General features: G+C 65.8%; 123 protein-coding genes (1 of these 123 only partly in view). 86 read left to right on the top strand and 37 right to left on the bottom strand.

Translation table 11 applies throughout. The annotated features are described in order from the left end of the window. Positions 1–1,183: the 3' portion of a hypothetical protein gene (locus ACQUS8_RS08555; protein ID WP_435099559.1), read on the top strand. The gene continues 410 nt to the left of window position 1, outside the view; only the last 1,183 of its 1,593 coding nucleotides appear in the window; its start codon lies off the left edge, out of view; its stop codon occupies positions 1,181–1,183. A 151-nt stretch (positions 1,184–1,334) separates the two neighbouring features. Then, on the top strand, positions 1,335–1,574 hold the full coding sequence (locus ACQUS8_RS08550; RefSeq protein WP_435099556.1) for a hypothetical protein: 240 nt from the start codon (positions 1,335–1,337) through the stop codon (positions 1,572–1,574). A gap of 3 nt (positions 1,575–1,577) precedes the next feature. On the opposite strand, the gene ACQUS8_RS08545 is transcribed toward ACQUS8_RS08550, so the two are convergent. Next, positions 1,578–1,853 (bottom strand): ArsR family transcriptional regulator, encoded by a 276-nt coding sequence (locus ACQUS8_RS08545; RefSeq protein ID WP_435099553.1) that lies wholly within the window; start codon positions 1,851–1,853, stop codon positions 1,578–1,580. A 305-nt stretch (positions 1,854–2,158) separates the two neighbouring features. Between ACQUS8_RS08545 and ACQUS8_RS08540 the strand changes: the two genes are divergently transcribed. From ACQUS8_RS08540 to ACQUS8_RS08520, 5 genes are read left to right on the top strand one after another with little or no spacing between them, the layout of a single operon-like run. Continuing rightward, positions 2,159–4,033, top strand: a complete 1,875-nt coding sequence (locus ACQUS8_RS08540; protein ID WP_435099550.1) for a hypothetical protein — start codon at positions 2,159–2,161, stop codon at positions 4,031–4,033. Further along, positions 4,033–4,212: a hypothetical protein gene (locus ACQUS8_RS08535; protein ID WP_435099548.1), complete on the top strand. Its 180-nt coding sequence runs from the start codon at positions 4,033–4,035 to the stop codon at positions 4,210–4,212. Before ACQUS8_RS08540 ends, ACQUS8_RS08535 begins: the two co-directional genes overlap by 1 nt. Then, a complete protein-coding gene (locus ACQUS8_RS08530; protein ID WP_435099545.1) occupies positions 4,209–4,559 on the top strand; it encodes a hypothetical protein in 351 nt (116 codons plus the stop codon). The genes ACQUS8_RS08535 and ACQUS8_RS08530 overlap by 4 nt, the downstream gene beginning before the upstream one ends. Next, on the top strand, positions 4,556–4,804 hold the full coding sequence (locus ACQUS8_RS08525; protein ID WP_435099542.1) for a hypothetical protein: 249 nt from the start codon (positions 4,556–4,558) through the stop codon (positions 4,802–4,804). The genes ACQUS8_RS08530 and ACQUS8_RS08525 overlap by 4 nt, the downstream gene beginning before the upstream one ends. Next, positions 4,801–4,932 carry a hypothetical protein gene (locus ACQUS8_RS08520; protein WP_435099539.1) on the top strand — a complete coding sequence of 44 codons (132 nt, stop codon included), beginning with the start codon at positions 4,801–4,803 and terminating at the stop codon, positions 4,930–4,932. Before ACQUS8_RS08525 ends, ACQUS8_RS08520 begins: the two co-directional genes overlap by 4 nt. Here the strand turns inward: ACQUS8_RS08520 and ACQUS8_RS08515 are convergent. Next, a complete protein-coding gene (locus ACQUS8_RS08515; RefSeq protein ID WP_435099536.1) occupies positions 4,919–5,122 on the bottom strand; it encodes a hypothetical protein in 204 nt (67 codons plus the stop codon). The genes ACQUS8_RS08520 and ACQUS8_RS08515 overlap by 14 nt on opposite strands. 46 nt (positions 5,123–5,168) lie before the next feature. On the opposite strand from ACQUS8_RS08515, the gene ACQUS8_RS08510 reads away from it, so the two are divergent. Genes ACQUS8_RS08510 through ACQUS8_RS08480 form a run of 7 tightly spaced genes read left to right on the top strand, consistent with a single transcriptional unit; the run spans position 5,169 to position 8,650 of the window. Next, complete coding sequence (locus ACQUS8_RS08510; protein WP_435099533.1) at positions 5,169–5,897, top strand: helix-turn-helix transcriptional regulator; 729 nt, start codon at positions 5,169–5,171, stop codon at positions 5,895–5,897. Beyond that, positions 5,898–6,137: a hypothetical protein gene (locus ACQUS8_RS08505; protein WP_435099530.1), complete on the top strand. Its 240-nt coding sequence runs from the start codon at positions 5,898–5,900 to the stop codon at positions 6,135–6,137. Further along, positions 6,130–6,369, top strand: a complete 240-nt coding sequence (locus ACQUS8_RS08500) for a hypothetical protein (RefSeq protein WP_435099527.1) — start codon at positions 6,130–6,132, stop codon at positions 6,367–6,369. The genes ACQUS8_RS08505 and ACQUS8_RS08500 overlap by 8 nt, the downstream gene beginning before the upstream one ends. Then, a complete protein-coding gene (locus ACQUS8_RS08495; RefSeq protein ID WP_435099524.1) occupies positions 6,366–6,770 on the top strand; it encodes a hypothetical protein in 405 nt (134 codons plus the stop codon). The genes ACQUS8_RS08500 and ACQUS8_RS08495 overlap by 4 nt, the downstream gene beginning before the upstream one ends. Next, positions 6,767–7,357 (top strand): J domain-containing protein, encoded by a 591-nt coding sequence (locus ACQUS8_RS08490; protein WP_435099521.1) that lies wholly within the window; start codon positions 6,767–6,769, stop codon positions 7,355–7,357. Before ACQUS8_RS08495 ends, ACQUS8_RS08490 begins: the two co-directional genes overlap by 4 nt. Next, a complete protein-coding gene (locus ACQUS8_RS08485; RefSeq protein WP_435099518.1) occupies positions 7,350–7,478 on the top strand; it encodes a hypothetical protein in 129 nt (42 codons plus the stop codon). The genes ACQUS8_RS08490 and ACQUS8_RS08485 overlap by 8 nt, the downstream gene beginning before the upstream one ends. Then, positions 7,475–8,650, top strand: a complete 1,176-nt coding sequence (locus tag ACQUS8_RS08480) for a tyrosine-type recombinase/integrase (protein WP_435099515.1) — start codon at positions 7,475–7,477, stop codon at positions 8,648–8,650. Before ACQUS8_RS08485 ends, ACQUS8_RS08480 begins: the two co-directional genes overlap by 4 nt. Positions 8,651–8,991: 341 nt before the next feature. Here ACQUS8_RS08480 and ilvD read toward each other — a convergent pair whose 3' ends face one another. Then, entirely contained in the window at positions 8,992–10,758 is a 1,767-nt protein-coding gene (ilvD, locus tag ACQUS8_RS08475; protein WP_435099512.1) for a dihydroxy-acid dehydratase, read from the bottom strand. Positions 10,759–10,865: 107 nt separating this feature from the next. Here ilvD and ACQUS8_RS08470 point away from each other — a divergent pair, with 107 nt between their 5' ends. From ACQUS8_RS08470 to ACQUS8_RS08450, 5 genes are all read left to right on the top strand, one after another. Beyond that, on the top strand, positions 10,866–11,801 hold the full coding sequence (locus ACQUS8_RS08470; RefSeq protein ID WP_435099509.1) for a glycosyltransferase: 936 nt from the start codon (positions 10,866–10,868) through the stop codon (positions 11,799–11,801). Between the two features lie 194 nt (positions 11,802–11,995). Continuing rightward, entirely contained in the window at positions 11,996–12,964 is a 969-nt protein-coding gene (locus ACQUS8_RS08465) for a beta-ribofuranosylaminobenzene 5'-phosphate synthase family protein (RefSeq protein WP_435099506.1), read from the top strand. Between the two features lie 39 nt (positions 12,965–13,003). Further along, positions 13,004–13,840, top strand: a complete 837-nt coding sequence (locus ACQUS8_RS08460) for an RAD55 family ATPase (protein ID WP_435099503.1) — start codon at positions 13,004–13,006, stop codon at positions 13,838–13,840. 81 nt (positions 13,841–13,921) lie between these two features. Next, positions 13,922–14,458, top strand: coding sequence for a hypothetical protein (locus ACQUS8_RS08455; RefSeq protein WP_435099500.1), 537 nt, complete (start codon positions 13,922–13,924; stop codon positions 14,456–14,458). Positions 14,459–14,494: 36 nt separating this feature from the next. Then, on the top strand, positions 14,495–14,818 hold the full coding sequence (locus ACQUS8_RS08450; RefSeq protein ID WP_435099497.1) for a transcription factor S: 324 nt from the start codon (positions 14,495–14,497) through the stop codon (positions 14,816–14,818). Between the two features lie 133 nt (positions 14,819–14,951). On the opposite strand, the gene pdxS is transcribed toward ACQUS8_RS08450, so the two are convergent. Further along, complete coding sequence (pdxS, locus tag ACQUS8_RS08445) at positions 14,952–15,857, bottom strand: pyridoxal 5'-phosphate synthase lyase subunit PdxS (protein ID WP_435099494.1); 906 nt, start codon at positions 15,855–15,857, stop codon at positions 14,952–14,954. Between the two features lie 111 nt (positions 15,858–15,968). Between pdxS and ACQUS8_RS08440 the strand changes: the two genes are divergently transcribed. Both ACQUS8_RS08440 and ACQUS8_RS08435 read left to right on the top strand, forming a co-directional pair. Then, a complete protein-coding gene (locus tag ACQUS8_RS08440; protein WP_435099491.1) occupies positions 15,969–16,706 on the top strand; it encodes a DUF1405 domain-containing protein in 738 nt (245 codons plus the stop codon). A gap of 33 nt (positions 16,707–16,739) precedes the next feature. Further along, entirely contained in the window at positions 16,740–17,780 is a 1,041-nt protein-coding gene (locus tag ACQUS8_RS08435) for a hypothetical protein (RefSeq protein ID WP_435099488.1), read from the top strand. Positions 17,781–17,815: 35 nt separating this feature from the next. Here the strand turns inward: ACQUS8_RS08435 and ACQUS8_RS08430 are convergent, their stop codons facing one another. Next, entirely contained in the window at positions 17,816–18,712 is an 897-nt protein-coding gene (locus ACQUS8_RS08430; protein ID WP_435099485.1) for an HFX_2341 family transcriptional regulator, read from the bottom strand. A gap of 128 nt (positions 18,713–18,840) precedes the next feature. Here ACQUS8_RS08430 and ACQUS8_RS08425 point away from each other — a divergent pair, with 128 nt between their 5' ends. The 3 genes from ACQUS8_RS08425 (at position 18,841) to ACQUS8_RS08415 (ending at position 22,817) form a co-directional block, all read left to right on the top strand. Then, positions 18,841–20,259: an MFS transporter gene (locus ACQUS8_RS08425; RefSeq protein ID WP_435099482.1), complete on the top strand. Its 1,419-nt coding sequence runs from the start codon at positions 18,841–18,843 to the stop codon at positions 20,257–20,259. A 63-nt stretch (positions 20,260–20,322) separates the two neighbouring features. Then, positions 20,323–21,597 carry a DNA primase DnaG gene (dnaG, locus tag ACQUS8_RS08420; protein ID WP_435099479.1) on the top strand — a complete coding sequence of 425 codons (1,275 nt, stop codon included), beginning with the start codon at positions 20,323–20,325 and terminating at the stop codon, positions 21,595–21,597. A gap of 98 nt (positions 21,598–21,695) precedes the next feature. Beyond that, on the top strand, positions 21,696–22,817 hold the full coding sequence (locus tag ACQUS8_RS08415; protein WP_435099476.1) for an ATP-binding protein: 1,122 nt from the start codon (positions 21,696–21,698) through the stop codon (positions 22,815–22,817). 31 nt (positions 22,818–22,848) lie between these two features. On the opposite strand, the gene ACQUS8_RS08410 is transcribed toward ACQUS8_RS08415, so the two are convergent. Further along, positions 22,849–24,144 (bottom strand): DUF92 domain-containing protein, encoded by a 1,296-nt coding sequence (locus ACQUS8_RS08410; RefSeq protein WP_435099473.1) that lies wholly within the window; start codon positions 24,142–24,144, stop codon positions 22,849–22,851. 92 nt (positions 24,145–24,236) lie between these two features. Here ACQUS8_RS08410 and ACQUS8_RS08405 point away from each other — a divergent pair, with 92 nt between their 5' ends. After that, positions 24,237–24,845, top strand: a complete 609-nt coding sequence (locus tag ACQUS8_RS08405; protein ID WP_435099470.1) for an undecaprenyl diphosphate synthase family protein — start codon at positions 24,237–24,239, stop codon at positions 24,843–24,845. Positions 24,846–25,081: 236 nt separating this feature from the next. Here the strand turns inward: ACQUS8_RS08405 and uppS are convergent, their stop codons facing one another. After that, the gene (uppS, locus tag ACQUS8_RS08400) at positions 25,082–26,005 is read right to left on the bottom strand and encodes a polyprenyl diphosphate synthase (protein ID WP_435099467.1); all 924 of its coding nucleotides are present in this window, start codon (positions 26,003–26,005) and stop codon (positions 25,082–25,084) included. A gap of 154 nt (positions 26,006–26,159) precedes the next feature. On the opposite strand from uppS, the gene ACQUS8_RS08395 reads away from it, so the two are divergent. The 7 genes from ACQUS8_RS08395 to ACQUS8_RS08365 all read left to right on the top strand — a co-directional run bounded on the left by ACQUS8_RS08395 (position 26,160) and on the right by ACQUS8_RS08365 (position 31,351). Continuing rightward, positions 26,160–26,579, top strand: coding sequence for a DUF5778 family protein (locus tag ACQUS8_RS08395; RefSeq protein ID WP_435099464.1), 420 nt, complete (start codon positions 26,160–26,162; stop codon positions 26,577–26,579). Between the two features lie 137 nt (positions 26,580–26,716). Beyond that, positions 26,717–27,799 (top strand): siroheme decarboxylase subunit beta, encoded by a 1,083-nt coding sequence (gene ahbB, locus ACQUS8_RS08390; protein WP_435099461.1) that lies wholly within the window; start codon positions 26,717–26,719, stop codon positions 27,797–27,799. Continuing rightward, positions 27,796–28,506, top strand: coding sequence for a precorrin-2 dehydrogenase/sirohydrochlorin ferrochelatase family protein (locus tag ACQUS8_RS08385; protein ID WP_435099458.1), 711 nt, complete (start codon positions 27,796–27,798; stop codon positions 28,504–28,506). The genes ahbB and ACQUS8_RS08385 overlap by 4 nt, the downstream gene beginning before the upstream one ends. A gap of 5 nt (positions 28,507–28,511) precedes the next feature. Next, the gene (gene hemA / locus ACQUS8_RS08380; protein ID WP_435099455.1) at positions 28,512–29,840 is read left to right on the top strand and encodes a glutamyl-tRNA reductase; all 1,329 of its coding nucleotides are present in this window, start codon (positions 28,512–28,514) and stop codon (positions 29,838–29,840) included. 43 nt (positions 29,841–29,883) lie between these two features. Beyond that, a complete protein-coding gene (locus ACQUS8_RS08375; protein ID WP_435099452.1) occupies positions 29,884–30,159 on the top strand; it encodes a 4a-hydroxytetrahydrobiopterin dehydratase in 276 nt (91 codons plus the stop codon). Beyond that, complete coding sequence (gene lwrS / locus ACQUS8_RS08370; RefSeq protein ID WP_435099449.1) at positions 30,160–30,543, top strand: LWR-salt protein; 384 nt, start codon at positions 30,160–30,162, stop codon at positions 30,541–30,543. A gap of 124 nt (positions 30,544–30,667) precedes the next feature. Then, complete coding sequence (locus tag ACQUS8_RS08365; protein ID WP_435099446.1) at positions 30,668–31,351, top strand: HAD family hydrolase; 684 nt, start codon at positions 30,668–30,670, stop codon at positions 31,349–31,351. A gap of 17 nt (positions 31,352–31,368) precedes the next feature. On the opposite strand, the gene ACQUS8_RS08360 is transcribed toward ACQUS8_RS08365, so the two are convergent. Both ACQUS8_RS08360 and ACQUS8_RS08355 read right to left on the bottom strand, forming a co-directional pair. Continuing rightward, positions 31,369–33,249 (bottom strand): molybdopterin biosynthesis protein, encoded by a 1,881-nt coding sequence (locus tag ACQUS8_RS08360; RefSeq protein ID WP_435099443.1) that lies wholly within the window; start codon positions 33,247–33,249, stop codon positions 31,369–31,371. After that, on the bottom strand, positions 33,246–34,466 hold the full coding sequence (locus ACQUS8_RS08355) for a molybdopterin molybdotransferase MoeA (protein ID WP_435099440.1): 1,221 nt from the start codon (positions 34,464–34,466) through the stop codon (positions 33,246–33,248). Before ACQUS8_RS08355 ends, ACQUS8_RS08360 begins: the two co-directional genes overlap by 4 nt. A gap of 158 nt (positions 34,467–34,624) precedes the next feature. Between ACQUS8_RS08355 and ACQUS8_RS08350 the strand changes: the two genes are divergently transcribed. From ACQUS8_RS08350 to ACQUS8_RS08305, 10 genes are all read left to right on the top strand, one after another. After that, entirely contained in the window at positions 34,625–35,614 is a 990-nt protein-coding gene (locus ACQUS8_RS08350; protein ID WP_435099437.1) for a hypothetical protein, read from the top strand. A 6-nt stretch (positions 35,615–35,620) separates the two neighbouring features. After that, positions 35,621–35,911: a hypothetical protein gene (locus tag ACQUS8_RS08345; RefSeq protein ID WP_435099434.1), complete on the top strand. Its 291-nt coding sequence runs from the start codon at positions 35,621–35,623 to the stop codon at positions 35,909–35,911. Positions 35,912–36,076: 165 nt separating this feature from the next. Then, entirely contained in the window at positions 36,077–36,427 is a 351-nt protein-coding gene (locus ACQUS8_RS08340; protein WP_435099431.1) for an Hsp20/alpha crystallin family protein, read from the top strand. 3 nt (positions 36,428–36,430) lie between these two features. Next, positions 36,431–38,080 (top strand): ABC1 kinase family protein, encoded by a 1,650-nt coding sequence (locus tag ACQUS8_RS08335; RefSeq protein WP_435099428.1) that lies wholly within the window; start codon positions 36,431–36,433, stop codon positions 38,078–38,080. A 48-nt stretch (positions 38,081–38,128) separates the two neighbouring features. Further along, positions 38,129–39,199, top strand: coding sequence for an aminotransferase class I/II-fold pyridoxal phosphate-dependent enzyme (locus ACQUS8_RS08330; protein WP_435099425.1), 1,071 nt, complete (start codon positions 38,129–38,131; stop codon positions 39,197–39,199). Positions 39,200–39,255: 56 nt separating this feature from the next. Next, on the top strand, positions 39,256–39,636 hold the full coding sequence (locus ACQUS8_RS08325; RefSeq protein ID WP_435099422.1) for a translation initiation factor IF-5A: 381 nt from the start codon (positions 39,256–39,258) through the stop codon (positions 39,634–39,636). A 5-nt stretch (positions 39,637–39,641) separates the two neighbouring features. Then, positions 39,642–40,493, top strand: a complete 852-nt coding sequence (gene speB / locus ACQUS8_RS08320) for an agmatinase (protein ID WP_435099419.1) — start codon at positions 39,642–39,644, stop codon at positions 40,491–40,493. Positions 40,494–40,646: 153 nt separating this feature from the next. After that, a complete protein-coding gene (locus ACQUS8_RS08315; RefSeq protein WP_435099416.1) occupies positions 40,647–41,411 on the top strand; it encodes a Nif3-like dinuclear metal center hexameric protein in 765 nt (254 codons plus the stop codon). Positions 41,412–41,456: 45 nt separating this feature from the next. Then, positions 41,457–42,500: a deoxyhypusine synthase gene (locus ACQUS8_RS08310; protein WP_435099413.1), complete on the top strand. Its 1,044-nt coding sequence runs from the start codon at positions 41,457–41,459 to the stop codon at positions 42,498–42,500. A gap of 304 nt (positions 42,501–42,804) precedes the next feature. Further along, the gene (locus tag ACQUS8_RS08305; RefSeq protein ID WP_435099410.1) at positions 42,805–42,999 is read left to right on the top strand and encodes a cold-shock protein; all 195 of its coding nucleotides are present in this window, start codon (positions 42,805–42,807) and stop codon (positions 42,997–42,999) included. Between the two features lie 166 nt (positions 43,000–43,165). Here the strand turns inward: ACQUS8_RS08305 and ACQUS8_RS08300 are convergent, their stop codons facing one another. Then, positions 43,166–43,999 carry a hypothetical protein gene (locus ACQUS8_RS08300; RefSeq protein ID WP_435099407.1) on the bottom strand — a complete coding sequence of 278 codons (834 nt, stop codon included), beginning with the start codon at positions 43,997–43,999 and terminating at the stop codon, positions 43,166–43,168. A gap of 403 nt (positions 44,000–44,402) precedes the next feature. On the opposite strand from ACQUS8_RS08300, the gene ACQUS8_RS08295 reads away from it, so the two are divergent. Further along, positions 44,403–45,776, top strand: coding sequence for an FAD-dependent oxidoreductase (locus ACQUS8_RS08295; RefSeq protein ID WP_435099405.1), 1,374 nt, complete (start codon positions 44,403–44,405; stop codon positions 45,774–45,776). Here ACQUS8_RS08295 and ACQUS8_RS08290 read toward each other — a convergent pair whose 3' ends face one another. From ACQUS8_RS08290 to ACQUS8_RS08270, 5 genes are all read right to left on the bottom strand, one after another. Next, entirely contained in the window at positions 45,777–47,003 is a 1,227-nt protein-coding gene (locus ACQUS8_RS08290; RefSeq protein ID WP_435099403.1) for a TIGR00300 family protein, read from the bottom strand. A gap of 382 nt (positions 47,004–47,385) precedes the next feature. Then, positions 47,386–47,928 (bottom strand): hypothetical protein, encoded by a 543-nt coding sequence (locus ACQUS8_RS08285; protein ID WP_435099401.1) that lies wholly within the window; start codon positions 47,926–47,928, stop codon positions 47,386–47,388. A gap of 27 nt (positions 47,929–47,955) precedes the next feature. After that, complete coding sequence (locus ACQUS8_RS08280; RefSeq protein WP_435099399.1) at positions 47,956–49,137, bottom strand: hypothetical protein; 1,182 nt, start codon at positions 49,135–49,137, stop codon at positions 47,956–47,958. Between the two features lie 137 nt (positions 49,138–49,274). Next, a complete protein-coding gene (locus tag ACQUS8_RS08275) occupies positions 49,275–49,736 on the bottom strand; it encodes a hypothetical protein (protein WP_435099397.1) in 462 nt (153 codons plus the stop codon). Positions 49,737–49,779: 43 nt separating this feature from the next. Next, a complete protein-coding gene (locus ACQUS8_RS08270) occupies positions 49,780–50,304 on the bottom strand; it encodes a hypothetical protein (protein WP_435099395.1) in 525 nt (174 codons plus the stop codon). Between the two features lie 127 nt (positions 50,305–50,431). On the opposite strand from ACQUS8_RS08270, the gene ACQUS8_RS08265 reads away from it, so the two are divergent. Both ACQUS8_RS08265 and ACQUS8_RS08260 read left to right on the top strand, forming a co-directional pair. Next, a complete protein-coding gene (locus ACQUS8_RS08265) occupies positions 50,432–50,713 on the top strand; it encodes a MarR family transcriptional regulator (RefSeq protein ID WP_435099393.1) in 282 nt (93 codons plus the stop codon). Between the two features lie 6 nt (positions 50,714–50,719). Next, positions 50,720–51,061 (top strand): hypothetical protein, encoded by a 342-nt coding sequence (locus ACQUS8_RS08260; RefSeq protein WP_435099391.1) that lies wholly within the window; start codon positions 50,720–50,722, stop codon positions 51,059–51,061. 66 nt (positions 51,062–51,127) lie between these two features. Here the strand turns inward: ACQUS8_RS08260 and ACQUS8_RS08255 are convergent, their stop codons facing one another. The 3 genes from ACQUS8_RS08255 to ACQUS8_RS08245 all read right to left on the bottom strand — a co-directional run bounded on the left by ACQUS8_RS08255 (position 51,128) and on the right by ACQUS8_RS08245 (position 53,323). Further along, complete coding sequence (locus tag ACQUS8_RS08255; protein WP_435101016.1) at positions 51,128–52,360, bottom strand: bifunctional DNA primase/polymerase; 1,233 nt, start codon at positions 52,358–52,360, stop codon at positions 51,128–51,130. A 114-nt stretch (positions 52,361–52,474) separates the two neighbouring features. Continuing rightward, positions 52,475–52,621, bottom strand: a complete 147-nt coding sequence (locus ACQUS8_RS08250) for a DUF7557 family protein (protein WP_435099389.1) — start codon at positions 52,619–52,621, stop codon at positions 52,475–52,477. A 48-nt stretch (positions 52,622–52,669) separates the two neighbouring features. After that, positions 52,670–53,323 (bottom strand): hypothetical protein, encoded by a 654-nt coding sequence (locus ACQUS8_RS08245; protein WP_435099387.1) that lies wholly within the window; start codon positions 53,321–53,323, stop codon positions 52,670–52,672. Between the two features lie 459 nt (positions 53,324–53,782). On the opposite strand from ACQUS8_RS08245, the gene ACQUS8_RS08240 reads away from it, so the two are divergent. Continuing rightward, positions 53,783–54,172 carry a zinc-ribbon domain-containing protein gene (locus tag ACQUS8_RS08240; protein WP_435099385.1) on the top strand — a complete coding sequence of 130 codons (390 nt, stop codon included), beginning with the start codon at positions 53,783–53,785 and terminating at the stop codon, positions 54,170–54,172. Positions 54,173–54,346: 174 nt separating this feature from the next. Here the strand turns inward: ACQUS8_RS08240 and ACQUS8_RS08235 are convergent, their stop codons facing one another. From ACQUS8_RS08235 to ACQUS8_RS08220, 4 genes are all read right to left on the bottom strand, one after another. Then, positions 54,347–54,916, bottom strand: a complete 570-nt coding sequence (locus tag ACQUS8_RS08235) for a type II toxin-antitoxin system CcdA family antitoxin (RefSeq protein WP_435099383.1) — start codon at positions 54,914–54,916, stop codon at positions 54,347–54,349. Between the two features lie 218 nt (positions 54,917–55,134). Further along, on the bottom strand, positions 55,135–56,067 hold the full coding sequence (locus ACQUS8_RS08230) for a tyrosine-type recombinase/integrase (protein WP_435099381.1): 933 nt from the start codon (positions 56,065–56,067) through the stop codon (positions 55,135–55,137). Beyond that, positions 56,064–56,597 (bottom strand): hypothetical protein, encoded by a 534-nt coding sequence (locus ACQUS8_RS08225; RefSeq protein ID WP_435099379.1) that lies wholly within the window; start codon positions 56,595–56,597, stop codon positions 56,064–56,066. Before ACQUS8_RS08225 ends, ACQUS8_RS08230 begins: the two co-directional genes overlap by 4 nt. Positions 56,598–56,679: 82 nt before the next feature. Beyond that, on the bottom strand, positions 56,680–57,549 hold the full coding sequence (locus ACQUS8_RS08220) for a hypothetical protein (RefSeq protein WP_435099377.1): 870 nt from the start codon (positions 57,547–57,549) through the stop codon (positions 56,680–56,682). Positions 57,550–57,671: 122 nt separating this feature from the next. On the opposite strand from ACQUS8_RS08220, the gene ACQUS8_RS08215 reads away from it, so the two are divergent. Next, a complete protein-coding gene (locus ACQUS8_RS08215) occupies positions 57,672–58,673 on the top strand; it encodes a hypothetical protein (RefSeq protein WP_435099375.1) in 1,002 nt (333 codons plus the stop codon). Positions 58,674–58,681: 8 nt separating this feature from the next. On the opposite strand, the gene ACQUS8_RS08210 is transcribed toward ACQUS8_RS08215, so the two are convergent. Beyond that, on the bottom strand, positions 58,682–59,410 hold the full coding sequence (locus ACQUS8_RS08210; RefSeq protein WP_435099373.1) for a hypothetical protein: 729 nt from the start codon (positions 59,408–59,410) through the stop codon (positions 58,682–58,684). Positions 59,411–59,604: 194 nt separating this feature from the next. Between ACQUS8_RS08210 and ACQUS8_RS08205 the strand changes: the two genes are divergently transcribed. From ACQUS8_RS08205 to ACQUS8_RS08195, 3 genes are read left to right on the top strand one after another with little or no spacing between them, the layout of a single operon-like run. Continuing rightward, entirely contained in the window at positions 59,605–60,468 is an 864-nt protein-coding gene (locus ACQUS8_RS08205) for a hypothetical protein (RefSeq protein ID WP_435099371.1), read from the top strand. Next, positions 60,461–60,976: a TIR domain-containing protein gene (locus ACQUS8_RS08200; RefSeq protein ID WP_435099369.1), complete on the top strand. Its 516-nt coding sequence runs from the start codon at positions 60,461–60,463 to the stop codon at positions 60,974–60,976. The genes ACQUS8_RS08205 and ACQUS8_RS08200 overlap by 8 nt, the downstream gene beginning before the upstream one ends. A 59-nt stretch (positions 60,977–61,035) precedes the next feature. Beyond that, entirely contained in the window at positions 61,036–61,860 is an 825-nt protein-coding gene (locus ACQUS8_RS08195) for a TIR domain-containing protein (protein WP_435099367.1), read from the top strand. Positions 61,861–61,915: 55 nt separating this feature from the next. On the opposite strand, the gene ACQUS8_RS08190 is transcribed toward ACQUS8_RS08195, so the two are convergent. The 3 genes from ACQUS8_RS08190 to ACQUS8_RS08180 are packed head-to-tail and all read right to left on the bottom strand — an operon-like array spanning position 61,916 to position 63,645. Beyond that, positions 61,916–62,530: a TIR domain-containing protein gene (locus ACQUS8_RS08190; RefSeq protein ID WP_435099365.1), complete on the bottom strand. Its 615-nt coding sequence runs from the start codon at positions 62,528–62,530 to the stop codon at positions 61,916–61,918. A gap of 51 nt (positions 62,531–62,581) precedes the next feature. After that, positions 62,582–63,190 carry a RipA family octameric membrane protein gene (locus ACQUS8_RS08185; RefSeq protein ID WP_435099363.1) on the bottom strand — a complete coding sequence of 203 codons (609 nt, stop codon included), beginning with the start codon at positions 63,188–63,190 and terminating at the stop codon, positions 62,582–62,584. Next, positions 63,187–63,645 carry a TIR domain-containing protein gene (locus tag ACQUS8_RS08180; RefSeq protein ID WP_435099361.1) on the bottom strand — a complete coding sequence of 153 codons (459 nt, stop codon included), beginning with the start codon at positions 63,643–63,645 and terminating at the stop codon, positions 63,187–63,189. The genes ACQUS8_RS08185 and ACQUS8_RS08180 overlap by 4 nt, the downstream gene beginning before the upstream one ends. 110 nt (positions 63,646–63,755) lie before the next feature. Between ACQUS8_RS08180 and ACQUS8_RS08175 the strand changes: the two genes are divergently transcribed. The 4 genes from ACQUS8_RS08175 to ACQUS8_RS08160 all read left to right on the top strand — a co-directional run bounded on the left by ACQUS8_RS08175 (position 63,756) and on the right by ACQUS8_RS08160 (position 68,411). Beyond that, complete coding sequence (locus ACQUS8_RS08175) at positions 63,756–64,241, top strand: hypothetical protein (protein WP_121577196.1); 486 nt, start codon at positions 63,756–63,758, stop codon at positions 64,239–64,241. Between the two features lie 66 nt (positions 64,242–64,307). Further along, entirely contained in the window at positions 64,308–65,318 is a 1,011-nt protein-coding gene (locus ACQUS8_RS08170) for a restriction endonuclease (protein ID WP_435099359.1), read from the top strand. Between the two features lie 60 nt (positions 65,319–65,378). Continuing rightward, positions 65,379–66,629, top strand: coding sequence for a hypothetical protein (locus ACQUS8_RS08165; RefSeq protein ID WP_435099357.1), 1,251 nt, complete (start codon positions 65,379–65,381; stop codon positions 66,627–66,629). Between the two features lie 210 nt (positions 66,630–66,839). Further along, positions 66,840–68,411, top strand: a complete 1,572-nt coding sequence (locus ACQUS8_RS08160; RefSeq protein ID WP_435099355.1) for a sensor histidine kinase — start codon at positions 66,840–66,842, stop codon at positions 68,409–68,411. Between the two features lie 24 nt (positions 68,412–68,435). On the opposite strand, the gene ACQUS8_RS08155 is transcribed toward ACQUS8_RS08160, so the two are convergent. The 3 genes from ACQUS8_RS08155 to ACQUS8_RS08145 form a co-directional block, all read right to left on the bottom strand. Then, the gene (locus tag ACQUS8_RS08155) at positions 68,436–69,641 is read right to left on the bottom strand and encodes an MFS transporter (protein WP_435099353.1); all 1,206 of its coding nucleotides are present in this window, start codon (positions 69,639–69,641) and stop codon (positions 68,436–68,438) included. A gap of 122 nt (positions 69,642–69,763) precedes the next feature. Further along, positions 69,764–70,204: a pyridoxamine 5'-phosphate oxidase family protein gene (locus ACQUS8_RS08150; RefSeq protein WP_435099351.1), complete on the bottom strand. Its 441-nt coding sequence runs from the start codon at positions 70,202–70,204 to the stop codon at positions 69,764–69,766. An 11-nt stretch (positions 70,205–70,215) separates the two neighbouring features. Beyond that, entirely contained in the window at positions 70,216–70,548 is a 333-nt protein-coding gene (locus ACQUS8_RS08145; protein ID WP_435099349.1) for a hypothetical protein, read from the bottom strand. Between ACQUS8_RS08145 and hpt the strand changes: the two genes are divergently transcribed. The 7 genes from hpt (at position 70,477) to ACQUS8_RS08110 (ending at position 75,524) form a co-directional block, all read left to right on the top strand. Further along, a complete protein-coding gene (hpt, locus tag ACQUS8_RS08140) occupies positions 70,477–71,025 on the top strand; it encodes a hypoxanthine/guanine phosphoribosyltransferase (protein ID WP_435099347.1) in 549 nt (182 codons plus the stop codon). The two genes, ACQUS8_RS08145 and hpt, sit on opposite strands and share 72 nt — an antisense overlap. Positions 71,026–71,117: 92 nt before the next feature. Then, a complete protein-coding gene (locus ACQUS8_RS08135) occupies positions 71,118–72,521 on the top strand; it encodes a uracil-xanthine permease family protein (protein WP_435099345.1) in 1,404 nt (467 codons plus the stop codon). Between the two features lie 117 nt (positions 72,522–72,638). Then, positions 72,639–73,247, top strand: coding sequence for a translation initiation factor IF-2 subunit beta (locus ACQUS8_RS08130; protein WP_435099343.1), 609 nt, complete (start codon positions 72,639–72,641; stop codon positions 73,245–73,247). Between the two features lie 42 nt (positions 73,248–73,289). Further along, the gene (locus tag ACQUS8_RS08125) at positions 73,290–74,210 is read left to right on the top strand and encodes a haloacid dehalogenase-like hydrolase (protein ID WP_435099341.1); all 921 of its coding nucleotides are present in this window, start codon (positions 73,290–73,292) and stop codon (positions 74,208–74,210) included. Between the two features lie 52 nt (positions 74,211–74,262). After that, positions 74,263–74,634 (top strand): hypothetical protein, encoded by a 372-nt coding sequence (locus ACQUS8_RS08120; protein WP_435099339.1) that lies wholly within the window; start codon positions 74,263–74,265, stop codon positions 74,632–74,634. Between the two features lie 59 nt (positions 74,635–74,693). Next, on the top strand, positions 74,694–75,041 hold the full coding sequence (locus ACQUS8_RS08115) for a DUF5518 domain-containing protein (RefSeq protein ID WP_435099337.1): 348 nt from the start codon (positions 74,694–74,696) through the stop codon (positions 75,039–75,041). Positions 75,042–75,089: 48 nt separating this feature from the next. Continuing rightward, positions 75,090–75,524 carry a hypothetical protein gene (locus tag ACQUS8_RS08110; RefSeq protein WP_435099335.1) on the top strand — a complete coding sequence of 145 codons (435 nt, stop codon included), beginning with the start codon at positions 75,090–75,092 and terminating at the stop codon, positions 75,522–75,524. A gap of 36 nt (positions 75,525–75,560) precedes the next feature. Here the strand turns inward: ACQUS8_RS08110 and ACQUS8_RS08105 are convergent, their stop codons facing one another. After that, on the bottom strand, positions 75,561–76,745 hold the full coding sequence (locus tag ACQUS8_RS08105; protein ID WP_435099333.1) for a redox-regulated ATPase YchF: 1,185 nt from the start codon (positions 76,743–76,745) through the stop codon (positions 75,561–75,563). 78 nt (positions 76,746–76,823) lie between these two features. After that, positions 76,824–77,588 (bottom strand): aldo/keto reductase, encoded by a 765-nt coding sequence (locus tag ACQUS8_RS08100; RefSeq protein ID WP_435099331.1) that lies wholly within the window; start codon positions 77,586–77,588, stop codon positions 76,824–76,826. A 109-nt stretch (positions 77,589–77,697) separates the two neighbouring features. Here ACQUS8_RS08100 and ACQUS8_RS08095 point away from each other — a divergent pair, with 109 nt between their 5' ends. The 5 genes from ACQUS8_RS08095 to ACQUS8_RS08075 all read left to right on the top strand — a co-directional run bounded on the left by ACQUS8_RS08095 (position 77,698) and on the right by ACQUS8_RS08075 (position 82,170). After that, entirely contained in the window at positions 77,698–78,075 is a 378-nt protein-coding gene (locus ACQUS8_RS08095; RefSeq protein WP_435099329.1) for a cupin domain-containing protein, read from the top strand. 98 nt (positions 78,076–78,173) lie between these two features. After that, positions 78,174–79,022, top strand: coding sequence for a rhodanese-like domain-containing protein (locus ACQUS8_RS08090; protein WP_435099327.1), 849 nt, complete (start codon positions 78,174–78,176; stop codon positions 79,020–79,022). 182 nt (positions 79,023–79,204) lie between these two features. Then, a complete protein-coding gene (locus ACQUS8_RS08085; protein WP_435099325.1) occupies positions 79,205–80,122 on the top strand; it encodes a sodium:calcium antiporter in 918 nt (305 codons plus the stop codon). A 42-nt stretch (positions 80,123–80,164) separates the two neighbouring features. Beyond that, the gene (locus tag ACQUS8_RS08080; protein ID WP_435099323.1) at positions 80,165–81,499 is read left to right on the top strand and encodes a GTPase; all 1,335 of its coding nucleotides are present in this window, start codon (positions 80,165–80,167) and stop codon (positions 81,497–81,499) included. A 32-nt stretch (positions 81,500–81,531) separates the two neighbouring features. After that, on the top strand, positions 81,532–82,170 hold the full coding sequence (locus ACQUS8_RS08075) for a helix-turn-helix domain-containing protein (RefSeq protein WP_435099321.1): 639 nt from the start codon (positions 81,532–81,534) through the stop codon (positions 82,168–82,170). Positions 82,171–82,206: 36 nt separating this feature from the next. On the opposite strand, the gene ACQUS8_RS08070 is transcribed toward ACQUS8_RS08075, so the two are convergent. After that, the gene (locus ACQUS8_RS08070; RefSeq protein WP_435099319.1) at positions 82,207–82,899 is read right to left on the bottom strand and encodes a YqjF family protein; all 693 of its coding nucleotides are present in this window, start codon (positions 82,897–82,899) and stop codon (positions 82,207–82,209) included. Positions 82,900–82,991: 92 nt separating this feature from the next. On the opposite strand from ACQUS8_RS08070, the gene ACQUS8_RS08065 reads away from it, so the two are divergent. The 8 genes from ACQUS8_RS08065 (at position 82,992) to ACQUS8_RS08030 (ending at position 92,072) form a co-directional block, all read left to right on the top strand. Then, on the top strand, positions 82,992–83,861 hold the full coding sequence (locus ACQUS8_RS08065) for a ZIP family metal transporter (protein ID WP_435099317.1): 870 nt from the start codon (positions 82,992–82,994) through the stop codon (positions 83,859–83,861). Positions 83,862–84,137: 276 nt separating this feature from the next. Beyond that, complete coding sequence (locus ACQUS8_RS08060) at positions 84,138–85,340, top strand: LeuA family protein (RefSeq protein WP_435099315.1); 1,203 nt, start codon at positions 84,138–84,140, stop codon at positions 85,338–85,340. Between the two features lie 235 nt (positions 85,341–85,575). Beyond that, positions 85,576–87,309, top strand: coding sequence for a biosynthetic-type acetolactate synthase large subunit (ilvB, locus tag ACQUS8_RS08055; protein WP_435099313.1), 1,734 nt, complete (start codon positions 85,576–85,578; stop codon positions 87,307–87,309). A gap of 40 nt (positions 87,310–87,349) precedes the next feature. Further along, positions 87,350–87,961: an acetolactate synthase small subunit gene (gene ilvN / locus ACQUS8_RS08050; protein WP_435099311.1), complete on the top strand. Its 612-nt coding sequence runs from the start codon at positions 87,350–87,352 to the stop codon at positions 87,959–87,961. Further along, positions 87,954–89,009, top strand: coding sequence for a ketol-acid reductoisomerase (gene ilvC / locus ACQUS8_RS08045; RefSeq protein ID WP_435099309.1), 1,056 nt, complete (start codon positions 87,954–87,956; stop codon positions 89,007–89,009). Before ilvN ends, ilvC begins: the two co-directional genes overlap by 8 nt. Positions 89,010–89,042: 33 nt before the next feature. Then, the gene (leuC, locus tag ACQUS8_RS08040; protein ID WP_435099307.1) at positions 89,043–90,464 is read left to right on the top strand and encodes a 3-isopropylmalate dehydratase large subunit; all 1,422 of its coding nucleotides are present in this window, start codon (positions 89,043–89,045) and stop codon (positions 90,462–90,464) included. Next, on the top strand, positions 90,461–91,111 hold the full coding sequence (gene leuD / locus ACQUS8_RS08035) for a 3-isopropylmalate dehydratase small subunit (RefSeq protein WP_435099305.1): 651 nt from the start codon (positions 90,461–90,463) through the stop codon (positions 91,109–91,111). Before leuC ends, leuD begins: the two co-directional genes overlap by 4 nt. After that, positions 91,104–92,072, top strand: a complete 969-nt coding sequence (locus ACQUS8_RS08030) for an isocitrate/isopropylmalate dehydrogenase family protein (protein WP_435099303.1) — start codon at positions 91,104–91,106, stop codon at positions 92,070–92,072. The genes leuD and ACQUS8_RS08030 overlap by 8 nt, the downstream gene beginning before the upstream one ends. Before the next feature lie 90 nt (positions 92,073–92,162). Here ACQUS8_RS08030 and ACQUS8_RS08025 read toward each other — a convergent pair whose 3' ends face one another. Then, positions 92,163–93,038: a homoserine kinase gene (locus tag ACQUS8_RS08025; protein WP_435099301.1), complete on the bottom strand. Its 876-nt coding sequence runs from the start codon at positions 93,036–93,038 to the stop codon at positions 92,163–92,165. Positions 93,039–93,143: 105 nt separating this feature from the next. Between ACQUS8_RS08025 and ACQUS8_RS08020 the strand changes: the two genes are divergently transcribed. After that, entirely contained in the window at positions 93,144–94,460 is a 1,317-nt protein-coding gene (locus ACQUS8_RS08020; RefSeq protein WP_435099299.1) for an NAD(P)/FAD-dependent oxidoreductase, read from the top strand. A 1-nt stretch (position 94,461) separates the two neighbouring features. Beyond that, positions 94,462–95,124, top strand: coding sequence for an MBL fold metallo-hydrolase (locus tag ACQUS8_RS08015; protein WP_435099297.1), 663 nt, complete (start codon positions 94,462–94,464; stop codon positions 95,122–95,124). On the opposite strand, the gene ACQUS8_RS08010 is transcribed toward ACQUS8_RS08015, so the two are convergent. Further along, positions 95,125–95,700 carry a DUF6149 family protein gene (locus ACQUS8_RS08010; RefSeq protein WP_435099295.1) on the bottom strand — a complete coding sequence of 192 codons (576 nt, stop codon included), beginning with the start codon at positions 95,698–95,700 and terminating at the stop codon, positions 95,125–95,127. It lies immediately after the preceding gene. Between the two features lie 128 nt (positions 95,701–95,828). Here ACQUS8_RS08010 and ACQUS8_RS08005 point away from each other — a divergent pair, with 128 nt between their 5' ends. Both ACQUS8_RS08005 and ACQUS8_RS08000 read left to right on the top strand, forming a co-directional pair. Continuing rightward, on the top strand, positions 95,829–97,073 hold the full coding sequence (locus ACQUS8_RS08005) for an NAD(P)/FAD-dependent oxidoreductase (protein ID WP_435099293.1): 1,245 nt from the start codon (positions 95,829–95,831) through the stop codon (positions 97,071–97,073). Positions 97,074–97,174: 101 nt separating this feature from the next. Continuing rightward, positions 97,175–97,333, top strand: a complete 159-nt coding sequence (locus ACQUS8_RS08000) for a hypothetical protein (RefSeq protein WP_435099291.1) — start codon at positions 97,175–97,177, stop codon at positions 97,331–97,333. Positions 97,334–97,367: 34 nt separating this feature from the next. Here the strand turns inward: ACQUS8_RS08000 and ACQUS8_RS07995 are convergent, their stop codons facing one another. Further along, complete coding sequence (locus ACQUS8_RS07995) at positions 97,368–97,667, bottom strand: hypothetical protein (RefSeq protein WP_435099289.1); 300 nt, start codon at positions 97,665–97,667, stop codon at positions 97,368–97,370. Between the two features lie 91 nt (positions 97,668–97,758). Between ACQUS8_RS07995 and ACQUS8_RS07990 the strand changes: the two genes are divergently transcribed. From ACQUS8_RS07990 to carB, 4 genes are all read left to right on the top strand, one after another. Further along, positions 97,759–98,178, top strand: a complete 420-nt coding sequence (locus ACQUS8_RS07990) for a DUF7124 domain-containing protein (protein WP_435099288.1) — start codon at positions 97,759–97,761, stop codon at positions 98,176–98,178. A 2-nt stretch (positions 98,179–98,180) separates the two neighbouring features. Next, positions 98,181–98,744, top strand: coding sequence for a DUF5815 family protein (locus ACQUS8_RS07985; protein WP_435099286.1), 564 nt, complete (start codon positions 98,181–98,183; stop codon positions 98,742–98,744). A gap of 180 nt (positions 98,745–98,924) precedes the next feature. Continuing rightward, positions 98,925–100,226, top strand: a complete 1,302-nt coding sequence (locus ACQUS8_RS07980) for an OFA family MFS transporter (protein WP_435099284.1) — start codon at positions 98,925–98,927, stop codon at positions 100,224–100,226. 96 nt (positions 100,227–100,322) lie between these two features. Continuing rightward, positions 100,323–103,571 (top strand): carbamoyl-phosphate synthase large subunit, encoded by a 3,249-nt coding sequence (carB, locus tag ACQUS8_RS07975; protein ID WP_435099283.1) that lies wholly within the window; start codon positions 100,323–100,325, stop codon positions 103,569–103,571. Positions 103,572–103,665: 94 nt separating this feature from the next. Here the strand turns inward: carB and ACQUS8_RS07970 are convergent, their stop codons facing one another. After that, on the bottom strand, positions 103,666–103,968 hold the full coding sequence (locus ACQUS8_RS07970; protein ID WP_435099281.1) for a hypothetical protein: 303 nt from the start codon (positions 103,966–103,968) through the stop codon (positions 103,666–103,668). An 85-nt stretch (positions 103,969–104,053) separates the two neighbouring features. Here ACQUS8_RS07970 and ACQUS8_RS07965 point away from each other — a divergent pair, with 85 nt between their 5' ends. The 3 genes from ACQUS8_RS07965 to ACQUS8_RS07955 are packed head-to-tail and all read left to right on the top strand — an operon-like array spanning position 104,054 to position 105,253. Continuing rightward, on the top strand, positions 104,054–104,368 hold the full coding sequence (locus ACQUS8_RS07965; RefSeq protein ID WP_435099279.1) for a hypothetical protein: 315 nt from the start codon (positions 104,054–104,056) through the stop codon (positions 104,366–104,368). Next, entirely contained in the window at positions 104,365–104,733 is a 369-nt protein-coding gene (locus ACQUS8_RS07960; protein WP_435099277.1) for a hypothetical protein, read from the top strand. The genes ACQUS8_RS07965 and ACQUS8_RS07960 overlap by 4 nt, the downstream gene beginning before the upstream one ends. After that, positions 104,723–105,253: a DUF7504 family protein gene (locus tag ACQUS8_RS07955; RefSeq protein WP_435099275.1), complete on the top strand. Its 531-nt coding sequence runs from the start codon at positions 104,723–104,725 to the stop codon at positions 105,251–105,253. The genes ACQUS8_RS07960 and ACQUS8_RS07955 overlap by 11 nt, the downstream gene beginning before the upstream one ends. 5 nt (positions 105,254–105,258) lie before the next feature. On the opposite strand, the gene carA is transcribed toward ACQUS8_RS07955, so the two are convergent. Next, positions 105,259–106,317 carry a glutamine-hydrolyzing carbamoyl-phosphate synthase small subunit gene (carA, locus tag ACQUS8_RS07950; protein ID WP_435099273.1) on the bottom strand — a complete coding sequence of 353 codons (1,059 nt, stop codon included), beginning with the start codon at positions 106,315–106,317 and terminating at the stop codon, positions 105,259–105,261. Between the two features lie 97 nt (positions 106,318–106,414). Between carA and ACQUS8_RS07945 the strand changes: the two genes are divergently transcribed. Then, positions 106,415–106,825 carry an Lrp/AsnC family transcriptional regulator gene (locus ACQUS8_RS07945; RefSeq protein WP_435099271.1) on the top strand — a complete coding sequence of 137 codons (411 nt, stop codon included), beginning with the start codon at positions 106,415–106,417 and terminating at the stop codon, positions 106,823–106,825. The last annotated feature ends 317 nt before the right edge of the window (positions 106,826–107,142 follow it).

The following is a 107,142-nucleotide window of genomic DNA, read 5'->3' as shown; positions in this document are numbered from 1 at the left end:
GAACACGGGCGACCTCCCGTTCCGCGTCTCGAACGGCACCGTGTCGGCGCGCGACGCGTCGATCAACGGCTCGGTCTACCAGTGGGTCTCGGCGAACACGACCGAGACGATTACGATCGGGGCGCCATACAACGCGCTCGTCATCGAGAAGCCCGGCGACGTCCGCGGGACGGTGGCGCTCCGGACGTCGAACGGGACGCTGACAGGGACGTTCACGAAGTCCTTCGAAGGCCCGAACCTGAAGGTCGTGAACACGACCTCGAAGTGGAACGGTGACACCCTCACTCGCGTGACTGCGACCGTGCGGAACACGGGCGACATGGGCACGACGGCGAGCGCCGCCGTCTATCGAGGTGAGCAGTCGCTTGCGTCTGCCGGATTCGGGACCCGTGTCCCGGCTGGTGAGACGGTGCGATACGATATCTCCGCGCTCGGCTATATCTACCAGGCATCCTCCGGCGGCAACGTGAACCTCTCGCTCGTCGTGAACTCCTCTGCTGGCTTCACGACGACGTCGCTCTCGCACTCCGTTGCGGGCGCGGACGTCACGCTGCAATCGGTGTCTCCCGACTGGCAGGGCGGCAAGCTCCAGAGTCTCGAGTTCACCGCGACGAACAAGGGAGACGTGACGAGTGACTTCACCGCGACAGTCACCGTCGGCGGCGAGGAGATCGGCACGCCGACCTACCGTATCGACGGCGGTACGACCACGACATTCTCCTACGGTAACGGCCTCGCATCCGGATACGGCCCCCTCTATACGGTCACGTCCGGCGGCGAAGTTGACGTCACTGTCTCGGTCAGCACGCCCGGAGCGACTGGCACGAGCGAGAAGACCGCCTCGGCCACCTTCTCGGACGTCTCCGGCTCCATCACGAACGCCGACGCGACGTTCTTCAGTCAGGCGAACGGCGACGGCTCGGAACTCTCGTCCCTGAGCTTCAACGTGCAGAACGACGGGAATCTCCCCATCACCTACGACTCCATCGAGATCGAGATGGGCGGTACGACGCGCTCCTCCTCACTCTACTCTGCTCGCTCCGTCGCGGGCGGGTCGAGCGCGATGGAGACAGTCTCGTTCACCGATGGCATCGTCGTCTCCAGCGGGAGCCACGAGGTGACTATCCGGCTGAAGAACGGCGGCGAGACAGTCATCACCGACACCGTCACCGTCTCGACGTAACCCTCGATTCCTTTCCGGCACGCTTCTGGCATACACTTCCGGCATGGAGTAGCGCGCCTCTCGCGTGCGTATTCGCGCGTCTTGGACGTCTGATTCTGCTTCCGGCACGCGCCGCTGTAGCGCCTTATCCATCCCCTGTCTCGATTCGTCCATGTCCGACGCTGCGCATGGACCACCGACCAGAACCGTCACCGAACACCTGCCGTGGGGGGCGCGTGTTCGCGCTGCGCTCCACGACGAGTTCGTCGTCGTCACCTGCGACGGCGAGCGCTGGGTCTTCGCCGTCGACATCGAGACCGCACGCCTCCTCGAGGCGCGCTCGACGGCCGCCGCGCCCAGCTGGATGCCGCGCTTCCTGCGAGAAATCGGATTCGACGAGGTGGACCTGTGACGGCTACTCGTCCTCGAGGTCGTCCGTGGGAAGGTCGCCACGAAGCCACGCCCGCCCCTTATCGGAGAGTTGGTGGAGAGCAGCGTCCTCGTCGTAATACTCTACGAGACCGTGTGAGCGGAGAGCCATCAGATGGTCTCGAACCGTCTGCCGCCCCCAGTCGAGATTCGCAGAGATCACTCTCGGGGTCAGAACGAGTTCCCCACAATCGTCGTTCTTCAGCTGCTCGAGGATGTCTCGGTCAACTGGAGTCATCCACGAAGCAAGCTGTGGTTGCATCGTTTATTCAGTCTTCAGAGGCTCACATTACTATTTTCATAGCCCAAGTTGTAGAGACAAAATCGACTTGTAGAAAGACAAAACTGTTGCCAAAGACTAAGTACCCGGGAGACAGTTCTGTCGTTAACGAAGGCTCTTCGCGGACCCGTCGCTCCTCGATGGGTCCCTCTCGAAAACGATGCGGACCCCGCTGCTTGGGACAGCGGGTCCGCGTGGGCCTTCGCAACCAGACTGCGAAAGCCATGTACGACAACGACTCAGGGGTTCTTGAATACCCCGCAGACGGCAGCGCATCGACGCGATTAATGACCGACGGCGGCAGCTCTCCGAGTGACCGCGCGGAACGGTTCTGGTCGCGCTACGAGATTCCGTTCGAGTACGACACCTGCATCAAGGTTCGGCGCTCGGGCCTTCTCCGCGGGAGCGCCGGAACAGGCCACGCATCAGACACGGTCGTCCACCTGCACGTCAAGGAGGCGTTCAGCGCCGGACGCCTCTCGCGAACTGCTGACTCCTTCCTCTGCGAGAAGGATTCGTACGTTCCTCGCGACGGTCGCAAAGAGCGCCACGTCGACGACGGTGAGAGCTACGTGCCGGCGGTGACGTGCGAGACGTGCCTGAAGCGCATGGAGCGCTGGAAGGACGTCGCAGTCCGGACGGACGGCGGCGAGGACGTCGTCGAGGTCGCGGTGCCGAGTGCGGACTCGTCGGGCGAGTGCTACCACGCGCCCGGCGCGCCCTGTGGCTCGTACACGACCGAGACCATCGAGACGACGCCGACCGACCTTCTCGAGCGCGACCTCCGGCCGTGCGGGAACTGCCTCGCCCACCACGACCTCAACGACCACACCGAGTGGCGCGAGAAACTCGACCTGCTCGCCGACCCCGCGAACCACGTCCAAGAAGACGTGAACCAACGCGGCTTCTCGACGGCCGCCCTCCGCGACGACGAGCGGCCCGACGCCACTACGCACGCGCGTCGGAATGCCGAACAACTCGCGATGGCCGACGACGAAGACCTCGTCACCGACGGCGGCGAGGACGAGTGGCCGGCTCTCGACGAGATGAGCGTCGGCGAACTCCGCGAGCACTACAATGACCTCCTCGACGTGATCTACCCGGGCGACCCGACGATTCCCGAGACGGAGATTCCCGAGTGGGACCGCCACATCGAAGTCTGGCGCGCGCTCGAATCGCGCTCCGACGTCGAGATTCCCGCGTGTCCCGAGTGCGGCACGCGACACTGGAACCACGAAGCCGGCGAACCCTCGACGTGCGCAGAGTGCGGTACTCCCGCCGGCCCCGGCGTCGCGGAAGACGTGCAGTCCGCCACCCAGCGTGTCCTCCACGGGAAGCCGATCATTGACGGCGGCGAGGATTCGACGCTCGCCGAGCACGATGGTGGTGTGTCCGACCGGTCAGTCATCCCGGTGAGCGCCGGCAAGCTGCTGAACCGACTCGACGCCGCTGCGCGACTCGTCGATACCGCGACCCTCCACCTGAGCGCTGACGGCGTCTCGTTCACGACAAGCGACCTCTCTCACTCCGTACTGATTCACATCGACATTCCCGTCCCTGACGACCTGGAGGCAGACGTCGTCGAACCCACGACCTACGAGGTCGAACTCAACGCGTTCCGCGAGGCAGTCAGCACAATTGCCGGCCGCCACGACACGGTCGACCTGACGTACTCACACACGGACGACTCACTCTGGGCGACGATGGGCGACGAGCCGATGCACGTCCCCGAGCTTGACCGCGACGCACTGGAGTGGCACGACCCGGAGATTCCGGACGCGCCGCGCGAGATCTGCGTGACGAGCGTGGACACCGGCCGCCTCGTCGGCATCGTCAACGGAGTCGCGCACAACGCCTCAACCGGAAACCCACTCGTCTTGGTCGCCGAAGACGGCGAGTTCGGCGCTGGCCGCCTCATCCAGAACGGCCTTGATAACCGCTGGACAGTCCCCGAGACGCACGTCCGCGAAGTCTCCGGAACCGGCCGCGCGGCCTATGGCGCGGAGTTCCTTCGCGACATCGTCGAAGAGCTTCCAACCTCCTGGAGCGTGGACCTCGAGTTCGCGCAGGACTCGATTCTCTACGTCACCGTCTCGGACGAGTGGTGGTACGCGCTCTGCCCACGCCGTATCGAAATCGACGGTGAGGAGGTGCCAGTCTGATGTCCTCGGTCAGCCCTGAACGTCCGTGGATCTACTGCACGGCGTGCTGGGAGGCAATCGCCGGCTGGGACGAGTGGGACGAACACCAGAATGGAGGCTGCCGGGGCTTCCCTATCGACGGCCACGAGAACCGCGCGAGTTCGGATAACGCGAACCCCGACGGAGGTGAGTCGGCGTGAGCACCGACGCCGAGTCGGGCTCGCCGTTCGACGCGGTGGACCTCGAGACGTCGCGCATCTACGCACACCACTCCCCGAACATCGACGCGGGCGTGAGCGAGACGGGCGTCTTCGTCACGTTCGACGTGAACTACCCGACGGTCGAGGCGCTCGGCATCCCCGAGCAGACCGACCACGACTCGACGACGAAGTGGATCGAGGCGCGCGTCCGCGAGGACGTCGCCGGCCTCGACACACTCACCGCGGAGGAAGACCGCGACGAGTCCGCGCCCTCGGTCGGCACGCTCCGCTACGCGCCCGGGAACGTCGTCGTGGACCTCGACCTGACCAGCGAGGTGGAGCGATGAAGCCGCGCGCGGACCGCATCCAACTCTCCCGCGAGGGCAAGGTGCCAGCGTGCCCGCACTGTGAGCGCGCGACCCTCAGCAAGCGCCAGACGGACGACGGCACACGCTGGTACTGCCGGCAGTGCCTCACGCACGTCGACGAAGCCGACTGGCGTCCCCGCCGCAGCGACGGCGGCCCGAACTCCGAAACGCTCGCTGCACGCCTGATGGACGCTGACCCCGACGACTTCGGAGGCCAGGCATGACCACGCTCGACCTGGAGGACCTCACCGACGAGCAACGCGCCCGCCTCGAGCAGACTGTCGTCGAGACCGTCGAGAAAGTCGACGCCGCACTCCGTGACCGCGCTCGCGAGGAGACTACTCGCCCATGAGGTCGCGAATATCGTCCTCGCCCCACGGCCGGATGACCACGCCGTCGTCCGTTGAGGCGACGAGCACCTGTCCGTCCGTCTCGATGCCGGCGCGCTCCATCGCCTCCTTCGGGATGCGGACGTCGACCGACCCAGAACTCGTCTCGCGAGCCTTCCGCGTTCCGTGGACTTCCGCCTCGTCGTCGCTCATGTACCGCCTTTCGACCGCCAGCAGTTCAACCCTTCCCAACACCACCATGACCACCGAATCCGACGCTCCATACCACTGCAACGCCTGCGACCGCGACTTCGTGACCGTCGAGAACCTTGTCGACCACCCCGGCTGTGGCGACCCCACGCCGGACGACGACGGCGGCTCCGGCGGCGCAGCACCCACACTCGCCGCCGACGGCGGCCCGAACGTGCGCGCCCGCCACGATTGGCACGACCTGAACGGCTTCCAGCGTGACGCCCTCACCGCCGCCGCAGCCGTCGAACGCGATGGCGAGACGCCGTACGGCCTCGCCATCAAACGCGAACTGGAGGACGCCTACGGAAAAGAAGTCAACCACGGCCGCCTCTACCCGAACCTCGACTCGCTCGTCAATAAGGGCCTCATCGAGAAAGGGAAGATCGACGACCGCACGAACGAGTACCGCGTCACCGAGCGCGGGTTCGCGCTCCTCGACGTCGGCCACGACGAACTCGCACACGTCGCGACCGATGAACGCTCACTGCACGCCGTCGCAACCGACGGCGGCGAGCCCGAGAAGGAAGCCGACGTCGTGAAACTCACACACGCGCAGGTTGCCGACCTCGCCAACGACGGCCTCGCGTGGGTCATCACGGACGACCGCGTGCTCGTGCTCGGCCGCGAAGACCGCTACCCCGAGCTGCTTGACGACGTCGCTGACGCCGCCGACCAGGACGAGGTCGTCCTCGAGCGCATCCGGGACGCATCCGGCGACGACACGGAGGCGAAGTAGATGGCCGACATCGAACGCGACTACGAGAAGGGACCGAACGGCTTCCCGTACGTCGACGCGGAGAAGATGAAGCTCGGTGGGTGGGAGAGTGGCGACTACCGATTCGAGCTCGTGCGGGAGGACGGCGAAACTCTCATCGCGAACCTGACGCCGGAACAGATGGCGGGGTTCGTGGAGATGGCGCAAGACGTCCACGACCGCCACGAGGCGGCAATGCAGGAGGCTCGTGAAGATGAATGACGAAACCGAACAGGAGTTCGACCACCCGATAGACGCGAAGTTCTGCCCATCGTGCGGTGAGACTCTGCCGACGAGGGCAGTCGAGATGTGGGCTGACGAACTCCTCAACCGCTATCGCGTCCAAATCCGCTGCCCGAGTTGTGGATACAACGGAGAGGTCGTGCGTCACGAAGGACAGGCTGGCAACCGTGAAGACGACGCGGATACCGAACACTCGGAGGGCGAGCGATGAACTCGCGACGCCATCTTCTGGCAGCCACCGGGAGCGCGGCCGCTGCCCTGCTCTCGGGCTGCATGAGCACATCTGACGACGACGTCTCGCCAGACACGACCACGGAAACGACGGCGAAGCCGTCCGTCGACGTCGACACGATCTGTGCCGGCACCGACGGGTGCCTGGTCGAGATCGAGGTCAGTGGCCTCGAGAGTGGCGCGGTCAACGTCCTCGCTGGCCCCTACGTCTTCGATATGTTCGAGAACGGAACCTACGTCTACCGCGTCAACGACGGCACGACAGTCAAGGTGACGTACCAGAACGAGTTGCTCTACGGCGAGCATCTCCAGACTGACGACGGCACTCTCGTTCGCGATGCAACCGGTCGCGCTGGCACTGACGGAGGTGAGTCGGCGTGACGCTCGACTGGCCGACCGGCTTCGAACGCACGGCACCGGCCGAACGCGAACGGAACCGGAGTTTCGAGGCGACGCTCGCGCAGACGACGAGCGACCTCCAGACCGAGATGGACCGCCTCGATCCCGACGACTGGCGCGCGTCCATCGGGAACCAGCACACGAAATCGAACGGCCTCCCACTCCACAACGCGAACCCGGACGACCCCGGCTTCGTCCTCCGCTGGACCGACGACGGCGAGGACTTCGCCGTCGCGTGCGACGCCTCACCGCGCCTGCGCGACAACGTCCGCACCGTCTACCTCTGGGTGCATGAGACGCGGATGCGCGGGAACCGCCCGGTCGTCACCGGCGACACGCAGTTCGCCGCTGCGCGTCTCCCTCCTGGAGACGAGTCGACTGCCGACGGTCGCGTCGTCGCACACTCACGGCCGCCGCACGAAGTCCTCGAAGTCGCACCCGATGCGCCTGACGCTGTCGTGAAGGCCGCCTACCACTCGCTCGCGAAAGAGCGGCACCCCGATTCCGGTGGCTCTGAGGACGCGATGGCGGAACTCAACGCTGCGAAGGAGGCGATGCTCGATGAGTAGGAGCATTGCCCGCGAACACCTGCTCGGCGCGACCGTCTGGGCGTACGGCGCTGGCGGCGCCCGCGTCCGCCCGTGGATTCGCCGTGACCAGTTCAGCGGATTCTGGAGGGTCGTCCGATGAGCGAGGACCCCAGCGCGGCGGACGTCCTCGACCGGCTCGACGAGCTCGAAGAACGCCTCGACCCCGAGGAAGACCTCGAACCGATGGCGCCCGACGCCGCTCGCGAGGAGTGGCTTGCACGCCTCGAGGACCGCTCGGAGTCGACGATTCGCTCCTATCGTAACCGGACAGTCCACTTCATCCGGTTTTGCGACCGGTTCGACATCGAGAACCTGAACGACCTGACGACACGCCACATCAAGGCCTACGAGTCGGAGCGTATCTCGGACGGCCTCGACGTGAACACGCGGAAGAACGAATGGGGAACGCTCCAGCGCTTCCTCGAGTACTGCGAGGACCTCGATGCGGTCTCCTCGGATATCCCGGACGCACTCGACGTCCCGAGCCCGACGAAGGAGGAGCGCATCAACACCGAGAAGCTCCCCATCGAGCGCGCGGAGACTATCCTCGAGAACCTGAACCAATTCCGCTACGCGACCCGCGAACACGTCACCTTCCTCCTGTTCTGGCGGACGACGATGCGTCTCGGTGCCCTCCACTCACTCGACGTCGAGGACGTCTACCTGGAGGGCGATGACCTCGAACGGCTTCGCCGTCGCTACGAGCAGCAAGGGTACGCACCGAGTGTCGTCGAGAAGATGCTTGAGCGTGCAGAGACGCCATTTGTCTTCCCGCAGCATCGCCCCGATACCGGGACGCCACTAAAGAACGGTTTCGAGGGTGAGCGCGCCATCAATCTCGCCGACGAGGTTGGCGAGATTGTCTCCGACTACCTGCGCGTGAACCGTGCGGACGTTGAGGACGAGCACGGTCGCGAGCCACTCTTCTCCTCCCAGAAGGGTGGTGGCCGACTGAGTAAGTCGGCGATCCGCAACTGGATGTACGTGCTCACGCAGCCGTGTGAGTTCGGCGACGAGTGCCCACACGACCGCGACCCGGAGACGTGCACTGCTCGCGAGCACGGTCGCGGGAGCAAGTGTCCCTCGAGCCGGAGTCCGCACAAGATTCGGACCGGGTCGTTCACGTGGCACCGAGACCGCGGCTGGCCGCGTCGCGACCTGGAGGCGAAAGCGAACACGACCGAAATCGACGTCTACGACCAACCCGAGCATCTCACGCGCGCCGCCGGGCGCCGTGACCTGCTTGATCGACTTGAGGAGGACGACGAATGATGTTCAACTCGCTACTAACGCGCCTCGCCGACACACCGTCTCTCGATGAATCGCGCAGCTCAACGGTCCCACTTCTCAAACTCCTGAATCCGGACACCTCCGGGTTCAGCACTTCGTTCACCGAATTCCGCGTACTCCGGAGTGTCCGTCCCACTTGCCATCAAGCACTGGGTAGACGGCAGTAAGCGACATCGCGCTGGTGGGACCGGAGATAAAGACGACCTTGATGCCGTCGGGGCCGACGTTCTCCGTGGCGTGAACGGCAGCAATGCTGGGCGTGGGTGAACGCAACAGAGAATGGTCGGACGGCGTCGCTCGCGTGTGGCGACGCGCTTCGTCGCCTAGTCGTCGCGCTTGACGGAGGGGTTCGTCACCGCGCCGTTGGCGGCGGAGTCGAACGCGTCGCCGTACTTGCGGAGGAAGCCGCCCTCGTACTGGAGGTCGGGGCGTTCGTAGTCCTCGAGGCGTGCTTCGAGTTCTTCGTCGCTGAGGTCGACGGAGAGTTCGCGCTCGCGGACGTCGACGGTGACGGTGTCGCCGTCTTCGAGCGCGGCGATGGGGCCGCCGACGACGGACTCGGGGGCGACGTGGCCGATCATCGGGCCGCGGGTCGCACCGGAGAAGCGGCCGTCGGTGAGGAGCGCGACGTCGTCCTCGTGGCCTTGGCCGACGACGGCGGCGGTGACGCCGAGCATCTCGCGCATGCCGGGGCCGCCGCGCGGGCCCTCGTTACGGATGACGAGGACGTCGCCGGACTCGATTTCGCCGCTCTGGACGTACTCCATCGCGTTCTCCTCGTTGTCGAAGACGCGCGCGGGGCCTTCGTGGTGGAAGCCCTCCTCGCCGGTGACCTTCAGGACGCCGCCGTCGGGCGCGAGGTTGCCGGTGAGGATTTTGATGGCGCCTTCCTCGTGGAAGGGGTCGTCAGTGGTCGCGAGGAAGTCCGCGTCGATCTCGTCGTCGTCCGGGAGGTCGAGCGTCTCCAGCTCCTCCTCGATGGTGTTGCCGGTGACGGTCATCGCGTCACCGTGGAGGTAGCCGCCCTCCAGGAGGCGACGGATGACGACGGGGACGCCGCCGATTTCGTGGAGGTCCTTCATGACGCGCGAGCCGCCGGGCTGGAGGTTCGCGATCTTCGGGGTGCGCTTGCTGATTTCGTCGAACTCCTCGATGGAGAGGTCGACGCCGGCCTCGGCGGCGAGCGCGAGGACGTGGAGGACGCCGTTCGTGGAGCCCCCGAGCGCCACCTGCACGGCGATGGCGTTCTCGAAGGACTCCCGCGTGAGGATGTCGCTCGGACGGCGGTCGTTCTCGACGGCGTCGAGGACGACCTTCCCGGCTTCGCGGGCGACTTCGACGCGCTCCTCGCTCTCGGCGAGCGGGGAGGCGGAGCCGAGGGGCGCGAGGCCGAGCGCCTCGCTGATGGAGGCCATCGTGTTCGCGGTGAACATCCCGCCACAGGAACCGGCGCCGGGGCAGGCCTCGTGCTCCATCTCGACGAGTTCTTCCTCGGTCATGTCGCCGGAGGCGACGCTCCCGACGCCCTCGAAGACGTTCTGGACGGTGATTTCCCGACCGTCGTGGTGGCCGGGCATGATCGAGCCCCCGTAGAGGAAGACGGAGGGGAGGTCGGTGCGGATGGCGGCCATCATCATGCCGGGGAGGTTCTTGTCACAGCCGCCGATGGTGACGAGCGCGTCCATGCGCTCGGCGAAGGAGACGAGTTCGACGGAGTCCGCGATGACCTCACGACTGATGAGGGAGGCTTTCATCCCCTCGGTCCCCATGGAGATGGCGTCGCTGACGGTGACGGTGCCGAACTCGATGGGCATGCCGCCCTCCTCGTCGATGCCGACGGTCACGGCGTCCGCGAGGTCGTCGAGGTGGACGTTACACGGCGTGATGTCCGCGGACGGGTTGGCGACGCCGACCATCGGCGAGGAGAGGTCCTTGTCGTCGTAGCCCATCGCGCGGAACATCGCGCGGTGGGGGGCGCGCTCGGGGCCCTCGGTGACCTCAGTACTCCGAAGGTCGGGGTCCTTCTCGGGTTTTTCCTCCGGGACCGACGGGGTCGCTTCGTCCGTGTTCGACTCGGGCTTACCGCTCATTGTTGATGCGAAATCGTCGCGCAACTATAAACCCCGCGTGAGTGGCATGATTTCGGAGCGGGCCCGCGACCGGAAGGTACACGGGCGTTCGCGCCGCGAACGGTGGTATGCACGTCGCGGTCGCACACTATCCGGAGGGCGCGGGCCACGCCACGCGGATGCTCGCCGTCGCGCGCGCACTCGAGGCGCGCGGCGCCACGGTGTCGCTCGCGGGCGGCGGCCCCGGGAAGCGCTTTGTCGACCTGCTGGGCTACGACGAGTACGTCCCGACGCCCGTGGACTTCATCGGTGACTACCAGGAGGACGGCGGCCTCCGCGAGACGCTCACGGGGAGCGTCCCCGATTCGGCGCGTCGCGTGCGCGACTTCTATCGTTGGTTGCAGCGCGAGGACCCGGACCGCCTCGTGACGGACGACATGTTCGCGGCGATGGCGGCGCCGCTCGCGGGCGTCCCGCTCTACGTCTGCACACACAACGCGCCCGGTCTCTACGACGACGCGGTGGAGCGCGCGGGCGCGTGGGGGCTCACCGAGTACCAGCTCCGGGCGGCGCGCGAGTTCTACTTCCCGACGGTGTGGCCGCACGCCGACGCGGACCCCGAGGGCGTGACGCGCGTCCCGCCGCTCGCGCTCGACGCGGACGCGCCCGTCGTCGGCGACCCGGACGTCGTCGTCGTGCCTAGCACCTACTCGACGGCGCTCGAGGAGAGCGTCCAACGCCTCCGCGAGGCCGGCCGGGACGTTCTGCAGGTCGGCGGCGAGGACTGGGAGCCGGTCGCCTCGACGCTGCCGACGCTGCGCGCGGCGAATCTCGTCGTCTGCCCGGGCTACTCGACGGTGATGGAGGCGGCGGTCGCGGGGACGCCGTGTCTCGTCTACCCGTTCACGTCCGAACAGCGCGGCGTCGCCCGTCTCGCGTCGCGCGCGACAGGCTTCCGGACCGTCACGTCGCCCGACGAGGTAGTCCGTGCGGCCCGGAACCCGCCAGCGCCGCCGGTCTACGAGAACGGCGCGGGGCGGGTCGCCGAGGCCGTGCTGGCGTGACGACCCACCAACCTCGTCGACACAATATTTAACTCTGGTGGCCGAGTCCACACGGACGGACCGTCCACCGGAACGCACGACGCCGTCGCGAACGGGAGAGGGGACCTCGGCGACGGACACGGTCGGGTGGGCGGGACGGTCTCTTGTCTTGCCACCGTCGAAACCACGAACCACCCGGGGGTGTATGTGGGCGTATGACCGTTCGCGTCAGCGCCGGCGCCCGCCTCCACTTCGGCTTCTGTAACCTCTCGCTCGCCCCCGACCGACTCTACGGGAGCCTCGGCGTCGCGCTCGACGACCCGCGCGTCGTCGTCGACGCCTCGCGCGCCGACGCCGTGCGCTGTGCCGACGATGCCGCCCGCCGGGCCGCCGAGCGCGCCTGTGACGTCCTTGACGTCGAGGGCGTCGACGTCACCGTCCGCGAGGCGCTCCCTCGCCACGTCGGCTTCGGGAGCGGGACGCAACTCGCGCTCGCCGTCTACACCGCCGTCGCGCGCGCCCACGACATCGAGCCACGAGTCCGCGAGCACGCGCCCGCCCTCGGACGCGGCGGGCGGAGCGGCGTCGGCGTCGCCGCCTTCGAACGTGGGGGGTTCGTCCTCGACGCCGGCCATCCCACCGAGCGCTTCACCACCGAACGCCCGCCGGACGGGACGTGGTCCGTCCCCGGCGTCAGCGCGCGCCACCGCGTCCCCGACGACTGGCGCTTCGTCCTCGCCGTCCCCGACGTCCCGCAAGGGAAGTCCGGCACCGAGGAGGAGGAGAGCATGCGCGACGTCGTCGAGCGCGCCGATTCGGGCATCGCCGACCGCATCGCCGGCGTCGTCGTCCGGCGCGTCCTCCCCGGCGTCGTCGATGGCGACATGGCGTCGTTCGGCGCCGGCGTCGCCGAAGTCGGCCGCCTCAACGGCCGCTGGTACGCCGACGAGCAGGGCGGCGTCTATCGGCCGCCCGCGGGCGCGCTCGTCGACGCCCTCCGCGAGCACGCCGCCGTCGCGGGCGCCGGGCAGTCCTCGTGGGGGCCGGCCGTCTACGCGCTCACGGACGCCGAACACGCCGCGGAAGTGCGTGCCGTCGCCGCGGACGCGCTCGACGAGGCCGGCGTCGACGTCGACGTCCGCGTCACCGGCGCGTCGAACGACGGGGCGCGAATCTCGGAATGAGGCACAACTGGTAAGCGAACGCACGGTGATGGGGCGAGTATGACGAGGATTCCGTTCGGCGTCTCGCGCTTCGACGGCCAAATCGGGGGTGGCGCGCCCGAGGGGAGCGTGGTGTTGCTCGCGGGGAGTGCCGGTGCCGGCGCACGCGAGTTCCTCTACACGAGCGCCGTGTTCAACGGCCTGATACAGAACGACCCCGACCTCTTCGACCTCCACTACGGGAGTCTCGCGCCCGCGGCCGAACCGCCTGAGGAGGTCCATTACGTCTCCTTCTCCGCGAGTCGCGAGGACGTCAAGCGCGAAATCTCGTTCTCCATGGACGAGGAAATCGTCAAGGCCGGCCTCGGTGGTGTCACCTTTCAGGACCTCTCCGCAGAGTACTTCCAGCTGAGCCCGGTACCCCGCGAGTGGTACGTCGACGAGCCGCGCTCGCTCGCCGACCTCGGCGGACAGGGCGAGCGCCGTACCGTCATCCAGGCGTTCGCCGACTACCTCGACGAGCACGCCGCGGACAGCCTCGTCGTCGTCGACTCGCTCACCGACCTCATCGGCGACGAACAGCCCGAGCGCCCGTGGTCGGACGTCGTCTACCTCCTCAAGGGGCTCCGGAAGGCCGTCCGGGAGTGGGGCGGGCTCGTCCTCCTCAACCTCTCGCGCGACGCGCTCACCGAGTCGCAGTTCGGCGAGCTGATGAGCTGCGTCGACGGCACCATCCAGTTCGGCTGGGAGACCGGCGGGAACGAGCGCGTGCGCTCGATGTTCGTCCAGGAGTTCCGCGGCGTCCTCAGCCAACTGGAGCAGGAGGACATCGTCCGCTTCGAGACGGAGATCCACGAGGCGGGCTTCGACGTCTCGAACGTCCGGAAGATCCGCTGAGGTCATCCCACCACCTTATGGTTCACCGAACCGACAGTCCGGACAGATGGGAGCGCCACGTCCAACCGGAGGGGAGCCGCGATGAGTGACGACGAGGAACGCGACGCGCCGGACGTCGCCGACGAGGCGGACGGGGCGGCGCCACTGGACGCCGAACCGACCGACGGCCACCTGGCCGATGACGACCCGACTGATGGCGCCGAGGTGTCGCCCGAGGACGAGTCCGACGCGGCGGTCGACCCGCTCGAACAGCCCTCGGACGACCTCCCCGAGTCGCCCGAGGACGAGTCGGCGCCGCTCTCGGACCCCGAGGACGTCGACGCCGTCGATGGCGACCCGTTCGAGGAGGTGGACGTCGACACCGACGCCGTCGACGCGACGGACGTCCTCGGCGCCGACGCGACCGACGCCGAGCAGGCGGCCGCGGCCGACGAGGCGGAGGACGTCCGCGTCATCTCGGACCGCACCTGCCACAACTGCGAGTTCTTCGCCGACCCGCCCGACCTCGCCTGCAACCACGAGGGTACCGAGATTCGCCGCGTCGTCGACACCAACCACTACGAGGTGGTGAACTGCCCGATGGTCCTCGACGACGTCGACATCACGGACGACCTCTGAACGGGGGTTTTTGAGTGCGTATCCGCTAGGGCGGGTATGCAGTTCTGCGACGAATGCGGCTCCATGATGCACGCCGACGACGACGGCGTCATGGTCTGCTCGACCTGCGGCCACGAACAGGGCCGCGACGACGACCTCGCCGCCGACTTCGTCTCCACCGAAGCACAGGACGACAGCGACGTCATCGAGACCACGGAGAACGCCGACGACGAAGGTAAACCCACCGCCGACGTCGTCTGCGAGGAGTGTGGGAACGACGAGGCGTGGTACACCATCAAGCAGACCGGCGCCGCCGACGAACCGCCGACGCGCTTCTTCAAGTGCACCGAGTGCGGCCACCGCTGGCGCGACTACAACTAACCGTCTTTTTCTTCGGGTGCGCTGGTGCGCACCGCTCAGGCCAAAAACACGGGAGAAAAACTTCCGGTCGGCGTAGCCGACCGGCGCACCGCTCACTTCATTCGCGGACGCTGGGTCATCCGCGACCGCGCCGTTAGTTCCCGCGGCCCTGCATCTTCTCCTCCTCGGGGAGCGAGACGTTCGCCTCGCCCTTCATGCCGGCGCCGATGTTCGAGGCGATTTCGGCGAGGCGCTCGGGGTCGTCGTAGTTGTTGACGGCGTCGACGATGGCGCGCGCCATCTTCTCGGGGTCCTCCGCGCCGAAGATGCCGGAGCCGACGAAGATGCCGTCACACTCGTGGTACATCATGAGCGCGGCGTCGGCGGGCGTCGCGATGCCGCCCGCGGCGAAGTTCACGACGGGCAGGCGGCCCATCTCGGCGGTCTCGTGGACGAGTTCCGCGGGGGCCTCATGCTCGCGCGCCCACATCTGGCGCTCCTCGTGGTTCATCCCCTCGAGCTTGCGAATCGCGCTCTTGATGGTGCGCTGGTGGTGGACGGCCTGATTGACGTCGCCGGTGCCGGCCTCGCCCTTCGTCCGAATCATCGCGGCGCCCTCGTCGATGCGCCGGAGGGCCTCGCCGAGGTTGCGCGCGCCGCAGACGAACGGCGCGGTGAAGTCGCGCTTGTCGATGTGGTACTTGTCGTCCGCGGGGGTGAGGACTTCGGACTCGTCGATCATGTCCGCGCCCGCGACCTCCATGATTTCGGCCTCCTTCCGGTGGCCGATTCGGACCTTCCCCATGACGGGGATGGAGACCTCGTCGATGACCTCCTGAATGCCACCCGGGTCGGCCATCCGCGCGACGCCGCCGCGCTTGCGGATGTCGGCCGGCACGGCCTCGAGGTGCATCACGGCGACCGCGCCGGCGTCCTCGGCGATGCGCGCCTGCTCGGCGTTCACCACGTCCATGATGACGCCGCCCTTCTGCATCCGTGCGAAGCCGCGCTTGACGAGGTCCGTCCCGCGCTTGAGGTCCTCGATGTCCGTCTCGGTCATGTCTGGCGGTAACGCCGGGAGTGCCAAAGGAATGCCGATTGCGGTCACGTCCGCGGCGTCGCCGTCGGCGAAACGCCAACACCTATGCGCGCCGCGTTCGTCGCCTCGCGCATGCCCTCGCTCCCGCCGTGGCTCCTCCGCCCGCGCGAGACGCTCCCCGAGCCGGAGGGCCTCCCGCGCTCCGTCGCGCCCCTCCCGACGTGGGTCGAGGACCTCGGGTTGCGCCTCGTCTGGCCCGTCGTCCTCGCGAATTTCTTGGGGACGCTGTTCGGCTTCTGGTACTACATCCCGCAGTTCTCCGCGGAACCGCTGCTCGCGTGGCCGTTCGTCCCGGACTCGCCGACGGCGACGCTCTTCGTCGCCGCCTCCTTCGCGCTCTGGGCGACCGGGCGCGACCGTCAGTGGGTGCACGCGCTCGCGTTCTTCGGCTGTCTCGTCCTCGGCCTCTGGACGCCCTACACCCTCCTCGTCTTCGCGGACGGCTTCGGCTACCTCGCGTGGCCGATGTACGCCTTCCTCTTCACCTCGCACGTCGCGATGGCCGTCGAGGCGTTCGTCATCCACCGCTACGCCGACTTCACCGTGCGCGCCGTCGCCGTCGCGTTCGCGTGGTACATCGTCAACCTCGTCCTCGACTACTTCGTCCCCGTCGTCGGCACGCCACACCACTCGACGGTGCCCGCACAGACGCTCGGACAGGTGACCGGGTCGGTCCTCGGGATGGCGACCTACTCGGGCCCCATCACGCACGACCCGAGTGCGCACGCGCTCGCCGGCGTCGGCGCCGTCGTGCTCGTCCTCCTCGCGACGTTCCTCGCACTCGCCACCCGCGTCGCGAAGCTACGCTAACCCTTTTTCCCGCTCGACCGACACGGGACACGTATGTCTCTCTACGACGCGCTCGCGGACCTCCCGCTCGTCATCGAGGGGACGGGCCGCGAACGGAACGCACGCGACACCTCGAGCGACTTCGAACGCGTCACCACCACGTTCTCCCTGCACGGCCGCGGCCTCGCCGGCCGCGGCGAGGACGTTACCTACGACGCCGACGAGCACGACGCCCTCGACACCGACTTCGCCGACCTCGAGGGCGAGTGGACCTTCGACGGGTTCTCCGCGCACCTCGCGACCCGCGACCTCTTCCCCGACACCGACCCCGAGCGCGAGGACTTCCGGCACTATCGGCGCTGGGCGCTCGAGTCCGCCGCGCTCGACCTCGCGCTCAAGCAGTCGAAGACGTCGCTCTCCGACGTCCTCGAACGCGAGACGTCGCCCGTCCGATTCGTCGCCTCCACGCGCCTCCCCGAGGGCGATACCTCGCGCGTCGAGCGCTTCCTCGACGTCGATGAGACCCTCGAGTTCAAACTCGACCCGACCGACGAATGGACCGAGGACACCTTCCGCACGCTCGAGGAGACGACCGCCGTCCGCGTCCTCGACCTCAAGGGCTACTACGAGGGGACGGACGTCGACCAGGAACCGGACCTCGACCTCTACGAGCGCGTCTTCGACGTGCCGGGCGCCGTCGTCGAGGACCCCGCGGTCACCGAGGAGACGCGCTCGCTCGTCAAAGCGAACCGCGGCCGCGTCTCGTGGGACGCCCCCGTGACAGGTCTCGACAGCATCGACGAGTTGCCCTTCGAGCCCGCGTGGCTGAACGTCAAGCCCTCGCGCTTCGGGAGCGTCCAGTCGCTGCTCGACACTGTCGAGTGGGCGCTCGAGAACGACGTCGAACTCTACGGGGGCGGCCAGTTCGAACTCGACGTCGGGCGCACCCACGTCCAACTCCTCGCGGCGCTCTTCTACCCGGACGGCCCGAACGACGTCGCACCCCCGATGTACAACGACCCGAGCATCCCCGAGCACCTCCCGCCGAGCCCGCTCTCCGCGCCCGCGAACACTCGCGGCCTCGAGTGGGGCTAGGCGGCTCGCCTCTCCGCGCTTCCTGCGAAATCGCGTTACTCGTCTTCGTCCCGGTGTGCGCGCACCCAAAGCTCGCCGATGCGCGAGAGGTAGGTCCGGTGGGCGTTCCCGTGGGCGTCCTGCTCGACGTAGCCCTTCCCGTTCGGGCCGAGGCGGTCGACGTTGTAGATGACCTTCGAGCGGAAACTGTCGGTGTACTCCTCGCCGAGTTCGCCGGCGAGCGTCTCGGCGAGTTCGCTGACGCTATCGAACTCGCCGTGGTCGCCGAGCGTGTAGAGGATGAGCTCCTCGAAGGGCTTGACGTTCGAGAAGGAGGCGACCGGGAACTCGATGATGTGTCCGCCTTCGAGTTCCTTCGCGCCGATGGTGGTGCCGCGCTCGTCGAACTCGTCGAGGAGGTCGCGGGCGGCGTCGGCGCGCTCCGCGGCCGCGTCTTCGTCGACGTCACCGTCGGCGGCGTCGTCCAGCAGGTCGACGGCGGCGCGCAGCTCCTCGGCGAGCTCGGTTTCGAGGTACTTCTCGGGCGCCGTGTAATAGGTGTGGACGCGGTCACGGTCGTCGTCGCGCTCGATGACGACGGAGTCGGCGGCCGTCGCGAACGCGAAACTGACGGTGCGGGGCATCGAGGAGATGTTTACCCAGACGTCGCCCTCGCCCCGGTCGAGTTCGTCGTTGATGAGGTCGAACGCCTGCTCGAAGGCGGCGTCGTAGTCGTAGACGTCCGCGACGTCGAGGCGTTCGGTCTCCGCACCGAGCAGGTTCTCGAAGTCCCGGGAGAGCTTCTCCGCGAGGTTCCGCGAGTACTCGACGTTCGCCTCGCTCCCGACCGCGCCCTCGAGGAGGACGACGCGGTCCACGGAGAGGCGCTCACGGACGAGCGGCGCGATGAGCCGGTCGTAGTCGAAGCCGACCGGCACGACGTGCGTGGCCATGTCTCCGTAGAGGGTCCGAACGACGGATAAGCGTTGCCGACGCCGTTCGAAGAGAATTTTTCTTCGATGCGGCAATCCGTTCACCTACCATCCACTATTATTAGCTCTTGTACCGGACGAGGGTGTACATGACTGAGTCGAACGCGACGGGCGTCGCGGCGGCGCTCGACCGGATTCCGGTCGGCGCCTTCCACCGGCGTCTCCTCGCCATCTGCGGGACTGCGTGGGCCTTCGACGGCATGGAAGTCATCCTCATCAGTTTCACCCTCCCCGTCCTCCTCGACGCATGGAGCCTCAGCGGCCTCTCCGCCGGACTGCTGGGCTCCGCGAGCCTCATGGGAATGATTGCCGGCAACTGGGGTTGGGGCTATCTCGCCGACCAGTACGGCCGCAAACCCGCCTTCCAGTGGACCGTCCTCACCTACGCCGTCTTCGCCGGCCTCACCGCGCTCGCCGTCGGCTTCTACAGCGGGTTCGCCCTCCGCTTCCTCACCGGCGTCGGCCTCGGGGGTGCGCTCGCCGTCGACACCTCCTATCTCTCCGAGCACCTCCCCACCGACCGGCGCGGGCGCTACCTCGTCTACCTCGATGCCTTCTGGCCGCTCGGCTACGGCTTCGCCGTCGCGCTCGCGTGGTTCTTCCTCTCCTACCTGCCGGGCGGGGGCACCGTCGCCGTCCCCGTCTTCGGCGCCGTCGAGAGCTGGCGACTCCTCTTCGTCGCCTCCGCGCTCCCCGGCCTCCTCGTCTTCGTCATCCGCTACGGGCTCTCCGAGACGCCGTACTACCTCGCTCGCGTGGGGAAAATCGACGCCGCGAACGAGCGCCTGCGCGCCATCGCCGAGGAGTCCGGTGGCGACTACACGCCCATCGAGGCGAGCGAGGTCGGCACGCGGAACGATGGGAGCGTCCGCGACCTCTTCGCCGCCGGCCTCCGCGGGCGCACCGCCACCATCGCGTTCGCGTGGTTCGCCATCAACTTCGGGTATTATGGGGTCTTCATCTGGCTCCCGCAGACGTTCGGTGCGAGCGGCACCGTCCCCGCGCTCACCGTCGGGGGCGTCACCTTCGGGAGCGTCTACAGCTACTTCCTCCTCATCGCGCTCGTCCAGTTCCCGGGGTACGCGAGCGCCGCCTACCTCGTCGAGAAGGTCGGACGCAAACCCACGCTCGGCACCTACCTCCTCGCGTCCGGGCTGTTCACGTTCGTCTTCGCCGCCGCGATGCCCGGTGCCGGCTTCGGGTTCGGCCTCGAGGGCTTCTGGCCGTTCTTCGGCGCGCTCCTCGCCTCCTCGTTCTTCACGCTCGGCGCGTGGGGGGCCATCTACGCCTACACGCCCGAACTCTTCCCGACGCACCTGCGCGCCACCGGGAACGGCTTCGCGGGCGGCGTCGGCAAAATCGCCGCCGTCATCGGGCCGATTCTCGCCGGCGCGCTCGTCCCCGTCGGCTACGTCGCCGCGCTCCTCCCGCTCGCCGTCGCGTTCGCCCTCGGCGGCGTCGTCGTCCTCGCCTTCGGCGTCGAGACGATGGGCGAGCCGCTCCGGTAGGCGCCGCCCGACAGCTATTTCTGTCGGCCGGGCGTACCTCAAACGGACTCCAGAGTGGTCTCTATGGAAGACACGGCCAAATATCTCATTCACGCCGACCTCGTCGCGGACGGTGTCGTCGAACGCAGCGACGTCGTCGGGGCCGTGTTCGGCCAGACGGAGGGACTGCTCGGCGACGACCTCGACATCCACGCCCTGCAGGACTCCTCGAAGCTCGGCCGCCTCGACGTCACCGTCGAAGCCGAAGGCGGGCAGTCCTTCGGGCGCATCACGCTCGCCTCCAGCCTCGACCGGGTCGAGACGGCCGTCCTCGGCGCCGCCCTCGAGGCCATCGAGCGCGTCGGCCCCTGCCGGGCCACCGTCGAGGTCGCGCGCATCGAGGACTTGCGGGCCGCCAAACGCCGCGAGGTCACCGAGCGCGCGAAGGAACTCCTCGCCACGTCCTTCGACGAGGGTGCCATCGACAGCGACGACATCCTCGAGGAGGTGCGCGAGTCCGTCCGCGCCGGCGACGTCACCGAGTACGAGGGCCTCCCCGCCGGCCCGAACGTCGCCTCAAGCGACGCCGTCGTCGTCGTCGAGGGCCGTGCAGACGTCCTCACCCTCCTCAAGTACGGCGTGAAGAACGCCGTCGCGGTCGAGGGCACGAACGTCCCCGAGGCCGTCGCCGACCTCACCCGCGAGCGCACCACGACGGCGTTCCTCGACGGCGACCGCGGCGGCGACCTCATCCTCCGGGAACTCGAGCAGGTCGGCGACGTCGACTACGTCGCGGCCGCGCCCGCGGGGAAGTCCGTCGAGGACCTCTCGCGCGCCGAAGTCGACACCGCGCTCCGCGAGAAATCCCGGGCGAGCACGGTCACCGGCGCCGACGCCGATGTCGACACTGTCGCCGCCACCGACGGCAGCGCCGTCCCCTCCCCACCCTCGACGCCGGACGTCCCCTCGGGGACGCCGTCCGTCCCGGACGCCGCGGAGGAGCGCACGGACGAGCCTGCGGACGACGCCGATGACACCGAGACAGAGACCGACGGCAGTACGGAATCGACCGGCCCGACTTCCACGCCGGACGCCGCCGACACCGTGCAGGGTACCGGGCGCTGTCACCTCTACGAGGCCGGTTTCACGCTCATCGAGGACGTCGACGCCGCCGACGCCTTCGAGGCGCTCCGGGACGCCGACACCGTCCCCGACGTCGTCGTTCGGGACGGTCCCATCAGCCAGCGCCTCCTCGACGTCGCCGCCCAACGCGGCGTCGGGACGCTCGTCGGCGCCGAGCGCGGAGACGTCGTGAAGGAACCTGCGTCAGTCGCCGCCCACCGTTTCGACGACCTCTGAGGCCGCCACCCGGTGACGCCATGCCGCCCCGTGGCGAAACCTGGCCAGTCACCGACCCCCGCACTTCTTATCACTCGCGTACATATTTCCCCGTAACTGTGTCCGAGCGGAACCTCCCGTACGTCCTGAGCGGGTTCGGTCTGCTGCTCGGAGCCGTCGTGGTCGGCGGGTTCGGCTACGTTCTGTTCGCCCGGGGCCTCACCCCCGACGCCATCGTCACCTACGCCAGTAGCCTACCGTTCGCCGTCCTCCTCGTCGCCGGCGGCCTCTGGTTGCCGCGCAGCGACGTCTCGCCCGAGCACTATCGCCGTATCGGACTCTGGACGGCCGCCGGCACCGCGTTCCTCACTTCCCTATTCGCCGTTATCGCCCTCGTCACGCAGGACGACTGGGTGGTCCGCATCGCCATGATCGGCTGGGCCGCTTCCACCGGCGGCGGTGCCGGCCTCCTTATCGGCGTCTTCGAGGTGCGCGCCGTCGAGCGCGCTGTCGCCGCCGAACGCGCCCGCGTCCGCAACGAGGAGCTCCGCCGGCAGAACGAGCGCCTCGACGAGCTGGCGAGCATCATCTCGCACGACCTGCGCAACCCGCTCACCGTCGCGCAGAGCTACGTCGACCTGCTCCGCGAGGACATCGATGCCGCCGAGCGGACGGAACGCCTCGAAACCGTCGCGCGCACGCTCGAACGGATGGAGCGCATCGTCGAGGAGACGCTCACGCTCGCGCGGAGCGGCCGCGTCATCGACGACCCCGAACCGGTCGCGATCGCGGCGCACGCCCGCCAATGCTGGGAGAACGTCTCGACGGCGGACGCGACGCTCACCGTCGAGTCATCGACCGTCGTCGTCGCGGACCCGAGCCGGCTCGCCCACCTCTTCGAGAACCTCTTTCGGAACGCCGTCGAGCACGGCGGCGACGACGTGACTGTCCGCGTCGGTGCCCTCGCCGACGGCGACGGCTTCTACGTCGCTGACGACGGCCCCGGCGTCGGCCCCGAGGAGCGCGACGTCGTCTTCGAACCCGGCTACTCGTCCTCCGAGACCGGGAGCGGGTTCGGCCTCGCCATCGTCACCCAGATCGTCGACGCCCACGGCTGGGAGATCCGCCTCACGGACGCGGACGGCGAGGGGGCGCGCTTCGAGATTTCCGGCGTCGAGACGCTCCCGTCGCTTGAGGCCGACGCGTCCGCGGCGAGGACTCGCGCGTCCTTCACGAACTGAGACGGAGCGGGTCGGCGTCTCGCCGGCCGACTCAGAGCACCGCGAGGCCGACCGCGACCGCGAGCAGGCCGCTCGCGACGGCGCCGCCGAGCGTCGCGAGGAAGTTCACCGTCTGGTTGCCGACGCCGCGGCCCTCGATGGTCGCGCCCGCGAGGCTGTCGACGGTCATCCCGACGGCACCGCCGACGAGGACGACGCCCGCGCCGAACGCCGAGAGTCCGAGGAGGACGAAGGAGAGCGCGGCGATGACGGCGGCGCCGAGGAGGCCGGCGAGTTCGCCCTGCCACGTCACCGCGCCGTCCGTCCCCGGCGGTACTTCCTCGAACGTCGTGACGAGGCGTGGAGGCCCGTAGAGCGTCCCGATTTCCGAGGAGAGCGTGTCCGCGAGCGCCGTCGCGACGCTCCCCGCGAACGCGAAGACGAAGACGGCCGCCGAGACGTCGAGCATCGGACTCGCAGCGTACCCCAGCAGCGCGAAGAGCGCGGCGAGCGAGTTCCCGAGGACGTTCCCGCTCCCGCGCGCGCCCTCGTTCTCCTCCGCGACGCCGATGTCCGCCTTCTCCTCGTAGCGGAACTTCGAGGAGAGCCCGCCCACCGAGAAGAACGTCACGAGCACCGCGAACCAGCCGTAGCCGCCGAGCACGACGGCGAGTACGCCGAGGAAGACGCCGGTGAGCATCCCGGCGACGGACGCCGCGCCGAGCCCGTAGGAGAGGCCGCCGAAGACGACCGTGAGAACGAGCGCGACGCAGACGCGCGTCCACGACGGCGACACCGCGAGCGCCGTGAACAGCCAGCAGAGGAGCGCGACGGTGAGCACGACGTAGGGGTAGTCACGCTCCGTGAACACCTCGCGCAGCAGGCCGGAGAGCAGGCTCGCGGTCGCCGCGAGGAACGCCATCGTCGGGGTGAGCGCCGCCGCGACGACGACCTGCCCGAGCAGCGTCCCGACGAAGGAAACGACGACGAACCCGACGCTGCCCGCGACCGCCACCGGGTAGTACTCGAGGGCGAGGCGCCGCCCGAAGTCGCCGTAGCCGACGGCGAGCACCGCCGCGGCGAAGACGCCGATGGGCAGGTCGAACGCGGGGACGAGCACGCCGAGGCCGGTCGCGGCGAGCGCGAACCCGAGGAGCGTCCAGAGGCGCTCCTGTTTCTCGTCCCACGGGTAGGCGAACAGGCGGAACGCGGGCCCGTCGGTCACGACGAACGCGAAGGCGGCCACGACGACGAACGGCGCCGCCGTGAACCGCCCCAGCAGCGGTGCGGCGAGCGCGAGCGTCGAGACCAGCGCGTACGCGGCGGCCCGACGGAGCGGGAGAGTCACTACCGGCGGATATCACCGCCGGCATACTTAATAATCCCGAACGACCGAGCGCGTGCGAGGACTTTAGGGTTGTCCGGCCCCCTCGTTCGGTCGTGGGACTCTACGACCGCTACCTCGCCCGACGCGTCCGCCACGACGACGCCTCGACCCCGGGCCACGTCGCGCTCGTCATCACCGAACGCGACCTGCTCGAGAGCGGCGCCTACGACACCCTGGAGCGCTTCCTCGCGCTCGCCTTCGAGCACGGCGCCCGGCGCGTCACCGTCTACGTCAGCGTCCTCGACCGTGCGGTCGTCCCGACGCTCGAACGCGAACTCGCCGGCCTCGACGCCCCCCGAGAGGTCGCCCTCCGCGGGCCCGGCGATACCGAACGCGCCGACGCGCCCGTGCAGGTCAGCGTCGGCCTCGGCGGGAAACACGAGTTCGCCGAGGCCGTCCGCGCCATCGCCGAAGCCGTCGATCGGGGCGACGCCACCCCTGAGGACGTCGACGAGGCCGCCGTCGAGGAGCACCTCGTCTTCCCCGCCGACCCCGACCTCGTCATCAAGACCGGCGCCGAGCGCCTCAGCGACTTCATGATCTGGCAGTCGGTCTACAGCGAACTCTACTTCACCGACGTCAACTGGCGGGACTTCCGCGACCGGGACTACCTCCGCGCGCTTCGAGATTATCAGGACCGTCAGCGGAGGTTTGGACGGTAAGCGAGCGCCAGCGAGTGAACCGTCCAAACTCAGTGAGGCCGCAGGTCTCACGCATGGTTGGAAGATGAGCGCTAGCGAATCTTCCGAATCAGCGGGCCACACCTAAAGACACTTGCCACTCCGCGTACATCTCGGCAGCGTGAATCGTCGGCAGACAGTCTCACTTCTCCTCGGCGGTCTGGGCGTCCTCGTCGCCGCCCTCCATTCGTGACGATAGTTCCCGCGTACGTGGGTGACTAGTCGCCCGTCGTCGCGCCGTCCTCGCCCTCGACCTCGACGTCCGCCCCATCCGGAACGTACTCGCGGAGGCGCGAGAGGACGGCACGGGCCTCCCGGAGTTCGACACTCCCGAACGCACGGACGAGCGCGAGCGCACGCTCGGCCTTCGCGCGCTGCCACGACGCCTCGCGGGACTCGTAGGTGCGGATGGCGCGCAGGAAGTCCACCTTCGAGAACTCCGGCCAGTAGGGCGTACAGAAGAAGACCGCCGCCTCGTTGCCGTTCGCGTGCCACGGCAGGAAGTTCGATGTCCGCTCGTCGCCGCCCGTCCGGACGATGAGGTCGACGTCGCGGACGGGGCTGTCGTGGAGGCGCGACTCGATTTCCGCGACGTCCACGTCTGCCGGCGCGAGGTCGCCGTCATCGACGGCGCGCGCGACGTCGCGGGCCGCGCCAAGGAGTTCCGCGCGCCCGCCGTACGCGAGCGCGACGTTCAGCGTGAACCCCTCGTAGTCGGCCGTGCGGCGCTCCGCGTACGCGACGGCGTCCCGGACGCGCTCCGGGAGGCGCCCCGTCTCGCCGATGGCGCGGATGCGCACGCCCTGGTCGTGGACGCGCTCGGCGTCCGCGAACTCCCGAAGCTTCGACTCCAGGAGGTCGAAGAGGTGCTCGCGCTCGTCCGCCGGCCGGTCGAAGTTCTCCGTCGAGAACGCGTAGAGGGTGAGCTCCTCGACGCCGAGCTCCGCACACCAGTCGAGGACCTGCTCGGTGGTCTCCGCGCCCGCGCGGTGGCCCGCGCTCGGGTCGTCGCCGCGCTCGCGTGCGTAGCGCCGATTGCCGTCCTGAATGACGGCGACGTGCTCGGGCGCACCCGAGAGTTCGTGGCGGAGCACGCGCTCGTAGGCGGCGTCGAACTGGCGACGGAGCCACCCTCGCAACATACTCCTCGTTTGCGCGGCGGCGGGTATGAGCCTTGTCCTCCGCACCTGTCACGACAATCGTGCCGGCGGCGCTCGCTCGTTCGTCCGACCCTCGCTGGCGCTCGGGCCGGACGGGACCGTGACCCATTTAGTCCACTCTCGCCTCGCATCACGTATGACAGAGACGGAGAAGGCGGACCTCTACCGGCGCACGGTCGAACTCCTCAAGCCCGGGGACATCACGCTCCACGGCGCAGTCGTCCACACCGACCTCGGGGGCGACGAGGAGAGCGTCCTCCACCAGCTCACCCTCGAGGCCGGCGACGTCGTCGCCGAGCACTCCGGTATCGACGCGACGGACACCTACGTCTACTCCGGGAACGACGACGAGCGCTTCGGCGTCAACCAGCATCAGGGCCTCACCGTCGAGGGCGACGAGTTCGTCTGGGAGTGCCAGCAGCTCATGCGCGACACGTACTACGACCTCGTCCTCTACTGGGAGGCCGGCGACGACCTCGAGCGGGTCGTCGCGGACCTCGAAGCGCTCGACGGCGCCGAGTCCGTCGTTGGCGTCACCGAGGACGGATGGGAGTGAACGCGGCTCCGTCGAAGCCGCGAATACCGCGACCGGGGAGCGAAGCGAGCGCGCGTCCCGCGCCGCGACACCGGACGTGCGCCTAGCTAGCACGGTCGAACTCAACCCTTATACCGAGTGAGTCCCCACTACGGGCTATGACCGACGCGGACCTCGACGAGACGGACCGCGCCATCGTGAACGCCTTCCAGGGTGGATTTCCGGTGGTGCAACGGCCGTTCGAACCGGCGGCACACGCGCTCCGCTCGCAGGGCGTCGACGTCGACGCGTCGACGCTCGTCGCGCGCGTCCGCCGGATGGTCGAGGCGGGGACGCTCTCGCGCTTCGGCGCGCTCATCAACGCCGAAGCCATCGGCGGACACGCGACGCTCGTCGCGATGCACGCACCGGAGTCGCGCTTCGAGGAGGTCGCCGAGACCGTGAACGCACACCGCGAGGTGGCGCACAACTACGAGCGCGAACACCCACACCTCAACATGTGGTTCGTCGTCTCCGTCGCGGAGCGCGACCGCGCCGCGGAGGTGCTCGCCGAAATCGAGGCCGAGACCGGCCAGGAAACCTACGACCTGCCGAAACAACAGGAGTTCCGCGTCGAGGCGAAGTTCCCCGTTGAGGGACCCCTCGAGGAGACGGACATCGACCTCTCGCACCTCGGGCCGAACCCGAGTCCGACCGACGCCGAGACGCTGACGCCCGCCCAGCGCGACCTCGTCGTCGAGATTCAGGGCGGCCTCCCCGTCTCGGAGACGCCGTACCGCGACGTCGCCGACGAAATCGGGCAGGACGCCGAGTGGGTCGTGGAGACGATTCGACAGTTCAACGTCGAGGGGAAAGTCCGACGGGTCGGCGTCGTCCCGAACCACTACGCCCTCGGCTACAGCGAGAACGGGATGACGGTCTGGAACGTCCCGGACGAGGTCGTCTCGGAGGTCGGCCCCGAGGTGGCGAGCCTCGACTTCGTGACGCACTGCTACGAGCGCCCACGTCACGACGGCGTCTGGCCGTACAACTTCTTCGCGATGACGCACGGCCGCAGCGAGGCCGAAAGCGAGGCGCGCGTCCAGCAGGTGCGGGACGTGATGGCCGAGCACTGGGACGTCGGCACGGACGACTGGGACACGCTGTTCTCGACGCGTATCCTGAAGAAGACGGGCATCCGCCTCGACGAGCGCGCGGACGCGAACACCGAGGACGCACGCGAGACAGAGCAGCACGCGTGATTCCGCTCGCGTTCGACTTCACGGACGAGGCGGTGCTCGTCGTCGGCGGCGGGCGCGTGGGCGCGCGGAAGGCCCGCCGCTTCGCCCGCGAGGCCCGCGTCGTCGTTCTCAGCCCCGCGTTCGCCGACGCCGACTTCGGCGACGCCGAGCTGGTGCGGACGGACGCGGACGCCGCGACGCTCCACGAGTGGGTCGACCGCCTCGACCCGGCGCTCGTCGTCGCGGCGACGGACGACGAGTCGGTGAACGACGCCGCGGTCGCGGCCGCCCGTGAGGTGGGCGCACTCGTAAACCGCGCGGACCACTCGGACGACCGGGCGTTCGACGACGTCGCGGTCCCCGCCACCGTTCGGGACGACCCGGTGTCGGTCGCGATTTCGACCGGCGGGTCGAGTCCCGCGCTCGCGAAACACCTCCGCGAGCAGGTTGAGGAGACGCTCGACGGCGCGGGCGCGATGGCCGAAGTGACCGCGAGCCTCCGCGAGGACCTGCAGGCCGCGGACGTCCCGCCCGGCGAGCGCCGGGACGCCGTCCGCGCCGTCGTGCGGTCGACACCGGTTTGGAAGGCTTTACGTAGCGCAGATACCAAAGACGACCAAGAGGTCGACGACGCCGTGCGTCGAGTGGTCGCGAACGTCATCGGTTCTGACGTCTCCGGCGGGCCGCGCGAGCGCGACACTCCCACGGACGTCGTCGACGAGGAGTAATACACGTGAATCGGAATACGAGCGTCGTCTCCGGGGTCCGGGTCGCACACCCCGAGGCGACCGTCAACGACATCGAGGCCGCCCGTGCGGAGAGCATCGCGGCACTACTGGGGACGCTCCGCGCCGAGTCGGGCGTCGAGGAGGCGTACGCGCTCCAGACCTGCAATCGCGTCGAGGCGTACGTCGTCACCGCCGACCCCGAGACGGGGCGCCGCGCGCTCGCCGCGACGGGTATCGCCGACCACGACGCGAGCGTCGAGACCGGCCACGAGGAGAGCCTTCGGCACCTGATGCGCGTCGCGGCGGGCGTCGAATCGCTCGTCCTCGGCGAGGACCAGATCCTCGGGCAGGTCCGCTTGGCCTACGACACGGCCGTCGACGCCGGCACCATTGGCCCCGTTCTCGAGGAAGGCGTGACGAAGGCCATCCACGTTGGCGAGCGCGCGCGCAACGAGACGGCCATCAACGAGGGCGTCGTGAGCCTCGGGAGCGCCGCCGTCCGGCTCGCCGAGCGCGAGCTCGACTTGGAGTCGGCGAGCGCGGCCGTCGTCGGCGCGGGCGAGATGGGGTCGCTCGCCGCGCGGGCGTTCGACTCCGCGGGCGTTGCTGACGTCACCGTCGTGAACCGCACGCCCGAGCACGCCAAATGGGTCGTCGCGGACCTCGACGCGTCCGGCGAGGCGGTCGGCCTCGACGCGCTCCCCGAAACGCTCGCGGACACGGACGTCGTCGTTGCCGCTACCGGGAGCGACATGCCGGTCGTCACACCAGACGAGACCGCAGACGCCGGGGAGACGCTCTACGTCGACCTCGGCCAGCCGCGCGACATCGCGCCCGCGGTCGCCGACAGCGCGGGTGCGTCCGTCTACGACCTCGACGACCTCGAGGACGTGACGGACGAGACGCGCGAGCGCCGGCAGGAGGCCGCGCTCGCCGTCGAGGACATCATCGACGAGGAGTTCGAACGCCTCCTCTCGCAGTACAAGCGCAAGCGTGCGGACGCGGTCATCGCGCGGATGTACGAGAGCGCCGAGCGCCTGAAGGACCGCGAGGTCGCGACGGCGCTCTCGCGCCTGGAGTCCCACGGTGAGGACGGCGTCGACGACGCCCAGCGCGAGGTCGTGGAGTCGCTCGCTGACGCGCTCGTCTCCCAGATTCTCGCCGCGCCGACCCGAAGCCTCCGGGACGCCGCCGCGGAGGACGACTGGGAGACCATCGCGACGGCGCTGCGCCTCTTCGACCCCGAGTTCGAGGACGACGACGCGGACCCCATTCGACTCGGCGAGGATGGTCCCCCGGCGCGGTTCGCGGCCGCGGAGACCGAGGACGACTGAGACGGACAGTACGGTTTTGGTTCTGGGCGGCGACGCCCTGAGTATGGCAGAAACACTGAGCGACGAGGACGTCGAGGAGCGACTGCCGTCCGAGTGGGAACTGGAAGACGACGAAATCAGTCGCACCTACAAGTTCAACGACTACCTCGCGGGCGTCGCGTTCGCGAGCGAGGTGGGCGAGCTCGCGGACGAGGCGTTCCACCACCCGACAATCGTCATCGAGTACGACACCGTCGAGGTTCGCTTCACGAGCCACGAGGCGGGCGGGGTCACCGAGCAGGACCTCGAACTGGCCGCGGAGTGTGACGCGCTCAGGTAGATGGAGGGGCGGTACGTCTTCGCGGTCCGCTTTCGGCTGGAACCGGCGGCGCGTGACGTCTCCCTCGAACCGAACTCGTTCGAGACGCGTCTCTACCGCGACGCCGACGAGCCGGGCGAGGAGGGCTGGCGGTTCTTCCGCGACAACCTCTGGCGCGGCGAGCTCGCGGACGACGCGCACTTCCGCGACCTCACCGCGGAGGCGCTGGATGTCACGGTGTTGAGCGTCGAGTATCGGTCGTTCGAGGTGGACGAGGAGTACCGGACGGCGTTCCGCGAGGCCATCGCCGACGACCTCGAGGCGTTCCGCGCTGACACCGTTGACGAGGTCGTGAACAAGTATCTCGGGAGTTCGCTCGAAGTGCAGACGGCCCCGAGCGAGTAGGGAGGGGTCGCCGAACGTGCGAACGCCGAAGGTGAGCCACGCGACCCCGGGTGACCAGTGAGGGTCGTCGTCCGTTCCGGGGCCGCGTAAGGGACTTATCGGGTGACGGCGTACGTCCGGGTAGATGGTTGACCCGGGCTACGACTACTGGTTGCTCGACCTCGACGGGACGCTCGTGGACACGGAGTGGTCGTACACGCGCGAGGTGTTCGACCGCGTTGAGGCCGAGCTCGGCGTGTCCTTCAGCGACCGTCAGGCCGAGGTGCTCTGGCACGGGCTCGGCGGCGACCGCGACGACCTGCTCCGCGAGTGGGGGTACGACCCGCAGGCGTTCTGGGAGGTCTTCGACGCGCTCGACGACCCCGTGGAGCGCGCGGAGGCGACGTACCTCTACGACGACGCGGCGTTCGTCGCGGACCTCGACGAGCCGGTCGGGCTGGTGACGCACTGTCCGGCACCGGCGACTGACGCAGTACTCGACCGCCTCGACGTCCGAGACTGGTTCGACGTCGTCGTGGCGTGCGACGACGAGACCGGCTACAAGCCCTCGCCCCGTCCGCTCGACCTCGCACGCGGCGACCTCGGCGTCGCGCCGACCGCGCACGGCGTCTACGCGGGCGACGGCGCGAGCGACATCGGGGCGGCGGCGAATGCCGGCCTGGAGTCCATCCACGTCGAACGCCACGACCCGCACCGGCGCGGCGTCTGCGTCCTCGGCGACCACCGCATCGAGTCGTTCGCCGACCTCGCGCTCTCGAGCAGCACGAGCGGGCGCGCAACGGGCGACCGCGAGCGACGCGAGACGTGAGTCGGCCCGGTAAGCGACTATGCCTCGTACCCGGGCAGGTCGGCGACGACGCTTTCAACGCCGTCGAGCGCGCGCTCTAGCTCCCGGACGCCCGCTTTCTCGATGCGCCCGGGGTTCGCGAGGACGCGCACCGACTCCGCGCCGACGGGGACGAAGTCGAGGCCGAGTTTCGCGGCGCTCGCACGGAGGCCGAGGCCGACGTCGACGTCGCCGGCCGCGACTTTCCGCGCGGGGCTCTCGTGGGCGCGAACAGTTCGTTCGTAGCCCGCGATACGCCCGGCGAGCTCGCGGCCGGTTTCGCCCTCGCCGGCGAGGTCGTCGAGCGCGGCGTCGAGGGACACGCGCAGGCCGCTCGCCGTTGTGCGATTCAGGAAGTCGAGGTCGGCATCGAGGAGGTCCACGAGGCCGTCGACGTTCTGCGGGTTGCCCTCGGGGACGACGAGACCCCACTCGCGCGTCCACGACGCGAGTGTCTCCGTTTCTTCCTCCGGTTCGAGCGGACCGCTCGCGACGACGACGTCCGGGAGGTCGTCGCGGAGCCGTCTGAATCCCGAGCGCGTGCCTTCCGCGAGGTAGCGCGGGTTGCGCACGCCGTCGAGGAGGCGGGCGAACGCGGGGTCGTCCTCGCCGATACAGAGCACGGACGGCGGCCGGACGTCCGGCGAGAACAACTCGACGGCCACGGACTCGCCGGCGGCGAGGTAGTCGGTGTCGGCGTCGACTTCGACGACGCCGTCGGCCTCGACGAGCGACGTGGTCGCGCCGCTCCCTTTGTCGACGGGATAGACGAGGGTGTCGCCCGCTCCGTCCTCGAGGAGGCCGACCGGCATGAGGCGGGTGCGGCCCTGACCGTAGCGTTCCTGGACGGCCATTCGGCCCTCGACGGTGGCGCGCTCGGGTTCCGGTTTCCCGGCGGCGTCCCGAATCGCCGGCGCGACGAACGTCCGGAAGATGGTGAGTGCGGAGACCGGATAGCCGGGGAGGCCGACGTAGGCGGCGTCCTCGAAGCGCCCGACGAGCATCGGCTTTCCGGGTTTGACGGCGACGCCGTGCAGGAGCAACTCGCCGCGCTCCTCGATGACGCGGTAGACGACGTCGACGGCCGAGGCCGAGGTGGACCCGGAGGTGAGGACGAGGTCGCACTCGTCGGCTGCGGTGCGGAGCTGACGCTCCATCTCCGCGTAGTCGTCGCCGGCGTGCGGGTAGAGGACGGCCTCGCCGCCCGCCTCCTCGATGGCGGCGGCGACAGTGTAGGAGTTCACGTCGTAAATCTCGCCGGCGCGATGCTCGAGGGGCTCGCCCGGCCGGACGAGTTCGTCGCCGGTCGAGATGACGCCGACGGTCGGCTTGCCACGGACGGGCACCGACTCGACGCCGAGCGCCGACAGGAGGCCGATTTCGCGCGGGGTCAACTCGGTGCCGGGGCCGAGCGCGCGCTCGCCGGCGGCGACGTCCGCACCGGCCGCCATCACGCTGTCACCGGGTGCGACGGCCGTCTCGAAGGCGATTTCGCCGTTTCGTTCGGTGGTGCGTTCGACCGGGACGACGGCGTCCGCGCCCGCGGGCATTACGGCACCCGTCGAGATTTCGACGCACTCGCCCTCACCGACTTCGACGTCTGGTTCCTCGCCGGCGTGGACGACGCCGGTCTTGGGCAGGACGACGGGGTCGGTCTCGTCCGCGCCGAAGGTGTCGGCGGCGCGGACCGCGTAGCCGTCCATCGACGCGCGGTCGAACCCGGGGACGTCGATACCGGCGTCGACGCGCTCGGCGAGCACCCGACCGCGAGCCTCCCGCAGCGGAACGGTCTCGGGGTCGGGGTCGATGTCGAGGCTCGCGACGGTCTCGTGGGCGTCCTCGGGCGAGGCGAGGTCGCGGAACTCCTTCCGGTCCGTCATGGTCGGACCTCCCACTGTTCGACGGTCACGGTCTCGCCGGCGGCGACGCCCTCCGCGGGCTCCGGAACCACGACCCACCCGTCGGCGAGCGAGACGCTGGAGAGGACGCCGGACCCGCTCGTGTGGACGGGGTCGGCGACGTATCCGTCGTCGGTCTCCTCGAGCGACACGCGCGCGTACGTCCGTACGCCGGGTTCACTCCGGAGTTTCCCCGAGAGTTCGGCCTCGATCTGTGGGAACGCCGGAATGGGCATCCCGCCTGCCTGCTTCATCGCGGGCCGGAGGAACTGGACGGCGTTGACGATGCAGGCGACCGGGTAGCCGGGGAGACAGAGGACGGGCGTGTCCTCGACGACGCCCGCGGCGACCGGGTGGCCGGGTTTGAGCGCGACGCCGTGGAAGACGAGTTCGCCGAGGTCCTCGACGACGTCCGGCGTCAGGTCGCGTTCGCCGACGCTCGACCCGCCGGTGGTGACGACGACATCGGCGTCGAGGTCGCCCTCGATAGCCGCGCGGAGAGCGTCCTCCTCGTCGGTCACGACGTCGCGGTAGCGTGCCCGCCCGCCCCAGCCTTCGACGAGGCGGGAGACGGTGAGGCCGTTCGTCTCGACGACCTCGCCGGGATCGGGGTCGGACTGGACGAGTTCCTCGCCGGTCGGAATCACGGCGACCTCGGGGCGGTCGTACACTGTCACGTCGCGGACACCGCTCGCCTTCAGGAGGCCGAGGTCGGAGGGGCGGAGGCGGTGGCCGGCGTCGTGGAGGTGCTGGCCCGCGGCGACGTCCTCGTCGGGAGCGCCGACGTTCTCGCCGACCGCCACCGCGTCAAGCACCTCGACGTCCCCGCCGACCTCCGCCACCTGCTCGATCATCACGACCGCGTCCGCGCCCTCGGGGAGTTCGCTCCCGGTGTGAACGCGGACGGCGGTCTCGGGGGCCATCGTCTCGCTCGCGCGGAGGACGGCGGGGTCGCGCTCGCTCGCGCCGAAGGTGTCGGCGGCGCGGACCGCGTAGCCGTCCATCGCCGCGCGCTCGTAGCCCGGGACATCGCGCGCCGCGGTGACGGGGACGGCGAGCGTCCGGCCCGCCGCGTCGGCCACCGCGACCGACGTCGTTCGGTCGTGCGTGACGACGGCCTCGCGGAGTCGCGCCCGGGCCTCGGCCACCCGGGTCCGCTCCTTGAACCCCGCGCGCCGTCGGTCGTGAGTTCCGGTCATACCCACTCCTTCGTGGGGCCGGCCGAAAAACGCCCGGTCACCCGCGACGGCGACCGTTAAATCGAATTAATTCGGCTTAATCGGGCCTCAAACCGCCGGATACGGTCTCCCCGGTTCATTACCCGTCGGGCCATGGGACCCGGGTGGAGGCACGACAGATGAAGCTCACCCAACTCGGTATCGTGGCGCTCGTCGCCCTGCTCGTCACCGCGGGCGGCGCGTCCGCGATCGACGTCAGCACAGACACCGGTGTCACGGTCGACGGCACCGCGAGTAGCGACGACGGCTCCGCGAGCACGAGTGCGTCCGCGGACAGCACCACGTCCGCGAACACCTCGGACGGCTCGAGCACGTCCGGCGACACGAACACCACGTCGAGCGCCGACGCGGACAGTGACGCGAACGCGTCCGCGGACGGTTCGACGTCCGCCGACACCACGACTGACGCCGACGCGTCAACTGACGCCGAGACTGACGCCGGCGTCTCCGTCTCCGCTGACGGTGACGGCGCCAGCGTCGACGCTGACGTGAACGACTCCGCGAACGTCTCCGCGGAAGCCAGCGCCGACGGCTCCGCTGAGGCCGAGGCGTCCGCCGGTGCCGGCGTGAACGTCTCCGCCGACGCGGAGGGTGACGTCGACGCGAACGCGTCGGCCGGCCCACCGGTCGACATGCCCGCGAACGTCCCGGAGCACGTGACCGAGATCCACTCGTCCATCCGCGCGTTCGTGAGCGGTGAGATCTCGAACCTCGGCGCCGCTGTCAGCGGTATCGTCGGCGGCTCCGCCGACGCGAACGGCTCCGCTACGGCTGACGCCAACGCGAGCGCCGACGCCGACGTGAATGCCTCGGCGAACGCGACCACCGACGCCCGCGCGACCGGCTCGGCTGCGGCCGACGGTGACGCGTCCGGCGCCGCTTCGGCGTCCGGTCAGGCCGCCGCGAACGCTGCCGCGAACGCCGACGCTGACGTGAGCGCCGACGCCTCGGCGAACGCGAACGCCGCCGCCAGCGCGTCCGGGAACGCGCAGGGCGGCATCGCGTCCACGATTCAGAGTGAGGTCTCGAACCTCGGCGCCGCCGTCAGCGGCTTCTTCGGCGTTGACGCCGAGGCCGGCGGCCAGGCGTCCGCGAGCGCCGACGCGTAACGCCCGATGATTCCCCCTGCCGGCGGTGAGCACGCGCTCTCGCTCGCCGTCGGCCTCCTGCTCGGCGGCGGCGCGCTCGCGCTCGCCGCCCGCACGCTCTCGCGACCGTTCGGCTACGACCACGCGCTCGTGACCGCGCTCTGCGGCGCGCTCGCGTACGCGCTGGCCGGCGCCGTGCCGGTCGTCGATCCCCTGCTGGCGCTGCTCGCATGGGTCGGCGTCATCAAATGGCGCTACCCCGTAGATTGGCCCCGCGCCGCCGGTATCGGCGTTCACGAGAACGCGTCGTTCTCGTGAGCCAGCCGGGAGCCTCGCTTCCGGCGCTGGTTCGCGTGGGTCGTCGCCGCGCTCTCCGCCGCTGCGCTCGGCATCGTCGGCCTGCACGTCGACCCGCTCGGCGTGCCCGACCGCTGAGCCGCCGCGACCACCGCCTTTTTCGACCACGCGCCCGAAGCCGCGACCATGTCCCGGCTTCGCGACGCGCTCCGCGAACTCCCCGACGCCGTCTTCGCCGACTTCGCCGAGAGCGACGACGCCTACCGGCTCGTCTTCGACGTGCCGGGCGTCAGCGCCGACACCGTCGACGTGGACGTGCGGGCGTATACTCTCCACGTCGACGCCCGTCGCGAGAAGGACGTCCCCGACGGCTTCGACTACCGTCGCGAGGAGCGGGCCGTCTTCCTCGAGTTCGAGGTGCCGCTCCCGCCGAACGTCGCGAGCGCGGACGCCACCGCGACGCTGGAGAACGGCGTCCTCGACGTCGTCCTCCCGAAATCCGACGGGGACGGCGTCCGCGTGCCCGTCGAGGGGTAGCGCGTGGCGTCACTGCGCGCCTATCGGCGCTTCGTCGTCGTCACGTGGCAGTTCCTCCCACTCGTCTGGTCGTACGCCCGCGACAGGCGGCGTTTCCTCCTCTTCGGCGGGCCGCGCGCCGTCTCCAGCGAACGCCGCGTGCGACGCGCCGAGCGCCTCGTGGACAGTCTCCTCACGCTCGGGCCGACGTTCATCAAACTCGGGCAGTTGCTCTCGACGCGCCCGGACGTCCTCCCGCCGGAGTACGTCGAGGAACTCGCTCAACTCCAAGACCGGGTGCCGCCGGCCGACTGGCGCGAGGCTCGCGAGGTGCTGGAAGCGGAAGTCGGCCCCGTCGAGGAGGCGTACGACGACTTCGACACCGAGGCCATCAGCGGCGCAAGCCTCGGGCAAGTGTATACGGCGACGCTCAAGGGCGAGGACGTCGCCGTGAAGGTCCGACGCCCCGGAATCGAACCGCTCGTCACCGCCGACCTGCGCGTCGTCTCGTGGTCGCTCCCGATCCTGCTGTTCTTCGTGGACGACGCGCGCGCGTTCAGCCTCGAGAACCTCGCCGAGGAGTTCGACACGACGCTGCGCGAGGAGATGGACTACTCGCGCGAAGCCGCGATGCTTGAGGAAATCCGGTCGAACTTCGCAGACGACGACGCCGTCGCGATTCCCGCCGTCCACGACTCCCACTCCGGCGAGCGCGTCCTCACGATGGAGTACCTCGAAGGCACCAAGATCAGCGACGTCGACGCGCTCGATGCCGCGGGGGTGGACAGACACGCCGTCGCCGAGAACCTGGAGCGCACCTACCTCCAGATGATCGTCGAGGACGGCGTCTTCCACGCCGACCCCCACCCGGGGAACCTCGCCGTCCAAGACGACGGCACCATCGTCTTCTACGATTTCGGGATGAGCGGTCGGGTGGACGAGTCCGTGCAGGGCCACATCGTCGACTTCTACGTCGCCGTCGCGAACCAGGACATCGAGGCCATCCTCGACACCCTCGTCGAGATGGGCACCCTGAGCCCTGAGGCCGACCGTGCGACGATGGCCGAAGTGATGGAACTCGCCATCGCGGACGCCCGCGGCGAGTCCGTCGAGCAGTACCGCGTCCAGCAGATCGTCTCCAAGGTCGAGGACACCATCTATGAGTTCCCCCTGCGGCTCCCCTCGAACCTCGCGCTCGTCCTCCGCGTCGCCACGGTCGTCGAGGGCGTCTGTCTCACGCTCGACCCCGACTTCGACTTCGTCACCGTCGCCACCGACTACCTCGGCGAGCGAGGCTACTACGAACGCGGCGCGCGCGAGTTCGTCACCGACACCGGCGAGCAACTCTCCGTGTCGGCGCGCTCCTCGCTCCGCCTCGCGCCGAAACTCGAACGCGCGCTCGACCGCGTCGACCGGGACGACTTCTACGTCCGTGCCGCCGTCGAGGACTCCGGCGGCTACCTCGACGCGCTCGCCGCACGCCTCGTCACCGGCCTCCTCTTCGGTGCCGGCGTCGTCTCCACCGGGCTGCTCTACGCGGACGCCGCCCACCGGATCGCGGCCGTCGCCGCCGCCGCGACGGCCGTCGTCGGCCTGCTCTGCTGGCGTTCGTTCCGGCGGCGTCGCGGGACGCGCGGTCGCGACGCGCTCACCCCCGGAGACGAGCGCCCGTAGCGACACGGGAGTGGTGAGCGTTAACCCGATCGCGCGAGAGGAGCGACCATGGACCCGCTCCCGCCGTTCGAACTCGAACGCTGGTTCGCCGAGTACGAACACGACGCCGACCTGATGCTCGCCGAATCCGGCGTCCGGCCGCTCGAGGCTGCGCGCTTCGACTACGGCGCCGGCGAGCTCGGCTACGTCATCCCGACTGACGGCGATCCCGCGTTCCGCGAGCGCGTCGCCGAGGAACACGGCCGCACCCGCGAGGAGGTACTGTTCACCTGCGGGACACAGGAGGCGAACTACCTCGGCCTCCAAGCCATTCTGGAGGACGGCGGGCACGCCGTCGTCGTCACGCCGACCTACGAGGCGCTCCACCGGATTCCCGAATCGATGGCGGACGTCACCGAAGTCCCGCTTTCCGGCCCGGACTGGACGCTCGACGTCGAGGCCGTCCGCGACGCGATTCGCGACGACACCCGCGTCGTCGTGCTCAACAACCCGAACAACCCCACCGGGTCGTACGCCGACTGGGAGACCGTCGAGGAACTCTACGACGTCGCCACGGACGCCGGGGCCTACCTCTACTGCGACGAGGTGTACCGCGAACTCGCCGACGATCCCCATCCACCCGTCGCGACCCTTGGGCCGAACGCCGTCAGCACCGCGAGCGTCAGCAAGGCCTACGGATTGGCGGGACTGCGGTTCGGCTGGCTCGTCGGCCCTGAGGCCGTCGTCGAGCGCGCGTGGGAACTCAAGGACTACACGAGCATCTCCGTCGGGAAACTCGACCAGCACGTCGCCGAGCAAGCCATCACCCGGAAGGCCGACATCCTCGCCGAGAACCGCGCGCACGTCGAGCGGAACCGCGAGCGCGTCGCCGACTTCCTCGACGAGCACGGCCTCGACTGGCACGACCCCGTCGGGCCCAACGGCTTCGTCACCGTTCCGGAGGGATACACGGGCTCGCGCGACTTCTGTCGGACGGTCGTCGAGGAGGCGAGCGTCGTTCTCGCGCCGGGCGACTGCTTCGGCTACAACGACTACTTCCGCATCGGCTTCGGCCTCCCGTCCGACGAACTCGAGGCCGGCCTGACGCGCGTCGCGGACGTGCTCGCGGCCGACCACTAAGCGCGCTCGCTGGCGCGTTCCAAACGGTTTATACCCGGCAGGCGAGAATCGCGAGTATGGCGAAAGAGCAGAAGGAAGTCCGCGACCTGCAGGAAGGTAACTACGTCATCATCGAGGACGCCGCGTGTAAGATCGACGGCTACTCCACCGCGAAGCCGGGCAAGCACGGCAGCGCGAAGGCCCGTATCGAGGCCCGTGGCGTCTTCGACGGCAAGCGCCGTTCGCTCAGCCAGCCGGTCGACGCGAAGATCTGGGTCCCCATAATCAACCGGAAGCAGGGCCAGATCGTCTCCAAGGAGTCCGAGAGCGTCGTTCAGGTGATGGACCTTGAGACCTACGAGACCATCACGATGGAGATTCCCGGCGACGTCGACGTCGACCCCGACGACGAGATCGAGTACCTCGAGTGGGAAGGCAAGCGGAAGGTCCTCCAGTAATCGGAATGTTCCCCGGCGCGACGGCGGACACCTCTGCTGCAGCCTACGTGGTCGTCGGCGCGCCGCTCGACGTCTCTACGTCCTTCCAGCCGGGGACGCGCTTCGGACCGGAGCGCGTCCGTCGGTTCGCGGGGACGTTCGAGGACTACGACCGCGCCTACGACCGTTCCTTTTCCGAGCTATCCGTCGCCGACCACGGCGACGTCCACGCGTGGACCGACGCCGAGGAGTACTGTGAGTACCTCGCGAGTGTCTGTCGGGACTACGCCCGCGACGACGCCGTCCCGCTGACCGTCGGCGGCGAGCACACCGTCTCGGTGGCGCCGGTGCACGCCCTCGACCCGGACGTCTTCGTGGTCTGTGACGCCCACCTCGACCTCCGCACCGACTACGACGGTGACTCGTGGAGCCACTCGACGGTGACGTGCCACGCCCTCGAGGTCGCCGACGAAGCCGTGATTCTGGGCGCGCGCTCGGGCTGTGAGGCCGAGTGGGAACGCGCCGCGGAGTCGGACGTCACTGTCGTCGAACCGGCGGCCGTCCCCGAGTGGACGCCACCCGCCGACTTCGCCGAGCGGGACGTCTACCTCTCGGTGGACGTGGACGCCGCGGACCCGGCGTACGCCCCGGGGACGGGCACGCCGGAGCCGTTCGGCCTCACCTCGCGGGAGCTCCGTGACGTCGTGCGCACCGTCGCGCCCCACGCCTCGGGGTTCGACATCGTGGAGGTGAACGACCGGGACGACGGGCAGGCCGCGGTGCTCGCGGCGAAACTCCTCCGCGAGTTCGTCTTCGCGCACGCGGACGCGATGGCGGGAACGGGCGACGCCGGCGTGGGCGCTGACGCTAGCGACTAGGCGAACAGGTGGTGCGTCGCGTCCGTCGGGGGCCGCACCACCGGTTTCGCGGTGGCCGCCGACGGCCCGCTCTCGGCGCAGACGCGGGCGTGGCGTCGCCACCGCGTTTGAACTCCCGCACCCTTCTTGTCGCGGGGCGCTCTTGGCCCGAGTATGCAACTCTCGGAACTCGTCTCGCGTTACGACGAGCGCCTTCGTACCGATGATTTCGCGGACGTGGACGCCTCGGCGAACGGCCTGCAGGTCGGCCCCGAGGAAAAACACGTCGAGCGCGTCGCGTTCGCGGTGGACGCCGTCGCCGAGACTGTCGAGGCGGCCGCGGGGGCGGACGCGGACCTCCTCGTCACGCACCACGGCCTCTCGTGGGGTGGCATCGAGCGCGTTACGGGTCGGCAGTACGGCCGCATCGCCCCCCTTATCGAGAACGACCTCGCGCTCTACGTCTCGCACCTCCCGCTCGACGGCCACCCCGAGTTGGGGAATGCCGCGGGCGTCGCAGACGTGCTTGGCCTCGCGAACCTCGAAGGCATCGGGCACGTCGGCCCGGAAACCATCGGCCTCCGCGGTGACGCGGGCGGCGTCGCGCGCGAGGACGTCCGCGAGCGCCTCGAGTCCGAGCTCGACCACGGCGGGACGGGCGTGCGCGCCCTCGAGTTCGGCCCGGAGACCGTCGAGGACGTCGCCGTCGTGACGGGTGCGGGCGCGGACTTCCTCGACGAGGCCGTCGAGGCGGGCGTCGACACGTTCGTGACGGGTGAGCCGAAGGGCAAGACCTACCACGAGGCGAAGGAAGCCGGGATCAACGTCTTCTGTGGGACGCACTACGGCACCGAGACGTTCGGCGTGCGCTCGCTGATGGACCTCACCGAGCGGTGGGGGCCGGCGGTGACGTACCTCGACGTGCCGACCGGCCTGTAGGGCGAACCCGGACCCTTCAAAGCACTGCCGGCCCGAGTCGTCGGTATGAGCGACGACCACGACCACGAGGAACCCGAGCGCGAGGAGTTCCACCACGACCCGCTCGGCCACGCGGAGGTCAGCGCGGGCATGACCGTCGGCGAACTCGTCGAGCAGTACGGACACGCGGGCATCGGCGCGGCGGACGTCTCGCACGCCGTCGACGTCTACGAGCAGATGCTCGGCGACGACGACGTGACGAACTTCTTCGGCCTCGCCGGTGCGATGGTCCCGACGGGGATGCGCCAGGTCGTCGTCGAACTCATCCGTGACGGCCATATCGACGCGCTCGTCACGACGGGCGCGAACCTGACGCACGACGCCATCGAGGCCGTCGGGGGGAAACACCATCACGGCCACGCGGGCCCGCACGACCACCGGATGAGCGCGGGCGACGAGCACGCGGGGATGGACCCGACGGAGTACGACGAGCGACTCCGCGAGGAGGAAGTCGACCGGATTTACAACGTCTACCTGCCCCAGGAGCATTTCGCGCTCTTCGAGGCCCACCTGCGCGAGCACGTCTTCCCACAGGTCGAGCGCACCGTCTCGATTCAGGAGTTCACCGAGGCGCTCGGGAAGGCGAACCTCGAAGTGAACGAGGAGGACGACATCGAAGAGGACGCCGGCATTGCGGCGGCGGCCTACGAGCACGACGTCCCGGTCTACGTCCCGGCGATTCAGGACTCCGTGCTCGGCCTGCAGGCGTGGATGTACTCGCAGACGAGCGACTTCACGCTCGACGCCCTCGCGGACATGACGCACATCACGGACCTCGCGTTCGACGCCGAGAAGGCGGGCGCGATGGTCGTCGGCGGCGGCGTTCCGAAGAACTACGTCCTCCAGACGATGCTCGTCGTCCCCGAGGCGTACGACTACGCCGTCCAGCTGACGATGGACCCCGAGCACACCGGCGGTCTCTCCGGCGCGACACTCGACGAGGCACGCTCGTGGGGCAAACTGAAGCCCACCGCGGAGAACGCGACGGTCGTCGGGGACGCCACCATCACGCTCCCGCTCGTCGTCGCGGCGACGCGCGAACGCCTCTGAACCGAGACGGCACTCCCGAACGGTTTCTGGTCACCCCCGTCCACCGCGCTCCGTTTTCACGGTTTCCGTCAATCCGGGAGCCATCGCCGTCGCCTTCTCGGCGCCGGCTGAGCGCGTCGGCGGTGTCGAGACCATCGAACTACCGGCACATTGTGTTGGTTTCGTCGTCCCATACACCGAGAACCCAGTGTATAGTCGGATGGAATCCAAAAAGTGACTGTATTAGATATTCGTATACCAGTCCACAGTTTCAGAAAACACATGCGGAATACTTATCCGTGGGTAGGGCATTTGTCTATTTGCAATGGCATCCGGTAAGGTTGACTTCTTCAACGACACGGGCGGCTACGGTTTCATCGCGACTGAGGACTCTGACGAGGACGTTTTCTTCCACATGGAGGACGTTGGCGGTGAGGACCTAACTGAAGGCACCGAGATTGAATTCGAGATCGAAGACGCCCCCAAGGGCCCGCGCGCGACGAACGTCGTCCGCGCATAATTCGGACTAGTACTGTCGCCGTTCGGCGACACTAACGTTACTTCGGTTTTTTACACACCCGGGAGCGACGCGGTCGCTCAACGGGAGACACACGACACCTCGGAGCGACGGCCACGTCGAAAAAGAGCAGCGAGAGGCGGGGTGTTCCGACGATGGACGGCGGGCGTCAGGTATCGTCGCTACTGTCCGGGTCGAGGTTGAAGTCGACCGGGATAGTGCCGACGTCCTGCTGTTTGACCTTGTAGGTGACCTTGAGGTCGACCTTCTGCTCAGTGGACTTATACTCGACTTTGTAGTCGCCGACGACCTGCGGCATCACGGGAACGGCGGCGTCGCCGCCGTCGGCGTTACTGGTGTCGTCGAGGTCGACGTCGAAGGGGAGCTCGTCGACGTTCTCGACGGTGTTCTTGTACTGGAAGGTCACCTTCTTCTTGGAGTCGGTAGCCTTGTAGTCGGTCTTGTACTGGCCGACGATGTCCTCGCTGACGGGGTTAAAGTCGTCCTCGTCGCGGGGGTCGTCGTTGAAGTCGAAGCCGGGGACGTCCTTGTTGGACGCGCCGGCGTCGTACGTGTAGGTGGCCTTGAATTCGACCTTCTGGTCAGTGGCCTTGTACTCGACCGTGTACTTCCCGGGGACGTCCTTCGCGACGGGGTAGGCGGTGTCGTTGCCTTCGTGGACGTCGAAGGCAAGCGTGCCGTCGCGTTCAAGGAAATCACCGTAGGGGAGGTTGCGGTCCTCGAGGTCTCCCTTCGGCGTGATCTTGTACGTCTCCTTCTCGCCGTTCTCGTAGTTCACGACGAGTTTGTACTTGTACTTCGCTTTGTCCCCGGTCCGCTTGTAGTCGAACTTCACCTGAATTTTCCCGGAGAAGTTCGCGGGGAGGCGCGCGTCGTCCTCGTCGTCGTCCTGCGTGTCGAGGTGCTCGAAGCGATCGGTGTTCTGGTCGGTCTGCTGGGCGGTCACAGCCGTGGCGCCGGCGAATGCGGCCACGAGCAGCATTGCCACTGTCGCGGCAGTGTAGTGCGTACGTGATGGCACGGTGGATCACCTGCTGAGGCTGACAGGCACTCGACAGTTGCGTCGTGAGACGGAAAATAGTGGTGGCGGCTATATCGAGTATACAGGGCCTCAGAAGCGTACATACGGCAAATGATGGTGGGATAGGGAGGCCGGATAGAGACTGTTCGGTCGTGTGACGTGGCGGGATCCTATCGTATACCTCTACGTATTTGTTACCTGAGTGCCACCATCGCGCCGGCGCTGGTGTTCACTCACCCGTCAGTCGAATATAACACAAACGTCGAACCCCGATTCCGACGGTCGTCGGCCGCTGACGCGGCTATAGAACATGAGTTAAGCGGGTGGAGTGTGAGGCGTGAGGTAGCCCCACCACACTCTAACCATGTCCGGAGAGTACGACTTAGTCATCGTCGGCGGCGGTATCAGCGGCGCATCGCTCCTCTACACGGTCGCGAAGTTCACCGACGTCGAGTCGGTCGCGCTCGTCGAGAAGGAAGAGGAGATTGCCCAGATCAACTCCCACCACACGAACAACTCCCAGACCCTCCACTTCGGCGACATCGAGACGAACTACACACTCGAGAAGGCCGAGGAAGTGAAGGAGGGCGCCGAACTCCTCGCGGGCTACCTCGAGAACCACGACCCCGACCGCGAGATGCACTCGAAGCGCTCGAAGATGGTCCTCGGCGTCGGCGACGAGGAGGTCGCCTCCCTCGAAGAGCGCTACCACGAGGAGGGCTTCGGCGACCTCTACCCGAAGCTCCGCCCCATCGGCCGCGAGAAGATCGCGGAGCTCGAACCGAAGGTCGTCGAGGGACGCGACCCGAGCAAGGACCTGCTCGCGCTCCAGACGCCCGACGGCTACGTCGTCGACTACGGACAGACCGCCCAGTCCTTCGTCGAGCAGGCGAAGGCGGAGACGGGCGTCGACGTCTACACCGGCACGGAAGTCACCGACATCACGGAGACGACGAGCGGCTACACGCTCACCACCGACCGGGGCCCCTTCGACTGTGACGTCGCCGTCGTCGCCGCCGGCTCGCACAGCCTCCAGATCGCCAAGGAGATGGGTTACGGGCAGGACAAAGTCCTCCTCCCGGTCGCGGGGAGCTTCTTCCTCGCGGAGGACGGCCCGCTGAACGGGAAGGTCTACACGCTCCAGATGAAGAAGCTCCCGTTCGCCGCCGTCCACGGTGACGCGGACGTCCACGACGGCTCCATCACGCGCTTCGGGCCGACCGCGAAACTCGTCCCGACGCTCGAACGCGGTCGGCTGAACACCGTCAGCGACTTCCTCGACGTCTTCGGGCTGAACGTCGCCTCCTTCCTCAGCTACGGGAACATCCTCGCGGACCGCATCCTCCTGCCCTACGTCCTCCGCAACCTCGTCTACGACGTCCCGGAGGTCGGCCGGCGCTCCTTCCTCCCGGAAGTCCAGAAGGTCGTCCCGACGATGGAACTCGACGACATCAAGCGCGCGAAGGGCTACGGCGGCGTCCGCCCGCAGATCGTCGACACGAAGAACAAGACCCTCGACATGGGCGAGGCGAAGATCGTCGGCGACGACATCATCTTCAACATCACGCCGTCGCCCGGTGCCTCGACGTGTCTGAAGAACGCGATGCGCGACACGCACACCCTCATCGACTTCTTCGACGAGGACTACGAGTTCGACGAGGAGGCGTTCCGCGCGGACACCATCGACGAGTTCCCGCGCGGCGAGCGCGACGACGACGTCGAAATCGACGTCGAGTAACTACTCGCGCAGTTCGTCCGCGAGCGTCGGCACGAACGTCCCGACGTCCGTCACGAGGCCGAGCGCCTGCGCGCTCCCGCGGTCCAGCAGTTGGGTGACGGTCGCGGGGTTGATGTCGACGCAGACGACGCGCGCCGTGGAGGGCAGGCAGTTCCCGACGGCGACCGAGTGCAGCAGCGTCGAGAGCATCACCACCATGTCGGCGTCGTGGGCCTGTCGGCGAATCTCGTTCTGTGCCTCCACGGTGTCCGTGATCGTGTCCGGGAGCGGGCCGTCGTCGCGAATCGAGCCCGCGAGCACGAAGTCCACGTCGTTCTCGACACACTCGTACATCACGCCCTCCGTGACGAGGCCGTCCGCGACGGCGTTCTCGATGCCGCCCGCGCGGACGATCTCACTGATGGTGTAGATGTGGTGTTTGTGGCCCTTCCTGGGATGCTCGAGGGTCTCGATGTTCATCCCGAGGCTCGTCCCGTAGAGACCGCGCTCGATGTCGTGCGTCGCGAAGCCGTTCCCCGCCGAGAGCGCATCAACGTACCCCTCACGGACGAGTTCGGCGAGCGCGTCGCCGGCACCCGAGTGGATGACGGCGGGCCCGGCGACGACGAGGACGTTCCCGCCCGCCGCCTTCACCTCGCGGAGCGCGTCGGCGACTTTCCGAATGAGTGACGCGGAGGGTCGTTCGGCGGAGACGCCCCCACGCATGAACCCGAACGGCCCCGAGGAGTCGCGGGGGCGCTCGGGCGGCCGGACGCGGATTCCGGCTTCGCCGGTCACCACGAGGTCCTCCGCCTCGATGCCGTTCAACACCTGCGTGCGCGCCGTCGGGTCGCCGTCCGGGTCCTCGACGACGATGGCGCAGTCCATCTCGATGTCCTCGACTTCGACCCACTGCCCGTTCACCCGGACGTCCGTCGGGTGGTTCGTCGTCGAGTAGAACCCCTGTGGCACCACGCGGTCCGCCGGCGCGGGCGTCAGCGTCGCGTCCTCCGGGTCGATGGGGTTCACACCCGACTGGTGGAGCTCGTGGACGATGGACTGGAGCGTCCCCTCGTCCGGCGCGGTGACGCTGAGGCGCGCGTAGGACTCCTCGTCCTTGTGGCGCCCGACGTCGAATTGCTCGACGTCGAAGTCCCCGCCGAGGTCCATGATGACCTCGAAACAGCGCTGCATCGTCCCCGAGTCGATAATGTGGCCCTCCAGCTCGACTGTTCGCGAGACGGTCATACTCGCGCGTCGTCGCCGGACGCAATCAGGGTTGCGCCGTGCGGTGGCGTTTTACCGCCGTGGCGGCTACGGCCACGTGGCCGATGACGACGCCACCGGGCCGAGTCCGGGGTGGCACTCGGACGATGAGGAGCCCTATGAGTGCCGAGGCCAGCTTTCTATCCATACATTTCGGGAAAGAAGTGAACGAACGTCATAGAATCGCGTCTGCTACCTGCTGAGAGAGGACAGTCGTAATCAAAAGGCGAATAGAGTACACTCTGAGAGGCCACATAGGCCCCGACACTGTTCACTGCGAACCTGGGTGACTCGGTAAAAGGACTCATGCGGGTGAATACGACAGCAAGCGTTCTGAACAGAGTGTGATGGTATAGTGTTGCGCCTACTTGTTGGAAGAATCTGATTCGCGGAGTTGAGGCGGCACGTCCATCTCCTTCTTTAATTGGTCTTTTGCCTCTTCCCAAGTCTCCCGAAGGTTCCCTTGATGTGTTCGCGGTTCTTTCTCCCAATTCTCGTCATCTGCGGTCAAGTAATCCTCAATATCAGCACCAATCATTCCAAACTGCATCTTCATATCATAGAGTGCTCTCTCTTGTTCTTCTGTGAGGTATATCGAGTGCCTCATGAGCGTCTTGTGGAAGGATTCAATTTTTGGTTCGACGTTCTCTTCATACTCGGACAGAGGCGTTGTACGAGACATTTCGTCAATGAAGTCATCTACTGTCTGAAAACAATCTTCGAGTTCAGCATGCAGTTCAGCCATCGCCTCTACCTTCTGTTCCATATAGTATTCTGCACGAAGACGCTTGTTTGCGGCCTTCCGCTGTTTGCTGGTCACATAAATCGTAACTGACGCTGAAATCACTGCACCGACTACGACTCCAAAGAACCCGATTATTGCAGTGAACAACGAACTAACCGGCATACCTGGTACAAAGAGCTCTGTCTACTTTTAACGACTACTGTTCATCCATTCATCAATGTGGTCCGCCAACTCCGAGTCCCACCCTTCTTTCTCATCATAATGAGGTGATTGTGCTCTTCCGGCAGCGTTCCAGATTACGTCGATTTGGTTGCTTAATAGCTCTCGAATGTCCTCCTCATAGCTGACAACTTTTGTTTTTGGAGGGTGAATCGTACCCTCGTCAAAGTGATTATCATTAACCAATTCCATTGGGTTGTTCGTTAGCAAATTGAAGCCCGAAACTCCAGTGAGAGTGAGGCAAATGAACGCTGGAAGGGCAATACCCTGTGCTTGTAGAAAGCGGAGATATTCTTTGACTCGAAGTGTCAAGAAGAACTCGAAGTCCTGACTAGGGATGTAAGGGTCACCATCATCGATATCGAGGGTATCGAATATTCCGGTTGAAACTGATTCGATGATTCCAGTTCTGAAGACCTGAACGTAGCCGTCGAGGCTATCCGTTCTTCTATTAGTATCAGTATAGACCGCTCCCTTTGAGTTGAGTGAAAATCCACCCCCGACGTTTCTTCCTAATGGTTTCATTTTGTCATTCCTATACGATAGTTCACCGACCTCAATTTGGTAAGGGTTAGAAAACGCATCTTTAGGGACAATATGAATAATGAGGGCAGAGTCTGATTCGAAATCTACAGGAGCTTCTCCTTGCTGAATCTTTCTCACCCGTTCTGTGTGATGACTCTCTGCTCGCTCACCGAGGTCAGTAGTTAGTCCAGGTTCTGGGGGTATCTCCAAATAGTCCTCCCGAAGGTCCTGATGATAATTGTCGAGAAGAACTCTTAGTCGCTCTGCGTCATACAAATCTAAGACCCATCCATATTCGTCTTTAGCTTCCTCCTTGACGCTATCTTTCTCCGTACCACCTACCTTGCGGTTAGTTACAAAGATGAATTTCTCCCCAGAGAGGTCGTTCTCGTTTGCTTTCTGGAGGTCACTACGAAGTTTTGACCGCCATTCCTTCGCCGTGCTGAAGTGACAGACGATATCGCCATCTTCCGCATATATCAGAGCATCTTTTCCTCCGTCTTTTCCTTCGACACCTTGGGGGTCAATCCCTTCATAGCCCTGACGAGCGAGGATATCTGAACACAAACGCTCGAATTCCACGTAGTCAGTGAAATGTTCCAGCGCCTCAATCGTCCGTCTATACATTTATCGACACTATGGAATCCCTCGATTATGAATGCTTCCTGCTGATAGACTAGTCATTAAATAGGTGTCCTTCTGAAAGTACGGGATTTCGAAGTTAGCAAATCTCAATTTCCGGAATAGGACAGTCAGTAGTCAGATTAGTCCAGTTCTGTTTCAAGAACCGGCAGGTCCGCAAGTGCCTCCAGGTTACAGTCAAACGGACTCGGGAGTTCGTTGACGAAGGCCCGCACGAACCCCGGTGTCCCTGGTTCGACCATCACCTCTCCGTCCGCATGAACCGTCTCTCCGTCCTCGTTCTCGTAGGTCGTGGGGACGAGCACGGGGACGCCCTCCTGAAGATACTCCTGCGAGACACGTCTGAGCGCCTCACTCTCCGTGTCGAGGTTCCCGTTCGTGTCTATCGTCCCGACGACCTCGCCCCGCTCGTGATTGAGTATCTCGACCTCAACGACCTCGTGCTCGTCGTCAGGGTCATCCTCGTCACCAGCATTTGCCATTCCCTCAGCCACGGCCCGCCCGAAATCCTCCTCCATCCACTCCGCTATCTCGGCGGCATCAGCATCGGGCGGCGGGCGTTCGGGCCGTTCTGAGTCGTCCATGGTAGTGTATTCTTCCTGACTGGATTTAGTCGCTGGTGATGTTTTACTCGTCGCCTCCGAGAGCCCATAGTGCCATATCGAGCGTGCGGAGGCTCACGTCGTACTCGTTCGCTATCGCCCAGCATGCGCCGAGATAGAGTAGATAATCCTCGACAGTCGGGTCATCGGGCATCTCGTCGGGCAAGTACCCGTTCTCGTGCAGCACGTCCCATGCCCGCCAGTCGAGTACGGTGAAACGGTCAGGGTTCACGAACAGCAGAATTGCCGACGCCATTCGAACCTGCACCCCGTCGAGTTCCGTGAGGATGTCCACCTTGTCGCTAACGCTGTCAGCAGCGAGAGCATCGCTAACGTGCTGAGTTACATCTTCGCGGTCGTTGCGCTCGAAGTACCCAATGCTGCGACTGCTCTTCCATCGGACAATCCACTTCATATCCTCCATCGACCATGACCCATCCGCGAACGACGGAGGTAGCGTTTCGAGGCGGTCCACCTCCTCGCCGTATTGGTCTTCCTCCGCCCCGTAGACGACCTCCTGCTCTTCGAGTAACTGCTGAGAGAGTGTCATGCGAGAGAGTCCTTGCACAACCTTCCGAGCAGTAAGAAGTTATAGCTTACTCAAGTCGAGATAGACTACTTTGAATGTTATTTCATTTTTCCGACGTAAGTATCGCACTATCGCTGCGATATCCTCTATGCGATACTCCGCTCGTTGGATGACTATCTGCGACGAGCGTATCCTCGAACGTCTATCAGAAGTCGAGACAGACACGCCGAAGGGCATGGCCGACAGTGGAGACGTCCGGTTCAGTCGGCAGTACATCGGGGAACGCTGTCGAGAACTGACGAACTACGGAATGCTCCAGCATCTCGGAAACGGCGTCTACCGAATCACGGAAATCGGAGAGCAGTATCTTGAGGGCGAGATTGATGCAAAGGACCTCGAATCTAATTCAGACGATGAACAACCTGAGTGAGATGCCATGATGAACCGCTCTGAGATTAAACAACGAGTACAGGCGCTCAAAGAGGGAGACGTTATTCACGTCAATACCGACGTAGATATTCAAGACCGTGAGTTTCACGTGGAGAGGGTAGAACCAGCCGAGCTACATGTTCGGGACGGAGCCAAACACTATCGAGTCTACCTGAGAGGGACTGGTAATCCAAAGGGAGTAGGTCGATACGTAATCCATCTGGACCGACCCGAATGGCCTGAACGAACCAGCGACCACGCCCCACCTGAATTATTCTATATCGAGGACGAGGCGCTTCCGACCGGCAGAGGTGAATACACAGAAGGTTCGATAACGAGACTCGAATGATGGCACGTTAATTGTTACTAAACCAACACACTCTCCAAGACATTATCCACAGTGTAGGGGTGAGTATTAGATGTCGTCTATTTCTTCTTCGAACAACGGGTAATAGACATAGGGATTGTCACGGCGCTTCATGTCCTTCCTCCGTGCGAGTACATCGTGGTCACGTAGTTCTTCGAGCGCCTTCCGGGTCTGCTCTCGGCATACATCCACCTCTTCGTGGTTGGCGATTTCATCGACTGTCGCAGGATACAGGTCAAACGTAGCAGCGAGCACCCTATCCGACGTTACCTGACTCACTTCGGGCCGTGGGCCACGACCTGACCAAGGCGGGGTGTACGTGTCGTCATAATCGGGCAGTTCGATTGTATTCTCGCGATAGCCGTCATCGTCACGAACGAGCCACTTCCGGGGTTCGTTCCAGTCCGTCGTCGGATGCTGTTCACAGGCGAGCGTCATCAACTGGCTGACGACCTCGGGATTACCTTCGAAGAACCACCCGAGACGCCATGCGAGTTCAGCTTCAGCCCGGGAACGGTCGTCATATCCCGCATCCGAATACCGTCCTTCCCAGAGTGCTTTCCGACGGTCATCCCCGAGGAACGCTCGCAGGCGTGTGTCGAGCTTCCCGAACGGCGCGTCTACATCATCAACAGATGCCACCTCCAGTGACCCGGTCGATACCGCTGTTGATGAGTTCGGTTGCTGCGTGGTTTGCTCTGGCAGTCTCGATGGAGAGATTTGTGCGAGGGGGCGGTCATCACACACGATATAGCGCCCAGCGTCGTCGTCAGAGCAGTCGTGCCAGTCCTTCGAACACGAGTCGAGCTCAGAACCGGGACCGACAACGTACTGATTGGCAGCGCGGATTTCGCCCCACTCGCAATTACGGTTACTCACCGGGTCACTGACCGCGTAGTACCTGTGCTCGCCGCCATGCGGGGTTTCGACGGTGAACGTTGACGGTAAAGATGTAATCCAGTCGGGAGCAAGCTGGTCATCATCGTAATCATCGATATCAATGATGACCAGCCCGTTGCCAGCCATCACCCCGTAGTTGCCGTCGAGTTCGGCGACCGAGTACTGGTATGCGGGGTCTGTGTGGTCGACGCGACTCTGCTTCGTCCCGTCCCGCAGCGGTACGAACCGCTCGACGTCCAGCCCGGCGATTGCTAACCGATTACAAAGCGCGGTTCGCGGTTCAGTCTGTGCGGTCGTTCCGGTGCCGGGGCTATGCGCTGTGCTGTCTTGGCTCGACAGATTCCTAGGGTCGGAGTCCGTATCGTGATTTGTCCGGGTCATTGTCTTGGTGTCTATGGCTCGGAAGCCCGCTGCCCGCAGGCCTACCGTCCACATCGTCCCGCCCGTGCTCGCTCGTCAGGTCACAGCGAGCGAGCACCGAGACGGGGTTACGCGTTAATCAACGACCACCTCGCCAGATGCGTCTCGCTCGACGTGGTCGAGAATGCAATTCAGCAGGTCGTCGTAACTCTCGCCGCCACGTTTGAGAGCGCACAGACGGTCTTTCGTTGAGCCGTCGAGTGCAATGGTCGTTCGAGGCATATATTGTATAGCTGTTAGAAAGCAAAAAAGAGGCTGAAAGACGGCCTTTTACCGCTTAGAGATGGTCTTTTCGGCTTTCTCGTAATCCGCGAGCGCCTCAAGAACACGAGTGAACGCAGGCCCTTCGTCAGCGGGGGTGAAGTGAGAGGCAGCCTTGACAATCTGGGCGTGAGACCGACGCAATAGTATAAGTTCGGCAATTCGTGGCTGTAGTTTCAGGTCGCCGTCGTTGATATGGAACGGAGCCAGGTGCTCGATATTGTCAGCTATGTATTGGACCTGCTTGATGGGGGTCTGTCGAGGTCTGGACTCCACCTGTTGTACGAGTTCGTCTCGAGACACGGCTTCCGGAGCTAATGAGTCGGCGTCAGCCAGAACGTCACCGTCAGTAATGCTAATCCAATTACACGGCTCGGTGATTACGACAGACTTCGCCGCGTAATATTCCCATCTCAGGTCTTCGAGCTTCACGCTGATACGCAGGAGCTGGCCGCACTCCGCGGCTTTCCTGACTATCGTCTCACCGAACTCCTGGTCGCAGCCGTAGTTATCGCTGACCGCCAGGGACAGCGTATCTGACTGGAGGGGTGGTTCGCTCGACCCGGCGACCTGCTCGAATAAGCCCTGCCAGTCGGTATGGAGCCAAGGGTCGCGGCCAAGTTCCGCTACTGTACTTCGGTCGTCCGAATGGATTTCTTCCATTTTGAACACTTCCTGTGGAGTCTTCCAGCGAACGGCCACAACACGACTGAGCCATCGAAGCTCCACGAAGGAGAATCAGTGATGATACGGCATTAGGTACTCGTCAGAATTTCTTTATAACAGCGTAGGTCGTTTGAGGAGATATTTGCTGGTTAGTTCAGAGGGAGATTCTCATCCGAGAAATCACAAACATTCCTAAGTAGATTATATAGACCTCTGAGGGGAGATTAGCGTTCAATTTGATTTGAGAAACCGTAGACTCAACTCAAGGTAGCGTGCAGGGCAACACAATACCTCGCATTTCGGTCTCTACGAAGCGAACACAGAGGCAACGATTCGGACTAGTCGAGAGACAGGTCACGAAGTAAGAAGGAGAATCTCTATATCGGCGATTTTGGAGGTTTCGGAATAGGATTTTCTTCCACCACACCTACTAGCGTCTTCTCCGAGCGCCACGGCATGCCTGACCGCCACTGCCAGGCGTGTGGTACAGAGCTTGACGACGATGCCTCGTACTGTCCCGAGTGTGGTGCGGCAGTGGGAGACGAGCACGAGCCCGACACGACCGACAAGGTGACCTCGACAGACGGCAACTCGTGGGAGTGGTCCGACCCATCAGGACCGTTCAGGTCCCCACGGCGGGCGCTTGGGACACTGAACGTGCTCGGGTTCGTCTCGTTCCTGCTCGCCATCGGTCTCAACGCCGTGGGTCTTCCCATCACCGCGCTCCCCCACCCGCTGCCCATCGCTATGTTCGCGTTCTGGTTCGGCGTCCTCGTCGTTGGTCTCCCCCTGTGGGGCCTCCTGCACGTCACCGACAACGTGCTCGGGTTCCTCAAACCCAGATAACCACAACCGGAGAGCCGAAGCAGACTCGTCGCTCTCGGGAGGCAGGTTCTATCTGATACATCGTGAGGGCCGGTGGGAGGAACAGGGAGAGACCGTCGCGTCTTGTCGGAGACGCGAAAGCAGGTAGGCCGACGAACTGGATTATCGATAGTTCAACGGGTCAGAGTGGTTCTCTTACGAGGTTCGGTATGCTCGCCCGACTATTGCATCTGCAATTAGCTCTGCGTGGTCCCCGTCCCGTGACAGCGGATTGTGTGTGCTACTGTAAACGGGCCTTCCCGTTATTTCTTCGAGCAGGGAACTCGATAGACCATTCCCGGGGCTGAGGACTGCAAACCAGTAGACTGGGATATGGTACTCGTCCTCGTCGTGGTCCTTCGGGAGAACAAGACGTTCTTCTGGTTCTACAGGCTCTTCACGCCATTCTGCCAGTGCCTTACCCACAGCACGGGCACCATCACCATCGACATATGAAATGATATAATCGCCAGGACCGATATCTACGCCCCTATCGAATCCACCGAATTGAGCGGCGACCCCCTCTGAGTATATTACCGTGGTATCGACTTCGCCTTCGGTTCGCTCTTCAAGCCAACTCTTGCTCGTATTTAACATGTGATATTGAGGGCGCTCTACCTCGTCTTCGAGTGCCCGTTCGGTTATTGCGGAGACATTCATCCCCTTGGATTGCGCTTTTTGAAGGAGCGATTCGTCTACTGAAATTGTGGTGCGCTTCTTCGGCATGGCGACAACTGAGCATTTTATGCATTCTAACTTAGTTCTTATGCATATTATGGGGGGTAGTATTCACCGACTGGTCTGTCTTCACATCCTCTCAAACCCAAGACACCGTCGTCTCTCCGGTTTCAGTCATCATCCGATAGAACACAGGGACTCACGCCGTCGACTGCCAGACGAACGAGTCTCTTCGCGTCTCCGCAAAGTGCTCTACAAGGGGAATCTTACAAGTCGAGCGACTTGATGCACTCGAGATATTCCTGCCGAGCGTCGTATCGGTCAACGCGGGTGTAGACGTCCATTGTTCGGTTATTTGCGTCCCCGCGGATGTGCTGGAGGATGTGGTCCTTCATCCCCTGATTACGCATCAGCGTGGTGAAAACCGTCCGAAACGTATGCGGGGTGAACTTCTTGTGGAACCGCGTCTCATCCTCTTCCATCACGCCTGCCCTGACCGCAGCGTCACGGACGGCCCGTTGTACCTGCGTCGACTGGACACGGTTGCCCTGAATGCTCAGGAACAGGTACTCGGAGTCATTGTCCGGGCGAACGAGTCGATACCGCTTGATAGCGTGCTTCACCTCCTCGTCCACGGGCACGACGGTCTGACTACCGCCCTTGCGCTCTCGCAGACGAATGAATCCGTCGTCGAGCATTAGGTCGTCCTGTTCGATTTCGAGCGCCTCGCGGATGCGGCACCCCGTCTTCGCCAGCACAACGGCAATCGCCTTGTTCCGCGGGTCGGCGATGTTGTGGACGATGTTCTTCGCGTTCTCCCACGTTGCACAGTCGGGACGCTCGCGGTACTTCTGGGGAATCTCTTCGAGGACGACCGCCGCGGGATTGCCGGTGATGTTCTCGAACCGCGGGCGCTTCATCGCCCACCCGAAAAACGAGGAGAGCGACTCCAGGTATCGCCGTTTTGTGTTCTGCGAGAGGCCACGTGCCGAGAGGGAGCCGATGTAGTCCTCAATATGGCGCACCTCAACATCTCCCGGTTCAAGCTCAGGGAACTCCTCGTGGAAGAACGCTTTCAGGGTACGGGAGTAGGCGTTGAGCGTCCGGCGACTCCGCCCCATGTCGCGCTTCCGTTGGATGAAGTCGTTGACTGCGTCATGCTTGTTTTCGTAGATTTTCTCACGGGTCTTGCCCGTCATGCCTCGACCACCTCCGCGTCAGCATCGTCGTGAGCGAGTCGCCAGCCGTAGCCTTGCTTATACTCGACTGTGCCCTCTTCCGCGAGGTCGAACAGTTGCTCCTCGACTGCGTCCTTGACGATACCGGTGAGGACGCCGCTGCTCGTGACCTCCTTGAGAATGGTTTCGAACTCCTGGTAGCGGTCGGTCAGGAATGCCGTCACGAACTCCTCGTGTTCGATATCGATTTCTCTCGGCTCGGAGTTACGAGCGTTTTCGAGTTCGTCCTGCAACTGCTCAACCTGCAATTGCAGTTCTTCAACCTTCGACTCGTTCTGACTGTACGCTAGAAACCCCTCTTGACGCGCAGCACGAGCCTCTTGTATCAGTTCATAGAGGTATTTTGACCGGCTGCCATACCCCTGCTCCTCAGCCTCTTCCATCCACTCCTCGGCGTGCTTGCGACTCGGGTAGAGGGCGACGTAGGTCGTTTCCTCGGACAAGCCGACCTCGGTCTCCCATTCGGTCTGCTGTGGCTCTTCGTCACTCATTCGTGTCTCACAACAGATAATTACGACTGGACGCACCTAGGCCTATGGATAGCAACGACGGATGTGACGACCGAATGTACTTCTAATAACAGTCGTCTTTCCGATTCGGATAACAATCGGGGTCTATGGTATCGCTGTCTGCCATTTCGATATCCCCAATATCCTTGTAGAAGACACAGAGTGCCGATTCCATATCGAACATGGCGCTCGGCATCTCCTTGTCTAATTCCTCAAGAGCGAACTCCTCGAGTAATCGAACGCAGTGCTCGGCATCTTCATGGTCCAAGCCAATCCCGAACACTTCTTCGAATCCCTTTGGCGGGTTACTACCTGTGTTGAGATATCGCGGGCGCATTGTCGGTGGTGTGAATTCCTCGTGCCCGTGAACAAACGCTACCACTTCGAGCCAGTCATAGCCCGTCAAAGGACCGAAGTAACTGACTGATTCGAGCGAATCCCAGGCGGTTACGAAGGTCTCGTGAGCCGCTTGGTCTTCATCTTCTATATCGCTCCGGTACTGTTCGAGTATCTCGAAAAATTCCTCAAACGACGAGACAGGCTGGCCGGCAACGCTGAACGAATCTAGTGAACGAAACGATTCCTCCACACGAGAGGCGTTGACCTTCCTGTGAGAATGGCGTGTGTCGTACTCCGAGAAGTCGTCCAACTTGCCGGACTTGGCTGCTTCAATAGCGTCTGCCATCGATTCGATTCCGTGACCGTCGATAAGGGCTCTTGGTGTGTCTCTTGTCCAACCCCCGGCGATGTATGCGAACGTAGCGAAGTAGGCAATTTCCGAATCTAAGGAATAGCCTCGGTCATCCAGCCACTCAGCGAGAGTAGAGAAGTGCTCTGCTTCAAACAGGTCGATATCCTTAGCGTAGTATGCGAACTTGGAACCCTCCGGGGCGTCATGAAGGGTGCTGTAATTGCGAGGACTAGCCATGGACATTTTAGGTGAAAATAACACCTCGATATTGAATCTAATCCCGAGCACGACTTCGAAATCGATTGTCTGCGGCTAGTCTCTCGCCACCCCAGACGTTTTTGAGACGACTATCTGTATGTCGTTGCATGCCGAATCCACTCTTCTCGACTTACACGCAGGGTGAAAATCGGGTTACATCAACGGTCATCGCCGTTCTTGAGCACGTCAACAACCAATTAGCGGAAGACATCCTCGAAGCACTGACCGACGAATCCGACTTGTCCCTCGTCTCGTTCGATAATCAAGTGACAGGCGTCGACTCGGTTCCCGATGCTGCAATCAAGAGTTCAACCGCTCTCTGGTTCGAGACGAAGACGATTCGGGACGCTGTGGACAAGGAACAACTCGAGAATCATCTTCACGCACTCAACGAAGACGAAGCGGAATTGCAGCGTCTCATCGTTCTGACTCCAGATGCTCGACTCCCCGACGAAGTGGCTGAAATCGAAGACGAGCGTATTGTGTGGGCCAACTTTGACTCACTCATTGATACCATCGAGACGGTGCTTGAGCGAGATGTAGGGAACGCCAAGGCGAGTATGTCCGTCCCGACAGAACGTGAAGCGTTCCTCCTACGCGAACTCAGTCGCTTCCTCTACGACGAAGACCTCGTTAGCGGCAAGGAGGACCGCGTGCTGGTCGTCGCGGCCCGCAAGGCATGGCCTGAGTACCAGGAGCACGGCCTGTACTTTTGCCAGGCGAATCGGTCGTTCAAACCCGTCGACCACCTCGCGTTCTACACTGACGGCGAAATCAAAACCGCGGTTCCGTCAGTAGTGGGTTCTATCGAGAGCATCGAACTGACCGAGGAAACGGTGCGAAACCATCCAGACCTCTCGCAGTCACAGCGTGAGCAACTGCTTGATGCAGTAACTCAGTTTCGAAAGGAGGAGTCTGAACGGCACGGTGAAACGGAGAAAGTCATCTTCCTACAGGACGGTATCGAACTCGACCATCCGGTCAAGAACGACAAAACGGCGAGTGATTCCGACCGGACAGTTGCCTTTGTTCAAGGGCATAGGTACGTGGCGTTCTCGAAGTTACGGGCGAATCCCGATTATACAACTGAATTAGAGGATTCGGACTGACCGCGGCGCTATGGCGGGGTTGTGTCGTTGATAGCGTTCTCAAGTAGGTTCAGAAATCCGCTATCGTATCGCTCGCCGACGTGATTCACATTCCAGAGTCCCGATTCACGAATCTCCCGACTCTGACTATATCGACCGAGCCAGCCATCTCTTCGGGGGTCAATCGGTTGCTTATCGAGATTGCTGAGGAGGGCGATAGCGTTCTGTTCGAGGTTCGCTCGGTCGCTATCGGCACTCGGTTCGTCATCGAGATTTACCCAGAGGAACGGCTGTTCGCGGATGTAACTGCTGACCCGTCGTTCGAGAATGTATTCCTCGTCACGGACTTCCGACCGCTCCCGGTCGATGCTCGACCAGCGTTTGTCCCAGTCGGGATAGTCGTCGTGGAGGTCATGCTTCTCGATAATCGCCTCGCCGACACGCTTGCGATACACGGAGCCGCGGTGAGCACCACCGTGAGGATGGTTAGAACTCCCGCTGCCTGTTCCGTAGTGTTGTTTCAATCTATCCCAGAGCGACGTGCTGCTCCCCGCAGACACCGCGTGTGTCCCGACGCGGGTAACGCGCAACTGGTCTGTCGTGTCGCGTGTTTCGCCCGGTTCGAGGAAGAAGTAGACGCCTCGGTCGGGCCAGTCCATGTACCCGGTGCAGTTCTTGAGTTTCCGTGTACCGCCGACTCGTTTGTCAAGGTCCTCGAGCAGCGTGTAGAGGCGGTCGAGGTCGTCCTGGCGGGTCATATCCTAACGTCTCACCTCAACTATGGAAAAAGAGTTTCATCGCCCCACCAATCACTTCCCGAGAAACGACACTTGCCGGGAGAATTTGACGCTCACCGCCCGTCTCTCCCCATAAGCACGGCAAGATTTATTTTCTGTCAGACTGATTTTCAACCGTTTCCCAATGAAAACCACGCGGAGACCGGAGAGTTCAAATGAGTTCTGGAGAGGCAACCACAGGCACGAGTAGCGACGCAGCCAAACCACTGGGGAAGAGTAAACCAGGATTTAGTCGAGAGTACCCCGTAACGGGGGTCGTTAACCGGGTGAAGGTTCCCGACGTGAATGAGCGGGATGCTGTTCTATCTGACCCCTCGATTGAGACGGTAATGCTGTCGATTGACTCTGCACGCAGGCTGGTCCACCACCACGACGAAACCGCTGGTACGTACTTTCGGGATGACCAGACAGTCATTACCACCACAACCACATATGATGCTACACTCAGAGGGTTGGGGTGGGCCAACGAGTTAGATTTAGTCCGTAGATTTGGACCGGACTATCACATTCCGACCGAGTACTCTGTTTACCAAACTATGTCTCGTTCCCAGCAGGCGGAGGCTATAGATGACTGTATGGAGGGGACGGAGTGGATGGCGAATATGCTGACAAACCACTCGACAGAGGTCTTGGTTCAGGCTAAAGGCTGGCTGCCTTGGCAGTTCAAACGATGTCTACCGACGATGAGGACGTTGGATACCGACTTTCTCGTGTTCTATGCGACAGGCTATAAAAACAGAGTCTACGAATTAAAAGACGACCTGAGCACGCTAGTTTCCGAGATGAAGCCCTCCGGGATTCTCCTAATCGGAAAACAGTCCGGTCGATTCCTCAGCAAGGCAATACCCGAAGTGGTCAGTGCTGCGGGTGGACGGTGGAGATGGGAATCTGGTCTAGTTGGAGAGGGACACGACCCGAAAGCGCACAGCAAATGGAAATCGAGGATTGAGAAGGAACTCTCGTGCGGACAAGCAATACTCGACTCATACGATTCGACCGAGGTGGATGAAGATGGGTAACAAGTACATGCCTTCGAGTACAGGAGATAGTGGCAGCAGCCCCCGACAGGGAACACGCAAACCGAGCGGAAGTGGTGGCGGTGCAGGAACCACGACGGACAGGCGTCAAGACTACGCAATCTTCGTCTCTCACTCGTGGGATTACGACCAGGAGTATGCACGGTTAGTTCGTCTGTTAGAGGAGGCAAACCGCTTCGATTTCAGGAACTACAGCGTTCCTGAACAAGAGCAATTCGACACGGAAAGCGACGAAGAATTAGAAAATGCCCTACGAGAGAAGCAAATCAAACCTTCATCAGTAGTGGTCGTTCTGGCGGGCCTGTACTCGACACATAGCAAATGGATTGGAAAAGAAATCCGTATCGCTAAGGAGGAAGGGAAGCCCATTCTCGGCGTAAAGCCGTGGGGGAATGACCGAACCTCAAACTACGTTGAGCAGCATGCTGACGAAATGGTGAGTTGGAATACTGATTCAATCGTAGACGCAATACGCGACTTAGCACCATGAGAAGCGGCCGATTCAGAGGCCTTGAAAGAAAGACGGCAATACCACGAGTGAGGTAGAGTATGGATTTGCCGAACCGTCCGGGGCGAACCTGGCAGGATATTCGCCATAACGTCCTCATCAACAATTCTATTGAGTGGGTTCAGCAGGATGAGGTTCCGCCCATACCGCCTGACCTCGATGCACACACAGATGTTCTTCCTGGTGTCAGAGTTCACCACCGGAGCTGGGCCAGCGGGGATGATATCGCCGTGTGGGAACCCGGGAATACTAACGTCTACTTCGTCACGCGATATGAAGTCGTAAAGCAACTCCTCAATAGCAAGGACGATATCCCACAAGGAGTAATTACAGTACTACTTCTCGCTGGAGGTGCTGTCGTCGTCAAGTTCCTATGGGATATTCTACAAAATATCACCGACGGCAACACTGGCGCTGCTTCTAGCAGTTCTGGGAGTACCGTTCAGACGCGTCCACGTCCCGAGAACCGCCAGTATAACATCTTCATCAGCCATGCGTGGGACTACAATGACGAATATGAGCGGGTTGTAGACTTTCTCGATGATTTCGACGAGTTAGAATGGCAGAACCACAGTGTTCCCCTGGATGACCCGCTAGACACGGTGAACGATGCTCACCTACGGTCCCGACTGCGGGACCAGATACGTACCACTGCCGTTGTCCTCGTGCTTGCGGGGATGTATAGCGCGCACCGTGAATGGATTCAAAATGAGATTGAACTAGCAAACGAGTTCGACAAACCCATTATAGGGATTCGACCTCACGGTTCCGAGCAGACCCCGAACGTAGTGGAAGACGCAGCGGTCGAGATGGTCGGCTGGCGGCAGAAATCAATCGTGGGGGCGATTGTTGAGCACGCAGTTTAATGATTTATTCTGCTATAGATACAGTATTTGGTTTAGGAGTTTCACAAAGATCATATCAACCAGGTTCAGTCGCCCCTTCAAATTCAAATGTCGCTGGGTTAAATCTATATTCAGTACCACAATTCTCACAGTTCCAACTGATAATGTTGTTCTCCTCATATATCTTCCAGAGTTCCTCTTGGGACCTGTCGATTGAAAAGGTGTTTTCCCAGTTGCAGGTTCCATAATCGCACTGTAGTTTAAGATACCAATCTGGCATTAGAGGACCCAAGGCTAAGGGTTCAAAGTTCCGTCTAAGCATCGTAATGACCTCAAATGTTGCTCGGTCTGAATTATATTTGTCCCATTTTATCCCTTTGTAATCACCGATAAGACCCTTCAACATAGAATCATCCTCAAATAGAGGGATTATCGTGGGGCGCTGGCTCGTTGCATATCCTATTTCTTGATTCACCCATTGGCTATCTTTTGAATTATGGGTGAGGACAGGAATAAAGACATCTGAATTTGAAATTTGTTTCATTACAGTCGCGGGTATCCGTCCTGCTTCTGGTTCAGAAATCGCTATAGTTAGGTCAAATAGCAGATTTTGTATGGGTGATAGGACCCTCTTGACATCATCCAAATCAGCCTCAGCATGGGAGACAAACACTTGCTTGACCATTATCATCTATACCAAGTATGCGAAGGAACTGAAAGGTTAGGGGTAGTGTTCTCTCAATTACTCTCCCGTGTAGTCCCAATACTTCTGAGTCGGGCTTTTCCCCTTGAGAACGAGGAGAGCGTATATGACCCAGACGAAGGTGAGAATACCGACACCCCACCAGTAGTAACGTAACTCCTCTAGAAGCGAAAGCCCTCCATAGAGGAATAGAATTGCATAGAAGAATCCGAACACACGGGGCCACCAGACCTCGACGGTGGTGTGTTTGATATATACGTCTGGTTCATCGCCCTGCTTGAGACGGTCCCACTCCATTTGAAATGGGTCATATGGGAGGTCTTCGGCTATCTGCCAGAGAACGCGGTACTTTCCGCTATTCAACTGTTTGTACGAGAGGATGTGGAAGGTCCAGAGGACGCAGAAGGGGAGGCCAATCGCTCCGATGAAGAGGATTCCAATGGGCGTGATGAATCCGAGTTTGCCTCCAATTCCGGCAACTCCCAGAAGCGCAATAAGAAGACGCAGGTAGAAACGGTTGTTCTTAAGACGGCGATTACTTACTTGGTGAGTCGATTGTCCGTAGAACTTCCACTGTTCAAGAGCAGGATTTTGCCCAATATCGGGGCCTACCGTCTCGGCATTCTCGTCCGTCTCGTCACTGCTCATGGAGACATATCACGGATAGCTTCGACAATAGAATCCGTATTCCACCCGACCATCCGGTCTGCATGCCGCTCAACGTAATCGGAGGTACTGTCACTTCCCCAGGGTTCAACGCCAAGAATCGGCTTGTTCTCGTCTTCAGCAATCCGTATTTCTCTACCAATCCAGTCACTATAAGACGAATACAGGCCAGCAAGGGCGATGAAAACAGACGCAGGTTTAATCTGCCCCTCCCGAAGTTCTTCCTCTAGCTCCTCATCTGTATCTGCGTCAATCGAATCCTCTTCAGGAACGCTATAATTCGTATATTCGAAATGATTTGCCTCGTCAAGGAGGTCTGTCAAGTTCTCATATTCATCGCTGTAATCCCAGGAGTGGGAGACGAATAAACGGTATTCTGTTCGTCTGTCGTCGCTGCTAAGGGTTATCGTTTCTATGTTCAATGAATCGTCAGACATAATCCGAGCAAGACAGCCCACTTGTATAGTAGCTTCCCCACGGTTTGAGACCGTGAGTGAGGTCGTTCTGTCCGCGGTTTTAATTTAGAAGCCCACACTGGTTGTGGTTGATGAAACAGAACGTGTTCGTGAGCAAGCCAAATGGCTTGAATGACCGTCAGGAACGATTCTGGGAGGCTATTGAGGCAACCGTGGAAGCACGAAACATGAATATTCGGTCCATCGGCTATTCCGATTATTCATTCAAAACTCCGCTTCAGAAGGTCCGAGAGGTTATGAGAGAATGTGACGGCGCAATCATTCTGGGGTTTCAGCAGAAACGAGTGAAAGAAGGCGAAAATAGAGAGGGGGAACCTCTTGCCGAACATTACTTACCGACACCTTGGAACCAGCTGGAAGCCGGTATGGCGTATATGCTGGACCATCCGATGCTGATAATCCTTGAAACGGGCGTAACAGACGAAGGAATTTTTGATGCAGAGAGTAGCGATAGGTATATTCTCCAAACGGACTGTTCGGTGGAGTGGCTAGAATCGGATGAGTTTCTGGGCCCGCTCAATGAATGGCGGGAAGTCATGCTATCTCAGCGTGAATGAGACCCACGGCGAGTCTAAAGTACGTGCGAACCTTGATACTTCGAGGTTCGGAACAGTTCGGATAATATGGCTGAGCGAGCGTTCATGGTTCGCGCCGGGAATGACAACGAGTTAGTCGAGGAGTTCGAGTCTCGTTCCCTGGTCGCAGTCGGCTGGGAGGAGTTGGGAGACGTCTCTGATATCCGCTCCTACGAGGAGATGAAAGCTCGATTCAATTCGACCGACGAGTATTCCGAGCACAATAGTCGGCGTCTCGCCCAGAACGCGGGGCAAGTGAATCGATTCGCGCTTGAGATGGAGGAGGGGCATCTAGTTCTGAGCTACGACAAGACGGAGCGCGAGTATCTCATTGGTGAGGTCACGAGCGGGTACGAGTGGAAACCAGGCGACCACCCACCGGGATATCCACACGTCAGGCGTGTCGAATGGAAAGACACCGTTTCCCGCGACGAGTTCACTACCTCAACGAAGAACACGCTCGGAAGCACGCTCACGGTGTTCTCACTCGACGACTGCATTGACGAAATCGCGGGCGTTCTAAGCGGGGAGACACCCGAAGAGAGCGAGGACGAAGAGGACACTGTACCATTCGTCGACGAAGTGGAGAACCAGGCAGACGAACTCATCTCCGACATTCTAGCGAACATGGACCCGTTCGTCTTCGAGGAGTTGGTCGCCGCAGTCCTACGAGCGATGGGATATCACGCGAAGAAGACACGGGACAGTCAGGACCGCGGTATCGACGTAGTCGCTCATCCCGACTCGTTGGGGTTCGAATCGCCGTACATCAAGGCACAGGTCAAGCGCCAGCAGTCGAAGGTTGGTTCGCCGGATATGCGAGCGTTCACCGGAACCCTCGGGAATGGCGAACGGGGCCTGTTCGTCTCAACGGGTGGCTATACCAGCGAAGCGCAGGATGCAGCACGGAACGCTGAACAGAGGGTCACGCTCATTGACCGGGATGAGTTCATTGACCTCCTGATTCAGCACTACGACGACCTCGAATCCGAGTATCAAGCAACAGTCCCATTGAAGCGGGTCTATATTCCCTCGCAAGACCCTCCGCTTGAAGAGTAGAGGCGATGATTAGTGCATCAAGAAAAACGACTTGTTACAGGAATATAGCTTAGAGTACATATGGACTATAGAACGATACCAGAATTAGAGGATTATTTTGATGATGTAATTGAGACACGAAGGAGCGAGAAACTGAAAGTTCTCTTGGACTATCTACGCGAGGTCTCTGAACTGATTGAAAACAACCGTTTGTCAACAACTGACCCTGAATATATCGCTTACCTCGATAGGTACTGTTCGCAATCAAAACACGTATCGCGGATTCACAGAGACGACCTACTAGAATTATTGACACCTGAGAGGGCAACTTCGTCACCAATGGATTTGGGCGACCCACCAATGGGACCTTTCCGCAGGGAAGTCGTCTTTGGTGCGTTCTATATGTTAATCCGGGTTTCACTGGATGGTACGGCTGACTTCTTCACCCTCAGACAGTATCTAACTGAGTTCGAAAGAGAATTCTCTGATAGGCCGATGTATCAGTATCTACGTTCGGAAGTCTACCTTCGCGGGTTCAAGACCGACCATTACCGAACGGCGATATCCTCTGTTGACAGCATCATCGACGACTCTTGTACCAACCCACGATTCTACTCTAACTTCGCACAAGGGGTGGCATACTTCTACTACAGTGGTCCAACCGAATCCTTAAATATCGACACTCTACCAAATGAACGTAGCGAAGTGCTATCTGTTGCCGAGGCATATTCGCAGAAGGCTGTTACCCTCTCTCCTGATGACTCGGAGTTCCACGCAATCCGAAGTGAGATTCTAGAATTGATGGACGACTTTGAGACCGCAGAGAAGGAAATCAACAGGGCACTGGAATTGCACCCAGAGGAGGAGGATTCCGATGCCGGTGATGCGTACAACTACTATAAACAGTTGAATAGTCTGAGGGAGACGCGACGAAACGCCGAACGTGCAGACCGGGCTCTTGAAGAAGCGAAGAGTGAATTAGAGGAATTCAAGAGTTCAACTGAAGAACTCGAGAACGAACTCAAGAAGCGAATGGAACGGTTCCGAAATCAGACGCTTCGCTCAATCGGCTTCTTCGCGGGCCTCATTGCAGTGGTAGTTACATCGGCACAGGCAATCCTGAGTACGCTATCTGTTGCCGAAGCAAGTCGGGTGTCTCTTGTATTGACTGGTGGATTAGTGGTCGCATTTTCGGGACTCGGTGTTGTGTTATCGGAGGAAAGTAACGACTGGGTGCGACTACTCGTCGTCGCTATTCTTGGCATCTTACTCATCGGGGTGGGGCTTCTTACACCCCAATTGGTCAACGGGACGCTTTCGATTCTGAATTGAAATCCACGGCTTCAGCTCAACTACGGATTGAGAGCCGTCTATAGAGCCGCTAAACACATTCACTATGGATAGATTGTGAGTCGTGAGTGCCGAGGCCACGTTTTCGACTCGGGGTATGATTAGTCCCGAGTGCCTACTGTGCCGTAGATGGCCCGACTCACTCCCCGTACTGTCGGCTCGCTGATAGCCGTGTTCGGGGTCGTACTGGTCATGGTCCACTTCAACGGCGTGTTCATCCTCCACGAAACGGCCTCCCTCATCGCGCTCAGCACGGTCCCGTTCATCGCGTCGCTCGCGATCGTCGCAGTCGGTGTCGCCGTCGCCCGTGGATACCTCGTGCCGTCCAAGTTTGCCGCTCGCACGTTCGCGTGGACGGTGACCGGCGTCGTCTCCATCTCGGCGCTCGACGCGTGGATTTTCGCGGGGGTCGTCGTGCGTGGCTTCGCCCTGCCGGCGACAGTCCCCATCTTCGGCATCCCGGTGCCGGGTGTAGTCGCGCCACTCTTCGACGTCGTGCCGTTCGGCGTGCTCACCGGCTTCCTGATCGGCGTCTACGATGCCCGGCGGCTCGACCAACAGGAGTCGATTGCGCGGTTGAGCCGCATCAACGAGACGCTGCGCATCACGACACGGGAGATGGTCGAGGAGAACGACCGGGCGGTGCTCGAACAGGCCGTCTGTGACCGTCTCGCGGAGTCAGAGCCCTACGACGGCGTCTGGCTCGGTCACTACCATGACGACGAGGCGGTCATCCGTCCGGTGGCGTGGTCCGGCCTCCCCGACGAGTACGTCGAGTCCATCACCGTCACGGTCGACGAGCGCGCGACCGGTGGCGGTGCCGGCGGGCGCGCGATCCGGACGGGCGAGATACAGACCGTTCCGGACGTCTTTGCCGACCCGACGATGGAGCCGTGGTACGATCTGTTTGAGTCCCACGACGTCGCGTCGCTCGCGGTCGTGCCGATCGTCCACGAGGACACCGTCTACGGCTGCTTCAGTATCTACGCGGATCGACGGAACGTCTTCGACGAACGCGAGGCCGGGGTCCTCTCCGAGGTCGGGGAGTCGCTGGGCCACGCCATCGCGTCCATCGAGGCGCGCGACCTCTTGGAGACCCGGGAGCGTGAGCTCGCCGAGCAGAACGAGCGCCTCGAGGAGTTCGCGAGCGTCGTCTCCCACGACCTGCGGAACCCGCTGAACGTCGCCGAGGGCTACCTCGAGATGGCGCGCTCGACGGGCGATGACGACAACCTCGCGCGGGTCGCGGACGCACTCGACCGGATGGACGACCTCATCGAGGACCTGCTGTCGCTCGCGCGCGAGGGGTCGACCGTCGACGAGTTCGAGGCGGTCGCACTTGCGGACGTGGCCTCGGAGGCGTGGGAGACGGCCGGGTCGGAGTCCGCGACGCTCCACCTGGCAGACGACCTCGGGACGGTGGTCTGCGACGTGAGTCGGGTCCGCCAGCTTCTCGAGAACCTCTTCCGGAACGCGCGCCAGCACGGCGGCGCGGACGTGACGGTGACGGTCGGCAGACTCGACGACGGCTTCTACGTCGCCGACGACGGTCCCGGCATCCCCGAGGCGGAGCGCGACTCCGTCTTCGGGGCCGGGTACACAACCCACGAGACGGGGACGGGTCTCGGCCTCGACATCGTGCGGAGCATCGCGTCCGCTCACGGGTGGAAGGTGTCGTTGACCGAGAGCGACGCGGGTGGCGCGCGCTTCGAGTTCCGCGGCGTCGCGCGCGAGGAGACGGACCACACCCGCGACGACGCGTAGGGCGACGGGTCAGCGAGGTGCCGGTCAGGCGCTCCCCGGCGAGGCGGCGTCCGTCGGGAGGCGGCCGCCGACGTAGAGGGCGACGAGGACGGTGACGACGCCGGCGAGGACGAGCGCGTACACGCGAAAGACTGTCGCGTAGCCGACGCCGTACTCGACAAAGACGCCGACAGCGAGACTTCCGGGGGCCTGCATCAACATCATGACGGCGCTGTAGGCGGAGTAGGCGCTCGCGCGGCTGTCGTCCGGGAGCGACCCGAGGAGGAAGGCGTCCATCGTCGGGAAGAGGCTGTGGATGACGTAGCCGAGGACGGCGGAGACGACGGCGACGGCGAGCAGGCCCTCGACGACGGTCAGGGCGAGGAGACAGCAGACGAACGCCGAGACGATGGCGAGGACGAGCGGGACGCGACGCACCCGGTCGGCGAGACGCCCGGAGAGGAAGAACGCGGGGACGCCGGCGGCGAAGACGACGGTGAGGAGCGTGCGTGCCGTCCCGTCGTCGAACCCGCGTTCGCCGAGGTAGGGGATGTAGAAGTTGAACAGGCCCTGCCAGACGAAGCCGGTGACGCCGACGACGACGATGCCGGTGAGGACGAGGTGCCACTGTTCGCGGACAGCGCCCAGCAGGTCGCGGTCCTGGACGCCCGCGCTCGGCATCGTCGCGCGCCGACTCGTGAACGCGAAGACGGCGGTGAGGATGACGCCGACGAGGGCGACGCCCGCGAAGACGCCACGCCAACCGAACGCGACGACGACGAAGCCGACGAGGAGCGGCGCGCTCACCGCCGCGAGCTGCGAGCTCCCGCCGCGGATGCCGACGGCCCAGCCGACCCGCTCCGGGTAGAGTTCGGTGACGAGCGGGTTCGCGGCGATGTAGAAGACGCCGGTGGCACAGCCGATGAACAGCGCGCCCGCCGCGACGACGGTGATGGTCGGCGCGAGCGTGGTGAACGACGCGGCGACGACGAGGAGGACGCCCGTGCCGGCGATGGCGTGGTGGCGCTCGACGTGCGTCAGGAGGTAGCCGGTCGGCAGCCGCGTAAGCGCGCTCCCGAGCCAGACGAGCGTCGCGACGAGGCCCGCCGTCCCCGGTTGCACCCGGAAGACGTCCATGAAGGTGTCGACGAGCGGCGCGAACCCGACGCGGCTGAAGTTGACGAGGTAGGCGAAACAGCAGATGCTCACGAAGACGCCGCCCCGGCCGTACCGTTCGGTGTCGCCATCCACGCCTCGCTCAACCTCCGGCGGGCCGAACAAGCTTGCGTTTCCGGTCACCCGTGCGGTGTGCTCGCCCCCAGCCAGCCCTCGGCACCACCGGCGACGGCGGCACCGCCCGTGCCGTGGTGCCGTCAGCCCATTCGCTCCGTGTAGTCCCAGCTGTAGAGCTCCTCGGGCGTCACTTCGATGCGGACCTCCTCGCGGTCAGCGTCGAGGAGCTCGCGCGCGAGGTCCGACTCCGTCCCGCCAAGATAGCGTTCGAGCAGCGAGCGCAGCAGGCGCTTGTCCTCGTCGCGCGACACCGCGGCGGTACCGTTTCCCCGCACGCCCCGATACGGCGGGTCATTCACCGAGACGTCGAAGGAGACGCGCTCGTCGCGTCGGAGGAACCGCACGACGTCGGCGTCCGCACCCGTCGCGCACGCGAACGTCCCGTCCTCGTAGGCGTACCAGAGCGCGACAGTCCAGAGCGTCTCGTCGGGCCGGTGAGTCGTGAGACGCATCGGCACGGCGGCGTCCGTGAGGAAGTCGGCGACTCCAGATTCGTCCCACACGCCGCGGAACTCGGTCATACGCGGGGGGTTCACGTGCCGGGCCCGAAAAACCACGCCCCGGACTCGCCACCGTCGCCGTCACCGCGCTCCTCGTCGGCGCCATCGCGGTCTCCCTCTCCGCTGGCCTCTTCGTCGGCGTTCTCGTCGGTGTCGTCACCGCCGCCGTCGGCCTCGTCTTCGGCGGCGTCGCGGCGTTCGTCTGGGCGAACCGCGAGACGGCGGACGCACGTCTCGCCGTACGACTGGACGCGGAACGAACGGTTTTTCCCGTGTTTCGCCGAACGGGCGACATGGAACGTCTTCGCGAGTCGCTCCACGACGCCCCGATCATTGACAAGGACGGCTATCAGTACCTCGTCCACCCGATCAGCAACGGCGTGCCGATGCTCGAACCCGCGCTCCTCCGCGAGGTCGTCGTCGGCGTGACGCGCGCGGCCTCTCTCGACGTCGACAAAATCGTCGCCCCGGAGGCGATGGGCATCCACATCGCGACCGCCGTCTCGCTCCAGACGGACGTCCCGCTCGTCGTCATCCGCAAGCGCGAGTACGGCCTCGAGGGCGAAGTCGACCTCCACCAGACGACCGGCTACTCGGAGTCCGAGATGTACATCAACGACATCGAGGAGGGCGACCGCGTGCTCATTCTTGACGACCTGCTCTCGACCGGTGGTACGCTCGCGGCCATCTGTGACGCCCTGGACGGCATCGGCGCCGAGATTTCGGACATCGTCGTCGCCATCCGGAAGGTCGGTCCCTCGGCGCTCGACGACACCGACTACGAGGCCACCAGCCTCATCGACATCACCGTCGACGAGGACGGCGTCACCATCCACGACTAAGCACACCTATGCATACTTCCCCCGTCCACGACGGGAGAAATAATCGCGAACACGGAACCTTTATCGGCGCGAGCGGGTTCGTGGTGGACAAGATGGCGTCCGAGACGGACACCGAAATCGACCTCGAATACGGACTCGACGACCGCCCGCCGTGGCTGAAATCCCTCCTGCTCGGCCTCCAGCACGTCGCCGTGATGATCGTACCCGCGACCGCCGTCGCGTACCTCGTCGCCGGGAACGTCGGCCTCGACGCCGGGACCACCGCCTACATCGTCCAGATGGTCCTGCTCTTCTCGGGGCTGGCGACCGTCGTGCAGGCCTACACAGTCGGGCCGGTCGGCGCGAAACTCCCCATCGTGATGGGGACGAGCTTCACCTTCGTCGGCGCCGCCTCCACCATCGGCATCAACTACGGCCTCGGTGCCGTCTTCGGCGCGATTCTCGTCACCGGCTGGCTCGTCGAGGGCCTCATCGGCTGGCAGTTCAAGCGCATCCAGCAGTTCTTCCCGCCGCTCGTCACCGGCCTCGTCGTCGTCATCATCGGCCTCTACCTGATCCCGTCCGCGATGAACAACGTCGCGGGCGGCCTCGGCTCCGAGCACTACGGCGCGCTCTACAATCTCGCGCTCGCCGCGCTCGTCCTCGGCGTCGCCGTCGTCCTCAACATGTTCACCGGAGGCGTCACCCGCCTCCTCAGCACCCTCATCGCCATCGCCGTCGGCTACGTCGGTGCGCTCGCGCTCACCGTCACCGGCGTTGCACCCGGCCTCGTCAGCTTCGGGGCCGTCGACGCCGCCGCGTGGTTCGCGATTCCTCAGCCCGGCCGCTTCGGCTTCTCCGTCCAGCCGGTGCCCGTCATCACGTTCGCCTTCCTCTTCCTCGTCTCCGCGATGGAGACCGTCGGCGACATGTCCAGCGTCACGTCCGCAGAGGGCCGCACACCCCGCGATAATGAGTTCCGTGGCGGCCTCTTTACGGACGGCCTGATGAGCTCGCTGGGTGGTGTCTTCGGCGCGTTCCCCGTCACCTCCTTCTCGCAGAACGCCGGCGTCATCAACTTCACCGGCGTGATGAGCCGCCACGTCGTCGGCATCGCCGGCGTCATGCTCGCGGTGCTCGGCCTCAGCCCGAAAATCGGCGCGCTCGTCACGACGATTCCGAGCGCCGTCTTCGGCGGTGCCGTCCTCCTCATGGCCGGCATGGTCGCCGCCTCCGGCGCGCGCCTCATCACCATCCACACCACGCTCGACCGGCGCAACATGGTCATCCTCGCCGTCTCGCTCGGCCTCGGTCTCGGTATCGCCACCACGCCCGAAGCCCTCTCCGGGCTGCCGCGCGCCGCCGAGACGTTCTTCGGCGAACCTGTCATCGTCACCGCGCTCTCCGCGCTCCTCCTCAACACGTTCGTCCCCGGCGAGCAGAGCCCGCTCTTCGACGACCCCGCGACCCCCGTCCCCGACGACGAGAGCGACGCGGACCCCGTCTCCGCCGACTGAGGGCGCGAACGTCCTCGTCGTCGGTCACTCCCGCGGTGTGACGCGTCGTGCCGTCTCGGGCACGGCAGGTAACACACGACACGGAGGTGCTTTACGTCGGGCGCGCCTCAGTCACCTATGGACTACTCCATCGCGCTGGACCGGGCGTTCGACGCCCTCCCCGAGCGCCCCGCCGAAGCCGACGCCCGTCTCACCATCCCCGACCCCGAGGGGGAGACGGACGGCGCCTTCACCCGACTCACGAACGTCCGCGCCATCGCCGACGCGGTGTCGCGCGACGCCGAGCACGTCCACCGGAACGTCCAGCGCGAACTCGGGACGAACGGCCAGTTCGACGGCGACCGCGCCCGCTACAACGGCTCGTTCTCCATCTCGGACTTCCAGAACGCCATCGACGCTTACGTCGCCGAGTTCGTCACCTGCTCGGAGTGTGGCCTCCCCGACACCCGCCTCGTCACCGAGGACGGCGTCGACCGCCTCCGCTGTACGGCCTGCGGTGCGTTCCGCCCCGTCCAGAAGAAGACGAACACCACCCGCACCGTCCGCGAGACCGTCGAGACCGGCAAGACCTACGAGCTCGAGATTACGGGCACCGGCCGGAAGGGCGACGGCGTCGCCGAACGCGGCCGCTACACCGTCTTCGTCCCCGGCGCCCGCGAGGGCCAGACCGTTCGTGCGTACATCAAGAACACGAGCGGCGACCTCGCGTTCGCCCGCCTCGTCTAAGCGGCGAAACACTCGTATTTCCGTCTCTCTGATTCTCCGGCCGTGACTCCGCTCGAGGACGTCGGGTTCTGCCTCGACGTGGACGGTACTGTCCACCGCTCGGGGTCCGTCTTCGTCGAGACGCTCGCTGCGCTCCGCGCCGGCGACGCCCTTCCGCTCGACGCGCGCGAGCGAAACGACCTCGGCGTCGCCCTCGACGCCGTCGCCGCGTACCGCGGCGGGGCGCGCTCACAGCGCCGCTGGCGGCTCGCCTTCGGCGCGACCGACCTCCTCAGACGCGCGTTCGGCGGTGACGCCGCTCGTAGCGCCATCGCCGCCGTCATCGCCGCGAGCGCCAGCGACCACAGCACCGCCGCGCACGACGCCGCGGCCTACAACGAGATGCAGGCGCGCACGCTCGACGCCTACGGTCGCGTCCTCCGTGGGCGCGACGCCGACGCCGTCGAGCGTGCGCTCAGGACGACGATACCGACCATCCCCGTCGACTCGGCCGTCCGGCGAACGCTCCGCGAGTTCGTCGCGGACGGGGCCGCCGTCCACCTCGTCTCGGACGCGCCCGAGCACGTCGTCGAGGCCTACGCCGCCGGCCTCACCGGCCGCACCGGGTGGACGACCGGCACGCGCTTCGAGCGCGTCGACGGGACCTACACCGGCGACTACACGCTCCCCGCGAAGGGCGACGTGGTCGAACGCCGCCGGGAGCGCGGCGACTGGGATTTCACCGTCGCTGCCGGCGACTCCGAGTCCGACCGGGCGATGCGCGACGCTGCGGACGTCTTCCTCGCCGTCGGCGGACAGGGGTCGCTCGCCGCGCGCGTCGACGCCGACGCCACCCTCCCGGCGTCCGAGGCCGTCCTCGCCGACGTTCTCAACCGTTCACGGCCTGTCGTCGCCGTTCCGTCGGACGTCGGCCTCGACACGGCGCTCCGCGCCGTCCTCGAAGCGTCCGGCTACGCCGGATAGTCTACCGCGGGAAACAGTCACAATTATACCTCCCGAATTACCATGGGTTGGTATGGCTTCCCGCGAATCGGTCGACGCGTCCCACCTCTCTCTTCCGTTCGACGCGTCGGAGGCGAACCGGCTGAGCTGGGACCTCGGCGACGAAATAACGACTCGTGCACCGCGCACGCACACCCTCCGCGCGGACGACGCGCGCGTCACCGCGCACGTCCACGTCGTCGGCGCGCGCCGCGGCCCGCCCGACACACGGGACGCCGCGGGCGACACCGGCACCGGACGTGCCGTCGTCGTCGTCGTCCGCACGCCGGTGGGGCGCGAACGCCACTACGAACTCCCGAACGCCACGCCCCGCGAGGTCGTCGCCACCGCCGAGGCGCGCGGCTTCCGGCGCGTCGAGACGGCCGCCGAAGCCGCGTCCGCCTGACTGCGCCCCCTTGACGCGTCGGGGCAACTCTTAGGCACCCGCGCGTCCTCCCGTCGTGTATGGCAGACCGAAGTCCCCTCCTCAACGCCCTCCTCGGCGCCGTCGCGTCCGTCGTCCTCGCCTTCCTCCCGTTCTCGCCCGTCCTCGGCGGGGCGCTCGCCGGCTACCTGCAAGGCCCCGACGAGCGCGACGGCCTCCGCGTCGGCGCGCTCTCCGGACTCATCGCGTCCGTGCCCATCCTCTTCGTCGTCCTGCTCGCCGCCGTCTTCCTCCCGTTCGTCCCCCTCGAAGTCGCCGCCGTCGGCATCGTCCTCGTCGTCCTCGTGGTGTTCTTCGTCGTCGCCTACACCGTCCTCCTCAGCGCCGTCGGCGGCTGGCTCGGCGCGTACGCCTACCGCGAACTCTGAGGGGACTGCGACAGCGCCATCACGGACTGCCGGGAACCTGACGGGTAGTTGATTGAACGAGACGTCCTGCTCGCACAACCGGCGTTCACGGCTTCTCTCCTCGGCCTGCAGGCGGTGCTCGGACTCGCGGACGTCGTGGCGCCGGCGACGCCGTCGCTCCTCAGCATCGCGCTCGGCATTCCCGTGCTCCTCCTCTCGACGCTGTGCTACCTGTACACGGTGCCCTTCGTCGCCCTCCTGCTCTCCGAGGCCCGCTCGCTCGACGTCGTGGCCGCGCCCGCGAGCGCACTCGCCGCGACCGTCGCCGTCGTCGCGCAGGCGGGCTACCTCGTCTGGCCGGTCTACCGCGTCCTCGGCCCCGGCACCTTCGAGGAACTCCTCTTCGCGCCCGCCGACCTCGTGGTCCTCGTCGTGGCGAGTCTGGGGACGCTCGGCTACCGGTATCTCGGTGACGGTGCCGACGAGAACGTGAGAACGGCCTGAGTCGGTCGCGCCCGCGAGCGCGGCCGGGAAGAAGGATTAGTTCGTCGTGACGACTTCGACCACGTCGTTGTGCTCGAGAACGGTGTCCTTGCCGAGTTGGCGCTTCGAGCGACAGTCGATGCCGTGGAGGAAGCCCTCGCCGATGTCGGAGTGGATGTAGTAGGCGAAGTCCTCGGCGGTGGCGTCCTCGGGGAGGAGGAAGACGTCGGGGAAGGGGCCCTGCGTCCAGTTGAGGCTGGCGTCGCCCGTGAAAATCGCCTTCAGGCCGAGTTCGTCGAAGAGCGCGGTCTCGAGCGCGTCCTGCACGCCCGTCCCGTCGAACTCCGTGACGAACTCGCGAATCTGCTCGAGGCCCTCCTCCTGCTCCTCGCTGATGTCGGCGACGATGTCGAAGTCGCCGTCGCCCGCGGTGTAGTCGACGACGCCCTGCTCGGCGGCGTTCTTGAGGGCTTTCTCGGCGTGGACGCTACACGGGACGATGGTGACGTCCTCGTACTCGGGGTCGTTCGTGATCTCCTCGTAGTTCGCCTGCCCCTCGGGGGTGTCGAGTTTGTTCGCGGCGACGACCATCGGCTTCGTGCGCTCGCGGATGGCGCGCGCGAGTTCGAGTTCGTCGTCCTCGTCCCACGTCTCGGGGTCGAGGTCGAGACCGAGGCCGAGGATGATCTGCTTGATTTCGTCCTTGTTGGTGCCGAAGGCGCTCATCTGCTCGGCGAGCTCGACCTCCAGTTCGACCTCCTCCATGTGCTTGGACTCGAAGCGCTCGATGCCCTTCCGGAGGATGCCGAGGTACCACTGGTCGAGTTCCTCCTCGAGGAAGTCGATGTCCTCGCGGGGGTCGTGGCCCTCCGTGGGTTCGCCCTCGGCGTCGGTCTTCCCGGAGAAGTCGACGATGTGGACGAGGACGTCCGCCTCGTTCAGGTCGGTGAGGAACTGGTTGCCGAGGCCCTTCCCCTCGTGGGCGCCGGGGATGAGGCCGGCGACGTCGACGAGTTTCGTGGGGACGAAGCGTTTGCCGTCCTCACAGTAGCCGAGGTTGGGCGAGCACTCCTGATCGAACTCGGGGGCCGCACAGTCCGTGCGGACGTACGCTTCGCCGACCGCGGGGTCGATGGTCGTGAAGGGGTAGGCGCCCTCCGGGACGTCGTTCATCGTCGCCGCGTTGAAGAACGAGGACTTCCCGACGGAGGGTTTCCCGACAAGACCGATCTTGTAGCTCATTAGCCACTCGAAGGCTATCGCGGCCTAAATGGTCTTCTGAAGGACGGTGGCGCGGCACTCGATAGCACGCCACTCCCGCTACTCGGGGAAGACCTCGTTCTCGCGCTCGATGGCGTCGATGCGCGCGAGGTCGTCCCCGGAGAGGTCGAGGTCGGCGGCGGCGAGGTTTTCGCGCTGGTGGGCGCGACTCGTGCCCTTCGGGATGACGGCGTCCGCGCGTTCTAGACACCACGCGATCGCGACCTGTGCGACGGTGGCGTCGCGGTCGGCGGCGATGTCCTGCAGGACGGGGTCGTCGAAGACGTCGCCGTTCGCGAGCGGCGAGTAGCCCACGACCGCGTAGTCGTGCTCGCGCGCGTCCGCGATGGTCGCCTCCTCCACCCAGTAGGGATGGAGTTCGATCTGGTTCGCGAAGAGGTCGACATCGAGGTGTTGGCGCGCGAGTTCGAGGTCGCCCCGGAGGAAGTTCGAGACGCCGACGCGCTCGGTGAGGCCGTCGTCGTGGACGGCGTCGATTTCGGGGAGCGTTTCCGCGGGCTTGTAGTCGCCGCGCGGCCGGTGGACGTAGAGCAGGTCCACGGAATCGAGGCCGAGACGCTCCAGCGCCGCCTCGGTGGCGGGCCGGACGCGCTCCGGCGCGAGGTCGTCGATCCAGAGCTTCGTTGCGACGAACAACTCCTCGCGGGGCGTGTCGGCGCGCGCGATGCCCTCGCCGACGACGGCCTCGTTGTCGTAGACGCTCGCGGTGTCGAGGTGTCGGTAGCCGGCGTCGATGGCGGCCGCGACGCGGTTCGGGTCGTCGATGCCCATCGTGCCGAGGCCGACGGGCGGCAGGTCGTCCATGACCCGCGCTACCGCGCGCCGCGACTTCGTCCTTCCGCTCCGCGGCGAACCGTGACTCGCCGGCTGACTCGGCCACGGTGGTTTTCTCCGCGGCCGTTCACGTCCACGTATGGAGTCGAAATCGCTCGACGAGGCGTTCGCGTCGTTTGACGAGACGTGGAGCCCGCGCGTCCTCGCGGAATTGAACGGCCAGCACGTCAAGGTCGCGCGCCTCGAAGGCGCCTTCGTCTGGCACAGCCACGCCGATGCCGACGAACTCTTCTACCTCCTCGAGGGCGACCTCACCGTCGAGTACCGCGACGACGAGGGTGAGACGGACGCCGTCCACCTCACTCCCGGCGAGTTGACCGTCGCGCCCGCCGGCGTCGAACACCGGCCGGTCGCCGACGGCGAGGCGAAAGTCCTCCTCTTCGAGCCCGCGGGCACGCTGAACACCGGCGACGCGGCCGACGACGAGCGCACCGTCACCGACCCGGAGCGACTCTGAGGCGGCGATCGAGGGCGACACCGCCACGGGTGCCCTCGATTATTGCACGCCGAACGCGAGTCCAGAAACGGTTTCCCCCGCGTCCACGTAGTCCGGGTATGGACCGTCGCGACTTCATCGCCGCCCTCGGCGCCTCCGGCCTCGGTGCACTCTCCGGCTGCGGGGGTCTCCCCGGCAATCGCGTCATGAGCGACGACCCGCCGGAGGGCTGTGGTGTCCCCGACTCCTTCGGTGCGAACCGCGGGTCGCTCCCCGCCGACGAGACGCCGACCGATGGCATCCCCCCAGCAGTCTCCGAGACGCCGCCCTCGCGCGACGTCGACCCCACGTCGTTCGACACCTACACCGCCAACGGCACCGAGGTGCCGCTCGTCCCCGTCGAAGTCGCACGCTACTGGTGGCTCCGCGGCGCCGCGCGCTTCGCGGACGCCCGCGACCCCGCGCTCTACGACCGCTCGCACGTCTACGGCGCCGTCCTCAGTCCCGCGCCCGGCATCCCCTACGACGGTTGTGACCCCGCCACCTACTGGCCGGACGGCGACCGCATCATCTGCTACTGTGGCTGCCCCCACCACCTCTCCTCGCTGCGCGCCGCCGCGCTCATCGAGGAGGGCTTCGAGAAGGTGTACGCCATCGACGAGGGGTTCTGGGAGTGGCACCGCCGCGGGTTCCCCGTCGCCGGCGAACGCCCGGAGTGGGCGCCGACCCGCGAGTTCATCGTCAAGGGCACCACCGACCCGAAATACGCGAACCAGACGGCGTGGATTCGCGTCCCGGCCGAGAACCAGAGCGAGGCGACGAAAATCGGGCCGGACGGGAACTTCACGCTCGAACCGAAGTTCTCCGGCGTGTCGCCCGCGACGCCGGTCGTCATCGAGACGCCGGAATACACCGTGAACACGACGTTGCAGAACGCGACGTCCGGCGTCGTCGCCGCGGAGTCGTAGCGCCCGGACGCCCGCGAGACTTTTCCCACGCCCGGACGCACCTCCTGCCGTGCGCGAACACCGACCACCGGCGGGTGAGCGCGACGGCCGGCGCGCTGCGTCGGCGACATCCGTCGAGCGACACCGAAGCGCCGCACGGGACGCGAACGGACGAGCCGTGACACTGCAGTCCGCGTAGTCCGATGCTCGTCTCACTCGTTCTGCTCGTCGTCGGCCTCGTCGCCCTCGTCTACGGCGCGGACCGCGTCGTCGACGCCGCCAGCGGCCTCGCCGACCACTTCGGCGTCAGCGCGCTCTTCGTCGGCGTCACCGTCGTCGCCGTCGGCTCCAGCGTCCCCGAGATCGCGACGACCGCCTACGCCGGCCTCTACAACGCCGGCACACTCGCCGTCGGCCACGTCGTCGGCTCCGCCACCTCCCAGATTACCCTCGGCGTCGGCCTCGTCGCCGTCGTCTCGCCGCTCACCGTCCCCCGCGAGCGCCTCCCCGCCTACGGCGGCGGAATGCTCGCGGCGATGGCCGTCATGCTCTACGCCGCCTCCTCGGGCACCATCGGGCGCGCCGAGGGCGTGATCATGTGTGTGCTCTACGTCGGCTTCCTCGCGCTCGTCGTCGACCGCGCCGACTTCGCCGACCGCGCCACCGACCACGACGGCATCCACGACCCGCGGAAGGCCGCGGTCTGGCTCGCCTGCGGCCTCGCGCTCGTCCTCCTCGGCGGCCACCTCCTCGTCACCGAGGGCCGCGCGTTCGCGCTCGCCGTCGGCGTTCCGCCCTACCTCGTGGGCGTGGTCACCGGTCTCGGCACCACGATTCCCGAAATCGCCGTCGCCCTTCAGGCCGTCCGCGCCGACGAGGCCGGTATCGCCGTCGGCACACTCTTCGGGTCGAACGTCACTGACCCTCTCTTTAGCCTCGGGTTCGGCGCCGCCGTCGGCGTCCTCCACGTCGCGCACGTCCAGCGCGTCCTCCTCGCCGGCGGCTACATGTTCGCCGTCTCCGCCGGCGTCGTCGCCTTCTTCGCCGTCCACCCGACGATGGAGCGCCGCACCGGCCTCCTCGTCGCCGCGCTCTACCTCCCCGCGTTCATCTTGGTGTAATCGGCCTGCACGCTTTTCGCACCCCGGACACAACACCCGCGTATGACTGAGCGAGTCGTCGTGATGGGCGCCGCGGGCCGGGATTTCCACGACTACCTCACGACGCTGCGGGACGACCCGGAGCGCCGCGTCGTGGCGTTCACCCGCGCGCCCGGTCAGAACCTCGGCGTGACTGAGGGCGAGGACATCGACTTCCCTGCCGCCCTCACCCCTGAGGGCCGCGGTGACATCCCTATCGTCCCCGAGGCCGACCTGGAAGCGACCATCGCCGAGGCGGACGTCGACACGGTGTTCTTCTCCTACTCTGACGTCTCCCACGACCACGTGATGCACGCGGCGTCGCGGGCGCTCGCCGCCGGCGCCGACTTCGAGATCCTGGGCCCGGACAGCATCCAACTCGACGTGGACGCGCCCGTCGTCGCCGTGAACGCCGTGCGGACGGGCTGTGGGAAGTCGCAGGTCTCGGGCGCGTTCGCCGCCGAACTCGACGACCGGGGGCTGGACGTCGCCATCGTCCGCGAGCCGATGCCGTACGGTGACCTCGTGGAGAAGCGCGTCGAGCGCTTCGCCGACGAGTCCGACCTGGAGGGATTGACCGTCGAGGAACGCGAGGAGTACGAACAGCACGTCACGGCCGGCCACACCGTCTTCGCGGGCGTCGACTACCGCAAGGTGTTCGACGAGGCGAGCGCCGAGGCGGACGTCGTGCTCTGGGACGGCGGGAACAACGAACTTGCCTTCGCCCGCCCAGACTACCACGTCGTCCTCGTGGACGCCCTCCGACCCGACCACGGCGAGCACTACCATCCCGGCGAGACGAACCTCCGGCGCGCCGACGCCGTCGTCGTCACGAAGGAGAACGCCGCGAGCGACGACCAAATCGCCGAGGCGACCGACGTCGCCGAACGCCTCGCGCCCGACGCCCCGATACACCACGCCGACTCCGTCGTCACCGCCGAGGACCCCGAGCGCATCGCGGGCGCGGACGCCCTCGTCGTCGAGGACGGCCCGACGCTCACCCACGGCGGGACCGCGCACGGCGCGGGCTACGTCGCCGCCACGCAGTGTGGCGCGGCGTCGCTCGTCGACCCGAAACCCGGCGCCGTCGGCGAAATCAGGGACGTCCTCGAGCAGTACGACCACCTCGACACGGTGCTCCCGGCGATGGGGTACAGCGACGAGCAACTCGCACACCTCGAGGAGACCATCGACGCCGCCGACCCGGACGTCGTCGTCGCCGGGACGCCCATCGACCTCGGCGCCGTCGTGGACGTCGAGGCACCCGTGGTGCGCGCACACTATCGCGTCGAGTTCCACGACACGGACGCCGGCGCGCTCCTCGAGGCGGGCCTGGACATCGAGGGGCTTAGCGGGTAGCTTTATACACGGACCCTCACTACCTCTACCAGATGAGCGTCGTTCTGACGTTCACCGTTCCGGGGGGCCAGTTCGCACTCGGCCGAGCCATGCCGGAAGGGGGGATACGAGCCGAACTCGACCGCGCCGTACCGCTTGGAGGCCGCACGCCGCCGTTCCTCTGGGCCTACGCCGACGACCCCGCCCTCGACGCCTTCGAGGGGAACCTCGGCGAGGACGAGGGCGTCGCGGGCGCGAGCGTCGTCGACGCCTTCGACGACCGGCGCCTCTACCGCATCGACTGGGCCGACCCGCTGCGTGGCGTGCTCGCACACCTCGAGGAGGCGTCCGCGAGCCTGAGCGACGCCTCGGGCACTCGCGAGGCGTGGGAGTTCACCGCGCGCTTCCCGACGCAGGACGCCCTCTCGTCGTTCCACGGCGCCTGCCGCGACGACGACATCGACTTGACGGTGACGAGCGTCAACCGTCTCGACCCCGCAAACGATCAGACGTACGGACTCACCGCGAGCCAGCGCGAGACGCTTGTGCGAGCCCACGAAGCCGGTTTCTACAACATTCCGCGGGACACGACGACGGTCGAACTCGCCGAGGAACTCGGCATCTCCGACCAGTCCCTCTCCGAGCGCCTCCGTCGCGCCCACGCCGCGCTCGTCGAGCAGACGCTCCTATAGGTGCGCCGCGAACGCGGCGACCGCCCGACTGCCCGACTACGACCGCGGCACGCGCGTCGGCGCGTGTGCGGCCACCTCGACGCCGGGACTGTAGACGACGTGTGGGTCGTCGTCGGGTGTCTCGAAGCCGTTGACCGTGAACAGGTCGTTCTCGCGGATGTCGTAGGTGGCCTCCTGCAGCCGCCACGGGTCGTGCTCGACTTCGCCGCGGAGGAGCGTCCCCGACCCCTCGACGTAGAAGCGGTAGCGTTCGAGGAGGAACTCGCTCAGACTTCCCGGCTCGGCGGGCTCGGGGTCGCCGCGCGGCGTGTACTCGGCGTCGAACTCGCAGGGAGGAACGCCCTCGTGCGTGCGCTCGCTCTCGAACTCGACGGTGTCGCCGCGCCGGACGACGCGCTGGCTCGCGTTGTAGTAGGGGAGCTTGTAGGTGGCGCGGGCGACGGCGACGCCGAGGCGGTCGGTGGCGTCGAGGTTGTAGAAGTAGATGCCGGGGCCGGCGTCGCCGGTGACGTACGTGCGGAGGTTCAACTCGCCGAATGTCGGGCCGATGTCGCGCGGGAACCTGTAGGGCCGGACGTCGCCCATGACGAAGGGGACGACGGAGAGGTAGGCGTCGCCGTCGAAGGTGTCGACGCTCACACCATCCGGGAGCGTCCCGGCGACGACGGCCGGGTCGACGGCGTAGGAGGCGACGCAGACGTCCCGCCAGTCCATCGAGATGACGCGCATACGCCCCGCTTCGCCCGCCCGTCCCTTCCGTGTGCCGGCCCGCGTCGCGGACACCGACAGGGTTAATAACTATACAACCAGAGTTATTAACAGTGGCTCACACGCATTCCTCGAAACCAGGACGGCGCCTCGGCACGCTCATCGGCGCCGCCAGCGTCGCTCTCCTCGCAGGTCTCTCGCTGTACGCGCTCTCCGTCGGACGCGCGGAGAAAGTCGTCGGCATCGGGTGGGTCGCCTTTGCCGGGATGGGTCTCGGCGCGTACCTCGGTGCACGCGCCGACGCCGGCACCGCCCGCGGCCTCGTCTGGGGCTACGGCCTCGCCAGCGGCGCGATGGTCACCAGCGCCGCCGTCTTCCTCGTCCCGCAGGCCGTCGGCTACCACCCGAAACTCGCCGGGTTCGGCCTCGCCGCCGGCGTCATCACTGGGTTCGGCGCGCACACCATCGGCCACCGGCTCTCGCACCTCGAACTGCCGCTGGACCGCACCGCCGCACAGATCACCGCCCACGCGCTCTCCGCCGGCGTCATCATCGGCGCCGTCTACGCCGCGATGCCCGAACTCGGGCCCATTCTCGGCCTCGCCATCGTCTCCCACAAGGGTCCCGCCGGCTACGCCGCCGCGCGCCGCCTCCGCATCAGCGGCCGGCCCGTCCTCCCCCTCCTCCTGCCCGCCGCCGGCGTCGGCATCGCCGCCGTCACCGTCGGCCTCCTCAGCGTCCCGCCGAACCCCGCCCTCGACGCCGTCGTCTTCGGGTTCGCCGCCGGTGTCTTCCTCCACATCGCCATGGACTTCCTGCCCGACTGTGAGGTCGGCGGCGAAATCCACGAGGCCGTAACGCGCCACGACGACAGCCACGACCACGCGCTCCTCGACCGCCTCCGCCTACAGGCCGTCGCCAGCACCGTCATCGGCGCCCTGTGCGTGTTCGCCGCCAGCGTCGCGTTCGGCGTCGTCGGCTGAGTCGGCGCGGGCGTTCGTCCAGTTCGTGCCCGCGCGCGAGCACCCGACGCTACGTTCGACCACCCAGCGCCGTGTCGGCAGGGGTGACGGAAACCGGAGAATATCAGGTCATGACAATTCCTAATATATCCTTATTGGCGTTGGTCGCTGGCGATTTCGCGGCGCCCGGTGACACCGGAGTCGGTTTCGGGCGCGGTAAGATTGCAACCGATGGACACTCTTATATGGATGGCAGGTCTGGACGAACGTACACGATGTCATCTAACGACATTCCCGGTGCAAGTCCGGGGGAACGGGTTCTTCCAGGGCACGTTAGCCCACAATAACGACGAGATTGACGACGCACGGATCTTCGACACGACACTCCGCGACGGCGAGCAGACGCCACGCACGTCGTTCGACTACGACGACAAGCGCGAGATAGCGGCGCTGCTCGACCGCATGGGGGTCCACGTCATCGAGGCGGGCTTCCCCGCGAACTCCGAAGCGGAGTTCGAAGCCGTCCGCGACATCGCGGCCGACACCAGCGCCACGACCTGCGGACTGGCGCGCGTCGTCGAGTCCGACATCGACGCCGCACTCGACGCCGGCGTCGACATGGTGCACGTCTTCGCGTCCACCAGCGACGTGCAGATCGAGGACTCGATGCACGCGACGCGCGAGGAGGTCGTCGAGCGCTCCGTCGCGGCCGTCGAGCAGGTCAGCGACGCGGATGTCGAAGTCATGTACTCCCCGATGGACGCCACCCGGACGGATCCCGAGTATCTCCAGGAGATACTCGAGGCCGTCGACGAGGTTGGCGTCGATTGGGTGAACATCCCCGACACTGTCGGCGTCGCGACGCCGAGCCGGTTCGCGGACCTCGTTCGGTTCGTCCGCGAGCACACCGACGCGCGCGTGGACGTCCACGCCCACGACGACTTCGGGATGGCGACTGCGAACGCCGTCGAGGGGTTCGTCGCCGGCGCTCACCAGGCGCAGGTGAGCGTGAACGGTATCGGCGAGCGCGCCGGCAACGCCGCGCTCGAAGAGGTCGTGATGGCGGTCGAGAGCCTCTTCGGCGTCGACACCGGCATCGACACGACCTACATCGCCGAGCTCTCGCGGATGGTCTCCGAAAAGGCCGACGTGCCGGTGCCCGCGAACAAGCCCGTGGTCGGCGACAATGCCTTCAGCCACGAGTCCGGCATCCACGCGGCGGGCGTCATCGAGAACGCCGAGACGTTCGAGCCCGGCGTGATGACCCCCGAGATGATCGGCGCGGAGCGCTCGATCGTCCTCGGGAAGCACACCGGGACGAACGCGGTCCGCCAACACCTCGAGGAGGCCGGCTACGAGCCGACCGACGAGGAGGTCGTGGCGGTCACCAAGCGCGTGAAGGAGCACGCGGCTGGGAAGCGCCGCGTGACCACCGAGGACCTCCACGAGTTCGCGGAGGACGTCGGCATCGAGCGCGTCTCGACCGAAGTGAGGGCCTGAGAATGCCCTCGTTCGGCAACGTTTGCACGGCCGGAAAGCTTCAAATAGATGCATCTCGTGGTTCCGGCAACGATGCGACGAGCACCCACGCAGTCGATTCGACGCCGCGTGAGTGTCATCGCCCCGGTACGCACGCCCATCGTAGGGGCGTAAGCCCCCACTCTCCTCCTCCTCACCGTCCGTCCGCACCGGCCGTCGAACCGACCAGCAACGCAGCCACATACACGCACACACCATGAGCGAGAGCGAAACCGAACGAACGACCGCAGAGAAAGGCGACGACAGACTCCCCACGGGCGCCGCGTCTGTCGTGGCCGCGCTCGAGAACGCGGGCGTCACCTCCGCCTTCGGCGTTCAGGGCGGGGCGATCATGCCCATCTACGACGCACTCTACCAGAGCGACATCCAGCACATCACGATGGCCCACGAGCAGGGCGCCGCGCACGCTGCGGACGCCTACGGCGCCGTCACCGGCGACCCCGGCGTCTGCCTCGCGACGTCCGGTCCCGGGGCGACCAACCTCGTGACCGGCATCGCGGACGCCGACATGGACTCCGAGCCGATGTTGGCGCTCACCGGCCAGGTCCCGACCGACATGGTCGGCAACGACGCCTTCCAGGAGGCGGACACCACCGGCATCACCCGCCCCGTGACGAAGGCGAGCTACTTCGCGACGGACGCGGACAGCGTCGGCGACACCGTCGGCGAGGCGTTCGCGCTCGCCCGCGACGGTCGACAGGGCCCGGCGCTCGTCGACCTGCCGAAGGACGTCACGCAGGCCGAGGACGTCGCCCAGCCCGGCCCCGCGGAGGGCCCGGAGTCGCACGATGTCCCCGACGAAGCCGACCCGGACGAGGTGGACCGCGCCGCAAAAGCCATCGCGAACGCCGAGCGCCCCGTCATCCTCGCGGGTGGCGGCGTCATCAAGGGGAACGCCTCCGAGGAGCTCCGGCAGTTCGCCATCGACCACGGCATTCCCGTCGTCACGACGATGCCGGGCGTCGGCGCGTTCGACGAGACGCATGACCTCGCCATGGAGATGGCGGGCATGCACGGCACCGGCTACGCGAACATGGCCATCACGCACTGTGACGTGATGCTCGCCGTCGGGACGCGCTTCGACGACCGTCTCACTGGCGGCATCGACACGTTCGCGCCGGAAGCCGAAATCGCGCACGTCGACATCGACCCCTCGGAAATCTCGAAGAACGTCCACGCGGACTACCCGCTCGTCGGCGACGCGAGCACGGTGTTGCGCCAGCTCGACTCGGCGCTCCCGCGTTCGCCGGACGCCGAGGGGTGGCGCGACCGCTGTCTGCACTGGAAGGAGGAGTACCCGCTGGACTATAACGCCCCCGACGACGAACCGCTCAAGCCGCAGTTCGTCGTCGAGGCGTTCAGCGAGGCGACGCCGGACGACACCATCGTCACGACGGGCGTCGGCCAGCACCAGATGTGGGCCGTCCAGTACTGGGAGTTCACCGAGCCCCGGACGTGGATTTCGAGCCACGGCCTCGGGACGATGGGGTACGGCCTCCCCGCCGCCATCGGCGCGAAGGTCGCCGCCCCCGACCAGGAAGTCGTCTGCTTCGACGGCGACGGCTCCTTCCTGATGACCGCACAGGAACTCTCCGTCGCGGTCCGCGAGGACCTCGACATCACGGTCTGTATCCTGAACAACGAGGCGGTCGGCATGGTCCGGCAGTGGCAGGACGCCTTCTTCGAGGGTCGCCGGATGGCCTCCGAGTACCCGTGGGGCCCCGACTTCGCGACGCTCGCCGAGGCGTTCGGCGCCCAGGGCCTCACGCTGACCGACTACGACGACGTCGCGGACACCATCCAGGAGGCCCGCGACTACGACGGCCCGAGCGTCATCGACTGCCAGATCGACCCCCGCGAGGACGTCTACCCGATGGTCCCGAGCGGCGGTGCGAACGGACTCTTCGCGCTGCAGGAGGAACACTTATGACCACGCCACAGACGGACGCGACTACCGGAGGTGTCGGACGATGACCGGCGAACTCCCCGGCCCTGGCCCCGAGGAGCGCCCACACCCGACGGGGCGCCGGAACAAGCAGGGCATCCGCATCAACCCCGAGGCGGAGGCCGAACCCGAGGTTCGCCGCGAAGTGCTGTCGGCACTCGTCGACCACAAGCCCGGCGTCCTCGCGGAGGTCTCCGGGTTGTTCGCCCGCCGGCAGTTCAACATCGAGAGCCTGACCGTCGGCCCGACGGCCAACGACGGGCTCGCGCGCATGACCATCGTCGTTGAGGAGACCGACCCCGGCGTCGAGCAGGTCAAGCGCCAGCTCCGGAAGCTCGTCCCCGTCCACGCGGTCCGCGAACTCGACGACGCGACCGAGCGCGAGCTCGCGCTCATCAAGGTGGGCGACGACGACCCCGCAGGCGTCGCGGCCGTCGCCGAGATGTACGGCGGCGAGGCCGTCGAGGCCGGCCCGGAGGTCGTGACGGTCGAGCTGACCGGAACCGAAGCACAGATCGACGCCGCCATCGAGGCGTTCGAACGGTTCGGCGTGCGCGAAGTCGCCCGCACGGGTACGGCCGCGCTCGCCGGCGGCACCGAATTCACCGGACAAGACGACAACACAACCAATGAGTGACGAATCAGAGTTCACCCAGCCAGTGTATCACGAAGAAGATACGAACGCGGAGTTCATCGCGGACAAGACCGTCGCCGTCCTCGGCTACGGGAGTCAGGGCCACGCCCACGCGCAGAACCTCCACGAGTCCGGCGTCGACGTCGTCGTCGGCCTCCGCGAGGGCTCGGCCTCCCGGAAGGCGGCGAAGCAGGACGGCCTGCGCGTCGAGACGCCGGTCGACGCCGCCGCCGAGGCGGACGTCGTGAGCATCCTCGTCCCGGACACCGTTCAGCCGGACGTCTACGCCGCCATCGAGGACGAACTTGAGGCGGGCGACACGCTCCAGTTCGCACACGGCTTCAACATCCACTACGGCCAGATCGAGCCGAAGGACGGCATCGACGTGACGATGGTCGCCCCGAAGTCCCCCGGTCACCTCGTCCGCCGCAACTACGAGGCCGGCGAGGGCACGCCCGGTCTCGTCGCCGTCTACCAGGACGAGACGGGCGAGGCGAAACAGGAAGCCCTCGCGTACGCGAGCGCCATCGGCTGTGCGCGCGCCGGCGTCATCGAGACGACGTTCAAGGAGGAGACGGAGACCGACCTCTTCGGCGAGCAGGCCGTCCTCTGTGGCGGCGCCACCGCCCTCGTCAAGCAGGGCTACGAGGTGCTGGTCGATGCGGGATACAGCCCCGAGATGGCCTACTTCGAGGTCCTGAACGAGCTGAAGCTCATCGTCGACCTGATGTACGAGGGTGGGCTCACCGAGATGTGGGACTCCGTCTCCGACACCGCCGAATACGGCGGGCTGACGCAGGGCCCCGTCGTCGTCGACGACCAGGCGCGTGAGAACATGGAGGAGGTCCTCGAGAAGGTCCAGAACGGCGAGTTCGCCCAGGAGTGGATCACCGAGAACCAGGCGAACCGGCCGAAGTACAAGCAGCTCCGCGCCCGCGAGGAGAACCACGACATCGAGGAGGTCGGCGAGCGCCTCCGCGAGCTCTTTGCGTGGGCCGAAGAGGAGGAGACCGAAGACGAGGAAGTCGCCGAGGTGTCCGCAGATGACTGAGGCGACGACGACCGCCACCACGGAGGTGCAGGTATGAGCGAGGGCACGCTCTACGACAAGGTCTGGGACGAACACACGGTCACGACACTCCCGACGGGGCAGACCCAGCTGTTCGTCGGCCTCCACCTCATCCACGAGGTGACGAGCCCGCAGGCCTTCGGGATGCTGCGCGAGCGCGACATCGACGTCGCCTATCCCGAGCTGACGCACGCCACCGTCGACCACATCGTCCCGACGGACGACCGCTCGCGGCCGTTCAAGAATGACGCCGCGGAGCGGATGATGGAGGAACTCGAGGACAACGTCCGGGAGGCCGGCATCGAGTTCTCCGACCCGACGACGGGCGACCAGGGGATTGTCCACGTCATCGGACCGGAGCAGGGCCTCACGACCCCCGGCAAGACGATCGTCTGTGGCGACAGCCACACCTCGACGCACGGCGCGTTCGGCGCCATCGCGTTCGGTATCGGCACCTCGCAGATTCGCGACGTCCTCGCGACGCAGTGTATCGCGATGGAGAAGCAGAAGGTCCGGCGCATCGAGGTCGAGGGCGAACTCGGCCCCGGCGTCGAGGCGAAGGACATCATCCTCGAGATCATCCGCCGGCTCGGCACCGACGGCGGCGTCGGCTACGTCTACGAGTACGGCGGCGAGGCCATCGAGGACCTCGGGATGGAGGGCCGGATGAGCATCTGCAACATGTCCATTGAGGGCGGTGCTCGCGCCGGCTACGTCAACCCCGACGAGACCACCTACGAGTGGCTCGCGGAGACCGACGAGTACGCGGACGACCCCGAGAAGTTCGAGCGCCACAAGGAGTACTGGGAGTCCATCAAGACCGACGAGGACGCGGAGTACGACGATGTCGTCACCATCGACGCCTCCGAGCTCGAACCGGTCGTCACGTGGGGTACCACGCCCGGTCAGGGCATCGGCATCACCGACCCGATTCCGGATCCCGAGGAGATGGAGTCCGGGGACGCGGACGTCGCGCGACGCGCACAGGAGCACATGCGCGTCGAACCTGGCGAGACGATGGAGGGCTACGACATCGACGTCGCCTTCCTCGGCTCCTGTACGAACGCCCGCCTGCCCGACCTGCGCGCCGCCGCGAGGATCGTCGAGGGCCGCGAGGTCGCCGACGACGTGCGCGCGTTCGTCGTCCCCGGCAGCCAGCGCGTGAAGGCCGCCGCGGAGGAAGAGGGCCTCGACGAGATATTCACGGAGGCCGGCTTCGACTGGCGCGACGCCGGCTGTTCGATGTGTCTTGGGATGAACGACGACCAGCTGGAGGGCGACGAGGCGTGTGCGTCCTCCTCGAACCGGAACTTCATCGGCCGGCAGGGCTCGAAGGACGGCCGCACCGTCCTGATGAACCCGCGGATGGTCGCCGCCGCCGCCGTCACCGGGGAAGTGACTGACGTGCGCGACCTGAAGGAGGTGAGCCTCGCATGAGTGACTTGGAAGACGGACCTGCCGACACCGTTGAGGAAGTGACCGGGACCGGTATTCCCGTGCGCGGGAACGACATCGACACCGACCAGATCATCCCCGCGCGCTTCATGAAGGTCGTCACCTTCGACGGCCTCGGCGAGTACGCGTTCTTCGACCAGCGCTTCGACGACGAGGACAACCAGAAGGACCACCCCTTCAACGAGGAGCGCTTCCAGGACGCGAACGTCCTCGTGGTGAACTCGAACTTCGGCTGTGGCTCCTCGCGCGAGCACGCCCCGCAGGCGCTGATGCGCTGGGGCATCGACGCCATCATCGGCGAGTCGTTCGCCGAGATTTTCGCCGGCAACTGCCTCGCGCTCGGCATCCCGACGCTGACCGCCGACCACGAGTCCATCAACGCACTCCAGCAGTGGGTGGACGACCACCCCGACGAGGAACTCCACGTCGACGTCGTGCGCGAGGTCGTCGAGTACGACGACACCGAGCTGAGCGTGAACGTCGACAAGGCCCAGCACAAAGCCCTCGTGGAGGGCGTCTGGGACACGACGGCGCTGATGGAGGCCAACGCCGACGCGACTCGGCAGGTCGCGGAGTCCCTCCCGTACATCGAGTCCGAATCGCTCCCCCAGACCCAGGCCGATGACTGAGGAAATCGTCGTCATCCCCGGCGACGGCATCGGCCAGGAGGTCGTCCCGGCGGCCGTCGACGTGCTGGAGGCGACCGGCGTCGACTTCGAGTTCGTCGAGGCCGAGGCGGGCGACCACGTCGCCGAATCGGGCGACGACCCGCTCCCCGCGGAGACGCGCGAACTCGTCGAGGACGCGGACGCGACGCTCTTCGGCGCGGCGGGCGAGACCGCGGCGGACGTCATCCTGCCACTCCGGGACGCCGTCGACTCCTTCGTGAACGTCCGGCCCGCCCGGACCTACCCCGGCGTCGACGCCGTCAAGCCCGAGACGGACATCGTCTTCCTCCGCGAGAACACGGAGGGCGTCTACGCGGGCCACGAGGCCCGACTCACCGACGACGTCGCGACGCTGACCCGCGTCGTCTCGAAGGAGGCCAGCGAGCGCCTCGCCGAGTACGCCGTCGACTACGCCCCCGAGGGCTTCACCGTCGCGCACAAGGCGAACGTGATGCGCGAGACGGACGGCCTCTTCCGCGACACGGTCGTCGACGTCGCAGAGGAGCACGGCGTGGAGACGGAGACCGCGCTGATGGACGCCATCGCGATGCATCTCTGTCTGCGCCCCGAGGAGTACGACGTCATCGTCTGCCCGAACCTCGCGGGCGACGTGCTCTCGGACCTCGCCGCCGGCCTCGTGGGTGGCCTCGGCCTCCTGCCGTCGGCGAACATCGGCGAGGAGCGCGCGCTCTTCGAGCCTGTCCACGGTACCGCGCCGGACATCGCCGGGCAGGGCGTCGCGAACCCCTGTGCGACCGTCCTCTCCGCGGCGATGCTCCTCGACTACCTCGGCTACGAGGACGAAGGTGACGCGGTGCGCGACGCCGTCGAGGACGGCCTCGCACACGGCCCGCGCACGCCGGACCTCGGCGGCGACGCCGGCACCGAGGACGTGACGAGCGACATCATCGACCGGCTCTAAGGCCGTTTCATTCTCCCGCTTTCGAGCGCCATCCAGCGGTGCCGCTGGCGGAGGTCGAAACAGGACGGTGAGTGACTGACGGCCGACGCGTCAGAGGATTTCCGCACCGCTCCCGACCGAGGAGCGGTACGCGCGCGCGTCCACGCCGGCGTCCTCGAAGGCGTCGACCATCGCGGACGCGACGGCGCGCTGACGGGCGGGATAGCAAGCGGCGATAATCGCCGGGCCGGCGCCGCTGACTGTCACGCCCGTCGCGCCCGCGTCCTTCGCGGCCGCGCAGACGTCGTCGTAGCCGTCGATGAGCTCCGCGCGTGCGGGCGTGACGACGCGCTCGTCCATCCCGCGTCCGACGAGCGTCGGGTCGTCGCGCTGCATTCCTGCCGTCAAAGTCGCGGCGCTCCCGACGGTGTGGACGATGTCGTCCATGCTCGCGGAGTCGGGGACGACACCGCGCGCGTCGCGCGTCGAGACGGCGATGTCAGGGAGGCAGGCGACGAGTGGAACGTCAGCGTCGATGCTGACGACCCCATCGTCCCGAACGACCGTGAAGCCGCCGAGAATCGAGGGCGCGACGTTGTCAGCGTGCGCCTCGCCCGAGACGGCGGCCTCGCCCTCGGCGGCGACGCGGACGAGCTCCTCGCCGCTGAGGTCACGTTCGTAGAGCGCGTCGAGCGCGACGGCGGTGGCGGCGGCGGACGCCGCGCTGGAGCCGAGCCCCGAGGACGGACGCACGCCCTTGTCGATGACGATGCGCGCGGGCGCGTCGAGCTCCTCGGCGACGACCCCCGCGGTGTTCTTCCGGGGGTCCTCGGGGATGTACTGCGCGCCGGCGCCCGAGACCTCGATACTGGTCTCGTCGGCCCGTTCGACGCTGACGACGTCGGCGGGCCGGTCGAGCGCGACGCCGAACACGTCGAACCCGCTTCCGAGGTTCGCGCTCGTCGCGGGGGCACGGACCGTAAGCATGCGCGCTCGTACCGTACCGTGGGGGAAAAGAGTAGCGAACACGCGGCGTCGACCCGAACGCCACCGACCGTAACGCTAACCGGGACTGGGGACGCACTCTCGGCCATGATAGGTATCGTCGGCGGCGGTATCGCGGGGCTGGCGGCGGCCCGGCGACTCCAGCGCGCCGGTCACGAGGTCACGGTGTTCGAGGCGTCCGACTCGGTCGGCGGGTTGGCGGCGACGTACGAGACGGCCGGGGACAGGCTCGAGAAGTTCTATCACCACCTCTCGGGCTCCGAGGAGACCATCGTCGAGCTCATCGAGGAGCTCGGTCTCAAGGACGACCTGGAGTGGCCCATCGGCAAGAACGCCTACTACATCGACGGGACGGTCCACCCGATGGACAAGCCGTGGGAGATTCTCGCCTTCCCCTACTGGAGCCTCTACGACACCTTCCGGCTGGGGATGCTCGTCCTCGACATCGACGTCCGGGGCGGGATTCCGAAGTTCGACTCCTACGAGGACTTGCGGGACTACGAGGACGTCCCCGTCAAGGAGTTCTGCGTCGAGCACACCACCGAGAACGTCTACGAGACGTTCTTCGAGCCGCTCCTCGAGGCGAAGTTCGGCGAGCGCGCGGAGGACGTCTCGGCGGCGTGGCTCCTCGGGCGCATCAAGTTCCGCGGGGAGCGCGACCTCCTGAAGGGCGAGCCCCTCGGCTACCTGCGAGGTGGGTTCGGCCGGTTGCTCGACGAACTCCTCGCCGACGTCGGGAGCGACACTGTGGAGACGAACACGCGCGTGACGAACGTCGGCTACACCGAGGACGGCGTCGAGACGCTCACCACCGAGGACGCGAGCGGCGAGGTGGAGACCCACGACGTCGATGCCGTCGTCGTCGCGACGATGCCGAACGTCCTCGAGGAACTCACGGGCTACGAGTGTGACATCGAGTTCCAGGGGACGGTCTGCTCGGTGGTCTCGATGGAGGAGTCGCTGACCGACACCTACTGGCTGAACGTCGCGGACGACGCGCCCTTCGGCGCGCTCATCGAGCACACGAACTTCATCCACCAGTCGAACTACGGCGGCGAGCACCTCCTCTACGTCCCGAAGTACATCCAGAGCCCCGAGGACCCCGTCTGGCAGATGGACGACGACGAGGTCGCGGAGACGTGGCTGGACGGCATCGCGGACCTCTTCCCCGACTTCGACCGCTCGCAGGTGAACTGGGTGAAGACCGCGCGCAACCCCCGAACCGCGCCCATCTACGAGCGGGGGTACCTCGACATGGTGGTGCCCTACGACCTCGGCGAGGACGTCGCGGAGGGCGTCTACTACGCGGGGATGGCGAGCGAGGCCCAGTATCCCGAGCGCTCGCTGAACGGCGGCATCGTCGCGGGCTACGAGGTCGCGGACCGCATCGCGGAAAAACACTGAGATGGTCGAGGAACTGGTCGCGGGCTGCTGGTGGCTCGACCTCGGCGGGACGAACGCCTACCTCGTGGAGGACGGCAACGACCTCGTGCTGGTCGACGCGGGACTGCCGTGGCACGCCGACGACGTTCGTGCGGGCGTCGCGGAAGCGGGCTACGCGCTGGCGGACGTCGACCGCATCCTCCTGACGCACTACGACCTCGACCACGTCGGCGGCCTCGGTTGGCTTGACCTCGACGCGCCCGTCTACGCGGGCGCGCGGGACGCCGACTTCTTGACCGGCCGGCGCACGCCACCGCTTGCCAATCGGAAGGGTCTCTTCCAGCGCGTCACCGGCCTGTTCGCGCCGACGCTCGCTGACGTCGAGTACGTCGCTGACGGCGACGAAATCGGGAGTTTCACGGCGTACGCGACGCCCGGGCACACGCCCGGTCACGTCGCCTACGTCTCCCGGGACAGGGGTATCGCGTTCCTCGGCGACCTCGTCCGCGAGACTGACGGGCGACTCGAACCGTCGCCGTGGGCGTTGAGCTACGACACCGACGACGTCCGTGAGAGCATCGACTACCTCGTTCGTGACGGACGCGCGTTCGACGTGGCCTGTATGGGCCACGGGACGCCGCTCGTCACCGGCGGCAAACGGGCGCTCCGGGACGCGCTCGACTAATCAGGGCGCGCCGGGTGCGTCGCGAACGCTCACGTTGTCGGGTTCCTCGTCGCCGCCGCGTTTCGTCTCGCCGCCCTCGTCCTCGACGTAGACGTCGTCGGCGAATCCGCCCTCGGCGTGCGGGAAGTCGCTCGTCTCCAGGCGCTCGGGCGTTTCGGGTGCTTCCGGCAGGCCGCCTTCCGGCGCGAACTCGCCGAGCGGGTCGTCGGACGTGATACCGTGGCGCTCGAAGAACTCACGGTGGCGTTCGTAGTGGGCCGCGACTTCCTCGGGCGGGAACTCCATCATCTCCGCCCAGCCGTGGTTGTGGAAGTCGAAGGTGCCGACGATGTGCGTCATCTCGCGCGCCGTCGCCTCATCGAATCCCTCCTGGAGGGCGACGAGGTACATCTCGATGGCGGCGTCGAAGAACGCCTCCAGATGGGGTTCGCGTTCCTCGCGGTGGTCGGGGTCCGCCCACCCCGCGAAGATAGAGACGTGGAGGTCGACGAGCTTGTCGTGAACGACGTCGCCGACGACCGGAAGTTCCAGCGCCTTCTTGCTGGCGAAGTGCCGGACGTTCTGGCGCAGTTTCATGTGTGCTGATTCGGCTGCGAGATACAAAGACCTACTCGTGTCGGGGGATTTGTGCCACACTCCGGTAACGCGTGCCGGGAGCGTGGACGGATAGCAATCCACTTTAACCCGGAACGCACAGTGCCAGTATGAGCGAGTCGTTCGTGATAATCGGCGACGGGGTCGCGGGCAGTTCCGCAGCGGAGACACTCCGCGAGCGCGCCCCTGAGGCCGACGTCACCGTCGTCACAGACGAGGGCGAAGCCCTGTACAACCGCATCCTGATCAAGGAGTTCGCGAAGGGGAAGCTCCCCGAAGCGCCGATTTCCATCCACGACGAGTCGTGGTACGAGGAGCGCGACATCGACCTCCGACTCAACACGCTCGTCACGGGCGTCGACACGGACGCACACGTCGTCCACACGCACGACGGCGAGGACCTCGAGTACGACAAGCTCCTCGTCGCGACCGGCGGGACGCCGACCCAGCTGCCCGTCGAGAACTCCGACGCGGACGGCATCCACCACTTCTGGACGTTCGAGGACGCCCGTCGTATCCGCGAGGACGCCGAGGACGCCGACACCGGCGCCATCGTCGGCGCGGGGCTGCTCGGCATCGACCTCGCCGCCATCTGCGCCGCGCAGGGCATCGAGGCGAAATACCTGATGCGCGGGAACCGCTGGTGGCGCTACGCCCTCAGCGAGGACGGCGCCGAAATCATCCACGACGCCCTCGCCGAGAAGGGCGTCGAACCCGTCTTCGAGTCCGGCGCGTCGCGCTTCGAGACGGACGACGACGGGAACGTCGTCGCCACCATCGGCGGGGACGGCGAGCGCTACGAGTCCGACTTCGTCGGCGTCGCCATCGGCCTGAACTTCAACGTCGAGTTCCTCCAGGACACCGGCGTCGAGATGGACGACGGCATCGTCGTCGACGAGTACATGCGCACGAACGTCGAGGACGTCTTCGCCGCCGGCGACATCACCCGCTTCTACGACACCATCCGGGACACGCGCGCGCAGAACGGTTCGTGGGGCTCCGCGAAACAGCAGGGCTCGGTCGCGGGCCACGCGATGGTCGCCGACGACGTCGAGGAGGAAGTCGACGAGTTCCGCTGGGTGTCCTCCTACTCCATCACCCACTTCGACTTCCCGTTCCTCTCCTTCGGGTTCCCGACCGACGGCGACGAGCACGTCGAGCGCCGCTACTCCGAGACCGAGTGGCGCCGCCTCGCCTTCGAGGACGGCAAGCTCATCGGCGGCGTCCTCATCGGCAACCTCGCGCCGCAGTCGAAGTACAAGCAGCTCATCCGCGGTGAGGCGGAGGTCGCCGACCAGTCCGACGTCCTCCTGCAGGAGAACTTCGAGCTCGACGAGCTCGACGTTGACCTCTAAACGTCCGAGAGAACGGCGGAAATCGCCGGTACTTCGGCTTCACGCCGCTTTTCGCTCCTGAACACCCCTTTTTGTTGGCGGGTCCCATAGGCTGGACACCTATGCGTACGACACTCGTTGCCGAACCAGTCAGCGACGTGGGTGCGGACGCCCGCGTTCGTGACTACGACGAACTCGACGCCGGCGACGCGACGGGTTCCACGCGGCCCTCGAGGAGCGACGCGGCCGGCCGAGCACGCTCCAGGACGGGGACGTCGTGAAGTACACCGGCTACTACCGCGTGCGCGTGGAAAACTAAGTAGCGGTTTCTTCGTCACCGTCGCTCCGGGTGAGGTAGTTGACGGCGACGCCGAGTGCGACAAAGAGGAGTTCGAGGACGAGCCCGCCAGTTCGTGTCCACTCGGGAAGTTCGAGCCCGAGGACGGGGTCGCCGCTGGCGCTCGCGACGCAGAAGGAGAGCATCGCGAGCGTGAACAGCGTGCTCGTCGCGCGCTCGCGGGCGTCGAAGGAGTCGTCGACCCAGATGTAGGCGGCGAACGCCACCATCAGGACGGAGCCGGTGGCGGCGGTCACGAACAGCAGCGGCCACTCCATACGCTGAGTGCATCGGGCGACACGTAAGGCGTTGTGGCTTCGTGTCGCCCCGACCGAAGCCGTTTTCCACGCGAACGGCCCACCTGTAGGTATGAGCATGAGCGGCGGGAGCACGGACATGACGCTCGCCTTCGAGTTGTCCGCGCTCAAGCGACTCGCGAAGCCCGGGACGGCGTTCGCGGACGCCCGACAGTGGACGGAGTACGTCGGCGTCGTGAGCGACGAACCGACCTACGTCGTGACGAACTTCACGCGCAAGCGCCGCATCCGGCAGGACTTCTTCTCCGGCCCGAAGAGCAAGCGCGAGAGCCTCCAGAACGTGAAGGAGCAGTTCGACACGGAGCGCCATGTCCTCGTCGGCGACAGCGAGGAGGACGAGGAGCTCGCCGGCGAGACCGGCTGGGAGTACCTCGCAGTCGAGGACGCGGCGGAGGCCGCGGGCTGGGAACTCGGTGAGGACGCCGAGGACCCGATGGAGGCCCGCGAACCGGAGCGCGACGACTGGCCCTGACGATGGCCGGCCCGCGCGTCCCCGACGCCGGTGGGAACGACGACGAGTCGAACGCACCCGACGACGGCACGGTCACGCTCCCCTGCGGTGAGACGCTCCACCGTGGCGAGTTCGACCTCGGGATGCGCGAGTACGAGTGTGCGTGTGGCGAGCGCCACGCCGTCGTGATGGACATGCACCCGCCCTCCCGGTTCGTCCCGGAGGACGTCGTCGAGGTATTGCGCGCGAGCGTGTCGCCGAGCGACGACGACGCCTTCGAGGAGTTCGGCACGCCACACCTGATGGGGAGCGTCATGGAGGAGTTCCCCGACGAGGTGGTCGCCGTGGACGCGGGCGAGGACGGCACCGTCGGCTACGCGCTCCTCTGGGTGACGAGCTTCGACGCCCGGACGCTCCACGAGCACGTCGTCGAACTCGTCGTCGAGCTGATGGAGCACGCGGTGAGTCACACGCGCGACGACGGCGCGCAGGGCGCCTTCGAGGAGCAGATGCTCGACTTCGACGTCGAGGCGTTCGTCGACACCTACCGCGAGGAGCGAGACTGGGAACGTGGGGCTGAACGATAGGGAGGGCCCACGAAACGACGAGTGGTGGAGTGAACGGAATTCTCGCCCGAAACCGGAACGCGCCGCGTTCCGGTGACGGCGACGCCGCGAGTGGCGACGAGTACGACACGCCGGTCTGAGGCAGCGCGGGAGTTACCGCCTCGGACATCCTTTTCCGCGCGCGAATCTACCATCGGACGAATGAGTGGCGACGCCGACGCGGGGTACGACGCGCGCGCGAAGGAGGTCCTCGGGTTCTCGCGGTGGTGGCTCGTCGTCGCGGCGGCGGGAATGATGGCCGTCGTCGGCCCCTACCAGTACGTCTGGTCGAGTCTCCGCTCGCCGGTGGCGCGCCACCTCGGCATCGAGGCGGCGGCGCTCTCGACGGTGTTCACGCTGTTCGTCGTCGTGCAGGCTGGCTCACAGTTCCCGGTGGGGTGGTGGCGCGACCGCCACGGCGCGCGCGGCCTCTGCGTACTCGCGGCGGTGCTCGCGGGCGGCGGCTACGTCGCGCTCGCGTACGCGACTACTGTGTGGCAGGTTTATCTCGCCTACTCGCTGGGCGCGTTCGGCGTCGGCATCGTCTACACCGTCGCGGTGAACACGGCACTGAAATGGTTCCCGGACCGACGCGGCCTCACCGCCGGCATCGGGACGATGGCGTTCGCGGCGGGGCCGGCGGCGCTCGTGCCGTACGTTCGGGCGAACACCGGCTCGGCGCTCGCCGGCGACACCTACGTCGCCGTCCTGCGGAACATCGGGATACTCATCTTCCTCGTCGTGCTCGCCGGCGCGGTCGTCATCCGCGACCCGCCGGAGCGCTGGTTCCGCGAGCGAGCGGGGACGACGGACGGCGACGGGGGCGACGCGGAGACGGACGATGACGGCGATTCGTCGGCGTCCGGCGGCCCGAAGCAGTACACGTGGCGCGAGATGCTGCGGACGTGGCAGTTCTGGCTGCTGTACGCGATGTTCGTCGCCGTCTCCGGGTCGGGGCTGATGTTGACGGAGAAGGTCGTCGACTACGCCGTCTACCACGACCTCGCGCCGGTCGTCGCGACGCTCGCGGCGACGCTCCTCCCGCTGTCGAGCGCGGTGGGCCGGCTCGTCCTCGGGGAGGCCGCGGACCGCTTCGACCCGCTGCGGACGATGACGGGGTCCTTCCTCCTCTGTGGTCTCGGCCTCTTCGCCGTCGTCTACTTCGGGGTGCAGGGAATGCCGGCGGTGTTCGTCGCGGCCGTCGTCGTCGCGACGTTCTTCTGGAGCCCGAAGTACACGCTGTTCCCGACGCTGGTCGCGGACTACTACGGCGCGAAGCACTCCTCGGCGAACTACGCGCTGCTCTACTCGGGGAAGATGTGGGGCGGCGTCCTCGGCGGGACGGTGACGGGCCTGCTCGTCTCGTCGCTCGGCTGGGACCGGACGTTCCTCCTCGGCGGCGCGCTCGCGGTGGTCGCCGGCGTCGCCGCACTCGCCGTCCGCCCGCCAGCGGCGACGAACTGACCGCTCGCCGGTGTGTTACGATTTTCGTAATCCGACTACGAGATTTGCACTCTTTCGTTTCGTTTATTACGATGTACGCATTCCACTGATGTACACATGAGTGACGACCGGACCGTCCTCCTCATCGGGAGCGGCCCGATACAGATCGGCCAGGCGGCAGAGTTCGACTACTCCGGCGCGCAGGCGTGTCGCGCCCTCCAAGAGGAGGGTGCCCGAGTCGTCCTCGTCAACTCCAACCCCGCCACCATCATGACGGACCCCGAGATGGCGGACGAGGTCTACATCGAACCAATCACCACCGAAGCCATCGCGGAGGTCATCGCGAAGGAAGAGCCCGACGGCGTCATCGCCGGTCTCGGCGGGCAGACCGGCCTGAACGTCACCGCGGAACTCGCCGAGGAAGGCGTCCTCGACGAGTACGACGTCGAAATCATGGGAACGCCCCTCGATACGATTTACGCCACCGAGGACCGCGACCTCTTCCGCCAGCGCATGGAGAACCTCGGCCAGCCGGTGCCGCGCTCGACCACCATCTCGCTCGACGAGGGCGAATCCGTCCAGACGCTCAACGACGACGACATCGCCGAGCGCGTCGAGGACGCCGTCGACGAGGTCGGCGGCCTCCCCGTCATCTCCCGGACGACCTACACGCTCGGGGGGTCGGGCTCCGGCGTCGTCGAGGAGATGGACGAGTTGAAGTCCCGCGTCCGCAAGGGCCTGCGCCTCTCGCGCAACAGCGAGGTCCTCATCACCGAGTCCATCTCCGGGTGGGTCGAACTTGAGTACGAGGTCATGCGCGACGCCGGCGACTCCACGGTCATCATCTGCAACATGGAGAACATCGACCCGATGGGCATCCACACCGGGGAGTCCACGGTCGTCACGCCCTCGCAGGTCATCCCGGACGAGGGCCATCAGGAGATGCGCGACGCCGCGCTCGAAGTCATCCGCGACCTCGGCATCGAGGGCGGGTGTAACATCCAGTTCGCGTGGCACGACGACGGCACGCCCGGCGGCGAATACCGCGTCGTCGAGGTGAACCCGCGCGTCTCCCGCTCCTCCGCGCTCGCCTCCAAGGCGACCGGCTACCCCATCGCGCGCGTCACCGCGAAGGTCGCGCTCGGCAAGCGCCTCCACGAGATTACGAACGAGATTACGGGCGAGACGACGGCGGCCTTCGAGCCCGCCATCGACTACGTCGTCACGAAGGTGCCGCGCTGGCCCAAGGACAAGTTCGACGACGTCGACTTCACGCTCGGCACCGCGATGAAGTCGACGGGCGAGGCGATGGCCATCGGCCGCACCTTCGAGGAGTCGCTCCTGAAGGCGCTTCGCTCCAGCGAGTACGAACCCGACGTCGACTGGGCGAGTCTCAGCGACGCCGAACTCGAGGAGACCTACCTCGAGCGCCCGAGTCCCGACCGCCCCTACGGCCTCTTCGAGGCCTTCGACCGGGGCTACTCCGTCGAGGAAATCGTCGAGCTGACCGGCATCGAGGAGTGGTACGTCGAGCGCTTCGCGCGGGTCGCCGAGGCCGCCGACGGCGCGAAGCACGGCGAGTTCACGGACGCCGCCATCGAGGGCTTCACGAACCACGAAATCACGGCGCTCGCCGGCGGCGAGTTCGCGGACACCCACGAGTCGTGGCTACCGGCGGACGTCGACCACGGCCCCGAGGAGGACGAACCGACCGCGCGCCCCGACGGCGCGGGCGTCACCATCGACGACGTCGAGGCAGACGTCCCCGGCCGCACCTACAAGCAGGTCGACACCTGCGCGGGCGAGTTCGAGGCGCAGACGCCGTACTACTACTCCTCGCGCAAGCCCGAGTGGTTCAGCGGCCCCTTCGAGGGTGAGGCCGCGGGCGGCGAACTCCGTGTTGATCACGACACCGACTCCGTCGTCGTCGTCGGCGGCGGCCCCATCCGCATCGGGCAGGGCGTCGAGTTCGACTACTGCTCCGTCCACGCCGTGCGCGCGCTCCGCGAGGAGGGCGTCGAGGCCCACGTCGTCAACAACAACCCCGAAACCGTCTCCACGGACTACGACACGTCCGACGGCCTCTTCTTCGAGCCCATCACGGCCGAGGAGGTCGCCGACGTCGTCGAGGCGACGGGCGCCGACGGCGTGATGGTCCAGTTCGGCGGCCAGACGTCCGTGAACGTCGCGGACGAACTCGAGGCCGAAATCGACCGTCGCGGCCTCGACGCGGACATCCTCGGCACGAGCGTCGAGGCGATGGACCTCGCGGAGGACCGCGACCGCTTCAACGTCCTGATGGACGACCTCGGTATCAGCCAGCCGTCGGGCGGCACGGCGACGAGCGAGGCGGAAGCCCTCGAACTCGCCCACGACATCGGCTACCCGGTGCTCGTCCGGCCGTCCTACGTCCTCGGCGGGCGCGCAATGGAAGTCGTCCATGACGACGACGAACTGAAGGAGTACATCGAGGAGGCCGTTCGCGTCGCCCCCGACAAGCCCATCCTCGTCGACGAGTTCCTCGCCGACGCGGTGGAACTCGACGTTGACGCCGTCGCTGACGGCGAGGACGTCCTCATCGGCGGCGTGATGGAGCACGTCGAGGCCGCCGGCGTCCACTCCGGTGACTCCGCGTGCGTCATCCCGCCGCGCAGCCTCGATGAGGAGACGCTCGGCCGCGTTCGGGACGTCGTTGAGGACATCGCGCGCGCCCTCGAAACCGTCGGCCTCCTGAACGTCCAGCTCGCCGTGAAGGACGGCGAGGTCTACGTGCTGGAGGCGAACCCGCGCTCCTCGCGGACCGTCCCGTTCGTCTCGAAGGCGACGGGCGTCCCCATCGCGAAGCTCGCGGCGAAGGTCATGACCGGCCAGTCCATCGCCGACCTTGGCGTCGAGGAGGGCATCCCCGAGGAGTACAGCGTGAAGGAGGTCGTCCTGCCGTTCGACCGCCTCGAGGGTGCCGACCCGCGTCTCGGTCCCGAGATGAAGTCCACGGGCGAGGTCATGGGCACCGCGCGCTCCTTCGGGAAGGCCTACGAGAAGGCCCAGTCCGCCGCCGGCAACGAACTCCCCGAAGACGGCGTCGCCGTCGTCGACTTCGACCTCGAGGGCTTCGAGGAGTACTACGACGTCGAGGCGTTCGACGACGTCCCGGAGGCCATCCGCACCGACGAAATCGACCTCTACGTCGGCGACGACGTCGAAGCGCTCCGGACCGCCGTCGAGGAGGACTTCCCCTACATCTCGACGGTCGCAAGCGCGAAGGCGAGCCTCGAGGCGCTCTCGCATCGCGAGGACCCGCTCGACGTCGAGTCCGTGAGCTCACGCCCCATCACGAACGCGAAGTGGGGCGCGCGCGACGAGTAACCGCGACTCGCACGTCGCACGCAGACCGCGCGCTGACCGCGCTCTAGTTTTTCTCTCCCGTTCTCTTGCCGCCGAGCCTCGCGTCCGTCGTTCGTCAGGGCGTGGTGAGGAAGAGGACGAGGCCGCCGACGGCGACGAACCCGCCGAGGGCGTACCACGGTTCGCGCTGGAGGATCCGCTGGCCGTGCGAGAGCCGGCCGCCGAGGTCGACGCCGAGCGCGAGGCCGACGAACCCCGCGGCGAGTGCGACGCTGACGCCGTCGAATCCGCGGAACGCGACGTAGGCGGCGATTGCGCCGACGAGCACGCCGAGGAGCGTCGCGTGGAGCTCCGTGTACGTCAGGTGGTTTCCCGTCCCGAAGGCGCGATTCCCACTCGTGTCGCTGTCGTCGCTCACGCGTGTACCCTTGACGGGCGGCGGCAAAAACCTGTACCCGGGCCACATCGCTTAGTAGTCGGCCTCCCGATGTGCAGGGACGACGATGTCACTCCCACTCTGGGCGACGCACGTGACTGCGGCGCTCAACCTCCTCACGCTCGTCGCGTCCACCGTCGCGTGCACGTTCGCGACCATCGCGGCCCTCGGCTTCCGCGGCACCGAGTGGGGTCGCGCGCTCGCACCGCTTCCCGTCGTCTTCGCGGCGATGACGGCGTCGACAGCCATCGGGTTCCACCCGGCGACGTCGCGTGAGGGCGGGCCGATAACGCTCGGCCTCTGGGCACTCGCCGTCGCCGCCATCGCGCTCTCCGGGTGGCGTTTCGCGACGCTGATGACCGGACGGCGGGTGATGCGATGAGTTTCCACACGGCGCTTCCCGGGAGCGTGTGGCTGCTCGAAGTCGTGGTGCTCGTCCTCGTCTGCCTGCTGTTCGTCTATCCGGTGGTCGCCTACTCGCAGAACGTCCTCTACCGACGGGGCGTCCTCCTGCTCGTCGCGGCGCTCGTCCTCCTCGCCGTCGGGTCAGTCGCCGAACTCCTCGTGGACGCTCACTACGCTGGCCCGCTGGTCGCCGTGTTCGCCTACGTCGCCTACGCGGCGAGCGGCGTGGTGAGCGTCGCCGCGACGTGGCGCTTCGCGCGCGAGTTCGTGACCTTCGAGCGGGCGAGCGGCGTGGACGTCGAGACGGAGGAGTTCGTCGGGGGGTTCGAGGATGAACACTGAGCACGAGTCGCCGCTGGCGTCGCTTGAACCCGGCAGCGTCGTCCTCTACGAACACCCGAGCGGCGAGCGCGTCGTCGAATCGCTCCCGCGCGACGCCTTCGATAACCTCCTCGTGTTGACAACACGAGGCGACCTCGCGCGCCTCGAACGGACCGTGACGTCGCACGGCGGGACGCCCGGCCGTGTCGGCGTCGTCCCCATCACCGGCGCGACGGTTGACTACACGGGCCCGCTCTGGATCACCAAGCAGGTCGCGCCGAGCGACCTCACCGGTATCAGCATTCGCTTCTCGGAGGCGTTCCGACACGTCGAACCCGGCGCGGGTTGGGTGGTCGTCGACAACCTCGGCGTCCTCGCGATGTACGTCGAGGAGGAGCGACTCTACCGCCTCGTGGACTCCATCGCCAGCGCCGTCCGCAAGCGCGACGCGCGCTGCGTGCTCGCGACGACGACCGGCGTACTGGGCGAGCGGTCGCTCGCACGACTCCGCGACACCGCCGACGAGAAAATAACGCGATAGGGCTGTCAGTCCGCCGTGATCGTCGTCTTCGAGTCGGCGAGTTCGAGCACGTCGTCGAAGAAGTCGAGCGTGTCGTGCGGGCCGGGGTTCGCCTCGGGGTGGTACTGGCGCGTGAGGACGCCGTACTCCTCGCTGTCGAGGCCTTCGGGCGTGTCGTCGTTGACGTTCACCTGCGTGACCGTGAGGTCGCCGGGTTCGCCGACCGTGTAGCCGTGGTTCTGCGTCGTCATGACGACGCGGCCGGAGTCGTGGTCGAGGACCGGCTGGTTGACGCCCCGATGGCCGAAGTCCATCTTCTCCGTGGTGCCGCCGAACGCGCGGGCGACGACCTGCTGGCCGAGGCAGATGCCGGCGATGGGGAGCTCGCCCTTGAAGTGGTCGACGAGCGCTTCGGCGGCCTCGAAGTTCGCGGGGTCGCCGGGGCCGTTGGAGATGAAGAGGACGTCCGGGTCGAGGGCCTCGACGTCCTCGGCGGAGACGTCGTGGGGAAGGACGTGGATGTCCGCGCCGCGCGCGGCGAGCGAGTCGATGATGGAGCCCTTCGCGCCACAGTCGACGAGGGCGACGCGCGGGCCGGAGCCCTCGTAGTGGACGGGTTCGTCGACGCTGACGCGCTCGCCGATGTCCGTGATGTCGCTCATGTGCGGGCAGTCGTCGAGTTGGGCTTTCGCCTCCTCCGGAGAGGCGTCGGGGCCGGCGGAGACGCCGACCTTCATCGCGCCCCGGTCGCGGATGTCCGTCACGAGGTCGCGCGTGTCGACGTGGTCGACGGCGGGGACGCCCTCGGACTCGAGCCACTCGGCGACGTCGTCGGTCATCTCGCGGGCGACGACGGCGTGCGGGTGCACGCGCTCGGACTCGAAGCGTTCGCTTCGGACGCCGTAGTTCCCGATGAGCGGGTAGGCGAAGGTGAGTACCTGCGCTTCGTAGGAAGGGTCAGTGAGACTCTCCTCGTAGCCCGTGTACGCGGTTGTGAACACGAGTTCGCCCTGGGCGGCTCCCGGGGCGCGTGCGCGCGCTTCGACTACGTCCCCCGTTTCGAGGGCGAGGTAGGCGTCCGACATTACGAGAAACGAACGAACGGCCGTAACATAAGGCTTGCTTTCGTAGCATCGCTACGAATTTCGTAACTCCTTTCGTCGCCCCTCCCTAGACGTGAATATGGACGACCTCGACCGCCAGATTCTGGACGTCCTGCGACGGGACGCCAGGACGCCCTACACCGAAATCGGCGACGAACTCGGCGTCAGCGAGGGCACTATCCGGAACCGCGTCGAGCGCCTACAGGAGGAAGGGGTCATCGAGCGCTTCACCATCTCCACCAGCACCGGCAACGTCAAGGCCATGATCGAGGTGGACGTCGCCGTCGACGTCGACACGCACGCCGTCGGCGACGAAATCGCTGAGTGGCCCGAGGTCGACTTCGTCTGGCAGGTTTCCGGCGAACTCGACATCGTCGTCGTCGTCGATGCCAAGGACACCACGCGTGTCAACGAACTCATCACCAAGACCCGCGAACTCGACGACGTCACTACGACGAAGACCCGCCTGATCCTCGACGAGACCCTCTAGACGACCTTTTGCTGCGCTCGGCGCGCTCCGCGCGCCGTCGCTGGCAAAAGCTCGGCCAAAAGCCCTGCGCACCCCCCACGGGGGTGCTTGCGCCTCGCCTCCGGCGAGTGAACCGGCGGCCGTCACGCGAGCGAACGTCGTGAGCGAATGTGACTCAGCGAGAACGGAGTTCTCGCGAGATACCGGGTCCTGACGGACCGCTCGGTCGCCGGACGCTAGCCAGCGCAGAACGGTCGATAGAGCCAATTCACTTTTCTCCCTCTTCGGATACTATGCTGTCAACAGATGCCAAGACTTGTTCTGGAGACGGAGATTTC

This window comes from Halarchaeum sp. P4 (genome assembly GCF_051195175.1).
GTDB lineage: Archaea > Halobacteriota > Halobacteria > Halobacteriales > Halobacteriaceae > Halarchaeum.
This window is presented reverse-complemented; position numbering and strand designations above follow the sequence as displayed.

What these genes read in the sequence shown, in the direction of transcription:
- ACQUS8_RS08550 (WP_435099556.1), top strand. Translation starts at nt 1,335, where the DNA reads ATGTCCGACGCTGCGCATGGACCACCGACCAGAACCGTCACCGAACAC.
- ACQUS8_RS08545 (WP_435099553.1), bottom strand. Translation starts at nt 1,853, where the DNA reads ATGCAACCACAGCTTGCTTCGTGGATGACTCCAGTTGACCGAGACATC.
- ACQUS8_RS08540 (WP_435099550.1), top strand. Translation starts at nt 2,159, where the DNA reads ATGACCGACGGCGGCAGCTCTCCGAGTGACCGCGCGGAACGGTTCTGG.
- ACQUS8_RS08535 (WP_435099548.1), top strand. Translation starts at nt 4,033, where the DNA reads ATGTCCTCGGTCAGCCCTGAACGTCCGTGGATCTACTGCACGGCGTGC.
- ACQUS8_RS08525 (WP_435099542.1), top strand. Translation starts at nt 4,556, where the DNA reads ATGAAGCCGCGCGCGGACCGCATCCAACTCTCCCGCGAGGGCAAGGTG.
- ACQUS8_RS08520 (WP_435099539.1), top strand. Translation starts at nt 4,801, where the DNA reads ATGACCACGCTCGACCTGGAGGACCTCACCGACGAGCAACGCGCCCGC.
- ACQUS8_RS08515 (WP_435099536.1), bottom strand. Translation starts at nt 5,122, where the DNA reads ATGAGCGACGACGAGGCGGAAGTCCACGGAACGCGGAAGGCTCGCGAG.
- ACQUS8_RS08510 (WP_435099533.1), top strand. Translation starts at nt 5,169, where the DNA reads ATGACCACCGAATCCGACGCTCCATACCACTGCAACGCCTGCGACCGC.
- ACQUS8_RS08505 (WP_435099530.1), top strand. Translation starts at nt 5,898, where the DNA reads ATGGCCGACATCGAACGCGACTACGAGAAGGGACCGAACGGCTTCCCG.
- ACQUS8_RS08500 (WP_435099527.1), top strand. Translation starts at nt 6,130, where the DNA reads ATGAATGACGAAACCGAACAGGAGTTCGACCACCCGATAGACGCGAAG.
- ACQUS8_RS08495 (WP_435099524.1), top strand. Translation starts at nt 6,366, where the DNA reads ATGAACTCGCGACGCCATCTTCTGGCAGCCACCGGGAGCGCGGCCGCT.
- ACQUS8_RS08485 (WP_435099518.1), top strand. Translation starts at nt 7,350, where the DNA reads ATGAGTAGGAGCATTGCCCGCGAACACCTGCTCGGCGCGACCGTCTGG.
- ACQUS8_RS08480 (WP_435099515.1), top strand. Translation starts at nt 7,475, where the DNA reads ATGAGCGAGGACCCCAGCGCGGCGGACGTCCTCGACCGGCTCGACGAG.
- ilvD (WP_435099512.1), bottom strand. Translation starts at nt 10,758, where the DNA reads ATGAGCGGTAAGCCCGAGTCGAACACGGACGAAGCGACCCCGTCGGTC.
- ACQUS8_RS08470 (WP_435099509.1), top strand. Translation starts at nt 10,866, where the DNA reads ATGCACGTCGCGGTCGCACACTATCCGGAGGGCGCGGGCCACGCCACG.
- ACQUS8_RS08465 (WP_435099506.1), top strand. Translation starts at nt 11,996, where the DNA reads ATGACCGTTCGCGTCAGCGCCGGCGCCCGCCTCCACTTCGGCTTCTGT.
- ACQUS8_RS08460 (WP_435099503.1), top strand. Translation starts at nt 13,004, where the DNA reads ATGACGAGGATTCCGTTCGGCGTCTCGCGCTTCGACGGCCAAATCGGG.
- ACQUS8_RS08455 (WP_435099500.1), top strand. Translation starts at nt 13,922, where the DNA reads ATGAGTGACGACGAGGAACGCGACGCGCCGGACGTCGCCGACGAGGCG.
- ACQUS8_RS08450 (WP_435099497.1), top strand. Translation starts at nt 14,495, where the DNA reads ATGCAGTTCTGCGACGAATGCGGCTCCATGATGCACGCCGACGACGAC.
- pdxS (WP_435099494.1), bottom strand. Translation starts at nt 15,857, where the DNA reads ATGACCGAGACGGACATCGAGGACCTCAAGCGCGGGACGGACCTCGTC.
- ACQUS8_RS08440 (WP_435099491.1), top strand. Translation starts at nt 15,969, where the DNA reads ATGCCCTCGCTCCCGCCGTGGCTCCTCCGCCCGCGCGAGACGCTCCCC.
- ACQUS8_RS08435 (WP_435099488.1), top strand. Translation starts at nt 16,740, where the DNA reads ATGTCTCTCTACGACGCGCTCGCGGACCTCCCGCTCGTCATCGAGGGG.
- ACQUS8_RS08430 (WP_435099485.1), bottom strand. Translation starts at nt 18,712, where the DNA reads ATGGCCACGCACGTCGTGCCGGTCGGCTTCGACTACGACCGGCTCATC.
- ACQUS8_RS08425 (WP_435099482.1), top strand. Translation starts at nt 18,841, where the DNA reads ATGACTGAGTCGAACGCGACGGGCGTCGCGGCGGCGCTCGACCGGATT.
- dnaG (WP_435099479.1), top strand. Translation starts at nt 20,323, where the DNA reads ATGGAAGACACGGCCAAATATCTCATTCACGCCGACCTCGTCGCGGAC.
- uppS (WP_435099467.1), bottom strand. Translation starts at nt 26,005, where the DNA reads ATGTTGCGAGGGTGGCTCCGTCGCCAGTTCGACGCCGCCTACGAGCGC.
- ACQUS8_RS08395 (WP_435099464.1), top strand. Translation starts at nt 26,160, where the DNA reads ATGACAGAGACGGAGAAGGCGGACCTCTACCGGCGCACGGTCGAACTC.
- ahbB (WP_435099461.1), top strand. Translation starts at nt 26,717, where the DNA reads ATGACCGACGCGGACCTCGACGAGACGGACCGCGCCATCGTGAACGCC.
- ACQUS8_RS08375 (WP_435099452.1), top strand. Translation starts at nt 29,884, where the DNA reads ATGGCAGAAACACTGAGCGACGAGGACGTCGAGGAGCGACTGCCGTCC.
- lwrS (WP_435099449.1), top strand. Translation starts at nt 30,160, where the DNA reads ATGGAGGGGCGGTACGTCTTCGCGGTCCGCTTTCGGCTGGAACCGGCG.
- ACQUS8_RS08365 (WP_435099446.1), top strand. Translation starts at nt 30,668, where the DNA reads ATGGTTGACCCGGGCTACGACTACTGGTTGCTCGACCTCGACGGGACG.
- ACQUS8_RS08360 (WP_435099443.1), bottom strand. Translation starts at nt 33,249, where the DNA reads ATGACGGACCGGAAGGAGTTCCGCGACCTCGCCTCGCCCGAGGACGCC.
- ACQUS8_RS08355 (WP_435099440.1), bottom strand. Translation starts at nt 34,466, where the DNA reads ATGACCGGAACTCACGACCGACGGCGCGCGGGGTTCAAGGAGCGGACC.
- ACQUS8_RS08350 (WP_435099437.1), top strand. Translation starts at nt 34,625, where the DNA reads ATGAAGCTCACCCAACTCGGTATCGTGGCGCTCGTCGCCCTGCTCGTC.
- ACQUS8_RS08345 (WP_435099434.1), top strand. Translation starts at nt 35,621, where the DNA reads ATGATTCCCCCTGCCGGCGGTGAGCACGCGCTCTCGCTCGCCGTCGGC.
- ACQUS8_RS08340 (WP_435099431.1), top strand. Translation starts at nt 36,077, where the DNA reads ATGTCCCGGCTTCGCGACGCGCTCCGCGAACTCCCCGACGCCGTCTTC.
- ACQUS8_RS08330 (WP_435099425.1), top strand. Translation starts at nt 38,129, where the DNA reads ATGGACCCGCTCCCGCCGTTCGAACTCGAACGCTGGTTCGCCGAGTAC.
- ACQUS8_RS08325 (WP_435099422.1), top strand. Translation starts at nt 39,256, where the DNA reads ATGGCGAAAGAGCAGAAGGAAGTCCGCGACCTGCAGGAAGGTAACTAC.
- speB (WP_435099419.1), top strand. Translation starts at nt 39,642, where the DNA reads ATGTTCCCCGGCGCGACGGCGGACACCTCTGCTGCAGCCTACGTGGTC.
- ACQUS8_RS08315 (WP_435099416.1), top strand. Translation starts at nt 40,647, where the DNA reads ATGCAACTCTCGGAACTCGTCTCGCGTTACGACGAGCGCCTTCGTACC.
- ACQUS8_RS08310 (WP_435099413.1), top strand. Translation starts at nt 41,457, where the DNA reads ATGAGCGACGACCACGACCACGAGGAACCCGAGCGCGAGGAGTTCCAC.
- ACQUS8_RS08305 (WP_435099410.1), top strand. Translation starts at nt 42,805, where the DNA reads ATGGCATCCGGTAAGGTTGACTTCTTCAACGACACGGGCGGCTACGGT.
- ACQUS8_RS08300 (WP_435099407.1), bottom strand. Translation starts at nt 43,999, where the DNA reads ATGCTGCTCGTGGCCGCATTCGCCGGCGCCACGGCTGTGACCGCCCAG.
- ACQUS8_RS08295 (WP_435099405.1), top strand. Translation starts at nt 44,403, where the DNA reads ATGTCCGGAGAGTACGACTTAGTCATCGTCGGCGGCGGTATCAGCGGC.
- ACQUS8_RS08290 (WP_435099403.1), bottom strand. Translation starts at nt 47,003, where the DNA reads ATGACCGTCTCGCGAACAGTCGAGCTGGAGGGCCACATTATCGACTCG.
- ACQUS8_RS08285 (WP_435099401.1), bottom strand. Translation starts at nt 47,928, where the DNA reads ATGCCGGTTAGTTCGTTGTTCACTGCAATAATCGGGTTCTTTGGAGTC.
- ACQUS8_RS08280 (WP_435099399.1), bottom strand. Translation starts at nt 49,137, where the DNA reads ATGTATAGACGGACGATTGAGGCGCTGGAACATTTCACTGACTACGTG.
- ACQUS8_RS08275 (WP_435099397.1), bottom strand. Translation starts at nt 49,736, where the DNA reads ATGGACGACTCAGAACGGCCCGAACGCCCGCCGCCCGATGCTGATGCC.
- ACQUS8_RS08270 (WP_435099395.1), bottom strand. Translation starts at nt 50,304, where the DNA reads ATGACACTCTCTCAGCAGTTACTCGAAGAGCAGGAGGTCGTCTACGGG.
- ACQUS8_RS08265 (WP_435099393.1), top strand. Translation starts at nt 50,432, where the DNA reads ATGCGATACTCCGCTCGTTGGATGACTATCTGCGACGAGCGTATCCTC.
- ACQUS8_RS08260 (WP_435099391.1), top strand. Translation starts at nt 50,720, where the DNA reads ATGATGAACCGCTCTGAGATTAAACAACGAGTACAGGCGCTCAAAGAG.
- ACQUS8_RS08255 (WP_435101016.1), bottom strand. Translation starts at nt 52,360, where the DNA reads ATGACCCGGACAAATCACGATACGGACTCCGACCCTAGGAATCTGTCG.
- ACQUS8_RS08250 (WP_435099389.1), bottom strand. Translation starts at nt 52,621, where the DNA reads ATGCCTCGAACGACCATTGCACTCGACGGCTCAACGAAAGACCGTCTG.
- ACQUS8_RS08245 (WP_435099387.1), bottom strand. Translation starts at nt 53,323, where the DNA reads ATGGAAGAAATCCATTCGGACGACCGAAGTACAGTAGCGGAACTTGGC.
- ACQUS8_RS08240 (WP_435099385.1), top strand. Translation starts at nt 53,783, where the DNA reads ATGCCTGACCGCCACTGCCAGGCGTGTGGTACAGAGCTTGACGACGAT.
- ACQUS8_RS08235 (WP_435099383.1), bottom strand. Translation starts at nt 54,916, where the DNA reads ATGCCGAAGAAGCGCACCACAATTTCAGTAGACGAATCGCTCCTTCAA.
- ACQUS8_RS08230 (WP_435099381.1), bottom strand. Translation starts at nt 56,067, where the DNA reads ATGACGGGCAAGACCCGTGAGAAAATCTACGAAAACAAGCATGACGCA.
- ACQUS8_RS08225 (WP_435099379.1), bottom strand. Translation starts at nt 56,597, where the DNA reads ATGAGTGACGAAGAGCCACAGCAGACCGAATGGGAGACCGAGGTCGGC.
- ACQUS8_RS08220 (WP_435099377.1), bottom strand. Translation starts at nt 57,549, where the DNA reads ATGTCCATGGCTAGTCCTCGCAATTACAGCACCCTTCATGACGCCCCG.
- ACQUS8_RS08215 (WP_435099375.1), top strand. Translation starts at nt 57,672, where the DNA reads ATGCCGAATCCACTCTTCTCGACTTACACGCAGGGTGAAAATCGGGTT.
- ACQUS8_RS08210 (WP_435099373.1), bottom strand. Translation starts at nt 59,410, where the DNA reads ATGACCCGCCAGGACGACCTCGACCGCCTCTACACGCTGCTCGAGGAC.
- ACQUS8_RS08205 (WP_435099371.1), top strand. Translation starts at nt 59,605, where the DNA reads ATGAGTTCTGGAGAGGCAACCACAGGCACGAGTAGCGACGCAGCCAAA.
- ACQUS8_RS08200 (WP_435099369.1), top strand. Translation starts at nt 60,461, where the DNA reads ATGGGTAACAAGTACATGCCTTCGAGTACAGGAGATAGTGGCAGCAGC.
- ACQUS8_RS08195 (WP_435099367.1), top strand. Translation starts at nt 61,036, where the DNA reads ATGGATTTGCCGAACCGTCCGGGGCGAACCTGGCAGGATATTCGCCAT.
- ACQUS8_RS08190 (WP_435099365.1), bottom strand. Translation starts at nt 62,530, where the DNA reads ATGATAATGGTCAAGCAAGTGTTTGTCTCCCATGCTGAGGCTGATTTG.
- ACQUS8_RS08185 (WP_435099363.1), bottom strand. Translation starts at nt 63,190, where the DNA reads ATGAGCAGTGACGAGACGGACGAGAATGCCGAGACGGTAGGCCCCGAT.
- ACQUS8_RS08180 (WP_435099361.1), bottom strand. Translation starts at nt 63,645, where the DNA reads ATGTCTGACGATTCATTGAACATAGAAACGATAACCCTTAGCAGCGAC.
- ACQUS8_RS08175 (WP_121577196.1), top strand. Translation starts at nt 63,756, where the DNA reads ATGAAACAGAACGTGTTCGTGAGCAAGCCAAATGGCTTGAATGACCGT.
- ACQUS8_RS08170 (WP_435099359.1), top strand. Translation starts at nt 64,308, where the DNA reads ATGGCTGAGCGAGCGTTCATGGTTCGCGCCGGGAATGACAACGAGTTA.
- ACQUS8_RS08165 (WP_435099357.1), top strand. Translation starts at nt 65,379, where the DNA reads ATGGACTATAGAACGATACCAGAATTAGAGGATTATTTTGATGATGTA.
- ACQUS8_RS08160 (WP_435099355.1), top strand. Translation starts at nt 66,840, where the DNA reads ATGGTCCACTTCAACGGCGTGTTCATCCTCCACGAAACGGCCTCCCTC.
- ACQUS8_RS08150 (WP_435099351.1), bottom strand. Translation starts at nt 70,204, where the DNA reads ATGACCGAGTTCCGCGGCGTGTGGGACGAATCTGGAGTCGCCGACTTC.
- hpt (WP_435099347.1), top strand. Translation starts at nt 70,477, where the DNA reads ATGGAACGTCTTCGCGAGTCGCTCCACGACGCCCCGATCATTGACAAG.
- ACQUS8_RS08135 (WP_435099345.1), top strand. Translation starts at nt 71,118, where the DNA reads ATGGCGTCCGAGACGGACACCGAAATCGACCTCGAATACGGACTCGAC.
- ACQUS8_RS08130 (WP_435099343.1), top strand. Translation starts at nt 72,639, where the DNA reads ATGGACTACTCCATCGCGCTGGACCGGGCGTTCGACGCCCTCCCCGAG.
- ACQUS8_RS08120 (WP_435099339.1), top strand. Translation starts at nt 74,263, where the DNA reads ATGGCTTCCCGCGAATCGGTCGACGCGTCCCACCTCTCTCTTCCGTTC.
- ACQUS8_RS08115 (WP_435099337.1), top strand. Translation starts at nt 74,694, where the DNA reads ATGGCAGACCGAAGTCCCCTCCTCAACGCCCTCCTCGGCGCCGTCGCG.
- ACQUS8_RS08105 (WP_435099333.1), bottom strand. Translation starts at nt 76,745, where the DNA reads ATGAGCTACAAGATCGGTCTTGTCGGGAAACCCTCCGTCGGGAAGTCC.
- ACQUS8_RS08100 (WP_435099331.1), bottom strand. Translation starts at nt 77,588, where the DNA reads ATGGACGACCTGCCGCCCGTCGGCCTCGGCACGATGGGCATCGACGAC.
- ACQUS8_RS08095 (WP_435099329.1), top strand. Translation starts at nt 77,698, where the DNA reads ATGGAGTCGAAATCGCTCGACGAGGCGTTCGCGTCGTTTGACGAGACG.
- ACQUS8_RS08090 (WP_435099327.1), top strand. Translation starts at nt 78,174, where the DNA reads ATGGACCGTCGCGACTTCATCGCCGCCCTCGGCGCCTCCGGCCTCGGT.
- ACQUS8_RS08085 (WP_435099325.1), top strand. Translation starts at nt 79,205, where the DNA reads ATGCTCGTCTCACTCGTTCTGCTCGTCGTCGGCCTCGTCGCCCTCGTC.
- ACQUS8_RS08080 (WP_435099323.1), top strand. Translation starts at nt 80,165, where the DNA reads ATGACTGAGCGAGTCGTCGTGATGGGCGCCGCGGGCCGGGATTTCCAC.
- ACQUS8_RS08075 (WP_435099321.1), top strand. Translation starts at nt 81,532, where the DNA reads ATGAGCGTCGTTCTGACGTTCACCGTTCCGGGGGGCCAGTTCGCACTC.
- ACQUS8_RS08070 (WP_435099319.1), bottom strand. Translation starts at nt 82,899, where the DNA reads ATGCGCGTCATCTCGATGGACTGGCGGGACGTCTGCGTCGCCTCCTAC.
- ilvB (WP_435099313.1), top strand. Translation starts at nt 85,576, where the DNA reads ATGAGCGAGAGCGAAACCGAACGAACGACCGCAGAGAAAGGCGACGAC.
- ilvN (WP_435099311.1), top strand. Translation starts at nt 87,350, where the DNA reads ATGACCGGCGAACTCCCCGGCCCTGGCCCCGAGGAGCGCCCACACCCG.
- ilvC (WP_435099309.1), top strand. Translation starts at nt 87,954, where the DNA reads ATGAGTGACGAATCAGAGTTCACCCAGCCAGTGTATCACGAAGAAGAT.
- leuC (WP_435099307.1), top strand. Translation starts at nt 89,043, where the DNA reads ATGAGCGAGGGCACGCTCTACGACAAGGTCTGGGACGAACACACGGTC.
- leuD (WP_435099305.1), top strand. Translation starts at nt 90,461, where the DNA reads ATGAGTGACTTGGAAGACGGACCTGCCGACACCGTTGAGGAAGTGACC.
- ACQUS8_RS08030 (WP_435099303.1), top strand. Translation starts at nt 91,104, where the DNA reads ATGACTGAGGAAATCGTCGTCATCCCCGGCGACGGCATCGGCCAGGAG.
- ACQUS8_RS08025 (WP_435099301.1), bottom strand. Translation starts at nt 93,038, where the DNA reads ATGCTTACGGTCCGTGCCCCCGCGACGAGCGCGAACCTCGGAAGCGGG.
- ACQUS8_RS08020 (WP_435099299.1), top strand. Translation starts at nt 93,144, where the DNA reads ATGATAGGTATCGTCGGCGGCGGTATCGCGGGGCTGGCGGCGGCCCGG.
- ACQUS8_RS08015 (WP_435099297.1), top strand. Translation starts at nt 94,462, where the DNA reads ATGGTCGAGGAACTGGTCGCGGGCTGCTGGTGGCTCGACCTCGGCGGG.
- ACQUS8_RS08010 (WP_435099295.1), bottom strand. Translation starts at nt 95,700, where the DNA reads ATGAAACTGCGCCAGAACGTCCGGCACTTCGCCAGCAAGAAGGCGCTG.
- ACQUS8_RS08005 (WP_435099293.1), top strand. Translation starts at nt 95,829, where the DNA reads ATGAGCGAGTCGTTCGTGATAATCGGCGACGGGGTCGCGGGCAGTTCC.
- ACQUS8_RS08000 (WP_435099291.1), top strand. Translation starts at nt 97,175, where the DNA reads ATGCGTACGACACTCGTTGCCGAACCAGTCAGCGACGTGGGTGCGGAC.
- ACQUS8_RS07995 (WP_435099289.1), bottom strand. Translation starts at nt 97,667, where the DNA reads ATGGAGTGGCCGCTGCTGTTCGTGACCGCCGCCACCGGCTCCGTCCTG.
- ACQUS8_RS07990 (WP_435099288.1), top strand. Translation starts at nt 97,759, where the DNA reads ATGAGCATGAGCGGCGGGAGCACGGACATGACGCTCGCCTTCGAGTTG.
- ACQUS8_RS07985 (WP_435099286.1), top strand. Translation starts at nt 98,181, where the DNA reads ATGGCCGGCCCGCGCGTCCCCGACGCCGGTGGGAACGACGACGAGTCG.
- ACQUS8_RS07980 (WP_435099284.1), top strand. Translation starts at nt 98,925, where the DNA reads ATGAGTGGCGACGCCGACGCGGGGTACGACGCGCGCGCGAAGGAGGTC.
- carB (WP_435099283.1), top strand. Translation starts at nt 100,323, where the DNA reads ATGAGTGACGACCGGACCGTCCTCCTCATCGGGAGCGGCCCGATACAG.
- ACQUS8_RS07965 (WP_435099279.1), top strand. Translation starts at nt 104,054, where the DNA reads ATGTCACTCCCACTCTGGGCGACGCACGTGACTGCGGCGCTCAACCTC.
- ACQUS8_RS07960 (WP_435099277.1), top strand. Translation starts at nt 104,365, where the DNA reads ATGAGTTTCCACACGGCGCTTCCCGGGAGCGTGTGGCTGCTCGAAGTC.
- ACQUS8_RS07955 (WP_435099275.1), top strand. Translation starts at nt 104,723, where the DNA reads ATGAACACTGAGCACGAGTCGCCGCTGGCGTCGCTTGAACCCGGCAGC.
- carA (WP_435099273.1), bottom strand. Translation starts at nt 106,317, where the DNA reads ATGTCGGACGCCTACCTCGCCCTCGAAACGGGGGACGTAGTCGAAGCG.
- ACQUS8_RS07945 (WP_435099271.1), top strand. Translation starts at nt 106,415, where the DNA reads ATGGACGACCTCGACCGCCAGATTCTGGACGTCCTGCGACGGGACGCC.